Consider the following 110,695-nt stretch of genomic DNA (forward strand, 5'->3'; position numbering starts at 1 on the left):
GTTCGTCGCCAATCTGGATGGCCGGCTCTGCGCCATGGCCCGGGCCCACGACCTGCTGGCCGGCGGCGGCTGGGCCGGGGCGGAGCTGGCCGCCGTGGTGCGGCGCGAGCTGGCCACCTATGACGCCGTCGAGAGCGGGCCGCGCCTGGTCTGGCAGGGGCCGCCGGTGAAGCTGGCCACCGGCAGCGTGCAGCCGGTCGAGATGATCCTGCACGAGCTGTCGACCAACGCCGCCAAGCATGGCGCCCTGTCGCGCAGCGGCGGCGTGGTGGAGCTGCGCTGGGCCGCCGCGCCGCAGGGCGGGCTGACGCTGGACTGGCGCGAGAGCGGTGGCCCCGCCATCAGCGGCGAGCCCGGTCGGCACGGCTTCGGCTTCCGCCTGATCCACACCCTGGCGCGGCACCAGCTGGGCGGCGGCGCCACCTTCCTGTGGTCGGAGGAAGGGCTGCAATGCCGCATCCGCCTGGGCCCGGCCAGCGTCGCCGCGATCGAGGCGATGGCCGAGGCGCCCTGCGACACGCCGCTCGACATCCCCGAGCCCCCGGCGCGCCAGGCGGTCTGAGCGCCGCGCGGCGGGGCCGGGCGCCGGGGGGCCCTCAGCCCTCGGCCGTGGAGAACTTCTTCTCCCAGCCGCGCCCGCCCTGCTGCCAATAGGTCAGCACATGGCCCGCCCCCTTGGCGGCCGACCAGCGGCGCCGGGCGGCGGCCACCGCCGCCTCGTCCTGCCCGTCGAACAGGTCGAAGACGCGTTCGAAATCGCCCGGCTGCGCGCTCTCCGCCCCATCCACCAGGAACAGGTAGCGCGCGCCATTCGGCGCCTCGTCCTGCAGCGTCAGCCAGATCGGCTGCAGCTCCGCCTGGCCGGTGGCGGCGGAGCCATGCGGCAACCAGTCCGGGTCCTGGCAGAGCCAGAGCGAGGCATCCAGGCTGGCCAGCCGCGCCGGGTCGCCGAGCTTCACCACCGCCCGCCCGCCAAGCGCCAGCACCCGCCCCAGCAGCTTCGGCAGGGCGGCCTCCAGCGGCGTGCGCGTCAGGTGGTAGAAGCCGATCTCGCTCATCAACAGGTCCCGGGGCGGGCGCCGGGCGCGGCGCCACCAGGCAGGGCGATACCAGAGATGCCCCGCCGGCCGGAAGGGCGGCCCCGCCTCACAGCCGGTGCGGGTCCTCGAAGCGGCAGGCCACCAGCCGGTCCAGCAGCCGCACGCCATAGCCGGTCGCCCCCGGCCGCCCCTCGCCCTGCGGCCGCGTGGCCAGCCCGGCCATGTCCAGATGCGCCCAGGGCATGGCGGGGGCGGGCGGCAGCGCCTCCTCCAGCGCCGCCTGCAGGAAGGCCGCCGCGTGGCAGGCATCCGGCTGGCCGCGCCCGCTGGCGCATTGCTTCAGATCGGCGATCTCGCTGGCCAGATCCGCGCGATGCGCTTGCGTCACCGGCAGCGGCCAGGCGGGCTCCCCCACCGCCGCCCCGGACGCCGCCACGGCGGCCAGCAGCGGCGGGTCATTGCCGAACAGCGCGGCGCGATGGTGGCCGAGCGCCGTCACCGCCGCCCCGGTCAGCGTCGCCAGATCGACCAGCGCCGCCGGGCGGAAGGCCAGCCGCGCATAATGCAGCGCATCGGCCAGCAGCAGCCGCCCTTCGGCATCGGTGTCCACCACCTCGACACTGCGGCCGGAGAGCAGGGTCAGCACATCGCCCGGGCGGTAGGCCTCGGCACCGATCGCATTCTCGGCCAGCGGCAGCACCGCCGCCGCGGGGGCCGGGCTGTCGCGCAGCGCCAGCGCCAGCATCGCCCCGGCGCAGGCGGCCGCACCCGCCATGTCGGCGCGCATCGCCGCCATGCCCTCGGCCGGCTTCACGCACAGCCCGCCCGTGTCGAAGGTCACCCCCTTGCCCACGAACACCACCGGCGGCGCCGCGATCCGCCCGGCCCAGCGCAGCACCACCAGCCGCGGCGGGTGGGCCGAGCCCTGCCCCACCGCCAGCAGCCCGCCGAAACCCGCCGCCCGCAGCGCGCGACGGCCCAGCACCTGCACGGCGATGCCATGCTCGCGCAGCCGCTTCAGCCGCTTCGCCATGGCTTTCGGCGTCAGCGCATTGCCCGGCGCCTCGACCAGCGCGCGCGCGAAGGCCACGCCCTGCAGCACCGCCCAGGCGCGGTCCCAGAGCGGCACCAGCGCCGTTGCCTGCTCATGCCAGAGGTCGAGCCGGACCGTCAGCGGCAGCCGCATCGCCAGGCCGGTGGCCAGCGCCACCGCATCGGCAGGGGGCAGCGCGCTGGCCTCGACCACCAGCGCATCCACCGACTCGGGCAGGGCATCGGCGGCGGCGCGGCCCGCCGCCTCCCAATCCGGGCCGGGGACCAGCAGGGCGTTGCCGTCGCGGCGCAGCGCGCCCTCGGACACCGGGCGGACACGGAACCGCGCCGCAGCCTTGCGGCCAAGGCGGTCGCGCAGGCGCAAGCGCATCATGACACAGCGTGGCCAGGGGGCGCTGCCCCCCAGACCGCCTTTGGGACCCCCGCCGGGGAGGCAGGGCCTCCCCGGACCCCGCCATCAGAAAAAACCATCACCCCTCGTAGTGGTCGGCCACCAGGCGGTCGAGCAGCCGCACGCCGAAGGCGGTCGCACCCTTCGGCACCGTCGCGCTGTCCTTGCTCGCCCAGGCCGTGCCCGCGATGTCCAGATGCGCCCAGGGCACATGCCCCTCCTTGGTGTCGACGAAACGCTGCAGGAACTGCGCCGCGGTGATCGAGCCGCCCGGCCGCCCGCCGACATTCTTCATGTCGGCGATGTCGGACTTGATCTGCTTGTCATAGGCCTCGCCCAGCGGCATCCGCCACAGCTTCTCGCCCACCGCCTCGCCCGAGGCCGCGAGCTGCTGCGCCAGCGAATCGTCATTGGCGAACATGCCGGCATGCTCATGCCCCAGCGCGATGATGATGGCCCCCGTCAGCGTCGCCAGGTCGACCATGAAGCGCGGCTTGTAGCGCTCCCGCGCATACCAGAGCACATCGGCCAGCACGAGCCGGCCTTCCGCGTCGGTGTTGATCACCTCCACCGTCTGGCCGGAATAGGTGGTGACGACGTCGCCCGGGCGCTGCGCGGTGCCGGAGGGCATGTTCTCCACCAGCCCGACCAGCCCGACGACATTGGCCCTGGCGCGGCGGCCGGCCAGCGCGGCCATCAGCCCGATCACCGTGCCGGCGCCGGCCATGTCCCACTTCATGTCCTCCATGCCGCCGGCCGGCTTGATCGAGATGCCGCCGGTGTCGAAGGTCACGCCCTTGCCGATGAAGGCGACCGGCGCCTCGCCCTCGGCGCCGCCATTCCAGCGCATCACCACCATGCGCGGCTCCTGCGCGCTGCCCATGGCGACGCCCAGCAGCGCCCCGAAGCCGAGCTTGCGCATTTCCTTCGGCCCCAGGATCTCGACCGCGATGCCAAGCTTCTCCAGCGCCCGGCAGCGATCCGCCATCTCGGGCGGGTTCAGGATATTGGCCGGCTCGCTCACCAGGTCGCGCGAGAGGAACACGCCATCGGCGATGGCCGAGAGCTTCTGCCAGGCGCCGCGTGCCGCCTCCGGCGACGACGTCGCCAGGCTGAGGCGCACCAGCTTCGGCTTGTCCTCGGCCGATTCGCGGGTGCGGTAGCGGTCGAAGCGGTAGCTGCGCAGCCGCAGCCCGAAGGCCAGCGCCGCCGCCGCCTCCGGCGCCAGCGCCGCGGTGTCGATCACCGCCTCGGGCTCGGCGGCGATCAGCGGCCAGGCATTGCCACCGGCCGCCTCCGCCGCGCGGGCATCGACATCCCCGCTGCCGAGGCCGATCGCCACCACCCGCGACAGATGCCCGCCCGGCGCCCAGAGGGTGCAGCTCTGCCCCTTCTTGCCCTTGAAGCCCGCCGCCTCCAGCCCGCGGGCGATGGCGCCGTGGCAGGCGGCATCGGCCTCGGCGGCGAGACCCGCCAGGGAGAAGCCTTCGGCCAGCGGCAGCACCAGGGCGCCCGATTTGGGGAGGGTGGCTTTGACGAACAGGAAATCGGTCATGGCGTGTCCCGTGCTGATGCGGCCTTGGCCCCCAGCCTGTCACGGCGGCCGCAGGTTGCAAGGCCCCGGCCCGGAACAGGGTGGGCACTGTGCGGCGGCCGTGAAGCCTGGCCGGGCGCCAGCGGCGTCCCGGCAATGAAAGAAAACCGGCTCTGCAGGTTGGTGCGACACGGTGCGGCCTTGAAGCCTGGCCGAGCGCCAACGGCGCTCGGCACAGAAAGAAATATGGTAAGGGAGCGGGGAAATGACCGATCCCGAGCTTCTTGCCCTCGCCGCGCGGCTGGCCCGCAGTGCCGCCGCCGCCATCCTGACCGTCCGCCAGGCCGGCTTCGCCGTCGAGCGCAAGGAGGATTACAGCCCGGTCACCGCGGCCGACCGCCTGGCCGAGGCGGTGATCACCGAGGGGCTGCGGCAATTCGCCCCCGACATCCCGGTGGTGGCGGAGGAGGCGGTCTCGGATGGCGCGCAGCTTTCCGCCGCGCCGCGCTACTGGCTGGTGGACCCGCTGGACGGCACCCGCGAATTCGCCGCCGGAAGGGACGAGTTCACGGTCAATATCGGGCTGGTCGAGAACGGCGTGCCGAAGCTCGGCGCCGTCGCTTTGCCGGCGACGGGCGAGCTGTTCACCGGCATCGTCGGTGTCGGCGCCTGGAAGGAGGATGCCACCGGGCATCGCCGCATCCAGGCGCGGCCGGTGCCGGAGGAGGGCCTCGTGGTCATGGCCAGCCGCCACTACAAGGACGACCCGAAGCTGCCGGCCTTCCTGGAGGGGCGGAAGGTGCAGCGCATCGTGCAGATCGGCTCGGCGGTGAAGTTCTGCCGGCTGGCGGAGGGGGTGGCGGATCTCTATCCGCGCTTCGGCCGCACCATGGAATGGGACACGGCGGCGCCGGAGGCGGTGCTGGTGGCGGCCGGCGGGCGCATCGCCCGCTTCGACGGCACGCCGCTCGGCTATGGCAAGCCGGGCTGGGAGAATCCGCCCTTCCTCTGCCAGGGCGCCGCATGAGGGCTGAGACGACCGCGACCCTGCCGCCGGAGGCGGTGGAGCAGGCGGCGGCCCTGCTGCGCGCGGGTCGGCTGGTCGCCTTCCCGACCGAGACGGTCTATGGCCTCGGCGCCGATGCGCGCGACGATGCGGCGGTGGCGGCGATCTATGCCGCCAAGGGCCGGCCGCGCTTCAACCCGCTGATCAGCCATTTCCCGGAAGCCGGGGCCGCCTTCGCCGAGGTGCTGGCCGATGACCGCGCCCGCGCCCTGGCCGCCCGCTTCTGGCCGGGGCCGCTGACCCTGGTGCTGCCGCGCGCGCCGGGCAGCCGGATTTCCGAGCTGGCGGCGGCCGGGCTGCCCAGCCTGGCGGTGCGGGTGCCGGCGCACCCGCTGGCGCAGGCGCTGCTGCGCGCCGCCGGGGTGCCGGTGGTGGCGCCCTCCGCCAACCGCTCCGGCGCCGTCTCCCCCACCAGTGCCGCGCATGTGCTCGACGGGCTGTCGGGCCGCATCGCCGCGGTGCTGGATGGCGGGCCCTGCGCGGTGGGGGTCGAGAGCACGGTGCTGGACCTGACCGGCGCCGCCCCCCTGCTGCTGCGCCCGGGCGGCGTGCCGGAGGCGGCGCTGCGGGAGATGCTCGGCCCGATCGGCCGCCCGGACCCGGCGCTGGCCGAGGATGCGGCGCGCCCGGCGCCGGGCATGCTGGCCTCGCATTACGCCCCCGCCCTGCCGGTGCGGCTGGAGGCCGAGAGCGTCTCGCCACGGGAGGCGCTGCTGGCCTTCGGCCCGGCGCTGCCGGGCGCGGGGGCGGTGTGGCAGCTCAGCGAATCGGGCGACACGGTGGAGGCGGCGGCGCGGCTCTTCGCCGGGCTGCGCTGGCTGGATGCCGAGGGGCAGCGCCTGGGCCTGACCGGCATCGCGGCGATGCCGGTCCCGGAGGCGGGGCTGGGTGCCGCGATCCGCGACCGGCTGGCCCGCGCCGCCGCGCCGCGCGGCTGAGGCGCGGCCCGGCCGTGACGCTTCTGTGCGTGCGCTCGCGCCCGGCGCTGACCCTGGCCCTGGCCCTGGCCATGGCCTTGGCGCTGTCCGGCTGCGGCGGCGCGCCCGGCCTGCTGCCCTCGACCCCGCCTTTGCCCGGCCCGGCGCCGGCCCTGGCCCAGCCGCCGGCGCCGCTGCCCATCCCGGCCCCGGCCCCGCCCCTGCCCCGCCCCGCCCTGGGCACCGCGCCCGGCGCGCCCTTCCTGGCGCTGCTGCGGGCCGGGGCGCCGGGCTGCATCGCCACCGGCAGCGCCGTGCATCTGGGGCGCGGCGCCTTCGTCACCGCCGCCCATCTGGTCGATGGCAGCCAGGCGGTTTTGCGCCATTGCGCCGAGGCCAGCGCCAGCCCGCGGCTGCGGCTGGACGGGCAGGAGCAGCCGGCGCGGCTGCTGCGCCTGGGCCAGGCGGATTGGGGCGGCAGCCTGCCCGGCACCTTCTATCGCGGCGGGCAGGATGCGGCGCTGCTGCAGGCCCCGGCGCTCGCCGGCGCGCCTTCCCTGCCGCTCTGCGCCGCGGGGCCGGTGCCGGGGCAGCCCGTGCGGCTGGTCACCGCGCTGCGCGACATGCCGGCCGAGATCGCCGGGCTGATGCGCGAGGCCGATCCGCGCCATGGCGGCTATGCCGAGCTGGCGCTGCGCATGGAGCCGGGCGAATCCGGCGGCGCCGTGCTGGCCTCGGGCCCGGCGGGCGAATGCCTGCTGGGCCTGGTCAGCCACCGGGAGGATGCGGCCTCCGGCCTGTCGCGCACCCGCATCGTGCCGGCCGACACGCTGCGCGGCTTCGTCGGCCGGCTGCCCTGAGGCGGCGGGGCGGGCCGCCCCGAGCCGAAAGAATCTTGGCGGGGGGGCGGGGGCGGCCTACATGCAGCGCGGCCTGCCCCGCCGCCCGGCGCCTCCAAGCGGAGCCGCCCCCGCGGCCTGCCAGAGGTGACCCCTGACCGCATGACCCGTCTCGATCGCTACCTGTTCCGCCAGCTCGGCATCGGGCTGCTGGCCGTGACCATCGGCCTCGCCGCCCTGGTCTGGCTGACGCAGAGCCTGCGCTTCATCGAGCTGGTGCTGGACCGGGGCCTTTCGCTCGCCGTCTTCGTCGAGCTGACCGGGCTGCTGCTGCCGAGCTTCTTCGCCGTGATCCTGCCGATCACCACCTTCGTGGTGACGCTGTTCAGCTATGTGCGGCTGAATGGCGACCGCGAGCTGGTGGTGATGCGCGCCGCCGGCCTGTCGGACTGGCAGCTGGCCCGCCCGGCGCTGATGATCGCGACGCTGGCCACCGGCCTCTGCCTGTTCCTGCAGCTCTGGCTGGTGCCGGTCAGCCACGCCGCCTTCCGCAGCTGGCAGTTCGAGATCCGCAACGAGATGGCGGCGATCCTGCTGCAGGAGGGGGTGTTCTCCTCGCTCGGCGACGACCTGACCGTCTATGCCCGCCGGCGCGAGGCGGATGGCACGCTGCGCGGCATCCTGGTGCACGACATGCGCGAGCCGGGCACGCCGGTGACCATCATGGCGCAGGAGGGGCGGCTGGTCTCCACCCCGGCCGGCCCGCGCGTCATCCTGCTGAACGGCCAGCGCGAGCAGCTGGAGCCGGCGACGGCGACCCATCCGGCGCGGCTCTCCGTGCTGTCCTTCGCCGAGAACAGCGTCGACCTCGCCTCCTCCTCGCGCAGCCCGGTCGAGATGTCGCGCAACCGCGATTCGCGGGAGCGCTTCGTGCCCGAGCTGCTGCACCCCGACCCGGCGGAGAACCTGCCGGAGCGCGACATCCGCAAATTCCGCGCCGAGGGGCATCAGCGCCTCTCATCCCCCTTCACCGCGCTGTCCATGGCGATGGTCGGGCTGGCGGTGGCGCTGGCCAGCGGCTTCCGCCGGCATGGCGACTGGCGGCCGGCGGCGCTCGGCGTCGCGCTGGTGGTGGCGCTGCTGGCCCTCGGCCTGGCCGTCGGCAATCTGGCGGCGCGCGACAATCGCTATGTGCCGCTGATCTGGCTGCACGCGCTGGGCCCGGCGCTGGGCGCCGCCTGGGTGCTGTCCGGCATGCCCGGCTGGCCCAAGGGAAGGCCGCAGCCCCCGGCGGCGGAGGCGGGCTGAGCCATGGCCTTCTCCTACACCCTCTCCGCCTATATCGCGCGGCGCTTCGCCTTCATGGCGCTGGCCATGGTGGCGGCGCTGGCCTGCCTGGTGGCGCTGTTCGACTTCATCGAGCTGCTGCGCCGCGCCGCCACCCGCGCCGATGCCGGCTTCGCCCTGGTGGCCAGCATCGCGGCGCTGCGGCTGCCCTATGTGGTGCTGCAGATCCTGCCGTTTGCCGTGCTGCTGGGCGGCATCGTCGCCTTCTGGCGGCTGTCGCGCTCCTCCGAGCTGGTGGTGGCGCGCGCCGCCGGCATCTCGGCCTGGAGCTTCCTGATGGGCCCGGTGCTGGTGGCGCTGGCCATGGGCACGCTGGCCATCACCGTGGTCTCGCCGCTCTCGGCGGCGATGATGGCGCGGGCCGAGCGGCTGGACGCCACCTATCTGCGCAACGCCACCGGCCTGTCCTCGCTGGCCGGCGGCAAGCTCTGGCTGCGCCAGGCGGATGACGCGGTGGAGCCGGATGGCGTCGCCATCCTGGCCGGGGTGCCCGAGGTCAGCCGGGAGGGTTTCCTGCTGCGCAACGCCTCGCTCTGGCGGCTCTCGGCCACCGACCGGCCGATCGGCCGGGCCGAGGCGCCGGTGGCGCGGCTGGAACAGGGCGCCTGGGTGCTGCAGGACGCGGTGAGCTTCGGCCGCGACCGCCAGCCCATGCCCGCCGCCACGCTGCGCCTGCCCACCAGCCTGACGCCGGACCGCATCGAGGAGACCTTCGCCAGCCCCGACACCCTGTCCTTCTGGGCGCTGCCGGGCTTCATCGCGGTGCTGGAAAGCGCCGGCTTCTCCGCCGTGCGGCACCGGCTGACCTTCCACTCCCTGCTCTCCCTGCCGCTGCTGGCCGCCGCCATGGCGCTGCTGGCCGCCGGCTTCTCGATGCGGCAGTCGCGCCGCGGCGGGGTGGGGCGCATGCTCGGCCTCGGCATCGCCGCCGGCTTCGCGCTGTTCCTGCTCGACAAGGTGGCCGAGGAATTCGGCCAGGCCGGCACCCTGCCGGTGGCGCTGGCGGCCTGGGCGCCCTCGGTCGCCGGGCTGCTGCTGGCGCTCACCCTGCTGCTCTACACCGAGGATGGCTGAGCCCGGGCGGGGGCCCGGACCGGCTTTCAGACGGCATCTGCAGACGCCCGGGGATCCCCTTCCCCGGGCGTCTTTTTTCGGACTGGAGCACGGGTGATCGCGCCGCCGCGCCAAGCCTCTCGCCGTGCCGCTGGGAAGCCGCTATGGAAGCGGCATGGATCGAGCCATGCGCGAAGCCGGGAAGCGCCCGGCGCGGCAGCGCCGGGGCAGCGCCCCGGGTCAGACTCCGGGCCAGCCTGTGACCGCGCGGGACACCGCGCTGCGCTTCCTGCGCGACGCCGCGCCGGGGCTGCCGCCGGATTCGCGGCCCCGACGCCCGCTCGGCTGGCGCGCCCTGCTGCTGGGCAGCGCCACCCTGCTCGGCGCCACGCTGCCGCTGCAGCAGGCGCCGGCGCAGAGCCCGGCGCACCGCCCGGCGGCCTCGGCGCCGACCCGCACCGCGCCGCCGCCACGGCCCGACGCCCCGGCCCCGGCCCCGGCCCCGGGCGCCAACCCGGCCGCGGCGACGCCGCAGAGCGGCAACAACGCGCCCGTCACCTTCACCGCCGAGCAGGTGGAATACGACCAGGAGCGCAACCTGGTCACCGCCAGCGGCGCGGTGGAGGCCTGGCAGAATGAGCGCATCCTGCGCGCCGACCGCTTCACCTTCGACCGCAACACCGGCATCGCGACCGCCGAGGGCAATGTCCAGCTGCTGGAGGCCGACGGCCAGGTGCTGTTCGCCGACCGCGCCGAGCTGTCGGGCAATATGCGCGACGGCGTGGTGGAGGGGCTGAAGGCGCGGCTGGCGCAGAATGGCCGGCTGGTGGCCAATGGCGCGCGCCGCACCAATGGCACCATCCTCGACATGTCGCGGGTGCTCTACTCCTCCTGCGATCTCTGCGCCGAGGATCCGGAGGCGCCGCCGCTGTGGCAGCTGCGCGCCCGGCTGGCGACCCAGGACCAGGAGGAGAAGCGGCTGCGCTACCGCGACGCCTCGCTGATGCTGGGCGGCGTGCCGGTGCTCTACACGCCCTACCTGTCGCACCCGGATCCCTCGGTGCCGCGGCAATCGGGCTTCCTGACGCCGAGCTTCGGCACATCGAGCTTCCTCGGCGGCTTCGTCGAGCTGCCCTATTACTGGGCGATCGACGGGACCCAGGACCTGACGCTGACGCCGACGCTGTCGACCAAGCAGGACCCGGCGCTCGGCCTCGCCTATCGCCGCCGCTTCAATGCCGGCGAGATCGAGGCCAGCGGCTCGGTCGGCCAGCGCGGCGGCTCGCGCGGCGAGGACGGGCTCGGCGCCCATATCTTCAGCCGCGGCCAGTTCGCGCTGGATGAGAACTGGCGCACCGGCTTCAACCTGAACCGCGCCAGCAGCGAGACCTATCTGCGCGCCTGGCGCTATCCGGCGCCGCGCCAGCTGCCCTCCGACGCCTATCTCGAGGGGTTCTGGGGCAGCGACACCTATGCCCGCATCGATGGCCGCGCCTATCAGGGCCTGTCGGAGGTGGACGATACCGGGCAGATCCCGGTGGTGCTGCCCAACCTCTATGCCGACCACGCCTTCCGGCGCGACCGGCTGGGCGGCTACATGACGGCCGATGTCTCCGCCTTCTCGCTGTATCGCGACCAGGGCACCGACACCCGCCGCATCGCCAGCCGCTTCACCTATGAGCTGCCGCGCATCGACGCCTATGGCCAGGTCTGGACCTTCCGCGCCCAGGGCGACGTGATCAGCCGCTGGGTCGACGATCTCGACCGCGCGCCGAACTTCGCCAATCGCGGCACCGCCACCGACGCCAATGGCAATGTCCGGGTGGCGCTGGACTGGCGCCTGCCGATGACGCGCAGCGCCGGCGCCTATGGCACCCAGCTGATCGAGCCGCGGGTGCAGCTGGTCACCGGCCCCTCCACCGGCCGGCAGACCCTGGTCGCCAATGAGGACAGCCTGGATTTCGAGTTCACCGACGCCAACCTGTTCGCGCTGAACCGCTTCCCCGGCCGCGACCGGCAGGAGGGCGGCACCCGCATGGACACCGCCTTCCGCGGCGCCTGGATGTTCCCCAATGGCGGGCGGGTCGAGGGGCTGGTCGGCCGCTCCTTCCGCGCCAGCGACGAGAGCGTGTTCGAGGAGGGCTCGGGCCTCGAGGACCGCTCCTCCGACTGGGTGGCGCGCACCAGCTTCTCGCCGGTGCCCTGGCTGGACCTGACCGCCCGCGCCCGGCTGGACAAGGAGGACTTCTCCGCCCGGCTGGTCGAGACCCGGGCGCAGGTCGGGCTCGGCCCGGTCAGCGTCGGCGCCGGCTATCTCTACACCCTGCCCTCCTCGGCGCTGATCTCGCCGCGCGAGCGGCGCGAGGTGTCGGGCAATGTCCAGGCGCAGATCGGCCGCTACTGGCGCACCGGCGCCTATGGCCGCTACGACCTCGAGCTGGAGCGCGGCGTGGCCGCCGGCGTCAACCTCACCTATGAGGATGAGTGCCTGATCTTCGACACCCGCTTCGCCCGCACCTATGCGGAGCCGAGCGACCGCGCGAACTACTACCCCTCCTCCACCGTCCTGCTGTTCCGCGTCTCCTTCAAGACGGTGGGCGATTTCGGCTTCCGCGCGATCTGACCCGGCGCCGCCCCGCCGCCTCCCCTGGTTTTGGGGGCTGGCGGAGGCGGCCCGCACGGCCTAGGAAAACCGCCATGCGACGTGCCACCGCCCCCGACCGAGCCCGAACCCGCCTGACCAGCCCCGGCCCGCGCCTTGGCTGCGTGCTGGCGCTGCCCCTGGCTCTGGCGATGGCGCCGCTGGCCCTGCCGGGCACGGCGCTGGCCCAGGCGCCGCGCGGCGGCGCGCCGGCCGCCGGCGCCGCCCCCTCCCAGGTCAACAGCATCGTCGCCGTGGTCAATGGCGACGTGGTCACCGCCGGCGAGGTCGCCGGCCGCGCCCGGCTCTTCGCGCTGAATGCCGGCATGGGCCCGGCCCCCGATGTGGTGCAGCGGCTGCGCCCGCAGGTCACCCGCCTGCTGGTCGATGAGCGGCTGCGCATGCAGGAGGTGCAGCGCCGCGGCATCCCCGTCCCCGATGAGGACGTGGCCGAGGCGGTGAAGGAGATCGAGTCGCGCAACGGCCTGCCGCCCGGCGGACTGGTGGGGCAGCTGCGCGCCTCGGGCATCCCGCCGCGCGCCCTGTTCGACCAGATCCGCAACCAGATCGGCTGGTCCCGCCTGGTGCGCGCCCAGCTCGGCCAGCAGGCGCAGATCTCGCCCGCCGAGGTCGCCGAATTCGTCGCCGCCCACAAGGCGCGCACCGGCCAGCCGGAATACCTGGTCTCGGAGATCTTCATCCCGGTCGACGATCCGGGCGCCGAGCCCGAGGTGCGCCGCTTCGTCGAGGATGTGGTCAGCCAGCTGCGCCGCGGCGTGCCCTTCCCCGCCGCCGCCACCCAGTTCAGCCAGAGCCAGACGGCGCTGCAGGGCGGCGATATGGGCTGGGTGCGGGGCGAGGAATTCGACCCCGCCGTGGCCGGCATCCTGGAGCGCATGCCGCCGGGCGCCATCGCCAACCCGCAGCGCGTGCCGGGCGGCTTCCAGATCATCGCGCTGCGCCAGAAGCGCGAGACGGGGCGCGAGCTCGCCACCATGGTGACGCTGCGCCAGGCCTTCCTGGGCTTCACCAGCGCGCTCGACCCGCAGAACCCGACGCAGCAGCAGATCCAGGTGCTGGAGCGCGCGCGCGGCCTGCAGGGGCAGAGCTGCCAGGCGGTGGAGGCCGCGGCGCGCGGCAGCAGCCGCCCGGCCGATCCGGGCGGGCCGCTGCCGCTCGAGCAGATGCAGCCGCCGCAGCTGCGCAGCATCGTCGCCAGCCTGCAGGTGAACCGCGCCAGCCAGCCGCTGGTGACGCCGGATGGCATCCTGGTGCTCGCCGTCTGCTCGCGCGAGACCCGCAACCTGGCCGAGCTGACGCCCGACCAGGCGCGGGTGCAGATCCTGCGCGACCGCATCGAGCTGGCCTCCCGCCAGCTGCAGCGCGATTTGCGCCGCCGCGCGCAGATCGACATGCGCAGCTGAGGCGGCCATTCCGCCCATCCTTCCCTCGCTGGCCGAGACGGTCGCGAAGCACGGGCTGGCCGCGCGCAAGGCGCTCGGCCAGCACTTCCTGCTCGATGCCACGCTCTGCGCCCGCATCGCCTCCATCGCCGCCCCGCTGGAGGGCCGCCAGGTGCTGGAGATCGGCCCCGGCCCGGGCGGGCTGACCCGCGCCCTGCTGGACAGCCCGGCAGCCCATGTGACGGCCGTCGAGCTGGACCGCCGCGCCATCGCCGCGCTGGAGGAACTCTCCGCCGCCTATCCGGGCCGGCTCTCCATCGTCGAGGGCGATGCGCTGCGCATCGATGCCGCGACGCTGCTGCCGGCGCCGCGCCGCATCGTCGCCAACCTGCCCTACAATGTCGGCACCGCGCTCCTGATCGGCTGGCTGCACCGCGCCGAGCTGTTCGAGAGCATGACGCTGATGTTCCAGCAGGAGGTGGCGGAGCGCATCACGGCCGCACCCGATACGGAGCATTACGGCCGCCTGGCGGTGCTGTCGCAATGGCGCTGCCAGTGCCGCATGACGCTGCGCCTGCCGCCCGGCGCCTTCTCGCCGCCGCCCAAGGTGTGGTCGGCCATCGTGCATCTGGTGCCGCATCCGGAGGTGCCCGACCCGGCGCTGATGGCGGCGCTGGAGCGGGTGACCGCCGCCGCCTTCGGCCAGCGCCGCAAGATGCTGCGCTCCTCCCTCAAGACGCTGGGCAGGCCCGAGGCGATGCTGGAGGCGGCCGGCATCGAGGCGACGCGCCGGGCCGAGACGCTGAGCGTCGCCGAGTTCGAGCGCCTCGCCAGCCTGCTGCTGGCGCAGGAGCGCGAGGCCGCCGCCGGCTGAGGCGGCGCGGAACCGGGGCCGGCCGCGCCGCGCTCGATCCGGGCCGGCGGCGCCGGTGCTCCATCAGAACCCGCTGCGCCGACACTCACTCAGGGCCGGCTGCGCCGACACTCACTCAGGGCCGGCTGCGCCGGCGGGGCCTCAGAAATTCCGGCTGCGATACTCGGTGCTGCGCAGCATGGTGCGGCGCATCTCGGCCACGCTGCGCTTGCCCACCACCTGCTCGTAGATGTGCTCGCCCTCCGGCGCCCGGTCCAGCAGCAGCCGGTACAGGGCGGTGACGTCCTCGCGCTCCAGCACCCGGTCCATGTCCCAGTGGCGCGCCGCGTAGCGCTCCAGGAAGCCCGGGAACTCCTTCTCGCGGAAGCGGCGGAAATGCGCCTGGTGCATCGCGACGATGCGCCCCAGCAGCTTCGCCTCCACCGGCTCGATCGGCAGGTCGCCGCGCTCGGCCGGCACCATCCGGTCATAGCCCATCTCGCGGAAGCGCTTCTCGTTGAAGGAGGCGCCCTTCTCGCCGATGTAGCGGGCGAAGCAGGTATCGGTCATCACCCGCGCATAGCCCAGCCGCGCCGCCGCCAGCGCCTTCAGCGCATCCTGCGAGGATTTGTCGATCGCCATCTCCTGCCCCTCCAGCCAGCGATAGACCGCCAGGTGGTTGCGGTTCGGATAGTCGGTGCGGTCGATGATGGCGTAATAGGGGGCCAGCCACTCGGCCATGCGCCGCCAGGCGTCGCGCCGCAGCCCGAAGCCCCAGTGATGGTCGAGCGGCATCAGATTGACCCGGTCCGGCCGGGTGGTGACGCGGTGGTCGCCATAGGCGGCGAAATAGGCCACCTCCGGATGCGGGGCGAGCGCCTCGCGCAGCCGCTCCATCATCAGCAGATAGGCCGGGCCGAGTTCAAGATCGTCCTCGAAGAAATAGGCCAGCGGCGCGTCCAGCGCCTCGAAGGCCAGGCGCTCGCCACGGCGGATATTGCCGGCGATGCCGAGATTCTCCGGGCTTGCCACCACCTGCCCCTGCGGGAAGACGCTGCGGAAGGCGGTGACGCTCTCCGCCATCGCCTCGTCCTGCGCGTAGCGCACGCCGGAGCGGCGGGAGACGGCGCCATCCTGCAGCAGGAAGATGCGCCGCTCATCCAGCGCCACGCCCTGCTGCGCCTTCAGCGAGCGGCAGAAGCGCTGCAGATAGGGCCCGCGGTCGAAGGCGAAGATGATGATCGGCACCTCGATGGCGCGCACGCTTCCGCTCATCCGGCTCAATCCCCCGCCCTGCTGCCCTGCCTAGCTAGCCGCAGCGCGGCAGGCCGGCAAATGTCCCGGCCCGTTGCCCAACCGCAACGTGATCGCGCCCCGCCCTGGCGTCTCAGCCCTCGCCCTTCGTGTCTCCGCGCTGCATCTCCAGCGCCCGGGCATAGACCTGCTTGCGCGGCAGGCCGGTGGCGGCGGCGACCATGGCGGCGGCGTCGCGCAGGCTCTGGCCGGCCGCCAGCGCCGCCTGCAGCTGCGCATCCAGCCCCGCCTCGGCCTCCGGCGCCGCATCGCCGGGCGGGCCCACCAGCAGCACGATCTCGCCGCGCGCCGGCTGTTCGGCGTAATGCGCGGCAAGCTCGGCCAGGCTGCCGCGCCGCACCTCCTCGAAGCGCTTGGTCAGCTCCCGCGCCACCGCCGCCGGCCGGTCGGGGCCGAGCAGCCCGGCCATCGCCGCCAGCGTCTCGGCCAGGCGGTGCGGCGCCTCGTAGAAGATCAGCGTGGCCTGCAGCCCGGCCCGCTCCATGGCGCGGAAGCGCGCCAGCTCGGCCGCCCGCGCCGCCTCGCGCGGGGGCAGGAAGCCGTGGAACAGGAAGGGGTGCGGCGGCAGGCCGGACAGCGTCAGCGCCATCACCGCCGCATTCGCCCCCGGCACGGCGGACACCGTGATGCCGGCGGCGATCGCCGCCCGCACCAGCCGGTAGCCGGGATCGCTCATCAGCGGCGTGCCTGCATCCGAAACCAGGGCGAAGCGTTGCCCTTCCGCCATCCGCGCGATCAGGCGCGGGGTCGCCGCATCCTCGTTGTGTTCGTGCAGGGGCAGAAGACTCACCGAAACGCCATGTCGCGTCAGCAGCGGGGCGGTTACTCTGGTGTCCTCGCACAGCACCGCATCCGCCGCGCGCAGCACGGCGAGGGCGCGCGGCGCGAGGTCGCCGAGATTGCCGATCGGCGTCGCCACCAGGGTCAGGCCGGGCGCCCCACCCGGAGGAGGAGAGGTTTCACGTGTCGTCTCGTTGGTTTCAGGCTCATCCGGCTGCACTGGTTGGAACTCTCCCCAAGGCCCGGCGGTCGCTGGCCGGCTCTGCGCTGATCGCTGCCCTTGTGGCGCTGTCGGCCTGCGCGCCGCAAGCCTCCGGCCCCTCCTACGCCCCGCAGCCCATGGCCGGCGGCTATGCCGAGCCGGTGCCGCAGCGCGCCAGGGTGGGGCTGCTGCTGCCGCTCTCGGGGCAGAACGCGGCGCTCGGCCAGTCGCTGATGAACGCGGCGCAGCTGGCGCTGTTCGAGCAGGGCGCGCCCGGCTTCGAATTCGTCCCGCGCGACACCAACGGCACCCCCGCCGGTGCCGCCGCCGCGGCCCGCCAGGCGATCGAGGGCGGCGCCCGCGTGCTGGTGGGGCCCCTGACGGCGCAGGAGACGGCGGCCGTCGCCATCCCCGCCCGCGCCGCCGGCATCCCCGTCCTGCCCTTCACCAACGACGCCAACCAGGCGGCGCAGCTGGTCTGGCCGCTCGGCATCACCCCCGTGCAGCAGGTCCGCCGCCTGGTCGCCGCCGGCCAGGCCCAGGGCGTGCAGCGCTTCGCCCTCGCCGCCCCCGATGGGGCGCTCGGCCGGCAGATGGCCAGCGCGCTGCGCAGCGCGGCCAGCGAGCTGAACCTGCCGCAGCCGCTGATCGAGTTCTATCCCGGCGCCGCCCAGCCCGGCCTGGTCGCCCGCGATGTCGCCCAGAAGCTGGCGCTGACCGCCGAGAGCCCCGAGGCGCAGCGCCCCGGCATGCTGATCCTGGGCGAGAGCGGTGCCCGGGCGCGCGACATGGCGGCCGGCCTCGCCGCGGCCGGGGTCGCCATGCCGCCGCTGCGCCTGGCCGGCCATGCGCTGTGGGGCCAGGATGAGGGCATGGGCCAGCAGGCGGCCCTCGCCGGCGCCTGGTTCCCGGGGCCCGACCCGGCGGCGCGCAGCGCCTTCGAGAGCCGCTACGAGACCGCCTTCGGCGAGAAGCCGGCGCGCATCGTGGGCGTCGCCTATGACGCCGCCGCCATCGCCGCCCGCGCCATGCGCGACGGCTCCGGCCAGGTGCCGGTGGGCGAGGTCATCATCGGCGCCGATGGCGCGCTGCGGCTGAACCCGGGCGGCCAGGTGCAGCGCGGCCTGGCGGTCTACGCCATCGCCCCGGGCGCCGCGCCGGGTGTCGTCGCCCCGGCCGAGCTGCCGGGCAGCGTCGGCTACTGATCCGGCGGGAGGGCGTCCCGCGCCCTCCCCCACCCTTCCCCCTCCTCCTTTCCCCCCTCCTCCTTCACTGGGGCCCCCCGCCCCTCTCTGGATGCGCGTCATGGATGAGGAAAGGCCGGCGACCGGGCGCTGGCTGCGTTCGGCGGCGCTGATCGGCGGCGTGCCGATGGCGGTGCTGCTGCTGCTGGGCCTGACCGGCCAGGCCGAGGCCGGGCCGCTGCTGCTGGCGCTGCTGGTCACCGGCGCCGCCGCGCTCGCCGTCGCCCGGCTCTGGCTCGGCAACCTCGCCCGGCTCTCCGCCGTGCTGAAGCGCGCCGCCGAGGGCCAGGGCGAATGGCCGGAGGCGCGCCAGCCCCTGCTGCCCGCCATGGCCGAGGTCTCCGATGGTGTCGCCCGCCTGGCCCGCAGCCTGGCCGAGCGCGGCGAGGAGGTCGGCCGCATGAAGCGCGCCGACGCCGCCATCCTGGAGGCCCTGCCCGACCCGCTGCTGGTCCTCGGCGCCGACCGCGCGGCTTTGCGCGCCAATGCCGCGGCGCGCGCCTTGTTCGGCGCGCGAGCCACCGATTCCGGGCCGCTCGCCGGCGATGTCGCGGCGCTGCTGCGCCACCCGGCGCTGGCCGGCGCCGTCGACCGCGCCCTGGCCGAGGGCCAGCGGCAGACCGCCGATCTGGTGCTGCCCGTGCCCGTCCCGCGCGAGCTGGTGGTGCAGGTCATCCCGCTCGACCCGCCGCTGGCCGATGGCGGGCGGCTGGTCGTGCTGCTCTCCGACCGCACGCGGGAGCGCGCGGTGGAGCGCATGCGGGCCGATTTCGTCACCAATGCCAGCCATGAGCTGCGCACGCCGCTGGCCAGCATCATGGGCTTCATCGAGACGCTGCGCGGCCCGGCCCGCGACGACCCGGACGCCCAGGCCCACTTCCTCGGCATCATGGCCGAGCAGTCGGAGCGCATGCGCCGGCTGATCGAGGGGCTGCTCGGCCTCTCCCGCATCGAGCTGGCCGAGCATCAGGCGCCGACCGAGCGGGTCGACCTCGCTGCCCTGGCGCGGCGGGAGGCGGAGGCCATGGCGCCGATCCTGGCCGCCCGCGACGTCCGCCTCGCACCCGAGCTGGAGGAGGGCGCCACCGCCGCCCCCGCCGATGCCGAGCAGCTGGCCCAGGTGATCCGCAATCTGCTGGAGAACGCGGTGCGCCATGGGCGGGAGGGCGGCACGGTGCGGCTCTGCGTCGCCCGCACCGGCAATCCGCGCCCCGGCATCGTGCTCAGCGTCACCGATGACGGGCCGGGCATCGCCCGCGAGCACATCCCGCGCCTGACCGAACGCTTCTACCGCGTCGATAAGGCGCGCAACCGCAAGGATGGCGGCACCGGCCTCGGCCTCGCCATCGTCAAGCACATCGTCAACCGGCATCGCGGCCAGCTGCTGATCGAGAGCCAGGAAGGGGCGGGGGCCACCTTCAAGGTGTGGCTGCCGGCGGAATGAAGGGAAGAATCCGGGGGGACAGGGTCCCCCCGGACCCCGCCTTCAGTGGGCCTTCTGGCGGCGGCGGGGCGCTGCGAACTCCTGGCCGAGCATGGCCTGCACGCGGCCCTCGGCGCCGCGCATCAGCTGCGGGATCACCGCCGCCTCGGGCAGGTTCTTCCAGTACTTCTTGGGCATCTCGGCCTTCATCGCCTCGGGCTTCAGCCGCGCCGGGTTGAAGATGCTGGCGAAATAGATCCGCCAGAGATCCTCCGCCGCATCCTCGGCGGGGGCGTCCTCGCGGCGGGCGCCGGGGGCGAACACCACGGCCTCGCCATCCCAATGCGCACAGCGCCGCGGCGTCAGGATCGACCAGCGCAGCGCGGCGAAACGCCGCTGGAAGAAGCCGGCCTCCGCCTCGACGATATGATGCTCCGGCTCGAACCAGGCGACGCTGCGCGGGCCGGCCTCCGTCTCCACCTCGCGGAAGCGCAGGAAGGCATGCATCTTGTGCGCGTCCCGCCGCACCGCCCGCGCCATCGCCGACAGCCGCGCCAGCCGCGCATCCGTGGGATCGCGCAGCAGCGCCGGCCGCGCCCGCCCGGCCCAGAACAGCGCATAGGCCAGCGCGAAACGCTCCGGGTCCGCATGCAGCAGGGCGCGCTCCACCAGCTCCAGCACCGGGCGCGGCACGGCGAGCGGAGAGGACGCCGCCGGCAGCGCGGGCGGCGCGCCATCGAACAGGCCGGGCGCCTCGCCGGGCAGGCGCCAGGCCACATCCTCGGGCCGGATGCCGGCGGCCAGCAGCCCGCGCGCCGCCCGCCGCCACCCCGCCACATCGGCCGGGCCGTCCAGTTGCACGGGGATCACAGGGCGAGCGCCAGCTGCGCCGGCCGCGCCGCGGCGGCGAAGGCGCTGCCCGGCCGCAGCTGCTGCCGCAGCAGGGCGGAATCGATCTGCCCCGGCGGCGGCCGGTGGTCCGGCGCCAGCAGGAAGGGCGCCACCTTGCGCAGCGGCACCCGCAGCCGCGCCAGATCCGTCAGCCGGACCGCCCCCGCCCCGCGCGCCGCCAGGATGCGGTCGACATTGCGCGCGCCGAGCCCCGGCACCCGCAGCAATTCCTCCCGCCCCGCCCGGTTGAGGTCGAGCGGGAAGATCGCCCGGTGCTTCAGCGCCCAGGCCAGCTTGGGATCGATCTCCAGATCCAGCATGCCGCCCTCCCCGCCCGAGAGAATCTCCTCCGTGCCGAAGCCGTAGAAGCGCAGCAGCCAGTCGGCCTGGTACAGCCGGTGCTCCCGCAGCAAGGGCGGCGCCTGCGGCGGCAGGGCGGAGGAGGCGTCCGGGATCGGCGAATAGGCCGAGTAGTAGACGCGCCGCAGCTTGTAGCGCCCATACAGCGTGGCGCCGGTGGTCAGGATGCGGCGATCGTCGCTGTCATCGGCGCCGACGATCATCTGGGTGGATTGCCCGGCGGGGGCGAAGCGCGGCGGCTGGGCGCGGCGGGCGCTGCGCTTGGCCTCCTTCGCCTCCTCGATGCCGCTGGCCAGCAGCCGCATGGCGCCACCGATGGCGGGCGGGCGCTTCTCCGGCGCCAGGCGTTGCAGGCTGCGCTCCTGCGGCAGCTCGATATTGATCGACAGCCTATCGGCCCAGCGCCCGGCCTCGGCCAGCAATTCCGGCGCCGCCTCGGGGATGGATTTCAGGTGGATATAGCCGAGGAAGCCATGCGCCTCGCGCAGTGTGCGGGCGACGCGCACCAGCTGCTCCATCGTGTAGTCGGGCGAGCGGATGATGCCGGAGCTGAGAAAAAGCCCCTCGATATAGTTGCGCCGGTAGAAGGCCAGGGTCAGCCGGACCAGCTCGTCCACCGTGAAGCGGGCGCGCGGCACGTTGGAGGTGGCGCGGTTGATGCAATAGGCGCAGTCGAACACGCAGGCATTGGTCAGCAATACCTTCAGCAGCGAGATGCAGCGCCCATCCGGCGCATAGGCGTGGCAGATGCCCATGCCCTCGGTGCTGCCGAGCCCCCCCGCCCGCGAATCGCGTTTCTCGGTGCCGGAGGAGGCGCAGGAGGCATCGTATTTGGCGGCATCGGCCAGCAGGGCGAGCTTGGCGCGCAGATCCATGGCACAGGCAATCCCGGAACTATGTTCCTCATATGTTCTATCAATGCCGAAACCAGCAAGGGCCCGCCCGGAAGGTTTCTGAATCACGAATTATTGACATAAAAATTTCCCGTGAGCCGATACGTTGCGAAATCGAATAGAAATCGCAAAGGATGCGGCGCATGCGGCCTGCTGCCCTTGGGCTCACTGGCCTCGGCTTGCTGTGGCTTGGCGGCTGCGATCAGCGGAATTTCGGCCATGTCGCCACCCTGGCGACCGAGGCGGAAACCCGCCTGGCCGTCGTCTCGCGCCCCGCCCAGGCACCGGCCGCTGGCCTGTCCGCCGTTCCGGCACAGATCACCTGCCTGGAGCCGAGCCCGGATGTGGCGAAGGCGCTGTCCACCAGCCACCAGGCCAGCGCCTCGGCGCAGCTCGACGCCACGCCGCCGCAATGGCAGAGCCCGGCCTCCCTCGCCGCCGCGGCCAGCGCCTCGCGCGCGCGGAGCGAGGCGATGGCCCAGCTGACCGAGCGCATGGCCACCATCCAGCTGCTGCGCGACGGGCTGTACCGGGCCTGCGAGGCCTATGCCAATGGCGCGGTGGGGCCGATCAGCTACGCGCTGATCCTTTCCCGCTACGGCGACACCATGGTCACCCTGCTGGGCGCCGAGACCGCCGCCGGCGCCTTCGGCCGTGCCATGGCCGGCATTGGCGGGGCCGCCCAGGGCGATGCCCTGGCCGGCAGCGCGGCCGTGGACAAGGCCGCGCTGGAGCAGGCGGAGACCCGGCTGCGCGAGGCCAGCGGGAAACTGTCGGAAGCCCAGGACGCCCTGAACCTGATGGCTCCGGACGCGCCCGGTCGCCAGGGCCAGATCGACCTCGTGGCCACGCTGAAGCGGCAGGAGGAGGACGCCCGGCGCGCCGTCGGCGCGGCGCGCGAGACGGCGACCCGCAGCACCGCGCGCGCTACGGTACAGCCCGGCGGTGCCATCCACGGCCGCTCGGGCTCGCCATCGGAGAGCGTGGCCCAGCACATCGCGGCGATGCAGAAGACCTATATGGAGGTGCCGCATCTGCCGCCCCTGCTGGTGGCCTGCGTCACGGCGCTCAGCACCTCGGCCATGGTGTTGCCGGCGAGGGAGGGCGCCCCGGCCGCGGCGGAGCAGTCCCGCTTCCGGGCCCTATGCGACACCCAGCCCGATGGCCGGCCGGGCCTGCTGATGCAGATCGTACAGGCCGCGATCACGCTGACCCAGGAGGAGGCCGCCAGCCGGCACAGGGTGGCCGAGAGGCAGGCCGGGCTCGAAGACCCGCCGCCGGGACGGCAGCCCCCCTCCGGGAGGCGGCCATGAACGCTGCCATCAGCGGCGGGGCCGCGCCCGGCGGCGCCAGCGAAGACGCCTCCGGCCACAACATCCATGTCGACCGCCAGAAGGCCCTGGCCGAGGAATATGCCGCGATCTGGGGCAGGGAGGCGCCGAAGGACTGGCCCGCCTATCTGGACGCCATGTATGACGCCGCGCCCGCCGCCCTGTGCCTGTCGGGGGGCGGCATCCGCAGCGCGGCCTTTTCGATCGGGGTTCTCCAGGGCCTGGCGCGGCGCGGGCTGCTGGCGCAGTTCCACTATCTCTCGACCGTCTCGGGGGGAGGCTATGCTGGCGGCTGGCTGACCCGCTGGATCGCCGAGCAGGTGAAACGCGATCCGCAGGCTGAGAAGGATCCGCCTGCCGCGCGCCTCAGGGCCGTGCAGCAGGTGCAGGCGGCGCTGGGCAGGCCGGAGCCACCCCGGCTGCAGGGCGCCCCGCCCGCGCCTCTGCGCCACCCCGAGGCCGCACCGCTGCGCGAACTCCGCCGCTGGACCAATTTCCTCACCCCCAGCACCGGCCTGGCCTCGACCGACACCATGGCCGGGCTGGCGCTGTGGCTGCGCAACCTGTTGCTGATCTGGCTGATCCTGCTGCCCGCTCTCCTGGTCCTCGCGCTACTGCCCGAACTCGTCGCACGATCTCTGTGGGCGATCCGGAATTACTGTCCGCCTCACCTGGCCTGGTTCCTTATCCTGGTCGCGTCGGCAGCGCTGCTGGTCCGGGCGGTAAGGCAGAGCTGCGTGGCCCTGCCGAGCTATTCGCTGCAAGGCAGCACCCCAGCCCAGCAGAGGCCCGGCGCCGCAGGCGGCCGCCAGGAGAGCGGACCACAGCAGGCGAACAGCAAAACCGCGTCGCCTTTGACAGCGCCGCAGCTGCAGCGGTGTATCGTCTGGCCCTGCTTGATCTGGGCCGCCATTTTATCCGCTCTTCTGCTCGTCCCGAACCATCTCGATGGCTGGCACACCACCGGCGCCGCGCTTGTGCTGCTGCTGGCCAGCGTGATCGGCTATGCCTGGGCAGCGCTGGAGCTGGAGGCGCACCGCCGCCATTTTCAGCAGAATTGGGGACGCTGGCTCATCGCCTGCTGCGGCTCGGCCCTGGCGCTCTGGCTCTGGCTGACCTTTGTGAAGAACCAGTGGCTTGCAGAGGAGGCGACCTCCCTGCACCGGGCACTGGCCGTCAGCCTGCTGCCGCTCGGCATCGTCGGTGCACAGACAGTGCTGACCTCGCTGTATGCCGGGTTGCGCCACACCGACGGGGAGACGCCGGGGCTGATGCCCGATCTCGACCGGGAATGGATGGCAAGGCTGAGTGCGTTGAAACTGTTCTCGCCACTCGCCTGGGCCGCATTGAGCCTGATCTGCCTGGCGCTGCCGGCCTGGCTGCAAACCTCCGCCGCATTCTCCTGGTGGTCCTCCGCCGCCGCCACCTTCGGTGCCGGCAGCGGCCTGCTCTCCGGCTGGCTGGGGCGAAGCGGCGCCACGGGTGGCGCAAAGCGCGGCCTGGCATCCAGCCTTCGCCAGCGGTTGCTCGACGGGCTGACGGTGGCGGCCAGCTATCTGTTCCTGGCTTTGCTGTTGCTTGGCCTGAGCCAATTGGGCCTTTGGCTCTTCCGGGCATCCAGGAATTTTTCTCGGAATATATCAGGCATTATTTTCGAAAAATTTGCACTTTTCGGAAATCATTCGGATAGATTTGAATTCCCCGTTATGGCTTCTATGATTTTGCTGATTATTTTATTCATGGCGTGGGCTGCCGGGCAGATCCGCATCAACCGTTTCTCCATGCACGCCACTTACCGCAACCGTCTGGTGCGGGCCTTCCTCGGCAGCGCACGGGCGGATCGGGACGCGCCGAAGCGCCAGCCCGAGCCCTTCACCGAATTCGATGGCGCCGACAGCCCGCCCCTGCACAGCCTTTGGCCGACCCATGCCGGGGCCGGCGCCCCCTTAGCATCGGCGGGCCGCCAGCCGTGTTTCCAGCCGCTCTTCCCGGTGATCAACACGGCGCTGAATGTCACGGGCGACAACGAAATTGCCTGGCAGGAGCGCAAGGCGCTGTCCTTCACCATCACGCCGCTGCGCTGCGGCTGGAGCAATCCGCTGGAGGGCGGCCCGGGCAAGCCCGTCCATAGCGGGGAGGGCAGCTACGCTCGAAGCGACGGCTATGCCGGCCAGGAACGCGATGCCGCCTGGAATGGCGCCCATTCATCGCCCGGCATCACCCTGGGCACGGCGATGACGCTGTCCGGCGCCGCCGTCAGCCCGAATATGGGCTACCACTCCTCCCCCGCCACGGCGATGGTGCTGACCCTGCTGAACATCCGGCTCGGCGCCTGGCTGCCGAACCCGGCGCTCCTGCAGAATGAAGGGCAGACAACGCAGGAACACACCAGGGAATTCGGGCGATACAAGACGCGCATCCGGCAAAGCTCGCCCCGCTGGGCGCTCCTGCCATTGTGGCAGGAGCTGACGGGTCACAGCTCCTCGCAGGCCGACTTCGTCTACCTGTCGGATGGCGGCCATTTCGACAATCTCGGCCTCTACGAGATGGTCCGGCGCCGCTGCCGCTTCATCCTGGTCAGCGATGCCTCGGCCGACCCCGAATGCGGTTATGCCGATCTCGGCATGGCGGTGCGCAAGATCGCCATCGACCAGGGCGTGCGCATCATCCTGCCACCCTTGCCCATGCAGGCGCGCCACCAGGTCAGCCAGGACCGCCCCCTGCCCTTCGTGCTCGGCACCATCCACTATCCGGACATGCCGCTGCGCGAGGACGGCACGCCGGATGGCTGGCTGCTTTACATCAAGCCGCAATGGTGGCGGGACATGCCGGCCGATATCCGCGCCTATGCCGCGCAGAACCAGCTCTTCCCGCATGAATCCACCGGCGACCAGTGGTTCGCCGAGAGTCAGTTCGAAGCCTATCGCCATCTGGGCGAGGCGACGCTCGACGCCCTGCTGCCGGCCCGGACCGGCGGCTGGCACATGGCGCAGTTCTTCATGGAGCTGAAGGCGAGGGCGGGATGAGGGACGATCCGGTCGCCGCGGCGGCTCCGCGGCGCCCGCTCGGCACTCATGATTCAGCGCAACAGCACCGGCAGCAGCGCATCCAGTCGCAGCCGCCCTTCCCAGGTGGTGGCGAGGTTCCCCTCCGGCGTCCAGCGGAGATAATCCTCCTCCAGGCAGGCGGTCAGCATGGCGGGGTCCACCGCCTCGGCCAGGGTCAGGCCGGTGCGCGCCTGCAGCCGGGCGGGGCTGACGCCCTCCGACAGCCGCAGCCCCATCAGCAGCGCCTCCCGCGCGCGGTCGAGCGGCGCCAGATGCTCCTCCCGCGTCACCGCATGACCCTCCGCCTCGACGCGCGACAGCCATTCCTCCGGCGCCCGGTGCCGGCGGGCGGCAACCACAATGCCGTCCCGCGTCACCCGCTGATGCGCCCCCGCGCCGATGCCGAGATAATCGCCATAGCGCCAATAGGCGAGGTTGTGCCGGCTCTCCGCCCCGGGCCTGGCGTAGTTGGAGACCTCATAGGGCAGCAGGCCGAAGCGCCCCGCCTCCTCCCCCGTGGCATAGTACAGCGCCGCCGCCTCCTCCCCCTCCGGCAAGGCGAAGGCGCCGCGGGCGTATTCGGTCGCGAAGCGTGTGCCCGGCTCGATGGTCAGCTGGTAGAGCGAGAGATGGTCCGCCGCCAGGGCCAGCGCCTGGCGCAGCTCGGCCCGCCATTCCGCGAGGCCCTGGCCGGGGCGGGCATAGATCAGGTCGAAGGAGATGCGCGGGAACAGCCCGCGCGCCGCCTCCAGCGCCGCCACCGCCTGCTTCGCATCATGCTGGCGGCCGAGGAAGCCCAGCGCCTTGTCCTGCAGCGACTGGATGCCGAGGCTGGCGCGGTTCACCCCCGCCTGCCGCAGCGCCGCCAGCTTCGCGATCTCGACGCTGGTCGGGTTCGCCTCCAGCGTGATCTCGATCTCCGGCAGCGGGTCGAACAGCCGGCGGGCATCGGCGATGACATCGGCCACCACCTCAGGCGGCATCAGGCTCGGCGTGCCGCCGCCGAAGAAGATCGAGGCCAGCGGGCGCCGCTCGCCCAGCCGCTCGGCTTCATAGGCCAGCTCCCGCCGCAGCGCCGCGCCGTAGCGCGCCGCATCCACCCGCTCCCGCACATGGCTGTTGAAGTCGCAATAGGGGCACTTGGCCAGGCAGAAGGGCCAGTGGACATACAGGGCGATGGGCTCGGGCATGGCGCCGCATATGGCGCCGCGGCGCCGGGCTGGGAAGCGCTTTCAGCGCAGCAGCAGCTCCGCCCCCAGCACGGCCAGGCCGAGGAAGAAGACGATGCGGAAGCGCTCCGGCGGGATCCGCTGCCGGAGCCAGCCGCCCAGCGCCATGCCCGCCAGCGCCGGCGCCAGCGCCAGCAGCGACTGCCCGAGCAGCAGCCCCGGCAGCGCCCCGTGCCAGGCCAGGCCCAGCCCCAGCGCCAGGGTGGAGACGGTGAAGGACAGGCCCAGCGCCTGCACCAGCAGGTCCCGTGGCAGGCCGAGCGCCGCCAGATAGGGCACGGCGGGAATCACGAAGACGCCCGTCGCCCCGGTCACCACCCCCGTCACCCCGCCCACCACCGGGCCCAGCCAGCGCTCGGCGCGCGGGCTGACCCGCCAGGGCAGGCGCCGCAGCCCCAGCGCGGCATAGGCCAGCAGCGCCGCCCCCAGCAGCCGCCGCGCCAGCGCCGCATCGCCACCCGCCAGCAGACCGGCCCCCGCCGCTGTTCCCAACAGGATGGCCAGCATCATCCAGCCTAGCCGGCGCAACAGCCCCACCCAGCCGGGGCCGGCCAGCAGCTGCCAGAGATTCGTCACCAGCGAAGGCAGCAGCAGCAGACCGGCCGCCTGGGCGGGGGGCAGCACCGCGCCCAGCAAGCCCATCGCCACCGTCGGCAGGCCAAGGCCCAGCACGCCCTTCACCAGGCCGGCGAGCAGGAAAACACCACCCAGATACAGCCAGTCGGGCATCGTCCACAAAGTCCGGGGGAATGAATTCCCCCGGGCCCCCTTCTTTTTTCTGTCAGTTTGGTCGCATCCGGCAGCGCGGCCCACAATCTGGATCTGCTGAAGCCTGGCTTCGCGGGGGACGAAGGCTCATGCATCTGGACCTGGCCGATCTGCGGCTCTTCGTGGCGGTGGCGGAGGCCGGCAGCATCACCGGCGGCGCCGCCCGCGCCGGCCTCGCCCTCGCCTCGGCCAGCGCCCGGCTGCGGGATCTGGAGGCCGAGGCCGGCACCGCCCTGCTGCACCGCCACCGCCGCGGCGCCACCCCCACCCCGGCCGGCCAGGCCCTGCTGCGCCACGCCCGGCTGGTGCTGGCGCAGCTGGACAGCCTGCGCGGCGAGCTGGCCGGGGCCCAGCGCGGGCAGGTCAGGCTGCTGGCCAACACCGCCGCCGCCACCGCCTGGCTGCCGGAGCTGCTGGCCCGCTTCCTGGCCCGCCACCCGCGGCTCGACCTGGCGCTGGAGGAACGCCCCAGCCGCGACGTGGCCGAGGCCGTGGCCAGCGGCGCCGCCCCCCTCGGCATCGCCGCCGACCATGCCGATCTCTCCGGGCTGGAGAGCTTCCCCTTCCGCACCGACCGGCTGGTGGTGGTCGCCCCCCCTTTCCACGCCCTGGCCGGCCAGGGCGGGCTGCGCTTCGCCGAGCTGCTGGGCTGCGACCTGGTGGGGCTCGCGGGCGACAGCGCCCTGCAGCGCCATCTGGCCGGGCATGCGCGGCGCGGGGGGCAGGCGATGCGGCTGCGCATCCAGGCCCAGGGGCCGGAAGTGGTCTGCCGCATGGTGGCGCTCGGCGCCGGCCTGGCCATCCTGCCCGAGGCCGTGCTGCGCCCGGGCCATGGCCTGGCGGTGCTGGCCTTACGGGAGGATTGGGCGGAACGCCGGCTGCGCCTGGTCGCCCGCCGCCTCGCCACCCTGCCCGAACCGGCCCGCCTGCTGCTGCAGCATCTGCGCCACAGCCCCGCCGAACCCTCCGGTTGAGCGTCTCGTGACGCAGTGCAAGAAAGAAATCACTTGCGGCGCGGGGCCCCGGTTTGAAACGATGCCGGCGATGAGCAGCCCAGGCGCCACCGCCCTTTCGCGGAACGCCGGGGTCCTGGTCGCTTGACCCGAGGCCCCGCGCCCCGCACATCCGCCCTCACTGCCGCCCCGCGCCGGGGCGGCCCCGGCGGATGCGCGATGCCGGGTGTCGCTGGCCCAGGGTTCCTGTTTCCATGACCTCCCCCCTTCCCGACTCCCCCCTGCCCGAAGGCGCGGCCGCCGTGCCGGCGCGGAAGAAGCTCTTCATCCGCACCTGGGGCTGCCAGATGAATGTCTATGACAGCACCCGCATGGCGGATGTGCTGGCCCCTCTCGGCTACGGCCCCGCCGAGACGCCGGAGGAGGCCGACATGGTCATCCTCAACACCTGCCATATCCGCGAGAAGGCGTCGGAGAAGGTGTTCTCCGATCTCGGCCGGCTGCGCCTGCTGAAGACCGAGAAGGAACAGGCCGGGCAGAAGATGGTGCTGGCCGTCGCCGGCTGCGTGGCGCAGGCCGAGGGCGCCGAGATCACCGCCCGCGCCCCCTGGGTCGACATCGTGCTGGGCCCGCAGACCTATCACCGCCTGCCGGAGATGGTGGCCCGTGCCAGCCGCGCCGCCGGCGCCCAGATCGACACCGATTTCCCGGTGGAGCAGAAATTCGACCTGCTGCCCGAGGTGAATGCCAATCAGGGCCCGATCGCCTTCCTGACCATCCAGGAGGGCTGCGATAAGTTCTGTTCGTTCTGCGTGGTGCCCTACACGCGGGGCGCCGAGTTCAGCCGCCCTGTCGCCGCCATCCTGGCCGAGGCGCGTCGCCTGGTCGCCGGCGGCGCGCGGGAGATCGCGCTGCTCGGCCAGAATGTGAATGCCTGGCATGGCGAGGCGCCGGACGGCTCCACCTGGACGCTCTCCCGCCTGCTCTATGCGCTGGCCGAGATCGATGGGCTGGCGCGCCTCCGCTACACCACCAGCCATCCGCGCGACATGGATGACGCGCTGATCGAGGCGCATGGCCGCATCCCCGCCCTCATGCCCTTCCTGCACCTGCCGGTGCAGAGCGGCTCGGACAAGGTGCTGGCCGCCATGAACCGCGGCCACAAGGCCGAGCTGTTCTACCGCATCGCCGACCGGCTGCGGGAGGCGCGGCCGGACATGGCGCTGTCCTCCGACTTCATCGTGGGCCACCCGGGCGAGAGCGCGGCCGACCACGCGGCCACCATGCAGCTGGTGGAGAAGGTGGGCTTTGCGCTCGCCTATTCCTTCAAATATTCGCCCCGCCCCGGCACCCCCGCCGCCGGCCAGCCCTTCCAGGTGCCCGAGGCCGAGAAGGATGCCCGCCTGCAGGAGCTGCAGGCGGTGCTGCGCCGCCAGCAGGACGAATTCAACCGCGCCTGCGTCGGCCGCGAGGTGGACATCCTCTGGACCGGCCCGGGCCGGCATCCGGGCCAGATCGCCGGCCGCACGCCCTGGCTGCAGCCGGTCCACGCCATCGGCCCGGCCGGTCTCGCCGGCCGTATCGCACGGGTGCGCCTGACGGATGCGCATCCGAATTCCCTTTCGGCGGTTCTGTTGGAAGAGAAGGAGCTGACCCCCGCTTGAGCGATCCCGCCTCCCTGGCGCTCCGCGCCGACCCCCGCGCCATGGCCCGCCCGGCGGAGAGTGTCTCCGCCGCCCGCACCGTGACCCTGCAATTCGACGACAATGCCCTGCTGCCGCTGCTGTTCGGTGAGCATGACCGGCACCTGGCGCGGATCGAGCAGCGATTGGGTGTCCGGCTGGCCAGCCGCGGCAACCGGCTGTCGATCATCGGCCCGTCGGAGGGCGCGCAGATCGCGGAAGCCGCGCTGCGCATCCTGTGGCGGCAGCTGGAGCGCGGCGACCCGGTCGGCATGGCGGAGGTGGAGGCGGCGCTGCGCCTGGCCGAGGGCGCGCCCGAGCCGCGCGGCGAGTCCCGGGGCGAATCGCGCAGCGAGCCACGCCTGCCGCTGGCCGATCTGCCGGCGATCCGCACCCGCAAGGGGGCGGTCGCGCCGCGCAGCCACGCCCAGGCCGCCTATATCGACATGCTGGCCAAGCGGGACATGGTGTTCGGCATCGGCCCCGCCGGCACCGGCAAGACCTATCTGGCGGTCGCCCAGGGCGTGGCCCTGCTGCTGGCCGGCCGGGTGGACCGCATCGTGCTGTCGCGCCCCGCGGTCGAGGCCGGCGAGCGCCTGGGCTTCCTGCCGGGCGACATGAAGGAGAAGGTCGATCCCTATCTCCGCCCGCTCTATGACGCGCTGAACGACATGATGCCGGCCGACCAGGTGCAGCGCCGCATCGCCTCGGGCGAGATCGAGATCGCGCCGCTGGCCTTCATGCGTGGCCGGACGCTGGCGCATTGCTACGCCATCCTGGACGAGGCCCAGAACACCACGCCGGCGCAGATAAAAATGTTCCTGACCCGCATGGGCGAGGGCACGCGCATGGTGATCACCGGCGACCCCACCCAGGTGGACCTGCCGCCGGGCCAGAAATCCGGCCTGGTGGAGGCGCTGTCCATCCTGCAGGGGGTGGAGGGAATCGGCATGGCCCACTTCGCCGAGGGCGATGTGGTGCGGCATCCGCTGGTGGCGCGCATCGTGGCTGCCTATAATCAGGCGGATCAGAGTGCCGCGGCGACCCATCCGGGGTCGCAGGCCGGCGGCACGGGCCGGGCCTCCTATGGCCGGCCCCCGCTGGGCGCACGGCGCCGCGACGGGACTCCCCCCGCGCGGCAGGAAGGAGAATGATGGAACCGGGAAGTCGAACGCCCGGCCGCTCTAGCGCGGTCGGGCCTGCTCACTCCAAGCGAACCGGGCGGGCCAGGCAGGCCTGTCCGGACGTGGTCGTGATTGTCGAAAGCCCCGCCTGGCGCGCCGCCGTGCCGCGGGCCGAGCGCCTGGCGCGCCGCGCCGCCGAGGCGGCCTGGGCCGAAATGGCCGAGGATGGCTTTCCCCTGGACCAGGCGCCGCCCGGAGCGCCCGCCGGCGCCATGACCGTGCTGCTGACCGATGACCGCTCCGTCAAGCGGTTGAACGGCGAGCACCGCAACAAGGTCAAGCCCACCAACGTCCTGTCCTTCCCCGGCGAGGGCTTCGGCCATCTCGGCGACATCGCCCTCGCCCTCGGCGTGGTGCGGCGGGAGGCCCGTGCCGCGAAGCGCCGGGTCGCCGCGCATCTGGCGCATCTGGTCGCGCATGGCACGCTGCATTTGGGCGGCCATGATCACATCCAGGCCGGCGAGGCCCGCCGCATGGAGCGGGCCGAGGCCCGCATCATGCGGCGCCTGGCCCTGCCCAACCCGTGGAGAGGCGTGCTGTGAGCGGATCGAATCGCGAGGAACGCGAGGGCCTGCTCTGGCGCCTCCAGGGGCTGCTGCGCCGCCGCAGCGCCGAGAGCGTGCGCGACCAGGTGGAAGCCCTGGTCGAGGGCCGCGAGCATCACGAACACCACGAGCCGGGCAATGGCGCGCCGCGGCCGGAGCTGGACGCGCAGGAGCGCGCCATGCTGCGCAACGTGCTGAAGCTGCGCGGCAAGACCGCCAATGACGTGATGGTGCCGCGCGCCGACATCGTCGCCATGCCGGAAGACCTGACGCTGGAGCAGGCCATCCGCCTGATCCAGCGCGAGGGGCATAGCCGCTTCCCGGTCTATCGCGGCCAGCTCGACGACATTGTCGGCATGGTCCACATCAAGGACGTTTTCGCGAGCGTCGGCCGCGAGGCGCCGTTCAGCATGGCCGCCGTGCTGCGCAAGCCGCTGTTTGTCGTGCCCTCGGTGCCCGTGCTCGACCTGCTGCTGCAGATGCGCCAGGCGCGCATGCATCTGGCGCTGGTGGTCGACGAATATGGCGGCATCGACGGCCTCGTCACCATCGAGGATCTGGTCGAGACCATCACCGGCGACATCTCCGACGAGCATGACGAGGATGCCGCGCCGCAGATCGTCGAGCGGCCCGACGGGCTGATCGACATCGATGCCCGCACCCCGATCGAGACCTTCGAGCAGAAGCTCGGCGCCGTGCTGACCGAGGAGGAGCGCGAGCAGGATATCGACACGGTGGGCGGCCTGGTCTTCACCCTGGCCGGGCGCGTGCCGGCGCGGGGCGAGCTGGTCTCGCACGGCTCGGGCCTGGAATTCCGTGTGCTGGAGGCCGATCCGCGTCGCATCCGCCGGCTGCGGGTGCGCCGCCCCGGCACCGGGACCGGCACCGGCGCCCCGGCCGCCCAGGCCGCCGCCGAATAGAGCGATGGGCCGGCCGGCTGCCCCGGGGCCTGCCCTCCTGGGGCCTGCCCTGGGGCCTACCCTGGGGCCTACCCTGGGGCCTGCCCTGGGGCCTGCCCCGGGGATTTGCCTGCGGACCCGCTCCGGGGGGATACTGGCCCCCCGGCGCAAGCTCCGGAAGGGCGCGCCCCTTCCGGACCCCGCCGCCCCTCGCGCGACGGAACCCCCCTCCCCTTGCTGACCAAGCTTTCGCTGCTGACGGGCCGCCGCTCCCTGCTGGCCGCCTTCCTGCTCGGCCTGCTCTCGGCCCTCGCCCTGCCGCCGCTCTACCTCGTCCCGGTGCTGCTGCTGGCCATTCCCGGCCTGCTGGCGCTGCTGGATGGCGCGGGCTCGGCGCGGCGGGCGGCGCTGCTCGGCTTCGTCTTCGGCTGGGGGCACCACATCGCCGGGCTGTACTGGATCAGCCACGCGCTGCTGACCGATCCCTGGCGCTGGGGCTGGCTGGTGCCGGTCGCGGTACCCGGCCTCGCCCTGCCGCTGGCCGCCTATCTGGCGCTGACGGCGCTGCTGGCCTGGCAGGCGCGGCCTGGCTGGCCGCGCGCTCTGGCGCTGGCCGGCGGCTGGACCCTGCTGGAATGGCTGCGCGGGCTGCTCTTCACCGGCTTCCCCTGGAACGCCATCGGCACCGTCTGGGCCTTCGACGCGCTGCCGCTGCAGGGCGCGGCCCTGGTCGGCATGCATGGGCTGACGCTGGCGACGCTGCTGCTGGCCGCCCTGCCCGCGCTCGGCCGCCGCGCCATGGCCGGCGGCGTCGCGGCGCTGGCGCTGCTGGGCGGGCTCTCCGCCTGGCGGCTGCATGGCACGGCCGAGCCCGAGGCGCCCGGCGTCAACCTGCTGCTGGTGCAGGGCAACATCCAGCAGGAGGCGAAATGGCGCGAGGACCAGCGCTGGCCGATCTTCCGCCGCTATCTGGAGCTGACGCGGGAGGGCGCCGCCGCCGCCCCCACCGACCGCCCGCTGGCGGTGATCTGGCCGGAGACGGCCAGCCCCTTCCTGCTGCCGCAGGACGAGGCGGCGCGCGGCTATGCGGCGCAGGTGCTGCCGCCGCAGGCGGTGCTGCTGGCGGGCTCGGTGCGCGCCGAATGGGACGCGCAGGGCCAGCTGCGCCATCTCTACAACAGCCTCTCGGCCGTGGATGCGCAGGCGCGGCTGCTCGGCACCTATGACAAGGCGCATCTGGTGCCCTTCGGCGAGTACATGCCGCTGCGCGGGCTGATCCCGATCCGCGTGGTGCAGGGGGCGGTGGATTTCGCCGCCGGCCCCGGCCCGGTGGCGATGGCGCCGGCCGGCCTGCCGGCCTTCAGCCCGCTGATCTGCTACGAGGTCATCTTCCCCGCCGCCGTCACCCCGGCCGACCGCCCGGCCTGGCTGCTGAACGTCACCAATGACGCCTGGTTCGGCTACTCCGCCGGCCCCTTCCAGCACCTGGCGGCGGCGCGGCTGCGCGCGGTGGAGGAAGCCCTGCCGCTGGCCCGCGCGGCGCAGACCGGCGTCTCGGCGGTGTTCGACGCCAAGGGGCGGCAGGTGGCGCGACTCGGCCTCGGCCAGGGCGGCAGCGTGCTGGCGCCGCTGCCGGGCGCCCTTCCGCCGGGGATCTTCGCGCGATGGGGGAATGTGACGGCCCTGCTGCCGGCGGCGCTTGTCCTGTCGGTTGCATTGCTCCTCCCCTTGCTGTCGGGGCGGCGGAAAAACCCGGTGGGGTTGTCGCATAAATGAGAATTCTCGAAAGAGTTGACAGTTTGCTACTGTCCAGTTTAAGAAAATTGCGCGAAGCGGGGTCGTGCCAGCTCCGCGGGGACGCCAGAGCGGTTGCGGCAGGAGGTCGCGCCCGGCCGTTCCGTCACTCTTCCCGTGCGAAGGAGCGGCGATGCCGAGCGATGACCTGACGGAGAAGGGCGAGCGCGAGCATCGCCCCAGCCCCATCGACGTGCATGTCGGCAGCCGTGTCCGCCTGCGCCGTACCCTGCTGGGCATGAGCCAGGAGAAGCTGGGCGAGGCGCTGGGGCTGACCTTCCAGCAGGTGCAGAAATACGAGCGCGGCGTGAACCGGATCGGCGCCAGCCGGCTGTTCGACCTGGCCCGCGTGCTGGACGTGCCGATCGGCTTCTTCTTCGACGACATGCCGGATGCGATGGGCGGCCAGACCGCCTTGCGCGCCCGCATGGGCGGCTTTGCCGAGCAGCAGGAAGGCTTCGAGGACGACACGCTGCACAAGCGCGAGACGCTGGAGCTGGTGCGCGCCTATTACCGCATCACCGAGCCCTCGGTGCGCAAGCGCGTCTTCGACCTGATCAAAAGCCTCGCCCCCATAGATTGATTTTTTCGTGCTGCCGCCGTCTCCCGTTGAAGCGGGACGCGGTGCGCGGGCCGGCGTCTCCCGTCACGGTGGGGCGCAGCTCTCCCGTGGGGCGGGACGCCAAGCTGAGAAAGGTTTTTTGGTTCTTTTTTCCAAAAAAGAACCGCTTTCCCTGAGCCTTGCCTTACTGCACCCGGCGCGGCAGCGGCGCGCGGTTCTGCCGCAGATCCGCCGCGCCCTCGGCGACGGCGCGTTCCACCGCCGCCGTCAGTGCCTTGCGGTTGGCGAAGTCGCGCGGGTCCACCGGCTCGTGCAGCAGCACGGTGGCGCGGCCGCCGGGGCGGCGCGCCAGGCGCCAGAAATGGCTGCCGATATCCATGTCGCCATACCAGGCGAAATGCGGCCGGTCGCGCCGGCAGGCCGGCAGGCCGCCCAGCCGGTCATAGACCACCGAGACCGGCTGCACCTGCCGCGCCGCATCCGCCACCGCCAGGAAGGAGGAGCGGAAGGGCAGCACGCGCGTGCCGTCATTGCTGGTGCCTTCGGGGAACAGGATCATGCTGTCGCCCTGGCGCAGGCGTTCGCGCATCGCCTCGGCCTCGCTGCCGGTGCGGCCGCGGGAGCGGCTGACGAAGACGGTGCGCCCGAGCCGCGCGACGGTGCGCACCACCGGCCAGGTGCCGACCTCGGCCTTGGCGACGAACACCGCCTCCAGCACGCCGCCCAGCACCAGGATGTCGAGCCAGGAGGAATGGTTGGACAGGTACATCACCGGCCGGCCGCGCGCCGGCTGGCCGACCACCACCACCTTGAGCCCGATCAGCCGGCACAGCACCGCGTGGTAGAGCCGGGCGAAGCGGATCTTGCCCTCGCCCGGCAGGGCCAGCAGCACCGCCTGGACGGGGATGCAGAGCAGCGTCCAGAGCAGCACGGTGGCGATGCGGCGGATGGCGCGCAGCCGCCCGGCGACCGGGCGCGGGCTGTCGCCCAGGATTTCCCCGAAGCTGCCGGGGGCGCGCCGCAGCGGCGGCGGGCTGGTGCGCCGGCGGGGGCGCGGGGCGGCGTCATCCAGCGGGGAACGGGCGATGGCCTGCATGACATCAGCCGATAGCCGAGCCTCGGCGGCACCACAATGACGCTGCCATTGCGCGGCCATGACATTGTGCTGTGCGCAACGAAAGCCCGGCCCCCGCGGCGCGGCCAGGGCCGGGCTGCGGCGCTACGCGCGGCTACTCCTTGGCGCCGCGGTGCCGCTCATAGTGGCGGGAGTATTTCTGCGTCACCAGGTCGGTCTTCACCACGATGCAGACATCGGTGGTGTTGAACTGGGTGTCGATCACCGCGCCGTCGCCGACGAAGCCGCCCAGCCGCAGATAGCCCTTCACCAGCGGCGCCAGCTCGGCCAGCGCCTGGCGCGGGTCGACCGCGTCCGGGGCCAGCCGGTCCATCGGCACGAAGCGCTCCGGCAGGGCGCGCGGGCGCAGCGGCTCGGGCGCCAGGTGGTTGGCGTGCAGATAGCTCAGCTGCTGCGCCAGCTGGTCCAGATCGGTGCCGTGCAGGCTGGCGCAGCCGAACATCAGGTCGATGCCATGCACCGAGACGTAAGCCGCGATGCCCGACCACAGCAGCTGCATGGCGGCGCGGTTGCGGTATTCCACATCGACGCAGGAGCGGCCGAGCTCCAGCAGATTGCCGCCATTTTGGATCAGCGGCGCCAGGTCGTATTCCGAGGCGGAGTAGAAGCCGCCCACCCGCGCCGCCGCCTGGCTGCGGATCAGCCGGTAGGTGCCCACGACATTCTCGACGCCCTCGCCCAGATTGTGGTCGAGCACCAGGAGATGGTCGGCGACCTCGTCGAAATGGTCGCGGTCGCGCCGGCTGGAGGCCGTCTCGGCATCCGGATGCGCGCCCATCTCATCATAGAAGACGCGGTAGCGCAGCGCCTGGGCGGCGTCGATCTCGGCCGCGCTGGTGGCGATCCGGACGCCGAGCGGGCCGCTGCGCAGCTCGCCGAAGCCGGCCTCGCTCATGCCGTCTCACCGCCACGGCGGCGCGGGGCGCGCTTGCCGGCGCTGCCCGTGCCCTCGGGGGCGGCGCGGCGGCCGAACAGCTCCAGCCGGTGGCCGACCAGCTGGAAGCCCAGCCGCGCGGCGATCGCCTTGGCCAGGGCCTCGTGCTGCTCGTCGGAGAACTCGATCACCTTGCCGGATTCCACATCGATCAGGTGGTAGTGGTGGCCATGGTCGGTGGCCTCGTAGCGGGCGCGGCCACCGCCGAAATCATGCCGCTCGAGGATGCCCTTCTCCTCCAGCAGCCGCACCGTGCGGTAGACGGTGGCGATGGAGACGCGGGAATCGAGCGCGAGCGCGCGCCGATACAGCTCCTCCACATCCGGGTGGTCCACCGCCTCGGACAGCACGCGCGCGATCAGCCGGCGCTGCCCGGTCATCTTCAGCCCGCGCTCGACGCAGAGCCGCTCGATCCGCAGCGGATCGGGCTTGTCGTCTTCGGCGGGGCGGGGCGTGTCGGTGCGCGTGTCCATGGGGTGGTCGGTTGCTCTCCTGGGCCGGCCCGGACGGAGCTGGCGGAGTGATGGCAGGCGGGCGCCCGGCCGCCCCGCCGGGCAGGGCGGGAAGGGCCGGGAGGGGTCCCTGGCGCCTTTATGACATGGCCGGGCGCGCGGCCCAATGCCCTGCCCCAATGCCCGCCAGGGTGCCGCCCGCCGGAAGGCCGGGCGGCGGTGCGGCCCGCCCATGCCACCAACCGGGCGGCAAGGCAAGGCACCGCCGGAGCGGGCGAATCGGCGCGGCGGCGGCCGCGCCCTTGCATCCGCGGGGCGTGCCCGCGGAGGCGGCCCCGGCCTCAGGCCTCGGCGTTGCGCCGCGGGCGGCCGCCGCGCGGCTTGGTGCCGAGCCCGATCCGCTTGGCCAGGGAGGAGCGGTGCTTGGCGTAGTTCGGCGCCACCATCGGGTAGTCGGCCGGCAGGCCCCAGCGCTCGCGATACTGCTCGGGCGTCATGTCATAAGCGGTCTTGAGGTGGCGCTTCAGCATTTTCAGCTTCTTGCCGTCCTCGAGGCACACCAGATACTCGTCGGTGACCGACTTCTTCACCGGCACGGCCGGCTGCGGCCGCTCCGCCGGCACCGAGGCCGCCACCGGTGCGCTGCCGAGGCCCGAGAGGGTGCGGTGCACCTGCTCGATCAGGGAGGGCACATCGGTCAGCGGAACCGAATTGTTCGAGACATGCGCGGCGACAATCTGCGCCGTCAGCCCCAGTAGTTCACGCCCGCCTTGTTCTTCGGACATCCCTGAACCTCATGCATAGCGCCCGGTCGAATCAGCACGCCTGTGCTGCCGTGACTTGCGCGACCATATCGGCTGACCACACTCTCCCGCAACGGCAAAACAGGCCGCAATCGCGAAAGACCGATCATGTCCAACAATACAGGCCGTCAAGAAAATCTCTACGACCGCGCGATCGATATCACCGCCGAGACTTGCCCCATGACCTTCGTCCGCACCCGCCTCGCGCTGGACCGCATGGCGCCGGGGGAGATTCTGCTGGTGCAGCTGCGGGGCGAGGAGCCGCGCACCAATATCCCGCGCACCGCCGCCGAGCAGGGCCACATCGTGCTGAGCCAGGAGGATCTGCCCGACGGCACCACCCACCTCAGGCTGCGCAAAGCCCCCGGCTGAGCACCAGCGCGTCGCTGCCATCCGGGTAGTAGCGCCGCCGCCGCCCGGCCTCGGCGAAGCCCGCGGCGGCGTAGAGCGCCTGCGCCCCGGCATTCGCCACCGAGACCTCCAGGAACAGGCGCTCCGCTCCCTGCGCCAGGGCGGCCGCCATCGCCGTCTCCAGCAGGGCGAGGCCGAACCCCTGGCGCCGCGCCGCCGGATGCACCGCCAGCGTCAGCACCTCCGCCTCATCGGCCGCCACCCGGATCAGGATGAAGCCGGAAGGCGGCGCATCCTCCGCCGCCGCCACCAGCAGGCCGCAGGCGCCCGGCATCTCCAGCATCAGCCGCAGCGCCTCCTCCCCCCAGCGATCGGCGGGCGGGAAGGCGGCCGCGTGCAGCGCCGCCATTGCGGGAAGATCGGCGAGCCCCGCGCCGCGCAGCGCCGCCACCGGCGGCCTCAGCCCGGCGCCGCGCCGCCCGGCAGGCGCACCGCCGGCGGCTCGACATAGAGCGGCAGCGCCGCGCGCGGCGGCAATTCACCCGCCAGGCGCCGCGCGGCAACGGCCGCCACATGGCCGGCCTCCGGCAGCAGCGCCCCGGTCAGCAGCACATCGCCGCGGCCTTGCAGCGCCTCGGCCGCCAGCGCCGCCGCATCGCCCACCAGCGCCACCGGGCCCGAAGGCCGCGGCAGATCCTCCAGCGCATAGGGCGCCGGCGGCGCCAGCGCCGCCCATGCGCCGGGCGCGATGCGCTCCAGCAGCACCCGCCCGCGCTTGGTGTCGGTGACCGACCAGACCTCCCGCGCCGCGCGCACCTCCTCCGGCAGCCCGGCGGCCAGCGCCTCGCCGGTGGAGACGCCGATCGCGGGGCAGCCCGCCGCCAGCGCCAGCCCCTGCGCCAGCGCCAGCGCCGCGCGCAGCCCGGTGAAGCCGCCCGGCCCCACCACCGCCGCCACCGCATCCAGCTCCGTCGCGCGCAGCCCGGCCTCGGCCAGCACCCGCGCCACCATCGGCGGCAGCGCCACCGCCTGGCCGCGCGCACCCTCCGCCAGGGCGGAGGCCGCCACGCGCCCCTCCACCCACACCGCCGCCGAGGCCCGCGCCAGCGCGCCGTCCAATGCCAGGATCCGCATGCGCGGCTCATAGGCCAGAACGGCCGGCGACGGAACCGCGCCGCGATGGCAGGATGCGGCCCATGCTGCTGCCCGTGACCGACGCCGATGGCGTCCTGCTCGACCTCCGCTACGCCACCGCCGACAATCTGACGGGGCGACCGATCTACACCCGCCCCGTCGCCCTGCTGCTGCCCGAGGCGCGGCAGCGCCTGTTCGCCGCGCGCGACGCGGCGGCACGGCTCGGCCTGCGGCTGAAGCTCTTCGACGCCTTCCGGCCGATGGAGGCGCAATGGGCGCTCTGGCACGCCGTCATCGACAAGCGCTTCGTCGCCGATCCGCGCGCCGGCGGCGTGCATCCGCGCGGCGCAGCGGTGGACCTCACCCTCTGCGACGCGGCGACCGGCGCCGAACTGCCCATGGGCACCGGATTCGACGCCACCGAGGAGGAAAGCGCCCATGGCCACCCCGGCGTGCCCATCGAGGACCAGCGCAACCGCGCACTCCTGCTCGGGCTGATGACGGCCGCGGGCTGGGATCACTACCGGCTGGAATGGTGGCACTACCAGCTGCCGGATGCGCGGCGCTTCCCCTCGCTCAACGCCTCGGCGGTCAAGGGCGGGCCGATGTGACACCGGGGGAAGCCGGGGGAAGTCAGGGGAAGAATGAATTCTTCCCCCGGACCCCCATCATCTTTTTTCTGTCAGGCTGCCGCTGTCTCCCGGCCAGGCGGGGCGCTGGAAGCGGGGGCGGGCGCGCATTACATCCGCAGCAGGCAACCCGGGGCGCGGCCTTGCGCTGAGACGCAAAGGGCCCCGCCCCACCACGCCAGCCGAAAGATCGATATGAAGCGTCGCACCCTCATCGCCACCGGCCTGGCCCTGCTGCCGCTGCCCGCCCTGGCCCAGACCCCGGTCCCGAACCAGCAGGCGCTGCTGGCCCGCGCCGAGGCCTATCTGAACAGCATCACCACCCTGCGCGCGCGCTTCCTGCAGATCGCCCAGAATGGCGGCTCGGCCGAAGGCACCGCCTTCATCGCCCGCCCCGGCCGCATGCGCTTCGACTACGACCCGCCCGAGCCCCTGCTGCTGGTCGCCTCCGACGGGCAGTTCCTCTACTACGACCGCGAGCTGCGCCAGCCCAGCATCGTCCCCGTCTCCTCCACGCCGCTGGCCTTCCTGCTGCGCCCGCGCATCAGCTTCGGCGGCGATATCGAGGTGCGCGGCGTGCAGCGCCAGGGCGGCTTCCTGCAGGTCACCGTCCGCCGCCGCGACGCCCCCTCCGAAGGCAGCCTGACCCTGATCTTCGCCGAGGAACCCATGGAGCTGCGCCAATGGGTGGTGGTCGACGGCCAGGGCCGCCAGACCCGCGTCACCCTCAACGCGGTGGAAACCGGCATGAACCTGCCCCGCCGCCTCTTCACCTTCAACGACCCGAGCTTCTTCGAGAACGAGGGGCGCTAGCCGATACGGCCGCCCTGCCCCCCGCTGCGGGCAGGGCTGCCGCCACGGACATGCGGGAATAATGCCTTGATTGCGCCGCCTCGCGGCGCGACGTTTCGCCCATGCGTCCCCTGATCGGCATCCCCTGCTGCATGAAGGCCTTCGGCGCCTTCGCCATGCCCAACCACGCGGTCTCCGACCACTATATCAAGGTCGTGCTCGGCCCGATCGGCGGCGTGCCGCTGCTGATCCCGGCCGCCGGCGAGGATGTGGTGCAGGAGATCCTGCCGCGGCTGGACGGGCTGATGCTGACCGGCAGCCGCTCCAACGTGCAGCCCGGCCTCTATGCCGGCCCGCCGCATCTGGAAGGCACGCCGGAGGATCCGGCGCGCGATTCCACCACCCTGCCGCTGATCCGCGCCGCGCTGGCCGCCGGCCTGCCCCTCTTCGCCATCTGCCGCGGCTTCCAGGAGCTGAACGTGGCGCTCGGCGGCACGCTGGACCAGCGGGTGCAGGACCTGCCCGGGCGGCTGGACCATTCCACCCCCTCCGACCAGCCGCTGCCGCGCATCCGCACCGGCAAGGCGCATGCGGTGCGGGTGCTGCCGGATGCCGAGCTGGCGCGCTGCTGGCAGGGGCTCGACTGGTCGCCGGACGCCGTGCCGGTGAACTCGCTGCACAACCAGGCCGTCTGCCGCGCCGCGCCGCGCCTGGTGCCGGAAGCCTGGGCGCCGGACGGCACGGTGGAGGCCGCCCATGTGCGCGACTCGGCCGGCTTCGCCCTCGGGGTGCAATGGCATCCGGAGTATGACTGGGCCGAGGATGTCCGCTCCCGCCGCCTCTTCGAGGCCTTCGGCAACGCCGCGCGGCGCTTTTCCGCCGCCCGGGCCGCCCAGGACGCGGCCACGCCCCAGCTTGCGGCCGAATAGCAACACCTGGAGCCAATCTGTTACGTTCAAACGTTTTTGAGTTGTGGGCGAAAATGCTTATATTTCCGCACGGAGATGCCATCTTGAGCCGTGGATGAACCGGCTCCCCTCCGGCTCACCCGACCATTCCCCTAGGAATGATACCCCCCCATGGCGCCCGGTCTCCCCCAGACCGGGCGCCGCCTTTTTGGCCGCCCCGCATCCCGGCGAGCCCTGCATCCGGCGCAGGCCCCTGCCTCCGGCGCGGGGCCGGGCCGCCGCGCGGGCCGGCCGGCGCGGCCCCTGTCGATTTCGCTTGCCGGCCGCCGCGCCGGCCTGGCCGCCTTGCGCCGGATCCGTGCTTCCCTCGGCGCGGCTCCCGCTTTAGGTAGCGCCATGCCGAATCTTCGCCTGCTGACCTGGAACATCAATTCCGTCCGCCTGCGCATGCCGCTGCTGCAGCGGCTGGTGCAGGAGCTGGAGCCGGATGTGGTCTGCCTGCAGGAGACCAAATGCCCGGACGAGCTGTTCCCGCACGAACCGCTGGCGGCGCTGGGCTACGCCCATCGCGCGGTGCGCGGCATGAAGGGCTATAACGGCACCGCCATCCTCTCCCGCATCCCCTTCGCGCTGCGCCATGACGATCCCGACTGGTGCGCCAAGGGGGATTGCCGGCATGTCGGCGTCGATCTCGACCTGCCGGGCGGGCTGGAGCTGCATGATTTCTACGTCCCCGCCGGCGGCGACATCCCCGACCGCGAGGCCAATCCGAAATTCGCCCACAAGCTGGATTTCGTCGCCGAGGCGACCGCCTGGAACGCCGCCCGCGGCCCGGCGAAGCGCGCCGTGATGGTGGGCGACCTCAACATCGCCCCGCTCGAATGCGATGTCTGGAGCCACAGGCAGCTGCTCGACGTCGTCTCCCACACCCCGGTGGAGGTGGCGGCGCTGACCGAATGGCAGCGGGCCGGCGCCTGGCACGACGCCATCCGCCATTTCGTGCCGCCGCCGGAGAAGGTCTACACTTGGTGGTCCTACCGCGCGCGGGACTGGGAGGCGTCCGACCGCGGCCGCCGGCTGGACCATGTCTGGGTCAGCCAGGACCTGGCCGGGGCGCTGCGCCGACACCACATCCACAAGGCCGCACGCAGCTGGACACAGGCCAGCGACCATGTTCCCGTGCAGGTCGAACTGGCCCTCTAGTCTCACGCCGGTTTGACAACGGCGCCGCTGGCGCTTGCCGCGCAAGCCGCGGAAATCCCCGCCGCGGCGCGTAGGATGCGGCCCAGGCCTGCGGCGATTTCCGCATGCGCTGCGGCGCAGCATGCGCGATGATGCATTTCTCCAGCCAAGGGATCCCGTGATGGCACGCTTCCTGGTCACCGGCGGGGCCGGCTATGTCGGCAGCCATGTCGTGCTTGCCCTGGTCGAGCGTGGCGACGAGGTCGTGGTGCTCGACGATTTGCGCCAGGGCCACCGCGCCGCCGTGCCCGAGGGGGTGGAGCTGGTGGTGGCCGATCTGGCCGACCGCGCCCGGGTGGCGGAGGTCTTCGCCGGCTGGAAATTCGACGGGGTGCTGCATTTCGCCGCCCTCTCCCTGGTGGGGGAGAGCATGCGCGACCCGCTGCGCTACCTGTCCGAGAACCTGACCAACACGCTGAACGTGGCGGATGCCGCCATCAAGGCCGGCTGCCTGCGCTTCGTGCTGTCCTCGACCGCCGCGCTGTTCGGCTTCCCCGACCGCGTGCCGATCGATGAGAGCGCGACGCTGCTACCCGCCTCCGCCTATGGCGAGTCGAAGCTGATGGCCGAGCGCGGGCTGGAATGGGCGGGCCGCGTGCACGGGCTGCGCTCCGCCGCGCTGCGCTATTTCAACGCCGCCGGCGCCGACGCTCAGGGCCGCCTGGGCGAGGACCACGACCCCGAGACGCATCTGATCCCGCTGGCGATCAACGCCGCGCTCGGCCTGGGGCCGGAGCTGACCGTCTTCGGCACCGACTACCCCACCAAGGACGGCACCTGCGTGCGCGACTATGTGCATGTGACCGACCTGGCGGATGCGCATCTGCGGGTGATGGACCGGCTCTGCGCCGGCGCGCCCAGCGCCCGCTACAATGTCGGCAATGGCAGCGGCTATTCGGTGCGCGAGGTGATCGACACGGTCGAGCGCGTCACCGGCCTGAAGGTGCCGCACCGCATCGGCCCGCGCCGCCCGGGCGACCCGGCGGTGCTGGTCGCCTCCAACACCAAGCTGCGCGCCGAGACCGGCTGGGCCCCCCGGCATTCCGAGCTGGAGGAGATCGTGCGCACCGCCCATGCCTGGCGCGCCGCCCATCCGCAGGGCTATGGCGACCGCCTCCCCCCCGCCCGCGCCGCCTAGTTTTCAGCTGCCGGTTTTCTTCCAGCTGCCGGTCAGGGCCGGGACGGGAGGGGCTGCACTGCGCCGGGGGCACTTCGGCCCAGGGGTGCGGGGTGGATCGCCGGGTCGCGCTGTGACCTGTCCGGGTGACACCGCCTGACCACCAGCGCCCTCTCGGCCCGCCAAACAGGCCGAACGCCCCCTGCAACGTCCCCCTTCCCCACAAGACGGCGGCAGCCCGGAAAAAAAGCGTCCCACTTCCCCACAGGTCGGCGGCAGCCCGAAAAAAAAGCGTCCCCCTTCCCCACAGGTCGGCGGCAGCCCGAAAAAAAAGCGTCCCCCTTCCCCACAGGTCGGCGGCAGCCCGAAAAAAAGCGTCCCGCTTCCCCACAGGACGGCGGCAGCCAGAAAAAAAGGACTTGGCAAGGGCGGGGGTGAGAGCACCTGTCATGCGTTGCCATAACATTGGGAATTCGGGCCTCGCATGAATCGACCTCTGTCGGCCCCGGCCATCCGGGCACAGCGCGCGCAGGTCGCGGTGATCGGGGCCGGACCTGGGGGCCTGGCCGCGGCCATGCTGCTGGCCGCGCGCGGGGCGCGGGTGACGCTGCTGGAGAAGGACAGTGTCGTCGGCGGCCGCAGCCGCACGCTGACCACGCCGCAGGGCTATCGCTTCGATCTCGGCCCGACTTTCTTCCTGTATCCGCGCATCCTGGAGGAGATTTTTGCGAGTTGCGGCGCCGAGCTGCGGCGCGAGGTGGAGATGGTGCGGCTGGATCCGCAGTATCGGCTGGTCTTCGGTGGCGGTGCCGGGCCGGTGCTGGATGCGACGCCGGATCTGGACCGCATGGCGGCCGAGATCGCCAAGCTGGATCCCGAGGATGCGCGGGCGCTGCGCCCCTTCATGGAGCAGAACCGCGCCAAGCTGGCCGCCTTCCGCCCGGTGCTGGAGCGCGGCTTCGGCTCGGCGGCCGATCTCTTCGCCCCGGACATGCTGAAGGCGCTGCCGCATCTGCGCCCGCATCTGTCGGTGGATGCCGAGCTGAAGCGGCATTTCCGTGACCCGCGCACGCGGCTGCTCTTCTCCTTCCAGACCAAATATCTGGGGATGAGCCCGTTCCGCTGCCCCAGCCTGTTCACCATCCTCTCCTTCCTCGAATACGAGCATGGCGTGTTCCACCCAATGGGCGGCTGCGGCGCGGTGGCGACCGCGATGGCGCGGGTGGCGGAGCGGCTGGGGGTGGAGATCCGGCTCGACACGCCGGTGGAGCGCATCGCCTTCGACGGCCGCCGCGCCACCGGGGTGGAGGCGGGCGGCCAGCGTTTCGCCGCCGATGCGGTGGTGATGAACGCCGATTTCGCTCATGCCGCGCCGCAGCTGATCCCGGATGCGCTGCGCCGCCGCTGGTCGGACAAGCGCATCGCCGGCGCGCGCTATTCCTGCTCGACCTTCATGCTCTATCTGGGCGTCGAGGGGCGTTTCCCCGAACTGGCCCACCACACCATCCTGCTGGCCGAGGATTACCAGCGGAACCTGCGGGAGATCGAGGCGGGGCTGGCGCCGGCCGAGCCCTCCTTCTACCTGCACAACCCGGTGGCGACCGACCCCTCCATGGCGCCGGAGGGGCATTCCAGCCTGTATCTGCTGGTGCCGGTGGGCAATCTGCGCGGCACCACCGATTGGCGGGCCAAGGCACCGGAATTCCGCGCCATGGCGCTGCGGCGGCTGGCGGCGCTGGGCCTGCCGGAGATCGAGAGCCGCATCCGCTATGAGCGCATGGTGACGCCGCTCGACTGGCGCGACGAATTCTCGGTGGGCTTCGGCGCCACCTTCAACCTGGCGCATGATCTGCGGCAGATGCTGAATTTCCGCCCCGGCAACCGCTTCGGCGACACGGAAGGCGTGTATCTGGTGGGCGGCGGCACGCATCCGGGCAGCGGCCTGCCGGTGATCTATGAAGGGGCGCGGATCAGCGCCGATCTGCTGGCACGGGATCTGGGGCTGGGCGGCATCTCGACCGCCCTGCCCATGCCGGGCGAGGCGTCCGGGAGGGAGATGGTGGCATGAGCGGCTCGCATGTGGTGGTGATCGGTGGCGGCCTGGGCGGGCTGTCGGCGGCCGCGGTGGCGGCGGCGCGCGGGCATCGCGTCACGCTGCTCGACAAGAATCCCTGGCTGGGCGGCAAGGCGGCGGTGCTGAACCTGCCCGCCGGCACAGCGGGCGCCAATAGCGGCTTCCGCTTCGACATGGGCCCGACCATCCTGACCATGCCGCGCGTGCTGCGCCGCATCTTCGCCGAGGCCGGGCGCGACCAGGCGCAGGATCTGCCGCTGATCCGCCTCGACCCGCAATGGCGCTGCTTCTTCGAGGATGGCACGGCGATCGACCTGATGCAGGACGTCGCCACCATGGCGGAGAGCATGGATCGCTTCGCCCCCGGCAATGGCGCCGGCTATCGCCGCTTCCAGGAGGTGGCGACCCACCTGCACGACGTCTCCGAAAAATTCTTCTTCTGGAAATCGGTCGAGGGCATCGGCGACACGCTGGATTTCAAGGCCAATTTCCGCCCCGACACGCTGCGCGACGTGATGGCGCTGCGCATGGGGCAGAGTGTCGCCAAGGTGATCCGCGGCCATGTGCCGGATGCGCGGCTGGCGCAGATGCTGGACCATTACTGCCAGTATGTCGGCTCCTCCCCCTATCTGGCGCCGGCGGTGCTCTGCGGCATTGGCGACATGCAGGCCAGCGAGGGCGTCTGGTACCCGAAGGGCGGCACCCGCGCGGTGGCGGAAGCCCTGGCGAAGCTCGCCGGCGATCTCGGCGCCGATCTGCGCACGGGCGTCGAGGTGGCGGGCATCGAGGTCGAGAACGGCACGGTGCGCGCGGTGAAGACCGCGGGCGGCGAGCGCATCGCCTGCGATGCCGTCATCTCCAACATGGATGCCATCCGCACCTATGGCGAGCTGGTGGGCGGCCGCGCCGCGGCGCAGTACAGCCGGAAGAAGTATGAGCCCGCCTGCTCGGGCGTCGTGCTCTATCTCGGGCTGAACAGGCGCTACGAGCATCTGGCGCATCACGACTTCATCTTCTCCCGCGATGCGGAGGAGGAGTTCGACGCCATCTACCGGAAGGGCATCCCCGCGCCGGACCCGACCGCCTATCTGGCCGCGCCCTCGGCCACCGACCCCACCGTCGCGCCGGAAGGCGGCGAGGCGCTCTATGTGCTGGTGCACACGCCGCATCTGCGCCCCGGCCAGGACTGGACGCGGATGCTGCCCGCCTACCGGCAGACCATCCTCGACAAGCTGAAGCGCACCGCGGGGATGGAGGATATCGAGCAGCGCATCGTGGTCGAGCAGGCGCTGACGCCGCAGGACATCCATGAGCGCTACAAGGTGCTGGACGGCGCCATCTATGGCCTGGCCAGCCACGGGGTGTGGACCGGGGCGTTCAAGCCCGGCAACCGCTCCCGCGCGGTGAAGGGGCTGTACCTGGCCGGCGGCGCGGCGCATCCCGGCCCCGGCATGCCGATGGTGATGATGTCCGGCTGGATCGCCGCCGATTCGCTGGACCAGGATCTCGGCGGCCGCGGCATGGGCGAGGCCGCCCGCCTGGCCGGCGCGCGCGGAGTGCCGCTGGCGGCGGAATGAGCGCGCCATCGCCAGCAGGGCCGGCATCCCAACGGCCGGCGCCGCCCAGGGGCGCGGCGCCGGACGCCGCGTCGGATCGGCCGGCCGCGCTCTACTCGGCGCGGCATCTGGCCTTCTTCGACTATATGTTCACCCGCTTCGCGCGGCGCCATATGCGGGCGCTGCGGGTGGCGGAATGGGGCCTGCCGCAGATCCCGCCAGGGCCGCTGGTGGTCTATGCCAACCACCCCTCCTGGTGGGACGGGGTGGCCTTCATGCTGCTCTCCCGCCGGCTGTTCCCGGGCCAGCGCATGTTCATCCCGATGGAGGCGGCGGCGCTCGCCCGCTACGGCTTCATGCGCCGCCTCGGCGTGTTCGGGGTGGAGCAGGACAGCGCGCGCGGCGCGGTCGCCTTCCTGCGCATCGCCAGCCGCACGCTGCAGAATGGCGACATGCTGTGGATGAACGCGCCCGGCCGCTTCTGCGACCCGCGCGAGCGCCCGGTGCCGATCGCCCCCGGCCTGACCCGGCTGGCCGAGCTGGCGCCGCAGGCCAGCTTCCTGCCCCTGGCGCTGGAATACCCCTTCTGGGGCGAGCGCAAGCCAGAGATGCTGGCGGGTTTCGGCCCGCCCTTGCCAGGCGCCGCGTTGCAGGCCATGCCTCGGGCAGAGCGGGAGGCGGCGCTGGCCGGCGCGCTGCAGGCGGCGATGGACCGCCTGGCGGCGGATGCCATGGCGCGCGACCCTTCCCGCTTCCGGGTGGTGCAGCAGGGGCGGGAGGGCATGGGCGGCTTCTATGATCTGTGGCGGCGGGCGCGCGCCGCCCTGGCCGGACGCCGCTTCGACCCCCGCCACGACCAGGAGAGCCGGCGGTGAGCCCCCCCTGCCCCACCCGCCGGCCGGCCCGCGCATGATCGCAGCCCTGCTGGCCCTGGCACTGGCGGCGCTGCCGCTGGGCATCGGCCTGCCCAATCTGCGCCGGCTGAAGCGCGCCGAGGGCACCCCGCCCCCGGCCACGCTGGTCTCCCTGCTGATCCCGGCGCGCAACGAGGCCGGGCAGATCGATGCCTGCCTGGAGGCCGCGCTGGCCAGCGAGGATGTCGCCATCGAGCTGCTGGTGATCGATGATGGCAGCACCGACGACACCGCCGCCCGGGTGCGCGCCTGGGCGGCGCGGGATGAGCGGGTGCGGCTGCTCTCCGCGCCCCCGCTGCCGCCGGGCTGGACCGGCAAGGTGCATGGCTGCGCCCTGCTGGCGGAGGCCGCGCGGGGCACGCATCTGCTGTTCCTCGACGCCGATGTGCGGCTGGAAAAGCACGCGGCCGCGGCGATGGCAGCCCATGCCGAGCTGCGCGAGCTGGCCCTCGTCAGCGCCGTGCCGCGCCAGCTCATCGGCAGTGTGGGCGAGGCGCTGACCGTGCCGATGATCAATTTCCTCATGCAGGGCTATCTGCCGCGCGGCGGCCGCGCGCCGCGCGACGCCTCGGCCGGCGATCCGTCGCTGGCCGCCGCCTGCGGCCAGCTGGTGCTGGTCGAGGCGCGCGCCTATCGCGCCGCCGGCGGCCATGCGGCCGCGCCCGCCATCCTGCATGACGGGCTGGCGCTGGCCCGCCGCCTGCGCGCCGCCGGCTGCCGCACCGAGATGGTGGACGGCACCAGCCTCGCCACCTGCCGCATGTATGGCAGCTTCGCCGAGGCCTGGGCCGGCTTCGCCAAGAATGCCCGCGAAGGCATGGCGACGCCGCGCGGCCTGCCGGTCTGGACGCTGCTGCTGGGCGGCGGCCACCTGCTGCCCTGGATCGCCCTGCTGGCCGGGCCGGGCTGGGCAAGGCTGCCGGCGCTGCTGGCGGTGCTGGCCTCGCTCGGCCTGCGCGCCGCCATCACCTGGCGGGTGCGCGAGCCCTGGTGGACCGTGCCGCTGCATCCGGCCGGCATCGCGGTGGCGCTGGCCATCCAGTGGCGGGCGCTGCTCGGCGCCTGGCTGGGCCGGCCGGCGCCGGCCTGGAAGGGCCGCGCCTATGGCAAGGCGGGGGTGGCATGAGCGGGGTGGAGCTGGAGCAGCGCCGCCCGGGCGCGGCGCCGCCCGCCGCCGGGCCGGCCCCGGTCGCCGCGACGCGCAGCCCGACCACCGAGAATTTCCCGGTGGCCTCCTGGCTGATCGCCCGGCCGCTGCGGCGGCGGATCCTTTCGTTCTACCATTTCGTCCGGCTGGCCGATGACATCGCCGACCATCCGGCGCTGCCGCCGGCCGCCCGGCTGGCGCGGCTGGAGGCGCTGGAGGCGGCGCTCGCCGACCCCGCCACCACCCTGCCCGAGGCGCGCGCGCTGCAGGAGGCCGGCGACGGGCTGGCCGAGGCGCGCACCATGCTCTCCGCCTTCCGCCAGGATGCCGAGCTGGCGCGGCTGCCGGACTGGGCCTCGCTCGAGGATTACTGCCGCCGCTCCGCCGTGCCGGTGGGACGGCTGCTGCTGCGCCTGCATGGCGAGGTGGATGCCGAGGCGCAGGCGAGCGCCGATGCGCTCTGCATCGCCTTGCAGATCCTCAACCACATCCAGGACATGGGCGAGGATCTGCGCCGGCTCGACCGGCTCTATCTGCCGCAGGACTGGCTGGCCGAGGCCGGTGGCGAGACGCGCTTCCTGGCCGACCCCGAGGCGCGCGCGCCGGTGCTGGAGACGGCGCTGGACCGGGTGGAGGCGCTGCTGGACCGCGCCGCCCTGCTGCCGCGCCGCGTGCTGTCGCGCCGCCTCGGGCTGGAGGCGGCGGTGACCTGGGCGCTGGCGCGGCGGCTGCTGGCGCGGCTGCGCGGCGCCGATCCGCTGGCCGGCCGCGTCGCGCTGACGCGCCGCGACTTCGCCGCGGCCCTGGCCGCCGCCCCGTCCCTGGCGCGGCCCGGCCCCGGCTTCCGCCGCGACGCGGCGCTGGTGCGGGCGCGGGTGCTGCGCGCCCGCTCCTCCTTCGCCCAGGGCATGGCGGCGACGCGCGGCCCGGCGCGGCGGGCGCTGTACGCCGTCTATGCCTTCTGCCGCGCGGTGGACGACATCGCCGACGGCACCATGCCGGAGGCCGACAAGCGCGCGGCGCTGGCCGAATGGCGCCGCAAGCTGGAGGTGCCGGACTGCCCGCTCTCGCGCGAGCTGGCCTGGGCGCGCGCCGAATTCACCCTGCCGCTGTCGGAATGCCGCGCCATGATCGACGGCATGGAGGCCGATGCCGGGCCATGCCGCCGCATCGCCGATGCCGCCGGGCTCGACCTCTATTGCCGGCAGGTGGCGGGCAGCGTCGGCGCGCTGGCGGTGCGCATCTTCGGCGCGGCGGAGGCCGAGCCCTTCGGCATCGCGCTCGGCCGCGCCTTCCAGCTGGTCAACGTGCTGCGCGACATCGATGAGGACGCGGCGCGCGACCGCATCTACCTGCCCGAGGACGCGCTGGCTTCGGCCGGCATCGGCGAGGGCTCGGCCCGCGCCCGCATCGCCGACCCGCGGCTGGAGGGCGTCGCCGCGGCGCTGGCCCGCCAGGCCGAGGCCGCCTTCGAGGAGGCGGCGCGCCTGCTGCCGGCGCAGCACCGCGTGGCGCTGCGGCCGGCGCGGCTGATGCTGCTGGGCTACCAGGCGCTGCTGCAGGGCATGATCCGCCGCGGCTTCGCCGCCCCGCGCCGGCGCCACCGGCTGGGCCGGGCCGAGAAGCTGCGCCTGCTGCTGCGCGGCTGGACGGCGTGAGCGCAGCCGCCCGGCCGGGCCTGCTGCATGTGATCGGCGCCGGCGCCGCCGGCCTCGCCGCCGCGCTGGAGGCATCGCGCCGCGGCGCCCGCGTGGTGCTGCATGAGGCAACCCCCCAGGCCGGCGGCCGCGCCCGCGCCCTGCCGGACGGCACCGACAACGGCACCCATGCGCTGCTGGGGGCCAACCCGGCCGCACTCGGCTTCCTGGCGGCGATCGGCGCCCGCGACCGCTGGGTGGAGCCGGAGCCGGCGGCGCTGCCGGTCTACGACCTGGCAACGCGGCAGCTGCGCCGCGTGGCGCTTTCCCCCGCCCTGTGGCGCGACCGCGCGCTGCGGCCGGAAGGTCTCTCCGCCCGGGGCATGCTGGCGCTGCTGGGCGCCGCCCTGCCGGGGCGGGGCGGCAGCGTCGCCGCCGCCTTCGCCCGCCATCCGGCCCTGCTGCGCGGCTTTGTCGAGCCGCTGACGCTGGCCGCGCTGAACACCGCGCCGCAGGAGGCCACGCTGCCGCGCCTGGCCGCCGTGCTGCGCCGCATGGCCCGGCCCGGCGCCTGCCGCCTTTTCGTGGCGCGGGACGGGCTGGGGCCCGACCTGGTGCAGCCGGCTCTGGCGGCGCTGGCGCGGCAGGGGGTGGAATACCGCCCGCGGCGCCGGCTGCGCGCCCTGGCCGAGCGCGACGGCCGCGCCACCACCCTGGTCTTCAGCGGCGAGGATGTGCCGCTCGGCGCGCGGGACCGCGTCATCCTGGCCCTGCCGCCCTGGGAGGCGGGGCGGCTGCTGCCGGGCCTGTCCGTGCCGCAGCGCCACGCGCCGATCCTGAATGTGCATTTCGCGCGGGAGAGCGTGCCGGGGCTGCGCTTCATCGGGCTGCTGGGCGGGCTGTCGCATTGGGTGCTGCTGCGGCCGGGCATGGCCTCGGTCACCATCAGCGCCGCCTTCGCCCTGCAGGAGGAGAGCCAGGAGCGCCTCGCGCCGCGCCTCTGGGCCGAGCTGCGCCAGGCGGCGCTGGCCGCCAACCTGCCCGGCCCCTGGCCGGAGGCGCCGCCGCCCTGCCGGCTGGTGCGTGAGCAGCGGGCGACGCCGCTGCATGATGCTGGCCTGCCGCCACCGCCGCCGCCGCGCCCGCTGGCCAATCTGGCGCTGGCCGGGGATTGGCTGGACCCTGCCCTGCCGGCGACGCTGGAGGCCGCGCTGCGCAGCGGGCTCCGCGCCGCCCGCGCCTTGGCCTGAGGAGCCGCCCCGCATGACCGGACGCCCTGCCGAGGCGCTTGCCGCGCTGCGCGCCGAGGCCGCGCCGATCCCGCCCCGCCGCCGCCGCGCCCTGCTGGCGGCGCTGGCCAGGGCCGTCACCGACCGTGCCGGCGATATCGTCGCGGCGGCCGAGGCCGACTATCAGGGCCGCTCGGCCATCGACACGCTGCTGGCCGATGTGATGCTGGTGGCGCAGGCGGCGCGGCGGGCGCGGCGCTGGCTGGGCTGGTGGTCGCGGCCGCGCCCCGTGCTGGCGCCGCTGGCCTTCCAGCCGGCGCTGGCCTGGGTGGAGCCGGTACCGAAGGGGGTGGTCGGCATCCTGGCCCCCTGGAACTACCCGGTGCAGCTGGCGCTCTGGCCGCTGGCCGAGGCGATCGCCGCCGGCAACCGCGTGGTGCTGAAGCCGAGCGAGCACACGCCGCGCATCGCCTCCCTGCTGGCGGAGCTGGTGGAGCAGGCGCTGGGCCGCGACGTGGCGCGTGTGGTGCAGGGCGATGCGCGGGTCGCCGCCGAATTCGCGGCGCAGCCCTGGGACCATCTGGTGTTCACCGGCGGCACCGCCACCGGCCGCGCGGTGATGCGCGCCGCCGCCGAGCATCTGACGCCGCTGACGCTGGAGCTGGGCGGCAAATGCCCGGCCATCATCCTGCCCGGCGCCGATCTGCCGCGCGCCGCCCGCGCCATCCTGGCGGCCAAGGCGGTGAATGCCGGGCAGACCTGCGTGGCGCCCGACACGGTGCTGCTGCTGGGCCATTCCGAGGCCGATTTCACCGCCGCCTGCAGCAAGGCCGCCGCCCCGCTGGACAGCGCCGTGCTGCCGCGCGAGCGGCCGCGCCAGGCGCGCCTGGCCGCGGGCGGCACGGCGCTGCAAGGCGGCATCACCCTGATCGCCGACAAACACCCGGAAGAGTTGTTCGGCCCGGCGCTGGCGCTGCGCGCGGTGCCGGATCTGGACGCCGTGCTGGGCTGGCTCAGGGCGCATCCGGCGCCGCTGGCGATCTCGCTCTTCGGCGCCAGCCGGGCGGAGCGCGCGGCGATCGCCGCCAGGGCCAGGGCCGGCGCCATCGTCGAGGAGCGCTGCCTGGACCACGCCGCCTTCCCGGCCCTGCCCTTCGGTGGCGTCGGCGGCTCGGGCTTCGGGCGCTATCACGGGCGGGCGGGGTTCGATGCCTTCAGCGACTGGCGGGCGCGGGTGCGGCATGGGCGCTTCGCGCTCTCCCGCCTGTTCGACCCGCCGCGCGCCGCGTCGCGCCTGGCCCTGGCCTGGAAACTGGCGACGGGGCGCGGGCCGAAGCCCCGATCATGACAGATGGGGAGGCGGCGCCATGCATGCGAGTCGCACATGGCAGCAGAGCCATGCGTCCAGCGATGCTGCACCTGCGAAAAAGGTAAAGGTTCGGAAAGGTTAGAGCGCCTACATCTTCGGTGCTGCCGCAGCATCGCGGCTCCAAAGGATCAAGGGGTCTACCCGTGTCCGAATTCCTCTTTGTCACTGTCGTCGCCGCCCTGGTCGGGGGTGGACTTTATGCGCGCTCCCTGATGGAGCTGAACTGGCCGGCGGGTCTGCCCCGCCTGCATGTGGCTGACTGATCAGCCTGCCCGCGGCGCGCGCCGGTTCCGGCGCGCGGATGCGGGCGGCGGGTTTCGAACCCGCACTCCCCAAGGGGGAAGCAGATTTTAAGTCTGCTGCGTCTACCGTTTCGCCACGCCCGCGCTGGCTCTCTTCCTGCCACAGCGCGGCACGCCACGCAAAACCCCTCAGGCCCATGGGCCGAGGGGTTTTTGCGTTGTGGCTGTCAGGCACAGGGAAAAGCTGGTTGGGGCGCCAGGATTCGAACCTGGGAATGGCGGTACCAAAAACCGCTGCCTTACCGCTTGGCTACGCCCCAGCAAGCCGGCCGGGCCCGTGCGGGCCCTGGCGGCTCAATAAGCGGCGAAGGGGCCGTTCGTAAAGCCCCCACCCCAGCCCCACCAGGCGGGCGGCAGGCGGCCGGCCGCGGCATGCGCCGCCTCCGGCGTCGCGAACAGGCCGAAGCAGGTGGCGCCCGAGCCGCTCATCCGCGCCAGCAGGCAGCCGGGCAGCGCGCGCAGCGCCGCCAGCACCGCGCCGATCTCCGGGCAGAGCGACAGCGCCGGCGCCTCCAGGTCGTTGCCGCAGGCGGCCAGGTCGCGCGCCATGGAGGCCGCATCCGCCCAGGCGGTCGGGAAATGCGACGGCGCCGAGAAGCCGCCCTGGCGCGCCGCGAACACCGCAGGTGTGGCCAGCGGGATGCGCGGATTGGCCAGCAGCAGCCCGGCCTCGGGCAGGCGCGGCGCGGGGGTCAGCACCTCTCCCACCCCGCCCAGCCGCGCCGCGTGGCTGTCCAGGCAGCAGGGCACATCGGCCCCCAGCCGCGCCGCCAGCCCGGCCAGGCGCGCATGGCCCCAGCCCAGGCCCCAGGCGCGGTTCAGCAGCCGCAGCGCGGCCGCCGCATCGGCCGAGCCGCCGCCAATGCCCGAGGCCACCGGCAGCCGCTTCTCCAGCTCCAGCGCGCCAGTGGCGGCGCAGCCCGCCTCGGCCGCCAGCAGCCGCGCGGCGCGCAGCACCAGGTTGTCGGGCTCGGCGGCCAGCGCCGCCGCCTCGGGGCCCGTCACCGCCAGCCGCAGCGGCCCGCCGGGCTGCCAGCCCAGCCGGTCGCCGATGCCGGCGAACACCACCAGGCTGTCCAGCAGATGGTAGCCATCGGCGCGGCGCCCCAGCAGCTGCAGGGTCAGGTTGATCTTGGCCGGCGCCGCCTCCTGCAGCCGCGCGCCGCCCGCCGCGGCGGCGTCCGGCGCGCCGCCGCTCATGCCCGGCCCCGCGCCGGGCGCCGCGCCGCCCGCCTCACGGCCGGGCGGCGGCCGGGGTGGCGGGCAGGCCGTCGCGCAGCTTGGCGGCGATCTTCGGCGCCTCGCCCGGCTCGGGCTCCAGCGTCAGGGCGCGGCGCCACTGATACTGCGCCTCGATCCGCCGGCCGGCCGCCCAATAGGCGTCGCCCAGATGGTCGTTGATGACGCTGTTGCGCGATTCCAGCTCGGCCGCGCGCTCCAGCCAGCGGATGGCGCCGGGCAGGTCGCCCAGCTTGTACAGCGCCCAGCCCAGGCTGTCGGCGATGTTGCCGTCCTGCGGCCGCAGTTCCATGGCGCGCTCCAGCATGCGCCGCGCCTCGGCCAGGTTGGTGCCGTGCTCGACCCAGCTATAGCCGAGATAGTTCAGCACATAGGGCTGCTCGGGGGCGAGCTGCAGCGCGCGCTGGAAATCCGCCTCGGCGCGCGGCCACTGGCCGGAGCGCTCGAGCGCGATGCCGCGCACATAGTACAGCGCCCAGGGCTCCGCCTCCGGCCGGCCGATGCGCGACAGCGCCTGGGTATAGGCCTCGACCGCCTCGGCATAGCGCTCGCGCGAGCGCAGCAGGTCGCCCAGCCGCGCCGGCGGCTGCACCGAGCTCGGATAGCGCTCGCCCAGGCGCCGCAGCACGGCGATCGCCTCCTCCGTGCGGTTCACCCGGTCGAGCAGCGTGGCGCGGCGCAGCGCGACGATGCCGGAGAGCGGATCGTCCTCCGGCACGTTGCGCAGCAGCGCCAACGCGCTTTCGGGGTGCTTCTCGTCATTCAGCGAATCGGCGGCGACCAGCAGGGCGGCGGTGGAATCCGGGCGCAGCCGCAGGGCGAGGCGCGCCAGCAGCAGGCTCAGCTCCGGCGCGCCCTGGCCGCGCAGCGCGCCGGCCAGCGCCAGCTCCGCCTCCGCCATGCCCTCGACCGGCGAGGCGACGGCGCGATTCTGCAGCAGGCGGCGCCGCGCCTCGGGCGCGCTGATCAGCGAGTATTCGTCGCCCACCGCCGCCAGCGCCTCGATCAGCTGCGCCGCCTCGGCCGATTTGCCGGCGCGCTCCAGGATGCCGGCGACCGCCTGGATCATGCGCAGATTGGCCTCGGGGGATTCGGCCAGCGACTGGCGGGCCAGCCGCTCCGCCTCGGCCGGGCGGTTGGCCAGATCGGCGATCAGCGCCGCATGCAGCGAGGCCAGGCCGCGCAGCCGCCCGCCCTGGATCAGCGGCTGCAGGGTCGCCAGCGCGCCATCGGTGTCGCCGCGCCCGGCCTGGGCCCAGGCCAGCAGCAGCGGCTGCAGCAGGGCGGCGGCGCCGCTGCGCGGCAGGTTGCGCAACCGGCGCTCGGCCTGGTCCCAGCGGCCGGCCATGGCGTCGCTGCCGGCCAGCAGCATCTGCGCCAGCTCGGATTGCGGCAGGCGGCGGGCCAGGCGCACCGCCTCGGGCCGGCCATCCAGCACGGTGGCGATGAAGGCGCGGTTCAGCACCTCCGGCTCGTCCGGCGCCAGGCGCAGCGCTTCCAGCAGCTGGTCGGCGGCGGCGGCGGTGTCGGTCTCGGCGGTGGCGAAGCGCCCGGCCAGATAGGCGCCCGAGGCGTTGGGCCGGGGCGGGCGGCTGCTCTCCGCGCGCGGCGTGTCGGGGGAGGCGGCATCGGGCGCGCCGCCGGCGGCGCAGCCGGCGAGCAGCGCCGCGGCCAGCAGGGCGAGGCGGCGCGGGGAGACGAGCATGACCATGGCGCCAAGCCTAGAGCGCGATCCGCCCCGTTCAAAGCGCCGATCACGCGCCCGACAGACTGAAACCGGGCTGCAACAGGGCGGAACCGGGCGAGGCCGACGCTTCCGCGTCATGTGATCGCGCCGCCGCCGATCGTCGCGCCAGCGTGAAGCGTTGGGGGCAAGCAGGAACGCGGCGCTTAATTGTCGTTCGGTGACGCAGGGTGCAGAATTGTTGCCAAGCCTGCGCCGCCGAAGGGCGCGCGCCGCCGTCACACAAAGGAGGTAACCACCGTGCGTGTCATCCTGGCCGCGATGCTGGCCATGCTGGCCTGTGCCGTCTCGACACCGGCCTCGGCGCAGAACCGGTTCTGGCTGGTGAACCAGTCAGGCCAGGTGATCGAGAGCGCCTATGTCTCGCCCTCCCGCCTCGACAATTGGGGCCCCGACATCCTGGGCAATGCCGTGCTGCCGCCCGGGCAGCAGGTGCATGTCACCCCCTCCGCCGCCGATTGCGTGCTGGATGTCCGGGTGCGCTACCAGGGCGGGCAGGAAGAGACCCGGATGCAGGTGAATGCCTGCAACCTCAGCCGCATCGCCTTCAGCGGCCGCGGCGGCGGCGGCGCGGGCGCGACCATCGGCGGTGGCGGCGGTGCCGGGGCCACGATCGGCGGCGGTGGCGGCGGGGTCTATGGCGGCGCCGCGGCGCGCGCCTCGGGCGACCCGTCCTTCGGCTTCGTCAACCGCAGCGGCGCGGTGGTGCGCGAGCTCTATGTCTCGCTCAGCACCGACAGCAACTGGGGCCGCGACCGGCTGGGCCAGGCGGTGCTGGAGCCCAACCAGCAGATGTGGATCGACCTGCCGGCCGGCCGCTCCTGCCAGGTGGATGTGCGCGTGGTCTACATGAATGGCCGCGAGCAGGAGCGCCGTGGCGTCGAGACCTGCTCGATCGCCGAGCTGGCCTGGCGCTGAGCCAGGGACGCCGCCCGGGGGCGCAGGCCCCGGGAGGCATGCTGAGGGGCGCCGGGCCGCGACAGCCCGGCGCCTGACAGACCGACGCCGGACAGACCGACGCCGGACAGACCGACGCCGGACAGACTGACGCCGGACAGACTGACGCCGGACAGACTGGGCGGCGCATCCGCCCCGGTCCGGCGGGCGGGGCGAGCACCCCGCCCCGCTCCGCAGCCCGGAAGAGGCCGCTTACATCCCGCCGATATAGTTCGGACCGCCGCCGCCCTCCGGCGTGCACCAGTCGATGTTCTGCTTCGGGTCCTTGATGTCGCAGGTCTTGCAGTGCACGCAGTTCTGCGCGTTGATCACCAAGCGCGGCTCGCCCTCCTCCACGCCCACCGCCTCATAGACGGCGGCCGGGCAGTAGCGGCTCTCGGGCGAGCGGTAGACATCCCAGTTCACCGGCTTCCACTGCGACGGGTCGCGCAGCTTCAGATGCGCCGGCTGGTCTTCCTCATGGTTGGTGTTGGAGAGGAAGACCGAGGAGAGCCGGTCGAAGGTCAGCTTCCCGTCCGGCTTGGGGTAGGCGATCTTCTTCGCCGGGTCGGCGGGCTTGGTGGCGCTGTGGTCGGCATGGTGCGCCAGGGTCCAGGGCGCCTTGCCGCGGAACAGATAGGTCTCCAGCGCGGCGTTGATCATGCCGCCATAGAAGCCCCATTTGGCGAAGCCGGGGCGGATGTTGCGCACGCCCTGCAGCTCCTCCCACACCCAGCTCTGGCGCAGCGCCTCGGGATAGCTCTCCAGCACCGGGGCGGCCGCCTCGCCGGCTTCCAGCGCGCGCGCCGCCGCCTCGGCGGCCAGCATGCCGGACTTCATGGAAGTGTGCGTGCCCTTGATCTTGGGCACGTTCAGGAAGCCCGCCGTGTCGCCGATCAGCGCGCCGCCGGGGAAGACCAGCTTGGGGATCGACTGGAAGCCGCCCTCATTGAGCGCGCGGGCGCCATAGGCGATGCGCTTGCCGCCCTCCAGGATCTTGCGGATCTCCGGATGCGTCTTGAAGCGCTGCATCTCGTCGAAGGGCGAGAGCCAGGTGTTGGGATAGTCGAGCCCGACCACCATGCCGATCGAGACCAGATTCTCGCCCAGCATGTAGATCCAGGTGCCGCCATAGGTGTCGGTGGTCAGCGGCCAGCCGGTGGTGTGCCAGATCTTGCCCGGCACGTGGCGCTCCTTCGGGATCTCCCACAGCTCCTTGATGCCGAGGCCGTAGGTCTGCGGCTGCACGCCCTCGCGCAGGCCGTAGAGCGCCTCCAGCTTCTTGGTCAGCGAGCCGCGGCAGCCCTCGCCGAACAGGGTGTAGCGGGCGCGCAGCTCCATGCCCGGCTGGTAGTTCGGGCCTTCCTCGCCCTCGCGGGTGATGCCCATGACGCCGGCGACGACACCCTTGACCACACCCTCCTCGATGATCGTCTCGGAGGCGGCGAAGCCCGGATAGATCTCGACGCCGAGCGCCTCGGCCTTCGCCCCCAGCCAGCGGCAGACATTGCCCAGGCTGACCACGTAATTGCCGTGATTGTGCATCTGCGGCGGCGTCGGCAGCTTGTAGGCCTTGCTTTCCGTCAGGAACAGGAAGGCATCCTCGCTGGCGGGGGTGGCCAGCTCCGGCGGGTCCTCGCGCCAGTCAGGCAGCAGCTCGTCCAGCGCGCGCGGCTCCAGCACCGCGCCGGAGAGGATATGCGCGCCGACCTCGGACCCCTTCTCGACGACGCAGACCGAAGCCTCCGGCGAGAGCTGCTTCAGCCGGATCGCCGCCGCCAGGCCGGAAGGGCCGGCGCCGACGATCAGCACATCGAATTCCATGCTCTCGCGTTCGGACACGTTGCTGTTCTCCCTTGGGTCCCGCGGGGCTGGCTTAACCCGATCGCGGGTTGCGCGGAACCCCGCCAGGCCGCGATATGGCGGCACCGATGAGCACGCTGCCCCCGCCCCCCGCCACGCCCCAGCCCGGCCCCGATTCCGAGGCCGCCGCCCTGCTGGCGGCGCTGCGGCTGCAGCTGGACTGGGGGGTGGATGAGGCGCTGGCCGAGGCGCCGCTGGACCGGCTGGCCGCGCCCCCGCCCGGCCCCGCCGCCGCCGCCCCCGCCATGGCCGCGCGGGACGCCGCCGAGGCCGGGGCGCCGCCGCCCCGCCCCGCGCGCCGGCCGCCGGCGGCGGTGCTGCCACTGGCCCCGCTCGCCCTGCCGGCGGCCGAGAACGCCGCCGCCCTGGCCGCCGCCGCGCCGGACCTGGCCGGCCTGCGCGCCGCCATCGAGCGGATCGAATCGCCGCTGCGCGACACCGCCACCAACCTGGTCTTCGGCGATGGCCAGCCGGAGAGCGGGCTGATGCTGATCGGCGAGGCGCCGGGCGGCGATGAGGACCGGCTGGGCCGGCCCTTTGTCGGGGTCTCCGGCCAGCTGCTGGACCGCATGCTGGCCAGCATCGGGCTGGACCGGGGCAGCGCCACGCCGGGCCAGGGCTTCTACATCACCAACATCCTGCCCTGGCGGCCGCCCGGCAACCGCACGCCGACGGATGCCGAGATCAACCTGTTCCTGCCCGTGGTGCTGCGCCATATCGCGCTGGTCCGGCCGCGCCATGTGGTGATGCTGGGCGGCACCTCGGCCAAGGCGCTGCTGCGGGCGAAGGAGGGCATCACCCGGCTGCGCGGCCGCTGGCATGCCCTGCCGGCGGAGGCGGGCGGGCTGCCCGCCCTGCCCACGCTGCACCCAGCCTATCTGCTGCGCAACCCGGCCGCCAAGCGCGAGGCCTGGTCCGACCTGCTGATGCTGCGGCGCAGCCTGGATCGCGAAAATTCGCCCGATCCGACAACAAAATAAACCAGACTTGATGCAACCCGGGCGCGCAAACCCCTGATTTCCGTAAGGTTTGTGTCTCCGCATGAGATTCGTCCCGGAAATCGGAGTTGTGTTGTCGGTTCGCGGTCTTTAACGCCGACCTCGCCATGCGAGCGTTCTGCACCATGGCCCTGCGTCCGCGCCTCCTCGCCCTTGGGCTGGGAGGCGCGGCGTCGCTCTGGGTGGGGGTTCAGGTCCCTGCCCAGGCGCAACGGGCCGGAGAGACCGCCCCCCTTGAGCGGGCTATGAGCGTCCCCAACCCACGGCCCGGTGCCGGCGTGGCGGGACTTCCGCAACCCCTTGCCCCCTCCGACGCGGCCCGGCTGCGCCGGATCTTCCTGCTGCAGGCCCAGGGCCAGTTCGCCCAGGCGCAGGAGGAGACCGAAAGGCTGGAGGATCGCCGGCTGCTCGGCCATGTCCTGGCCGATCGCTGGCGCCAGCCCGGCGCGCCGGAACCCTCGGTGCCGGAGCTCTACGCCTGGCTCGCCGAATATGCCGACCATCCGGACGCGGCCTATCTGCACAGCGTGCTGCGCCGGCGCCTGCCGCGCAACGCGCCGCACCCGCCGGCGCCGCCCGACGAGTTCCTGGCGCCCGAGGCCGAATCGGTGCCGGAGGAGAGCGAGCCGGTCGGCCGCAGCCTGCGGCGCGATGCGCGGCTGGACCGCACCGTGCGCGGCCATGCCGCCAATGGCGATGCCGAGGCGGCGCTGTCGGCCATCGGCCGCGGCAGCAGCGGCGCCTATGCCGCCATGCTGCGCGGCGAGGTGGCGCTGGCCCTGTTCCATCGCGGCCGCGACGAGGAGGCCTACCGCATCGCCAGCCAGGCGGCGCAGGCCGAGCCCGGCATCGCCTACCCCGCCTATGTCGCGGGCCTGGCCGCCTGGGGCATGGGCCGCGCCGATCTGGCGCTGGCCCGGTTCGAGGCGGCGGCGCGCGCCGACAGCGCCGCCCCCGCCCTGCGCGCGGCGGCGGCCTTCTGGACCGCGCGCTCGGCCATCCGCACCCGGCGGCCGCAGCTCTATGTGCCCTGGATGCTGCAGGCGGCGCAGGAGCCGCGCACCTTCTACGGGCTGATCGCGCGGCGCATCCTGGGCCTCGCCCCCGGCTTCGCCTGGGAGCGCGAGGTGGCCGGCGAGGCCGAGGGCGCGGCGCTGGCCGAGACCGCCTCGGGCTGGCGGGCGCTGGCCCTGCTGCAGATCGGCCAGCGCGACCGGGCGGAGGCCGAGCTGCGCCGGCTCTGGCCGGCGGCGCAGGGCAATCCGGGCCTGTCGCGCGCCATGCTGGCCGCGGCGCGCGAGGCGGGGCTGACCGACCTCGCCTCCCAGGTGGCGGAACTGGCGCAGAGCAATGACGGCCGGCCGCGCGACTATGACCGCTTCCCGCTGCCGCGGCTGGAGCCGATGACCGGCTTCCGCGTCGACCCGGCCCTGCTCTACGGCCTGGCGCTGCAGGAAAGCCGCTTCGACCCGCGCGCCGTCTCGCCCGCCGGGGCGCGCGGGCTGATGCAGATCATGCCCGCGACGGCCGCCTACATCCTGAAGGAGACCGGGCTGTCCGGCGCCGCGCGCGCCCGGCTGCACGATCCCTCCTTCTCGCTCGAGCTGGCGCAGCGCTACCTGCACCTGCTGACCACGCGCGAGGTGGTGGATGGCGACCTGATCCGCGTGCTGGCCGCCTACAACAACGGCCCCGGCAATGTCGGGCGCTGGGCGCCCAATGTGCGGCACCAGGACGACCCCTTCCTGTTCGTCGAATCGATCCCGGTGGGCGAGACACGCGCCTTCGTGCAGCGCGTGCTGGCCTATTCCTGGATCTATGCCAGCCGGCTTGGCCTGCCTTCGCCGAGCCTGGACGCGCTGGCCGCGGGCAATTTCCCGCGCTTCGGCGAGGCGCTGACGGAAGTGGCGGAAATGCCCGCGCCGCGCGGCGGCCGCTGACGGAGCGCCCCGGGGCGGACCGCCCCGGGGCCGCGCCGCGCAGGCGCCAGGCCCGCGGCAGGAGCAGCGGAAGCGGGGCCGCCGCGGCGCCGCTTCCCGGTCCGGGCTTCACAGCCGCTCGACAGCCGGGGCGGCGCCTCACGCGATGGTTGCAAGACCGGCCCGGTCATGCCATCCCGGCCGGACCGCGCCGGGCGCCACACGGTGCAGGGGCGCACCGCCTCCCCTCCTCAACCGCCGGGATGGTCCATGGCCTCGCGTTCGCTGCGAATCCGCCTCCTCACCTATGCCGCTTCGGGGGCGTTGCTGGCGCTCTTCGCGGGCGGCGGCTTCGTGGCCCTGCGGGTCATCAATGACGGCCGCACCCAGCGCGAGGCGATGGATGCCAGCCACCGCGCCGTCACCCTGATGCTGGAGCTGCGCAACAGCGTCTTCGAGATGGTGGGGGCGCGCAACGTCACCCTCTCCACCCCGGGGATCGAGGCGGAATCGCTGTTCCGCCCCGTCGTCACCCGGCTGCGGGCGCAGCTGGAGCGGCTGCGCAGCATGACCCAGGAGACCGAGGAGGAGCGCCAGGCCACCGAGGCGCTGGATCGCGGCGTGCAGGGGCTGGTGACGCGGCTCGAGGCCTCGCTGCGGCTGGAGCGCTCGGCCGGGCTCGACTACGCCATGCTGCTGCGCGAGGCGAATGGCGACCGCAGCCGGCTGACCGCGCAGATCGACGCGATGATCCAGGCCGAGCGCGAGGAGCTGGCCGCCTTCAACCAGCACTACCTGACGCGGGTCGAGCAGATCCGCACGGTGATGCTGCTGCTGGTGCTGGTGGCGGCGATCCTGGCGGTGGCGGCGGTCTGGGGGCTGCACCGCTACCTCACCAGCTCGACCCGCAGCTATGACGCGCTGGCCGAGGCCAACCGCGCCAGCGGCGAGGCCAACCGCCAGCTGACGGATGAGCGCAGCCGGCTGCAATCCATCCTCGACCATGCCAGCGACCCGATCCTGCTGGTCGATGGCGATGAATGCATCCAGCTGGCCAATGCCGCCGCGGCGCAGCAATTCCGCATGCCGCAGGAGGCGCTGCCCGGCCTGCGCATCCGCAGCCTGGTGCCCGGCTATGGCGTGCGCCAGGGCGAGGTGCAGGCCAGGCGCGCCGATGGCACCGTCTTCCCCGCCGAGCTCTCCGTCGGCCCGACGGCCGAGGGCGCCTCGGTCTGCATCCTGCGCGACGTGACCGAGCGGCACCGGCTGGACGCGCTGAAGAGCGAGTTCGTCTCCACCGTCAGCCATGAGCTGCGCACGCCGCTGACCTCGATCCGCGCCTCGCTCGGCCTGGTGATGGGCGGCGTCGCCGGCACCCTGCCCGAGCCGGTGCGCGAGCTGCTCGACATCGCCGCCAAGAATGCCGAGCGGCTGGTGCTGCTGGTCAACGACATCCTCGACATCGAGAAGATCGAGAGCGGCCGGCTCGACTTCCAGCGCGAGCGGGTCTCGGCCCGCGCCCTGCTGCAGCAGGCGGTCGCCGCCAACGCCGCCTATGGCGCGCAGTTCGAGGTGCGCTTCGAGCTGGATGAGGGCACCGAGGACGCGCTGGTCTATGCCGATGTGCAGCGCATCCAGCAGGTGCTGGCCAATCTCCTGTCCAACGCCGCCAAATTCTCGCCGCGCGGCGGGGTGGTCGAGGTGTCGCTCGGCGTCGATGCCGGCAATGCCATCTTCCGGGTGCGCGACCATGGCCGCGGCATCCCGCCGGAATTCCGCAACCGCATCTTCCAGCGCTTCGCCCAGGCGGATTCCTCGGATGCGCGGCAGAAGGGCGGCACCGGGCTCGGGCTCTCGATCAGCAAGGCGATCATCGAGCACCATGCCGGCAGCATCGGCTTCGAGGATGCCGAGGGCGGCGGCACCGTCTTCTGCTTCTCGCTGCCGCGGCTGGTGGAGCGGCTGTCGCAGCCGCTGCCGGCCAGCCCGGCCGGGCGCCGCCGCGCGCTGATCGTCGAGGATGACGCCGACATCGCCCGGCTGCTGCGCCACATGCTGGACGGCTATGGCTGGGACAGCGAGGTGGCGCGCGACGCGCGCGAGGCCTTCGCCTGGCTCGACCGCGCCCGTTTCGACGCCATGACGCTCGACCTGATGCTGCCGGAGGAGGACGGGCTGTCGCTGTTCCGCCGGCTGCGCCGGCGCGAGGATGGCCGCGCCCTGCCGGTGGTGGTGATCTCGGCCACCGCCGACCATGGGCGGCGGGTGCTGAATGGCGACGCGGTCGGCGTGGTGGACTGGCTGGACAAGCCGATCGACCCGGCGCGGCTGCGCCAGGCGCTGCGCGCCGCGCTCCGCCCCGGCGGCGGCCCGGCCTGCGTGCTGCATGTCGAGGATGACCCGGATATCCGCCGCGTCGTCTCCGCCGTGATGGGCGACGAGGCGCGCATGGTCCCCGCCCGCAGCCTGGCCGAGGCGCGCGCGGCGCTGGCCGAGGACGGTCCCTTCGCCCTGGTGGTGATCGATGTCGGCCTGCCGGATGGCAGCGGCCTCGACCTGCTGCACGAGCTGCGCGCGCTGCAGCCGCCGCCGCCGGTGCTGATCTTCTCGGCCAGCGACATGGATGCGCGCACCACGCGCAGCGTCGCCGCCGCGCTGGTGAAGAGCCGCACCGACAACCAGGCCCTGCAGGGCACCATCCTGCAGCTGATCGAAGGCGCCCCGGCCCCCGATGGCCGGTCGTCGCACCCCACCACGGAGCCCCGGGCATGAGCGAGGCCGCGCTGTCGCGCATCCTGTATGTCGAGGACGATGCCGATGTCCGCCACCTGGCCAGCTTCGCGCTGAAGGCGGTGGGCGGCTTCACGGTGGAGGCCTGCGCCTCGGGCGAGGAGGCGCTGGCCCGCGCCGAGGGCTTCGCGCCGCAGCTGCTGCTGCTCGACGTGATGATGCCGGGCATGGACGGGCCGACCACGCTCGAGAGGCTGCGCACCCTGCCCGGCCTGGCCACCACGCCGGCGATCTTCATGACCGCCAAGGTGCAGCCGCAGGAGGTGGCGCGCTACCGGGCGCTCGGCAGCCTCGACGTCATCTCCAAGCCCTTCGACCCGATGACCCTGCCGGCGGCGCTGCGCGAGATCTGGGCGCGGCGCGATGCCTGAGGCGGCCGGGCAGGATATCCGCGAGGCACTGCGGCGGCTGCGCGCCGAGGGTGTCGCGCGGCTGGGCGAGCGGGTCGCCGGGCTGCAGCAGGGCTGGGCGGCGCTGATGCCGCCGCCCTGGGACGAGCCGGCGCGGCAGACGCTGGGCGAGCTGGCGGCCTCGGCGCACCGGCTGGCCGGCGCCGGCGGCACCTTCGGCTTCCCCGCCCTCTCCGCCGCCGCGGCGCCGCTGGAGCTGCTGCTGCTCGGCCTGCGCGAGGAGGCGGCGCCGCGCGCCGACCGGCTGCGCCAGGTGGAGCGGCTGATCGAGGCGGTGCGCCAGGCCTGGATGGCCGGCCCCGACCCGGCGGCCGAGGCCGCCGCCGAGGGCGCCGCCGCCCCCGCCCCGGATGCCGCCGAGCCGCTCTACCTCTTCGCCGAGAAGGAGGGGCAGGCGGGGCTGTCCACACTGTTCGCGCATCTGGGCTATGCGGTGCTGCGGCTGCCGGACGGGGTGCTGCCGGGCGGCGCGCTGCCCGAGGGCACGCGGCTGGCCGGCGCCGTGGTCGATGATTCGGTGCCGGACGCGCTGATCGCCTGCCGGCATTTCGCGGCGCGCTGCCCGGTGGTGCTGCTCTCGGCCGAGACCGGCTTCGCCGCCCGCCTCGCCGCCGCCCGCGCGGGCGTGGAGGCGGTGGTGCCGAAGCCCGCCGACCTGAACGAGCTGGCCGACTGGCTGGACCAGTTCGCCGGGCCGCGGCATGAGAGCCCGGCCTCGATCCTGGTGGTCGATGATGATTCGCTGCTGGCCGAGGCCTATGCGCTGGCGCTGCGCCAGGCGGGCATGCAGGTCACCACCGTCTCGGCCCCCGAGCAGGCGATCGACGCCATGGCCGCCATCAACCCCGACCTGGTGCTGATGGACATGCAGATGCCGGGGGTGGAGGGGATCGAGCTGGCGCGCATCATCCGCCAGAGCCGGCGCAGCCTGTCGCTGCCGATCCTGTTCCTCTCGGCCGAGCAGGATGAGCAGCGGCAGATCCTGGCGCGGCGCCTCGGCGGCGACGACTTCATCCCGAAGCCGGTGGATCTGGACCGGCTGGCGACGCTGGTGCGGCTGCGCGCCGAGCGCGCCCGGGCGCTGCGCGCCATGATGGACACGGACAGCCTGACCGGGCTGCTGAACCATGCCCGCTTCAAGGACCGGCTGGAGCTGGAGCTGCTGCGCGCCTGGCGCGAGGGGCAGACGCTGAGCCTGGCGCTGATCGACCTCGACCATTTCAAGTCGGTCAACGACACGCATGGCCATCTGATGGGCGACCGGGTGATCCGCGGCCTGGCGCGCAGCCTGCAGCGGCGGCTGCGCCGCACCGATCTGCTCGGCCGCTATGGCGGGGAGGAGTTCGCGGTGCTGCTGCTGAACACCCCGCCCGAGGCGGCGCGCGGCCTGATCGACGCCATCCGCAGCCGCTTCGCCGCGACCGTGTTCGAGACCGGGACGGCGCCGCTGCGGGTCAGCTTCAGCGCCGGCATCGCCGGGCTGCCGCCGGAGGGGAGCGGCGAGGCTGGCGGCGCGGCCGAGGCGATGATATCGGCGGCCGATGCGGCGCTGTATGCCGCGAAGCGGGCCGGCCGCAACCAGGTGGCGCTGGCCGAGCCGCAGGAGGTCTCCCGCCATGCCGATCGATGAATCGCGTCGCTTCCTGCCGGTCTCCATCGCGGTGCTGACCGTCTCCGACACCCGCGACCTGGCGAGCGACCGCTCCGGCGCGCTGCTGGCCGAGCGGATCGAGGGCGCCGGGCACCGGCTGCACAGCCGTCAGATCGTGCGCGACGAGGTGGATGCGATCGAGGCGGTGCTGCGCGGCTGGATCGCCGACCCGGAGGTGGATGTCGGCATCACCACCGGCGGCACCGGCATCACCGGCCGCGACGTGACGCCGGAGGCCTTCGACCGGGTGCTGGAGAAGCGGATCGAGGGCTTCGGCGAGCTGTTCCGCATGCTGAGCTACCAGAAGATCGGCACCTCGACGATGCAGTCGCGCGCCATTGGCGGGGTCGCGGGCGGCACCTACCTGTTCGCGCTGCCGGGTTCCTCGGGCGCGGTGAAGGATGGCTGGGACGACATCCTTCGGTTCCAGCTGGATGCCCGCCACCGCCCCTGCAACCTGGTCGAGCTGATGCCCCGCCTGCAGGAACATCTGCGCTAACCGAAGGCGGGGTCCGGGGGGACCCTGTCCCCCCGGCGGGGATCGGACGCACTGCGTCCGATGGGGCAGAGCCCCCTGCGCTTTTCAGAACAACGCCAGCTGCTTCGGCAGGCTGAGATCCTCCGGCGGGCAGAAGGCCGAGCAATCGAGCCCCTCGCCCTCCCGCTTCCCCAGCCCCAGCCTCTGCGCCGCGACGCGGAAGCGCCGCGCCAGCATCTCGGCATAGGGGCCGGTGCCGGACATGCGCTGGGCGAAATCGCTGTCATAGACGCGCCCGCCGCGGGTCTGCCGCACCAGGGAGAGCACCTTGTCGGCGCGGTCGGGCATGTGCTCGCGCAGCCAATCCTCGAACAGGCCGGCGATCTCCAGCGGCAGGCGCAGCAGGACGTAGCCGCCGCGCGTCGCGCCGGCGCTGGCGGCGCGTTCCAGGATGCGCTCCAGCTCCATGTCGTTCACCGCCGGGATCATCGGCGCAGCCAGCACGGCGGTGGGCACGCCGGCCTCCGACAGCCGGGCCAGCGCGTCCAGCCGGCGGGCCGGCGTTGCCGCGCGCGGCTCCAGGATGCGGGCCAGCGCCGGGTCGAGGGTGGTGACGGAGAGGCAGACCCGCACCAGCCGCCGCGCCGCCAGGCGCTGCAGGATGTCGAGGTCGCGCAGCACGCCGGCCGATTTGGTGACGATGGTGACGGGGTGGCCGAAGCGCTCCAGCACCTCCAGCACGGTGCGGGTCAGCTTCAGTCGGCGCTCCACCGGCTGGTAGGGGTCGGTGTTGGAGCCGAGCGCGATGGGGCGCGGCACATAGCCGGGCTTGCGCAGCTCCTTCTCCAGCAGCGCGCCGATCTCCGGCTTGAACTGCAGCTTGGTCTCGAAATCCAGCCCGGGGGAGAGGCCGAGATAGGCGTGGCTGGGCCGGGCGTAGCAATAGACGCAGCCATGCTCGCAGCCGCGATAGGGGTTCACCGCGCGGTCGAAGCCGACATCGGGGGAGCTGTTCCAGGCGATGGCGGAGCGCGCGGCGTCGCGCGTCAGGGTGGTGGGCAGGGGCGGCAGCGCGCCGAAGGCCTCTTCCAGCGTCTGCCAGCCATCGTCGAAGGCTTCCAGCGCCAGCCGGTCGAAGCGCACGGCCGGGTTGCTGGTGGCGCCACGGCCCTTGCGCGCCCCGTCCAGCAGCGTGGTGGCGGCGGCGCGGATGCTGCCATCCGGCATTGACGGGTTCCCCTTCCGTTCGCGCGACTCTTTCGCCAGCGGCCCGGCGAAGTCAAGAACATCATAAGAACGCCGAAAGCGCCCTGGCGGCGCCGGGCCAGGGCCGGGCGACTCGGGCGGCGGTCTGGTCCGGGGCCGGCGTTCCCGTTATGTCTGATCCGGGCGCGGAGACCGCGGCGCCCCAAGGGGCCGGGCCATGAGGAACGACACGCTGCTGATCTTCGCCGCCGCGCCGCGGCTCGGGGTGGTGAAGCGCCGGCTGGCCAGGGGCATCGGCCCGGTGGCGGCGCTGCGCTTCCACCGCGCGCAGCTGGCGCAGATGGCGCGCGGCCCGGGGCGGGACCGGCGCTGGCGCACCATCCTGGCGCTGGCGCCCATCGGCGGCGGCGGGCTGCCCGGCTGGCTGCTGCGCGGCTTCCCGCGGCGCGGGGCGCAGGGCCCGGGCGATCTCGGCCAGCGGCTGGCGCGCTGCACCGCGCGGCATCCGGGCCGTGTCGTGGTCATCGGCAGCGACATTCCCGGCATCACGGCCGACGACATCGCCGCCGCCTTCCGCGCGCTGGGCCGCGCCGATGCGGTGTTCGGCCCGGCCGAGGATGGCGGCTTCTGGCTGGCCGGGCTGGCGCCGCGCCGCCCCGCCCGCCCCTTCGGCGCGGTGCGCTGGGACAGCGAGCACGCGCTGGCCGACACGCTGGCCAATTTCGCCGGCCGGCGCATCGCCCTGCTGCGCACGCTGCGCGACATCGACACGGCGGAGGACCTGCTGGCGCTGCGGCAGGATCGCCGCGCCTGGACCGGGCTGCGCCGGCTGCGCGCCCGCCCCGCGCCGCCGCGCCGCGCCGAGCGCAAGCGGAAGCGCTGAGCCGAGGGACATCGCGATGCTGCCCGATCCGATGGCGCTGGCGGTCACGCTGGGCGCGGCCCTGGCCGCCGGGCTGGCGCGCGGCTTTTCCGGCTTCGGCGCGGCGCTGATCTTCATCCCGCTGGCCAGCGCGGCGCTGGGGCCGCAGCTGGCGGCGCCGGTGCTGCTGCTGGTCGACAATGTCACCGCCCTGCCGATGCTGCCGCCGGCCTGGCGCCGGGCGGATCGCGGCCAGGCGCTGTCGCTGGCGGCCGGCGCGCTGGCCGGCGCCCCGGCCGGGGCCTGGCTGCTGCTGCATCTGCCGCCGGAGACGCTGCGCTGGGGCATCTGCGCCCTGGCGGCGGCGATGCTGCTGCTGCTGGCCTCAGGCTGGCGCTATGGCGGAAGGCCGGCGCTGCCGCTGTCGCTCGGCGTCGGCGCGGCGTCCGGGCTGTGCTCGGGGGCGGCGCAGCTGGGCGGGCCGCCGGTGGTGGCCTATTGGCTGGGCGGCGCCATCCCGGCGGCGCAGGTGCGCGCCAATCTGGTGCTGTTCTTCGCCTGCAGCGGCGCCATCAGCGCGGCGGTGTATCTGGCGGGCGGGCTGCTCGGGCTGCAGGCGGCGCTGCTGGCCGCGCTGGTGGCGCCGCCCTATGCCTTCGGCATCTGGGTGGGCAGCCGGCTGTTCGGCCTGGCCAGCGAGGCCGGCTTCCGCCGCGCCTGCTTCCTGCTGATCGGGCTGGCGGCGCTGCTCGGCCTGCCGCTGTGGGACGGGCTGCGCTGAGGCGGCGGCGACGAAGGGGCGGCGGCGCTCAGGGCATGGCGCCGGCGCGCGGCCGGCGCGCCGTCAGGTCAGCGCCGCCCGCCAGCCTGCCCTGCCCGCGCCGGGAGGCCGCGCGGCCCTAGGATCCGCCCGGCACCTTGCCGTTGAACAAGGACCCCATCTGGGATTGCAGGCTGCTGGCAGACTGGCTGAGCTGGCTGTTCAGCTGCACGCCGATCAGGCCGTAATTCACGGCCACCAGGCCGCCGGTGACGGTGTCGAGCTCGGACTCCGCCAGGGGCAGAGGGGCCTCCGGCAGCTGGGGCTGCGCCGGCTGTGAGGCTTCCGGGAGCGCCTTCGGGTCCTGGGTCATGGTTGCCACCTTTCATGCCGCGCGGGAGGGTGCTGGAGGAGCGGGTCCTGTCGGGGAGCGCAGCCCGCCGCGCCGGCCCGGCCCGCGAGCCGGGCGGTGCGGCATCGGCGAGGGCGGGGTCGGCAGCCGGGCTGAGCCTGCGGCCCAGGGGACGAGCCTGGACCTCACGGGAAGGCTACACTCACCCGGGCGGGGCCGCGCAACACAAGAACGGCATCGCAACAAGCCGGCGGGCAGCACCGCGCCGGCGGCGCTCAGGCCGCGTCGGGATGCCGCAGCAGCAGGGCCAGGTTGCGCATGATCGCCGCCGTCGCGCCCCAGACGTAATGGGTGGCATGCGGCCAGACATAGAAGCTGCGCCGCTCGCCCTTCCAGATCGCCGTGCGGCGCTCCGGCAGCGCCGGGTCGAGCAGCGCGGCGAGATCGTATTCGAAGGCCTGCTCCACCTCATCCGGCGAGGGGAGGATGTTCAGCGGCGGCTCCAGCAGCGCCAGCACCGGCGTCACGTGATAGCCGGTGCCGGTCACATGGCCGGGCAGCCGGCCGAGCAGGCGCGGCAGGCGCGGATCCAGGCCGATCTCCTCCGCCGCCTCGCGCAGGGCCGCCTGCTCGGGGTTCTCGCCCGGCTCGATGCGGCCGCCGGGGAAGGAGACCTGCCCGGCATGGCTGGAGAGCTTCGCGGCGCGCAGCGTCAGCAGCAGGCTCGGGCGCGGGCCCAGCACCACCGGCACCAGCACGGCGGACGGCTTCCCCAGGGTGGCCGGGCCGGCGGCGCTGTCCAGCGGCTGCTCGCCCAGCGCGCGGTCCTCGGACGCCACGCGCTCGGCCAGCCAGCGCAGCCGGGCCGGGTCGGAGAGGCGGCGGGTCAGCTCTTCCGGGTCCAGCGCGAAACCGGCCCCGGCGGGGCGGGAGGCGGCGCCGCTCACCCGGCGGCCGCGCCCTGCACCGCCGGCACCTCGTCGATCGGGAAGAAGATGCCCTCGCTCCAGACGCCCAGCACCTCGCGGCCCTGCACCCGCTCGGGCTCGGCCAGCGCCACCAGCTCGTAGAAGACGGCGCGGTTGATGCGGGCCTCCAGCCCGGGGCGCACCGTCACATAGGGGCGCGGCTGGCGGGTGCGCGGGTCGATGGCGACGCGGATCGGGTGGTCGGCATCCGCCGTGACCATCTCGTCCAGATTGGTGCGGAAGGTCAGGCATTGCCGCCCCTCGCAGCGGCGCCAGAACACCTCGACGGCGACGAAGGGGGCGTCCTCCACCTCGATCGTGCCGCGCTCGGCCGGGGTCTCCAGCCAGTAGCTGCCATCCGGCTCGCGCTTGAGGACGGAGGCGAAGAGGCAGACCAGCTCCTTGCGGCCGATCGGGCTGCCCTTGTAGTGCCAGCTGCCATCCTTGGCGATGCGCATGTCGAGCGAACCGCATTCATGGCGCGGCCGCCCCGGCGGGCCGGAGCGCGCCGCCCTGGCGGGCTTTCGCGCCACCGCCTCGGGGGCCTGCGCGCGCAGGCAGCAGCCCTGCTCAATCCCGGATTGTTTCAATGCTTCGTCCATGCGCCCGGTGGTCATAGGCTTCCCCAAGTCTCGCTCCTGGCAGAAGGGGCGGGCTGGCCAAGGCGGGCCGGCTTCCCATATCCGGCTATATAAGGAGGCACCAGGGCATGGTTGAAGTGGCGGACCCCATCGATCCGAACATCCTCATCTCGGAGGTCGAGGCGCTGGGGACGCGATTGGCCCGGGTGCGCCAGGCGGTGGGCCGCGTGATCTTCGGCCAGCCCGAGGTGGTGGAGCAGGTGCTGATCACCATCCTCTCCGGCGGCCATGTGCTGCTGGTGGGCGTGCCGGGCCTGGGCAAGACCCGGCTGGTGGAGACGCTGGGCACCGTGCTGGGCCTGGCCGAGAGCCGCGTGCAGTTCACCCCCGATCTGATGCCGGCCGACATCCTGGGCAGCGAGGTGCTGGAGGAGGGCGAGGGCGGGAAACGCGCCTTCCGCTTCATCCAGGGCCCGGTTTTCTGTCAGCTGCTGATGGCGGATGAGATCAACCGCGCCAGCCCGCGCACCCAATCCGCCCTGCTGCAGGCGATGCAGGAGCGGAAGGTGGCGATGGGCGGCACCACCCATCTGCTGCCCGCCCCCTTCCATGTGCTGGCGACGCAGAACCCGATCGAGCAGGAAGGCACCTACCCGCTGCCCGAGGCGCAGCTCGACCGCTTCCTGCTGGAGGTCGAGGTGACCTATCCGGACGAGGCGGCGGAGCGCGCCATGCTGCTGGCCACCACCGGCGCCGCCGAGGCGAAGCCCGAGCCCGCCATGAGCGCCGCCGAGCTGATCGCCGCCCAGGCGCTGATCCGCCGCATCCCGGTCAGCGAGGCGGTGCTGGACGCCATCCTGAAGCTGGTGCGCGGCGCCCGGCCGGAGACCGCCACCCTGCCGGCCGTGCAGCAGCACCTGGCCTGGGGGCCGGGGCCGCGCGCGGCGCAGGCGCTGATGCTGGCCTGCCGGGCGCGGGCCGTGCTCGATGGCCGCCTGGCGCCGAGTGTCGAGGATGTGATCGCCCTGGCCGAGCCGGTGCTGCGCCACCGCATGGCGCTGAATTTCTCCGCCCGCGCCGATGGGGTGAAGCTCGCGGACGTGATCGGCGCGCTGAAGGCCAGCCTTGGCTGAGGGCGCTTCTTCCGGGCGCGGGGCGGAGCCCGCCAGGCCCGCGCGGGGCGCCGTATCCAGCGTCGCCGGCCAGCCGCCGGCGCTGGCGGCGCTGCGCGCCACTGCCCTGGGCAGCCGCCTGCCGCCGCTGGTGGTGGCGGCGGAGCGGGTGGCCGCGACGGTGATGCAGGGCGTGCATGGGCGGCGCCGCGCCGGCCAGGGCGACGCCTTCTGGCAGTTCCGCCCCTATGCCACGGGCGATGCCCTTTCCCGCATCGACTGGCGGCAAAGCGCCAAGTCGGACCGGCTCTATGTGCGCGAGACCGAATGGGAGGCGGCGCAGAGCGTCGCGCTGTGGCGCGACGCAGGCCCCGGCATGGCCTGGCGCGGCGGCCCCGACCGGCCGGAAAAGCGCGAGCGGGCCGAGTTGCTGCTGCTGGCGCTGGCCAGCCTGCTGCTGCGCGGCGGCGAGCGGGTGCGGCTGCTGGGCGAGCGGCGCGCCTATGCCGGGCGTGGTGCCCTGCCCTCCCTGGCCGAGGCGCTGCCGCGCCACACCCCGCCCCCCGCCGACGATGCCCTGCCCCGCCATGCCCGCGCCGTGCTGATCGGCGATTTCCTGGCGCCGCTGGACGAGATCCGCACCCAGGTGGCGGCGCTGGCCGGGCGCGGCGTGCGCGGCCATCTGCTGCAGGTGCTGGACCCGGCCGAGGAGACGCTGCCCTATGCCGGGCGGGTGCGCTTCGAGGGGCTGACCGGCGAACCCGCCTTGCTGTTACCCCGTGTTGAGGGAGTTCGTGCTTTGTATGCGGAGCGGCTGGCGGCGCATCGCGCCGGCCTGGCCGCGCTGGCGGCGGCGGCGGGCTGGAGCTTCGCCACCCATCGCAGCGACGGCGCGCCGGAGGCGGCGCTGCTGGCGCTGTGGCAGCGCCTGGCGCCAGGCTAGCCGGGCGCCCGGCCTACCGGGCGCCGGGGGGGCCAGGCCGCGGCGGCGGGATGCGCCGGGCCGGCCTCCGGCAGACGACCACCCGGCCGGGGCCAGGCCCCGGGCGGACGGACAGAAGGTCAGGCAGAGGGGTCGGCGGCACAGGATGGGTTGCGCATGATGAATCTGGGCCCGATCGGCTTCGTGGTGCCCTGGCTGCTGCTGGCCCTGCCGGCGCTGCCGCTGATCTGGTGGCTGCTGCGGGTGACGCCGCCGGCGCCGCGCCGCCAGGCCTTCCCGGCGCTGCGCCTGCTGCGCGACCTGCCCGCGCCCGAGGAAACCCCCGCCCGCACCCCCTGGTGGCTGCTGCTGCTGCGCCTGGCCGCCGCGGCGCTGATCATCCTCGGCCTGGCGCGGCCGGTCTGGGGCCCCGGCGCCACGGCGCAGGGCGACGGGCCGCTGCTGCTGGTGGTCGATGATGGCTGGGCCAGCGGGCCGGACTGGCCGGCGCGCATGGCCGGCGCCCAGGCGGCGCTGGATGCCGCGGCGCGGGAAGGCCGCCGCACCGCGCTGCTGGCCACCGCCCCCGGCGCCGATGGCGCCGCCCCCGCCCCCACCGCGCTGATGCCGGCCGAGGCTTTGCGCGCCCGCCTGGCGGCGCTGCGCCCGAAGCCCTGGGCGCCGGACCGCGAGGCCGCGCTGGCCGGGCTCGCCGCCTGGCGGCAGGCCAATGCGGGCGGCTTCGCCAGCCTGTACCTGGCCGATGGGGTGGAGCACCGGGCGGAGGGCGACGGTTTTTCTCCGCTGGCCCAGGCGCTCGCCGCCGGCGGCCCGCTGACGCTGGCCCGCGCCGAGGGCCGCGCCCCGCGCCTGCTGCTGCCGCCGCGCGCCGAGGCCGACCGGCTGCAGGTGGCCATCGCCCAGGCCCCGGCGCCGCGGGCGCAGGAGCTGGCGGTGCTGGCCCGCACCGGCGATGGCAGGGCCCTGGCGCGCGCCTCGCTGCCACTGGCCGCCGGCGCCGCCAGCGGCGAGGCCACGCTGGAGCTGCCGCTGGAGATCCGTAACCAGATCACGCGGCTGGAGATCGAGGGGGAGGAGAGCGCCGGCGCCGCCTTCCTGCTGGATGAGCGCTTCCGCCGCCGCCCCGTGGGCCTGATCGGCCCGGCCGAGCAGGGCGCCGGCACGCCGCTGCTGGGCCCGCTCTACTATCTGGAGCGCGCCCTCTCCCCCACCGCCGAGCTGCGCCAGGGCAGCGTGGCGCAGCTGCTCTCCCGCCAGCTCTCCGTCCTGGTGCTGGCCGACCGCAGCGTGGCCGAGGGGCAGGAGCGGGCAGCGCTGGCCCGCTGGGTGGAGGAAGGCGGCACGCTGCTGCGCTTCGCCGGGCCGCGCCTGGCCGAGAATCCCGACCCGCTGCTGCCGGTGCGGCTGCGCGCCGGGGAGCGCCAGCTGGGCGGGGCGCTCTCCTGGGAACAGCCGCAGCGCCTGGCGCCTTTCGCCGACAGCTCGCCCTTCGCCGGGCTCGCCGTGCCGGAGGAGGTGACCGTCGCCACCCAGGTGCTGGCCGAGCCGGGGCCGCTGCTGTCGGAGCGCACCTGGGCGCGGCTGGCCGATGGCACGCCGCTGGTCACCGCCGAGACGCGCGGCGCCGGGCGCATCGTGCTGTTCCATGTCACCGCCAATGCCGACTGGTCCAACCTGCCGCTCTCCGGCCTGTTCATCGGCATGCTGCAGCGGGTGGTGGCGCTCTCCTCCGGCGTCGCCGGGGCGGAGGGGGAGGCGCCGCTGGCGCCGCTCGAGGTGATGGACGGGTTCGGCCGGCTGGGCCCGGCGCCGGGCGGCGTCGGCGCCATTCCCGCCAACCGCTTCGCCGAGACCGCGCCGGGGCCCCGCCACCCGCCCGGCTGGTACGGGCTGCCCGGCGAGGGCGGCGAGCGCCGCGCGCTGAACCTTTCTTCCCACCTACCGCCGCCGCGCCCACTGGCGGCGCCGCCCTCCGGCACCGCGCTGCAATCCATCGGCGGGCTGCCGGCGGAGCGCGATCTCGGCCCCTGGCTGCTGGCCGCCGCGCTGGCGCTGCTGGCGGCGGACCTGATCCTGTCGCTGCTGCAGCGCGGGCTGCTCGGCCGCGTGGCGCGGCTGGCGGCGCTGCCGCTGCTGCTGGCGCTCGCCCAGCCGGCGCTGGCGCAACAGGGGCGCGGCCCGGCGCCCGGTGCCGGCGCGGCCGAGTCGCTGCCGCTGGCCACCCGCATCGGCTATGTCGCCACCGGCGACGGCGCTGTGGATGAGCTGGTGCGGCAGGGCCTCTCGGGCCTGTCCGACTATGTCAACCGCCGCACCGCCGCGGCGCTGGCCGAGCCGCTGGCGGTGCGCCCCGGGCAGGACGACCTGTCCACCCTGCCGCTGCTCTACTGGGCGGTGACGGGTGACAGCCCCGAGCCGGATGCGGCGGCGCTGGCGGCGCTGAACGAGTTCATGCGCAATGGCGGCATCATCCTGTTCGACACGCGGGATGAGGGCTCGGGCGAGGGCTTCTCCCCCGGCGCGCGGGAGGCGCTGCAGCGCATCACCCGCGGGTTGTCGATCCCGCCGCTGGCCCCGGTCTCCCCAGAGCATGTGCTGACCCGCTCCTTCTACCTGCTGCCGCCGGAGCTGCCGGGGCGCTTCGCCGGCGGCCAGGTCTGGGTCTCGCGGCAGGAGGACCGGGCGAATGACAGCGTCTCGCCGGTCATCATCGGCGGGCATGACTGGGCCGGCGCCTGGGCGGTCGATGCGCGCGGCCAGAACCCCTACGCCGCGATCCCCGGCGGCGCCCGCCAGCGGACGCTGGCCTACCGCTTCGGCGTCAACCTCGTGATGTACGCGCTCACCGGCAACTACAAGGGCGACCAGGTCCACGTCCCCGCCATCCTCGAAAGACTCGGCAATTGATTCTTTTTCGGATTGCCATGTCCACGTGGCCACGGGCGGTGCTGCGGCCCGGCGGGGGCGCGACCTGTAAGGGTGGGCTGGGCTTACTGACAGAAAGAAGAAGGGGGCCTGGGGGAATTCATTCCCCCAGCCTTTCTGCTGCGGGAGTTGGGTAATGCGCCAGGCCATTTCCGGCATCGATTTCGCCCCCATCCTGCCGCTCTGGCTGCTGGCGGCGCTGGCCGTGCTGGCGGTGCTGGCGCTGCTTCCGGCCTTCTGGCGCCGGGCGCGCGGCGCCTGGTGGCGGGCGCTGTCCTTCGCCGTGCTGCTGCTGGCGCTGGCCAATCCGCGCCTGGTGGAGGAGACGCGCGAGACCCGCCCCGACATCGCCCTGCTGGTGCAGGACCGCAGCGATTCGGCGCGGATCGGGGCGCGCGGCGCACAGCTCGACGCCGCCCGCGCCGCGATCGAGGAGGCCGCCGCCCGCTTCCCCGACCTCGAGCTGCGGGTGGTCGACCTGCCGGAGGGCGGGCGCCAGGGCACACGCCTGTTCACCGCCATCGACCGCGCCCTGGCCGACATTCCGCGCGCGCGCCTGGCCGGCGTGATCGCGCTGACCGATGGCCAGGCGCATGACATCCCCGCCCAGCCCAGCTTCGAGGCGCCGCTGCACCTGCTGCTGCCGGGCCGCCCGGGCGAGGTCGACCGGCGCATCCGCGTCATCGAGGCGCCGGGCTATGGCATTGTCGGCCGCAGCGTAGAGCTGCGGCTGGCGGTGGAGGATCTCGGCGCCACCGGCCAACCGCAAGGCGGCGCGGTGCGGCTGACGCTGCGGCGCGACGGCGCGGCGCCACGCGTGGAAAGCGTGCCGCTGGGCCGCGAGCACCGCATCACCCTGCCGGTCGAGCGTGGGGGCCCCAGCGTCGTCGAGATCACCGCCGAGGCGCGGCCGGGCGAGGTCTCCACCCTGAACAACCGCGCCGTGGTGACGGTGAACGGGGTGCGCGACCGGCTGCGGGTGCTGCTGGTCTCGGGCGAGCCGCATTCGGGCGAGCGCACCTGGCGCCGGCTGCTGAAGGCCGACCCGAATGTCGACCTGGTGCATTTCACCATCCTGCGCCCGCCCGAGAAGGACGACCTGACCCCGCTGAACGAGCTGGCGCTGATCGCCTTCCCGGTGCGCGAGCTGTTCCAGGTGAAGCTGCGCGAATTCGACCTGATCGTGTTCGACCGCTTCAGCAATCGCGGCATCCTGCCGCCGATGTATCTGCGCAACATCGCCGATTACGTGCGCGGCGGCGGCGCGCTGCTGCTCTCGGTCGGGCCGGAATTCCTCGGCCCCACCAGCCTGGCATCCACTCCGCTCGGCCAGGTGCTGCCGGCGCGGCCGCTCTCCGGCGCGGCGGCCCTGGCCGAGGGCGCCTTCCGCCCGCGCGTGACCGAGGCCGGCGCCCGCCACCCGGTGACCCAGGGGCTGACCGGCGCCAATGCCGGCGCCGCCCAGCCCGGTTGGGGCCGCTGGTACCGCCATCTGCGCGCCGAGCCGCAAAGCGGGCTGACGGTGATGGACAGCCCCGATGGCGCGCCGCTGCTGCAGCTGGACCGTGTCGGCGAGGGCCGGGTGGCGCTGCTGCTCTCCGACCAGATCTGGCTGTGGTCCAGGGGCCATGATGGCGGCGGCCCGCAGGCCGAGCTGCTGCGCCGCGCGGCGCACTGGCTGATGAAGGAGCCTGAGCTGGAGGAGGAGGACCTCGTGGCGCGGGTGGAGGGCGGCACGCTGACCGTGACCCGCCGCAGCGTCGAGGCCGGGCCGCCGCCCGAGATCACCGTCACCGCGCCGGACGGCACGGTCAGCCGCCACCGGGCGGAGGCGGCGCAGGGCGGCCAGGCCACGCTGTCGCTGCCCGCCACCCAGCCCGGTGTCTGGCAGGCCGGGGATGGGCGGCGCACCGCCTTCGCCGCCGCCGCCGCCGCCAACCCGCTGGAGATCGCCGATCTGCGCGCCGAGCCCGGCCGCGCCCTGCCGCTGGCGGAAGCCACCGGTGGCGGGCTGCACTGGCTGGGCAGCGGGGAGCGCCCGACCCTGCCGGAGCTGCGCCGCGTTGCCGCGGGCCGGGATGCGCAGGGCGCGTCCTGGATCGGGCTGCGCCGCAACCAGGACCATCTGGTGACCGGCATCGCCGCCCTGCCGCTGCTGCCGCCCTGGCTGGCTTTGCCGCTGGTGCTGGGCATCGCCCTGCTGGCCTGGCGGCGGGAGGGGCGCTGAGCGGAGGCCGGGACGCGGGCTGCGGCAGGCGAGGTCCGGCGCCCGGGGCTTGGGTATCCGGGCTTGGGTAGCCGGGGCGTCGGATAGCCGGGGTCTGGGCGACGGTGGCTGCGCCATGGCGCCCGAAGGCCACCCTCCCGCCCCGCCCGGCCGCCTCTATGGCGCGCCGCCCCGCGCGGGCCTATGTGTGGCGCAGAGGATCCACGCCATGCGCCAGATGCTGCCCGCCCTGCTCCTGCCCGCCCTGCTCGCCGGCTGCGCCGCGCCGGGGCCGACGCTGGAGCAGCGCCTCGCCACCTTCATCAACCGCCCCGAGGGCGAGCTGGTCGCGCAACTCGGCGTGCCGATCCGCACTTACGAGACCGAGGGAAGGCGCTTCCTGCAATTCGAGCAGCAGAGCACCGTCCTGGTGCCGGGGGACCCCTGGGGCTATGGCTACAGCCCCTGGGGCTATCGCCGTCCCTGGACCGCGCCCCCCTCCTATGCCGTGACGCGCTGCGAGATGACCTTCGCGGTGCGCCAGGGCCTCGTCGAAAGCTTTACCGCGCGGGGCGAGGGCTGCGGCTGAGCCCGCTTCGCCCGCGCCCGGAAATGGTCTAGAGAGGTCGCCATGCGCCGTCTCCTGAAGCTCGCTCCGCTGCCCCTCCTGTCCGCCCTGCTGCTCGGCACGGCCCTGCCCGCCGCCGCGCAAAGCCTGCGCGGGCCGATGGTGCCGGAAGCCCAGCCCCAGGCGCCCCGCCGCGAGGCCCCGGCCCTGCCCGGTCTGGCCGGCCGCGGCCGCACCCCCGTCATCCCGGCCGAGCCCAACCAGCAGAGCCTGGGCCCGAACGAGGCGCTGTTCGACGCCATCAACCGCGGCGACATGGCCGCGGCGCGCGACGCCATGGCGCGCGGCGCCGACCTCAACGCCCGCAACGTGCTGGGGCTGACGCCGATCGATTCCGCGGTGGACCAGAACCGCACCGAGATCGCCTTCTTCCTGCTGGCCGCGCGCGGCACCGTGGTGGGCGGTGGCGACAACCTGCCCCCGCCGCCGCCGGGCGGGCCGCGCGGCGCCTCGGCCGCCGCCGGCGCGCCGCTGGCCGCGCCGCCGCCCGCTGGCCAGCGCAGCGCCCGCGCCACCCCGGCGCCGCGCCCGCAGCCGGCGGCCCCGGCCGCCCGCGCCCCGGCCGATCCCGGCACGCCGCGCCCGGATCGCGGCTTCCTGGGCTTCGACGCCGGCGGCTGAGCCCGCCGCCACGCCGCGCCGCATGACCGGCCCGGGGGCGCTTCCCCGGGCCTTTTTCATGCGCGCGGCGCCCGGCCCCGCCCGCGGTGCCGCCCGCGTGATTCGGCCCGGCGGCAACCGCGCCCGGCCGCACCGCTTTTTCGTTGCAGGCGCGGCCGGTAGGGGGCGGCGCACGGCGAAAGGGTTCCGGCCATGGCCTTGCGGCGCATCCTGATCTGGACCGGCCTGCCCGTCCTGGCGGTGCTGCTGCTGATCCTGCTCTGGTCCTGGGCCTGGTTCATCCCGCTGCTGGAACGCCAGGCGAGCGCCAAACTCGGCCGCCCCGTCGCCATTGGCGGGCTGGATGTCGATCTCGGCCGCATCACCGGCATCACCCTGACCGATCTGCGCATCGCCAACCCCGAGGGCTTCGCCGAGGACCCGCCCTTCGCCGCCATCCCGCGCCTGACGGTCCGGCTGGATGCGATGGAGTTCATCCGCCACCGCCGCATCATCATCCCCGACATCGCGCTGGAGCGCCCGGTGGTGACGGTGCTGGCCACCGACGAGAACCGCCGCAACTACGACTTCCCCGCCCTGACCGCGGCCGATCCCAACGCGCCCCCCGCCGACCCGGCCGAGGCGCCGCAGATCGGCGCGCTGCGGGTGCAGGAGGGGGTGGTGGCGGTGCGCCACGCGCCGCTGCGCGCCGACATGCAGGTGCGCGTCGCCACCGAGGAGCCGGAGGGCGCCGAGCCCCGGCTGCGCGCCACCGCCGAAGGCCGCTATGCCGACCAGCCCATCACCGCCGAGCTGACCGGCGGCGCCGTGCTGTCGCTGCGCGATGCCGAGCATCCCTGGCCGGTGAAGCTCGACCTCGCCAACGGCCCGACCCGCGCGACGCTGGAGGGCACGCTGCAGGACCCGCTGCGCTTCGCCGGCGCCAATCTGCGGCTGCGCTTCGCCGGCCCCGACATGGCGCGGCTGACCCCGCTGACCGGCGTGCCCATCCCCGCCACCCCGCCCTACCAGGTCAGCGGCCGGCTGGACTACGCCGCCGGCGCGGTGCGCTTCACCGATATCGAGGGCAAGGTCGGCCGCAGCGATCTCGGCGGCCAGATCGCCGTCACCCCGCGCGACGGGCAGCGCCCGCTGGTCGAGGCCACGCTGCGCTCCCGCCAGGTGGATCTGGACGACCTCGCCGGCTTCATCGGCGCCCCGCCGGGCGACCAGGTGGACCGCCGCCAGGCGGCGCGCGGTCGCATCCTGCCGGACGACCCGCTGAACCTGCCCAAGCTGGAAGCCGCCGATATCCGCCTGACCTATGATGGCGGCAAGATCCTCGGCCGGCGCATGCCGCTCGACGATCTGCACGCCAACCTGACCATCATCGACGGCGCCATCGGCCTGCACCCGCTGCGCTTCGGCGTCGGCACCGGGCGGATCGAGGGGCAGTTCGACTTCACCCCGCTGGAGAATGCGCGCGGCCTGCGGGTGAAGGCCGAGGCGCGCTTCCAGCGCGTCGACCTCTCCCGCCTGATGGGCGTCACCCCGCTGGGCGAGGGCCAGGGCCGCATCGGCGGCAGCGCCCGGCTGGAAGCGCAAGGGGCGTCCATCGCCGACATGCTGGGCAGCGGCGACGGCGCCATCACCCTCGGCATGGCCGGCGGCAATCTCTCCGCCCTGCTGGTCGATCTCTCGGGCCTGCGGCTGGGCAATGCCATCCTCTCCGCCCTCGGCCTGCCCAACCGCACCCAGGTGCAGTGCTTCATCGGCGACATGGCGCTGCGCCGCGGCAACCTCTCCACCCGCGCCGTGCTGATCGACACCGAGGACGCGCTGATCTCCGGCATGGGCGATATCAGCCTGCGCAACGAGCGGCTGGACTACCGCCTGCGCACCGAGGCCAAGCATTTCACCATCGGCGCGCTGACCACCGACATCCTGATCCGCGGGCCCTTCCGCGATCCCTCCGTGATGCCGGAACCCGTCGAGCTCGGCGTGCGCGGCGCGGCGGCGGTCGGGCTCGGCATCATCTCCCTGCCGCTGGCCATCCTGCCGACCATCCGCTTCGGGATCGGGGAGGATGATCGCTGCGAGGGGCTGGTCAGAAGGGCCCGGTAAGCACCGGGGGAATGAATTCCCCCGGGCCCCCTTCTTTTTTCTCTCAGGGCCGGCCGCCGCTGGCGGCCGGCAGCACCACGTCGCGCAGCAGGGACGCATTGATCGCAAAGGCCGCCATGGCGCCCTGCGCGGCGGCGACCACCGCCATCTGCAGATGCGGGGCGGCGTCGCCCGCCACATACAGGCCGGGCACCTCGGTCGCGCCATCATGAGCGGCGCGGATCAGGCCACCGCGCGTCAGGCCGCAGCCCAGCCGCTGCGCCAGGTCGGAGCGCTGCCGCTGCGCGGCGGCCAGCACCAGCACGGAGCGCGGCAGCACCTCGCCATCCGCCAGGCGCAGCGCGAAGAGACGCCCGCCCTCGGACAGCAGCTCGACCACCCTCGCCTCGCGCAACCCGATGCCGAGCTGCGCCAGCCGGGCGCGGTGCCGCGCCTCCGGCCTCCGGCCCTGGCAGCACAGCACCAGGTCGCTGCTCCAGCCGCGCATCTCCAGCGCCATGCGATAGCCGGCCACCCCCTCGCCCAGCACCGCCATGGGCTGGTCGCGCCGCTCCCACCCGTCGCAATAAGGGCAGTGCCAGGCATCCAGCCCGTAGAGCTCCGGCAGCCCGGGGATCTCCGGCAGCTGGTCCGCCATGCCGGTGGCCAGCAGCACGGCGCGCGCCGCCACCGGCGTGGCGCCTTCGGCCAGATGCAGGGTGAAGCCGGGCTCCACCGCCTCCACCCGCGCATCGCGCAGCTCGACCTCCGGATAGGCCGCCAGCTGCTCGCGCGCGATGCGGCGGAACTCGGCGGGCGGGATGCCGTCCCGCGTCAGGAAACCGTGCATCATGCGCGCCGGGTCGTTGCGGTGCTCGCCGGAATCCAGCAGCAGCACCCGCCGCCGGGCGCGGCCGAGCAGCAGCGCGGCGCTCAGCCCCGCCGGCCCGCCGCCCACCACGGCGACATCATACGTGCTCATCCTAGCCCCCTCATCCCAACATCGAGGCGATGTTGGAGCCGCCCGTCGGATAGGCCGTCATCATGCGCGACAGCGCCTCCGCCCCCATGCCGGCGCGCATCGCCAGTGCGAAGAGGTTGATGCTGTCCGGCGCCTCCGGCCCCAGCAGATGCGCGCCCAGGATGGCGCCGCTGCCCGGCGCGATCAGCAGGCGGAAGGCGGCCGTGTCCTCCCCGGTGCGGCGCACCGACTGGTAGCCGGCCATGTCGCCCTCGCGAAGTTCGTAGTCGATGCCGCGCTCCTTCGCCTGCGCCTCGGTCAGGCCGACGGCGGCCAGCGGCGGCAGGGTGAAGGCGGCGCTCGGCACCACGCTGTAATCGGGCTTGGTGTGGCAGCCCTCCAGCAGGTTGCGCGCCACCACGGCGGCGTCATGGCTCGCCACCGGCGTCAGCGCCGGCCCCTGGGCGGCGGCGTCGCCGGCGGCGAAGACCCGTTCATTGCCGCTGCTGCGCAGATAGGGGTCGAGCAGCAGCCGCCCCTTCTCCACCGGCACCCCCGCCGCCTCCAGCCCCAGGCCGGACAGCGCCGGGCGGCGGCCGAGCCCGTGCAGCACCATGGCGCCCGCGAAGCCGCGCCCATCCTCGCATTCGACGCGGAAGCCGCCGGCATTGGGCCGGATGGCGGCGGCCTTGCAGTTCAGCTCGACCCGGATGCCGAGCGCGCGGGTCTTCTCCACCAGCCGCGCCACCAGCGCCTGGTCGAACTGCGCCAGGGGCCTGTCGCCGCCTTCGAGGATGGTCACCTCCGCCCCCGCGCGCCGCGCCAGATGCGCGCATTCGAAGGAGATGTAGCCGCCGCCCAGCAGCACCAGGCTTTTCGGCATCTCCTCCAGCGCCAGGAAATCATCGCTGGTGGCGAGGTTCTCGCGCCCGGCGATCGGCAGTTCGGCGGGCTCCGCCCCCGTGGCGATCAGCGCGTGGCGGAAGCGGATTTCCTGCCCCTCCACATCGAGATGCTCGGGGCCGCGGAAGCGTGGCTGGCCATGCAGCGCGGTGATGCCGGCGCGCTCCAGGCTGTCGCGCCGGGCATCCGGCACCGGGTCGGTGAAGCTGCGCTTGAAGCGCTGCGCCGCCGCCCAGTCCAGCGTCACGGCGCCGCCACCGCCGACACCCTTCCCGGACAGGCGCTGCGCGCGTTCCGCCGCCTCGGCCAGGGTCCAGAACACCTTCTTCGGCTCGCAGCCGCGCAGCGCGCAGGTGCCGCCGAATTGCCGGGATTCCACCAGCGCCACGCGCCAGCCGACGGCGCGGCAGGTGGTCGCCACCTTGACCCCGGCGGTGCCGGAGCCGAGCACGATCAGATCGACATCCATCAGGGTCTGCGCCTTCCGCCCGGCCGCGCCAGGAAACGAACGAAAAAGGGCGGCGCCGGTCTCCCGCGCCGCCCATCGGCCGCCCCCGGCAGGGCGCGGCCCTCGCCGCCGCCCCGCGCCGGGGCGGCCATCATCCTCAGAGGATCCGCAGACGGCCCAGGATGTAGCCAATGCCGGCGGCGATCGCGAGCGAGGTCATCGGCTGCTCGCGGACATTGTCGCAGAGCTGGCCCATGAAGTTCTCGGCCTGGCCCTGGATCTGGTTCACCTGGCCGCGCGCCTGCGTGTCGCGGTTGTTGGTGAAGGCGCCCACGGCCTCCTGGGCACGGCCGACGGTCTCGCGGGCGGCACCGGTGAAGCGGTTCTCGTCCATGCTGGCTCTCCTTCCTTTCGGCCTCGGCGAGGCCACTGCCCCAAGAACGCGGCGCCGCGCGAATGGATGCGCGGCCGCGCGCTTGCACGCGGCGGGCCGCCATGCTGGCTTGCGCCGCCATGCGCGACGATCCGCCCGCCGACCTCCTCGCCCCCCCGCCCGAATGGCTGCGCCGCGGCGCCCCCGCCGCCGTGCTGGCGGCGCTGCCCGGGGCGCGCGCCGTGGGCGGCGTGGTGCGCGACGCGCTGGCGGGCCGGCCGGTGCATGATGTCGATGTCGCCGCCCCCTACCCGCCGCGGGAGATCGCCGACCGCCTGCTGGCGGCCGGGCTGAAGGTGTTCGAGACCGGGCTGCAGCACGGCACCGTCACCGCCGTGCTCGACCACGAGCCGGTGGAGGTGACCAGCCTGCGCCGCGACCTGGTGACCGATGGCCGCCATGCCGAGGTCGCCTGGACCAGCGATTGGCGCGAGGACGCGGCGCGGCGCGACTTCACCTTCAACGCCCTGTCGATGGATGCCGAGGGGCGCATCTGGGATTATTTCGGCGGCCGCGAGGATCTCGCCGCCGGGCGGGTGCGCTTCGTGGGCGACCCGGCGACGCGGCTGGCCGAGGATTATCTGCGCGTGCTGCGTTTTTTTCGGTTCCATGCCCGCTACGGGCAGGGCGCGCCGGAGGAGGAAGCTCTGGCGGCGCTGCGCGAGGCCGTGCCGGGCCTGCCGCGCCTCTCCGCCGAGCGGGTCTGGATGGAGCTGAAGCGCCTGCTGGAAGGCCCGCGCCCGGCCGAGGCGCTGGCGCTGATGCGGCAGACCGGCGTGCTGGGGGCGGTGCTGCCCGAGGCCGGGGACCTCGCCCCGCTGGCGCGGCTGGACGGCCCGGCCGAGCCGGTGCTGCGCCTCTCCCTGCTGCTGCCGCCGGGCACCGCGCCGGATGGGCTGACGCAGCGCCTGCGCTTCTCCGGCGAGGAGGCGAAGCGGCTGCGCGCCCTGCTGCTGACCCCGCCCCCGCCGCCGGATCTGCAGGGCGCCGATCTGCGCCGCCTGCTGGCCGAGCACCCGCCCGGGCTGGTCACCGATCTGGCGCTGGCGGCCGAGGCGCGGGATGGCCGCGACCGCGCCGGCCTGCGCGCCCGCATCGCCGCCACGCCCCGCCCGGTCTTTCCGCTGCAGGGGCGCGACGCGCTGGCCGCCGGCCTGAAGCCGGGCCCGGCGGTGGGCCAGGCCCTGGCGCGGGTGAAGGCCTGGTGGATGGCGACCGGCTGCACCGCCAGCGCCGAGGAATGCCGGGCGCGGCTGCGCGACGCGGCCTAGCCCCCGGCGCAGGCGCGGCGCTGGGCGCGCAGGTTGCTGGCGTGGCAGCCGCGGTAGAATTCCGCTTCCGCGGGCGGCAGGCCAGCGGCCTCGGGCACCAGCTCGGCCAGTTCGGGCTCCCGCCCGCCCGCGCGCAGGCGGCGTTCCAGCGCGTCGAAATAGGCGATGTTGCCGTCCAGCAAAGCGGGCGAGGTCGTCTGACCATGCGCCGGCAGCACGCAGCCTGCCCCGAGCGCCCGCAGCCGCGCCAGCGACCCGCGCAGCGCCGCCAGGTCGGCGGGCGCGTCGCTCCACACCTCCGGGATCGGCCATTCGGCGGCGTCCATCGCCAGGCAGGTGGCGATCTCGGGGATCCACACCGCCAGATGGTCCGGCGTGTGGCCGGGCGTGTGCAGCAGATGCAGCGTCAGATCACCGCCCTGCAAGGCGAGCTCGCCATCGAAGGTGATGTCGGGCGGGTGCAGCGCGATCCCGGCGAAACGCGCCTCCTCGGCCGCCTTGCGCGCCAGCAGCGCCAGCATGGCCGGGTCGTGGTAGCGCGGCAGCGCCGCCTTGTGCGCCAGGATCGGCGCCCGCCCCGCCACCGCCGCATTGCCCCAGACATGATCCCAATCCATGTGGCTGTTGACCACATGGAGCGGCCGGTCGCCGATGCGCGGCGCCAGGCGCGCCAGCGCTTCGGCGCAGAGGGCGGGGGTCGCCAGCGTGTCGACCAGCACCGCCATGCGCGCGGCCAGCACCAGCACCGCATCCACCTCCGCACCCGCGCGCAGGATGACCAGGCGGGGGTCGACGCCCGGCGGTGTCAGGATCTCCAGCGCCACCCTCGGCCTCCCCTCACGCGATGAGGCCCGAGGCTGCGGCGCCGGGCGCGGCGGCGCAAGCCCCGCCCGGCCGAGGCCGCGCTTGCCTTCGCCCCCTGCGCGGTTCACATCCGCCAGGGCCGATGGCCGCCTCTCGCGGCGGGCCGGCGGGCACAGGAGGCATCATGCGGCTCTACGAAATCCCGGCGCATCTGCCCTTCCTCGGCACGCTGGCGGCCGGGGTGCTGCGCTGGGTGGGGCAGGACGACCCGCTGGCGCTGTCGCGCACCACCATCCTGCTGCCCACCCGCCGCGCCGCGCTGGCGCTGCGCGAAAGCTTCCTGCGCGAGGCCGGCGGCCGCACCCTGCTGCTGCCGCGCATGCATGCGCTGAGCGGCCTTTCCACCCAGGAGGCGGATGAGCTGTCGCTGCCGGCGCTGCTCGACCTGCCGCCGGCGGTGGAGCCCGCGGTGCGGCATTCGGTGCTGACCGCGCTGGTGATGCGCCTGCCGTCGCGCTTCGGCGGGCCGGACACGCCGGAACAGGCCTGGCGGCTGGCCACCGCGCTCGCCGAATGGCTGGACGAGACGGCGCTGGAAGGCTGCGACATGGCGCGGCTGGACACTCTGGTGCCGGAGGAATTCGCCACCCATTGGCAGGTGACGTTGACCTTCCTGCGCGGCGTGCTCTCCGCCTGGGAGGCGTGGCTGGCCGAGCAGGGGCTGATGGATATCGGCCCGCGCCGCGTCGCGGCGCTGCGCGCCCAGGCCGAGGCCTGGAAGCGCGAGCCGCCGCAGGACCCGGTGATCGCCGCCGGCATCGGCGCCGGCGGCACCATCCCCGCCGCCGCCGCGCTGCTGAAGGTGGTGGCGCAGATGCCGCAGGGCTGCGTCGTGCTGCATGGCGCGGGCGAGGTGAAGTCGGAGGCGCTCTGGGCCGCCATCGGCGAGAGTCCCACGCATCCGCTTTCCGGTCAGGTGCGGCTGCTCTCGGCGATGGATGCGACGCCCAAGGATCTGATGCCCTGGCCCGGCGGCGGCGAGGGCGATCCGGCGCTGCAGCGCCGCGCCGCGCTGATCGCCTGCGCGCTGCGCCCGGCCGCCGGCATCGAGGCCTGGCTGGAGCGCCGCCCGGAGCATTGGCGGCCGGCGCTGGAAGGGCTGACCCTGCTGGACGCGCCGGATGTGCAGGCCGAGGCGGTGGCGATCGCGCTGCGGCTGCGCGAGGCGCTGGAAACGCCCGGCGCCCGCGCCGCGCTGATCACGCCGGACCGCGAGCTCGGCCGCCGCGTCGCCGCCGAGCTGCTGCGGCACGGGGTGGTGGCCGATGATTCGGCCGGCCAGCCGCTCGGCCAGACGCCGACGGGGGCGTATCTGCGGTTGCTGGCACGCGCGGTGGCGGAGGGCTTCGCGCCGGTGCCGCTGCTGGCGCTGCTGAAGCACCCGCTCTCCGCCGGCGGCATGACCCGCTCGGAATGGATGGAGGCGGTACGCCTGCTGGAGCGCCGCGCGCTGCGCGGGCCGCGCCCGGCGCCGGGGCTGGACGGGTTGCGCGCCCGCGTGGCCGAGGCGCTGCGGCGCGAGAAGGATGCTCCGCTGCTGGCCACGGTGGAGAAACTTCTTTCCGCCCTGGAAGCCGCCTTGCAGGGCTTCTCCGCCCTGCCCGACAGCCCGGCCCGGCCGCCGGCCGACCTGCTGGAGGCGCATCTGAACGCCGCCGAGGCGCTGGCGGCGGCGCGCGACCGGCCGGGCGGCCTGCGCCTCTATGCCGGGGAGGAGGGCGAGCCGCTGGCGGTGTTCCTCTCGACCTTGCCGCCGGCCCTGCGCGAATTGCCGCCGATGAGTCCGGCTTCCTGGCCGGCGCTGTTCGATGTGTTGCTGGAGGGGCCGGCGGCGCCGGGGGTGCGCATCGGCCGCGGGCGGGAGCATGCACAGCATCCGCGCATCGCCATCCTCGGCCTGCTGGAGGCGCGGCTGCAGGATTTCGACCTCGCCGTGCTGGGTAGCCTGGAGGAGGGCGTCTGGCCGCAATCGACCGATCCCGGCCCCTGGATGAGCCGGCCGATGCGCGGCGATTTCGGCCTGCCGGAGCCGGAGGCGCGGATCGGCCGGGTGGCGGCGGATTTCATGCTGGCGGCTTCCTGCGCGCCGCGTGTGGTGCTGGCGCGCGCCCGCAAGCGGGCCGGCGCGCCCACCGTGCCCAGCCGCTGGCTGACCCGGCTGGAGACTTTTCTCGGTGGCCAGGCGCCGGGGCTGGCGCTGCCGCGCGAGCGGGCGCTGGACTGGGCCTCGCGGCTCGACATGCCGGAGGTGGTGAAGCCCTGGCCCCGCCCCGCCCCCGCGCCCCCGCCCGAGGACCGGCCGCGCGAGATCAGCGTTACCGAGGTGGCGGACCTGATGGCCGACCCCTACGGCTTCTATGCCCGCCGCGTGCTGCGGCTGCTGCCGCTGGAGCCGCTGGATGCCGAGGTGGGGGCCTCCGACTATGGCCAGATCGTGCATCAGGTGATGGCCGATTGGACGCGCCGCATCGGCGATGCGCCGGGCGGCTGGCCGGGCAGTGAGGTGGCGGCGCGGTTCTTCGCCGAGGCGGCGGAGGCGGCCTTGGCGGAGGCGGCGGCGCGGCCGGGGCTGCTGGCCTTCTGGCGGCCGCGGCTGGCGCGCATCGGCGGTTTCGTGGTGGCGCAGGAGGAGGCGGCGCAGCAGGGACGGCGCATCCGCCGCCGCCATGCCGAGCTGCCGGGGCATCTGGAGATCGCCGGCAAGCGGGTGAAGCTGAAGGTGCGGGCCGACCGGCTGGACGAGCTGGCGGACGGCACGATCGCGCTGATCGACTACAAGACCGGCACGCCGCCCACGGGCAAGGAGATGACCGATGGCCGCGCGCCGCAGATGCCGCTGGAGGCCGCCATCGCTGAGGCGGGCGGCTTCCAGGGCATTGCGGGCGCGCCGGTCTCGGGGCTCGCCCATTGGCGGCTGACCGGTGGTGGCACGCCGGGCGAGGTGAAGCCGGTGAAAGGCGACCCTGGCACGCTGGGCGCGGACGCGCTGGAGCAGACGACCGCGCTGGTGCAGGGTTTTCTTCTCGGCCATCGGCGTTTCATCGCGCGGCCGCATCCGCGCCGCCGGCCGCAGCGCAGCGAGCATGACCATCTGGCGCGCTTCGCCGAATGGGGCACGGCCGAAGATGTGTGATGATTGCCGCCGGCGGACAGCGTCCGCCGGCTCGGGCAGAAAAAAGATGGGGGTCTGGGGGAATTCATTCCCCCAGCCTTGGACGATCGGAGCAGCGCGATGAGCGAGACCCTCTCCCCCCGCGCCGCGGCGCAGGCGGCGCAGCGGCGGGCGTCCGATCCGCGCGCCTCGGCCTGGGTCGGCGCCTCGGCGGGCTCCGGCAAGACGAAGGTGCTGACCGACCGGGTGCTGCGGCTGCTGCTGCGCCCCGGCGCCAAGCCCGGCCGCATCCTGTGCCTGACCTTCACCAAGGCGGCGGCGGCGGAGATGGCCACGCGTCTGGCGAAGCGCCTCGGCGAATGGGCGGTGGCCGAGGATGCGGCGCTCACCGAAAGCCTGCTGTCGCTGACGGGCGAGAAGCCGGATGCCGCGCTGCGCCGCCGCGCGCGCGGGCTGTTCGCCGAGGTGCTGGAGCAGCCCGGCGGCATGCGCATCTCGACCATCCATTCCTTCTGCCAGTCGCTGCTGCGCGGCTTCCCGCTGGAGGCTGGGCTGCCGCCGCAATTCGCGCTGATCGAGGAGGCGGATGCCGCCGAGATGCTGGCGGAATCGCGCGAGCTGGCGCTGGCCTCGGGACAATTGCCGCAGGCGGCGATCGAGGCGATGGCCGGGCTCGGCTCGCCGGAGGATTTCGCGCAGACGCTGCAGAGCCTGGTGAAGGAGCGCGAGCGGCTGGGCGCCGCCATCGCGCAGGCCGGCGGCATCAGGGGCTGCGACTCGGTGCTGCGCCGGCGCCTCGGCCTGCCGCGCGAGGGCGGCGAAGGCGAGGCGCTGCTGGCCATGGCGAGCGCCGTGGACAGCGAGATGGTGCGCGCCGCCGCGCTGCTGCGGCAGAGCGGCAACGCCAATGACCGCGACCGCGGCGCGGTGATGAAGGCGTGGATCGACCTCTCCCACGCCGCGCGCGCCGCGCGCTGGGAGGAATGGTGCAGCATCTTCCTGACCGCCGAGGGCAGCCCGCGCAAATCGCTCGGCACCAAGGGCGGGCTGAAGGAGCGGCATGAGGAGGTACAGGCGCTGATGGCCGCCGAGGCCGAGCGCATCCATGCCTTCGAGGAGGAGCGCAAGGCCTGGCGGCTGCATGCCGCGTCGCTGGCGCTGCTGGCGCTGGCCCAGCCGGTGCTGGAGGCCTACACGGCGCGCAAGGCGCGGCAGGGCGCGGTCGATTTCGACGATCTGATCCAGGCGGCGCGCGGGCTGCTGCACGATCCGGGCAGCGCCTGGGTGCTGTACAAGCTGGATGGCGGGCTGGACCATCTGCTGCTGGACGAGGCGCAGGACAGCAACCCGCATCAATGGGAGATCGCGGCGCGGCTGGCGGAGGAGTTCTTCGCCGGGCTCGGCACGCGCGAGCCGGAGAGCATCCGCAGCATCTTCGCCGTCGGTGACGAGAAGCAATCGATCTACGGCTTCCAGGGCGCGGACGCCGCCGGCTTCGCCCGGTGGGAGCGGCATTTCGAGGGCGCGGTGACGGCGGCGGGGTCGGAATTCGCCGCCGTGCCGCTCAACGTCTCCTTCCGCTCCACCGCGCCGGTGCTGGCGCTGGTCGATGCGGTCTTCGCCGACGGGCCCGCGCGGCGCGGCGTGGTGGCGGAGGGCAGCGTGCTGACCCACCGCGCCGACCGCGAGGGCCAGGCCGGCATGGTCGAGATCTGGCCGATGCTGACCAGGCCCGACAGCGCCGCGCTGCAGCCCTGGGAGGTGCCGGAGGAGCCGGTGGCCGAGGATGATGCCGAGGCGCTGATGGCCGAGAGCCTGGCCGCGCGCATCGCCCAGATGGTGCGGGAGGAGCGGCTGCCGGCACGCGGCGACCGGCCGATCCGCCCCGGCGACATCCTGGTGCTGCTGCGCCGGCGCACCGGCTTCTCCAACCTACTGGTGCGGGCGCTGAAGGCGCGCGGCGTGGCGGTGGGCGGCGTCGACCGCATGCAGCTGATCGAGCAGATCGCGGTGCAGGACCTGCTCGCCTTGTGCGACGTGCTGCTGCTGCCGGAGGACGATCTGCAACTGGCCGCCGTGCTGAAGAGCCCGCTCTGCAATGTCTCGGAGACCGAGCTGTGCGAACTGGCGCGGGCGCGCACCCAGCCGCTGTGGTGGCGGCTGCTGGAGATGCGCGGCAGCGACAGCAATGCCGGCCGCGCCGCCGAATGGCTGGCGGGGCTGGCCGACCGCGCCGACCTCGCCACACCGCACACCATCCTGGCCGAGGTGCTGGGCGAGCATGGCGGGCGGGCGCGCATCCTGGAACGCCTCGGCCCCGACGCGGCCGACCCGCTGGACGAGATGCTGAACGCCGCGCTGACCTATGAGCAGCGCCACCCGCCCAGCCTGCAGGGCTTCGTGCAATGGCTGCGCCGCGGCGGCGCCGAGGTGCGGCGCGAGGCGGAATCGGGCGCCGATGCGGTGCGGCTGATGACGGCGCATGGCGCCAAGGGCTTGCAGGCGCCGGTCGTCATCATCCCCGATGTCGGCAGCGGGCGGGGCGAGAAGCCGCTGCGCTGGGAGGAATCGGCGCCGCCCCTGCCCTTCTGGGCGCCGCGCAGCCGCAAGGATTTCTTCGCCCCCGCCTGGACCAAATTGATGGACGCCGAGACGGCGGCGCGCGAGGCGGAGGAGAACCGGCTGCTCTATGTCGCGCTGACGCGGGCCGAGGACCGGCTGCTGGTCTGCGCCTGGGGCACGCCGAAGGAAGGCAGCTGGTACGACCTCGTCTCCCAGGGCATCGGCCGGCTGGAGGGCGCTGAAGAAATTCCCTTCGAGCCGGCGCGCTTCGGCGCCCCGCCCTCGGCCAGCTTCGCCGGCCCGCTGCGCCGCTATGCCACCGCGCAAACCGCGCCGCCGCGCGCCGAGCCCGCCGCCGCCGGTGCGGCGGAGGCCGCCGCGCTGCCCGCCTGGCTCGGCCGCGCCGCCGATCCGGAGAGCGTGGCGCTGACCCTCTCCCCCTCCGCACTGCCGGGGGAGGAGGAGACGCCCACCGCCGCGCCGCATGGCCGCGCCGACCCGACCGGCGAGCGCTTCCGCCGTGGCCGGCTGATCCACGCCCTGTTGCAGCATCTGCCGGAGCATCCCGCCGCCGAGCGCCGCGCTTTGGCCGAGCGCTTCCTGGCCCGCCCCGGCCATGGGCTGAGCGAGGCCGACCGCACTGCCACGCTGGAGGAGGTGCTGCGCCTGCTGGAGCATCCGGCGCTGGTGGCGGCCTTCGGCCCCGGCAGCCTGGCGGAGGCGCCGATCGCCGGCTCGGTGAACGGGCAGCGCCTGGCCGGCCAGGTGGACCGCATGCTGATCACGCCCGAGCGGGTGCTGATCCTCGACTACAAGACCAACCGCCCGCCGCCGACCGAGGCGAAGGACGTGCCGACGCTGTATCTGCGGCAGATGGCGGCCTATCGCGCGCTGCTGCGGCAGATCTTCCCGGGGCGGGAGGTACAGTGCTGGCTGGTCTGGACCTGGTCGGCGCTGGCGATGGAACTGCCGCAGGCGGCACTGGACCGGCACGAGCCAAGTTATTGATTAAAATCTTCTTTTTCTGAAGAAAAAGAAGCAAAAAGACTTTGTCAGCTTGGCGTCCCGCCTCAGGCCATCAGCGGGACGCCAACTGACAAAAGTTTTTTGGTTCTTTTTTTCAAAAAAGAACGTCTTTAGCTGCCAAACACCCTGCCCTTCGCCAGCGCCAGATCCTGCACGAAGCGGCGATACTCCTCCTCCTGCAGCGCCGGGTCCGGCAGGCGCAGCAGGAAGCTCGGATGCACGGTCAGCAGCAGGGGGTGGTCATCGGGGCCGGAGAGGAACTGCCCGCGCAGCTTCAGCACACCGACCTTGCGCCCCAGCAGCCCCTGCGCCGCGGTGGCGCCCAGCGCCACGATCAGCCGGGGGGCGATGCGGTCCACCTCGCGCAGCAGGAAGGGGCGGTAGAGGGCGATGTCGCCGGTGTCGGGCTTCTGGTGGATGCGCCGGCTGCCGCGCTGGGTGAATTTGAAATGCTTCACGGCGTTGGTCAGGTAGCAGGCGGCGCGGTCCAGCCCGGCGGCCTGCAGGGCGCGGTCCAGCAGCCGCCCGGCGGGGCCGACAAAGGGCCGGCCCTGGCGGTCCTCCTCATCGCCCGGCTGTTCGCCCACCAGCATCAGGGGCGCCTGGGGCGGCCCCTCGCCCAGCACGGCGTTGCGGTCGGTGGCCCAGGATGCGGTGGGGGGCTGGGGTGTGTGGGACATGGCGCCGAGGAGAACGGGGCGGATGGCGGAGAGTTCCAGCCGGACCCGGCTTTCGCCTTGCGTTCCAGGCTGGTAGAGAGGGCGACTTGTCTCGTTTCCGGGCGCGCTCGGCGTGCCCATCATCCGCGCGGGGGTTGCTCAAGCCATGAAGTTCTCGGTGGACCGGGCGGTGCTGCTCAAGGCGCTCGCGCATGTGCAGAGCGTGGTGGAGCGGCGCAACACCATCCCCATCCTGGCCAATGTGATGCTGGCCGCGCAGGACGGCACGCTGACCCTGACCGCGACCGACATGGAAATCGCCATCGTCGAGGACGTGCCGGGTGTGACCGTCTCCCGCGCCGGGCGCACCACGGCGCCGGCGGCGACGCTGTATGAGATCGTCCGCAAGCTGCCGGACGGCGCCAAGGTCGAGCTGGACCATGCCGGCGGCGACGCGCCGCTGGCGCTGCGCGCCGGCCGCTTCGCCACCAGCCTGATGGTGCTGCCGGTGGAGGATTTCCCCTCGATGACCGAGGGCAAGCTGCCGCACGGCTTCCAGATCCCGCCCGCGCTGCTGCGCGAGCTGGTGGACCGCACCAAGTTCGCCATCTCCACCGAGGAGACGCGCTACTACCTGAACGGCATCTATCTGCACGCGACGGAAGTGGACGGGCAGAAGGTGCTGCGGGCGGTGGCGACCGATGGCCACCGCCTGGCCCGCGTCGAGGAGCCGCTGCCCGAAGGGGCGGAGGGCATGCCCGGCGTGATCGTGCCGCGCAAGACGGTGAACGAGATCCGCAAGCTGGCCGACGAGACCGGCGACGCGATCGAGGTGAAGCTGTCGGACACCAAGATCCGCTTCGCCTTCGGCAGTGTGCACCTGACCAGCAAGCTGATCGACGGCACCTTCCCCGAATATGAGCGCGTCATCCCGCGCGGCAACGACAAGATCATGACGGTGGACAAGAAGGCCTTCGCCGACGCCGTCTCCCGCGTCGCCGCCATCTCCTCCGAGCGCTCGCGCCCGGTGAAGCTGAGCCTGAAGACCGACAGCCTGACGCTCACCGCCAGCAGCCCCGACCAGGGCCAGGCGGAGGAGGAGCTGGACAATGGCGCCGTCTCCTACGGCTCGGGCCCGATCGAGATCGGCTTCCAGGCGCGCTACCTCGCCGACATCACCGACCAGATCGCCGAGAAGGTGGAGTTCCGCTTCGCCGATGGCTCCGCCCCCCACCGTCGTGGTGGATGCGGCGAAGCCCGAGGCGCTCTATGTGCTGATGCCGATGCGCGTCTGATGGCGGGCGCCGCCACGCTGCGCGGCCCCCGGGCGCTGGCCGTGCTGGTGGCGCTGGCCCTGGCGGGGGGCGAGATCGCCCGCCGCCTGGTCTCGCCGGGGGGCCTCTTCCCCGGCTTCATCCCGCTGGCGCTGGATGAGTTCGCCATCGCGGCCGGCCTGCTCTGGGCCGCCTGGCGCGGCCGGCCGGCGCTGCTGCTGGCCGCCTGGATGGCCTGCGCCGGCCTGGTGCTGGGGCTGCTGGCGGCCAATGCGGCGCCGCTGCTGGGCGGCGCGCCGAAGCCCGGGGCGCTGGGCTATACCCTCTCCCTCTCCGCCCTGCTGGCCGTCTCGGCCTGGGCCGGCTGGCGCAGCGGCGGCGCGCTGCGCGGCTGAGCCGCCGCGGGCCTTCCCAACGGCCCCGTCCCCCCGGCACCCTCCCGCCGGCACCGCCCAACGGCACCGGCTGGCCTGCGCCGTTCCTCTGGGGACGGCCTCCCGGCTCCGGCGGCCTGCCTCTCCTCAGGGCTGCCAGGGTCTGCCGGCAGCTGCCAGCCGCGACCGCAGCGAGGTTCCGTGCCTCACGCAACACGAATGCGCGATGAAGAAAACCGGTCCACCGTCTTCGTTAAGGAAGCGCGATAGGTTCGGCTGCGCCATTACGCTCCCGCGCCTTGGGCATTCCCTGGAGGCGTGAGCGCGATGTCCTGGATTTCCGCCCTGCTGAACCAATCCCCCGAAATCGCCCTCTTCCTGTCCCTGGCCCTCGGCTACTGGGTCGGCCGGTTCCAGTTCGGCAAGTTCCAGCTCGGCGGGGTGGCGGGCTCGCTGCTGGCCGCGGTGCTGATCAGCCAGCTCGGCATCCAGATCGACAATGGCGTGAAGGCGGTGCTCTTCGCGCTGTTCATCTATGCGGTCGGCTTCGAGAGCGGGCCGCAATTCTTCCGCTCCCTCGGCCGGCAATCGATCCGCGAGATCGTCATGGCGCTGGTGCTGGCCATCAGCGGCCTGGCCACCGTCGTGGTGCTGGCGCGGATGTTCGGGCTGGACAAGGGCCTGGCCGCCGGCATCGCCGCCGGCGGGCTGACGCAATCGGCGATCATCGGCACCGCCAGCGCCGCCATCGGCAAGCTCGGCCTGCCGCTGGAGGAGGTGCAGCGCCTGCAGGGCAATGTCGCGGTGGGCTATGCCGTGACCTACATCTTCGGCTCGCTCGGCGCGATCCTGGTCTGCGTCAACCTGCTGCCCTGGGTGACCGGCCGCAGCATCCGCGACGACGCGCTGAAGGCCGAGGCGGCGCTGCTGGCCGGGGCGAAGGTCTATGGCCCGGGCGAGCAGCCCGCCGCCCCCGACCTGGTGGGCCGCCTGTTCCGCGTCGACCAGGCCGCCGGCAGCACCGTGGCCGAGCTGGAGGCAAGGGCCGGCGCGCCGGTCTCGGTCGAGCGCATCAAGCGCGCCGGCGCCATGCTGGGCGTCGAGCCGCAGACGGCGCTGGAGCGCGACGATGTCGTGCTGCTGGTCGGCCGCCGCGCCGGGCTGGTCGATTTGGCGCCGGCCATCGGGCCGGAGCTGCAATCCTCCGAGGGCATGGACGTCATCACCCTGACGCGGGATGTGGCGGTGACCAACCCCGCCCTGGTCGGCCGCACCGTCGCCGAGATCCGCAGCTCGGTGGCGCCGACGATGCGGCATGGCGTGTTCCTGGTGGCGCTGCGCCGCGGCGGCCAGCCGGTGCCGCTCGGCCCGACGACCCGGGTGGAGAGCGGCGATGTCGTCACCCTCTACGGCGCCGACAGCGATGTGCAGCGCGCGGCGAAGGCGGCCGGCACCACCATCGTGCCCTCCGACAAGACCGATTTCGTCTTCCACGGCCTCGGCCTCGCCCTCGGCCTGCTGGTCGGGCTGGCGGTGGTGCGGGTGGCCGATGTGCCGCTGACGCTCGGCAGCGGCGGCGGCGCGCTGCTCTCCGGCCTGCTGTTCGGCTGGTATCGCGGCCGCAACCTGGCCATCGGCAACATGCCGACCGGCGCCTCCACCCTGCTGCGCGATCTCGGCCTGGCCGGCTTCGTGGCGGTGGTCGGGCTGCAATCGGGGCAGCAGGCGGTCAGCACGGTGATGCAGCAGGGGCTGACCATCTTCCTGCTCGGCATCATCGTCACGGTGCTGCCGCTGCTGATCACCATGGCGGTCGGCCGCTACCTGCTGCGCTACGACAACACGGCGATCTTCGCCGGCGCGCTGTCCGGCTCGCGCTCCGCCAACCCGGCCTTCGGCGAGATCCTGGACAAGGCCGGCAACTCGATCCCCACCGCGTCCTTCGCCATCACCTACGCGCTGGCGAATGTCTTCCTCACGCTGCTCGGGCCACTCATCGTGGCCCTGGCATGACGACCCCTCGCACCAGACGTCGCAACGGCAGGAGGCCGCTCCATGGAACCCCGTAAGGACGACTACGCCCAGTATGCGAAGCTCAGCCCCTTCGAGCTGAAGGACGAGCTGATCCGCCTCGCCTCCGGCAAGGCGAACCGGCTGATGCTGAATGCGGGCCGCGGCAATCCCAATTTCATGGCGACGCTGCCGCGCCGCGCCTTCCTGCGCCTCGGCCTGTTCGCCGTGTCGGAATCGGAGCTGTCCTATTCCTACATGCCGGTGGGCGTCGGCGGGCTGCCGCGCATCGAGGGCATCGAGGGCCGCTTCGAGCGCTTCGTCGCCGAGCATCGCGACCAGCCCGGCGTCACCTTCCTCGGCCGCGCGCTGAGCTATGTGCGCGACCAGCTCGGCCTCTCCGCCTCCGACTTCCTGCACGAGATGGTCGAGGGCGTGCTGGGCGGCGTCTATCCCGAGCCGCCGCGCATGCTGCGCCTCAGCGAGCAGATCGTGAAGCAGTACCTGGTGCGCGAGATGGTCGGCGGCTCGGTCTCGGGCGAGGGCATCGACCTCTTCGCGCTGGAGGGCGGCACCGCCGCCATGACCTACATCTTCGACAGCCTGCAGAAGAACGGGCTGGTGGCGAAGGGCGACAAGGTGGCGATCGGCCTGCCGGTCTTCACCCCCTATATCGAGATCCCCGAGCTCGACACCTATGCGCTGCAGGAGGTGCCGATCCATGCCGATCCCGAGCAGGGCTGGCAGTATCCGGATTCCGAGCTGGACAAGCTGAAGGACCCGGCGATCAAGGTGTTCTTCTGCGTCAACCCGAGCAACCCGCCCTCGGTGAAGATGGATGACCGCAGCCTGGCGCGGGTGGCCAGCATCGTGAAGGAGCACCGGCCCGACCTGATCATCCTGACGGATGATGTCTACGGCACCTTCGCCGATGATTTCCGCTCGCTCTTCGCCGTCTGCCCGCAGAACACCCTGCTGGTCTATTCCTTCTCCAAGTATTTCGGCGCGACCGGCTGGCGCCTCGGCGTGGTGGCCGCGCAGCGGGACAATGTGCTGGACCGCGGCATCGCCGCCCTGCCCGAGGAGACCAAGGCGGCGCTCGACCGCCGCTACGGCTCGCTGGTGCCGGATGTGCGCGCGCTGCGCTTCATCGACCGGCTGGTCGCCGACAGCCGCACCGTGGCGCTGAACCACACCGCCGGCCTGTCGACGCCGCAGCAGGTGCAGATGGTGATGTTCGCGCTGTTCGCGATGATGGATGAGAGCGACAGCTACAAGGCGGCGCTGAAGCAGCTGGTGCGCCGGCGCGAGGCGACGCTGTATCGCGAGCTGGGGCTGCAGCCGGAGATCGGGCCGAACGCGGTCGACTACTACACGCTGCTGGATCTGCGGCGGATCTCCACGCGGCTCTATGGCGAGGCGTTCGGCGCCTGGGTCACCGAGCGCTCCAGCTCCGGCGACATGCTGTTCCGCATCGCCGACCGGGCCGGCATCGTGCTGCTGCCCGGGCGCGGCTTCGGCACCCAGCAGCCGGCGGCGCGCGTCTCCCTCGCCAATCTCAACGAGTATGAGTATGCCCGCATCGGCGCCGCGCTGCGCGGCATGGCCGATGAGCTGCACCAGGAATTCCTGCGCCAGCACCCGCAGGAGGAAACGCCGAAGCCGGGCTGAGCGGCCGCGCCCGCCCCGGGGGTGCGGCTCGGCGCGCCGGGTCGCACCTCCTGCCGCCCGGAGCTGCCGCGGGCTCGCGCGGATGTCGCTGTCCCCGCCCCGCCGCGGCGGCGATGCTGCACGCCCCCGACCGGCGAGGACGGCCCCGATGAGCGAGTCGCTGCTGCTGCCCTACCGCGCCATGGCGCGCAACAATGGCTGGGCCAATCACCGCCTGCTGGCCGCCTGCCAGGGGCTGAGCCAGGCCGAGTTCACCGCGCCGCGCAGCGGCTTCTTCCCCAGCCTGCGCGCCACGCTGAACCACATCCTGATCATCGACCATTTCTACATCGATGCGATGGAGGGCGGCCGGCTTGGCCCCGCCGCCTGGGCCGAGCGCGAGCCCTGCGCGACGCCCGCCCGCCCTGCTGGCGGCGCAATCCGCCATGGACCGGCGGCTGATCGCGCTGGTCGAGGGGCTGGCGCCCGGCGAGCTGTCGCGCATCGTCACCATCCATCGCGGCCAGCGCGACCAGAGGGAGCGGCTGGACCGGCTGCTGCTGCATCTGTTCCAGCACCAGATCCATCATCGCGGCCAGGCGCATGCGATGCTGAGCGGCACCGCCATCGCGCCGCCGCAACTCGACGAATTCTATGCCGGGGAGGAGGCGCCGCTGCGCGCGGCCGACTTCGCCGCGCTGGGCTGGCGGGAGGAGGAGATCTGGCCGGTGCGCGGCTGAGCTAGGCCGCCACCACCCGGTAGCGGCTCTGCACCAGGCCCGAGGGGAAGGCGCGCGTGCCGAGATGCGCCAGTGCGATATCGCCGCCGCCGGTCGGCCCGAAGAGCGGCCTGCCGGTGCCGAGCAGCACGGGGATGCGGGTGAGCACCAGATCCTCGATCAGCCCCTCGCGCAGGAAGGCCTGCACCACCTGCCCGCCATCGACATAGACGCGGCGCTTCCCCTCCGCCGCCAGCGCCTGCATGGCCTGGCGCGGCGCGAGATCGGCGAAGCGCACCCGGCCGGCCAGCGCCGGCGGCACCGGCGTTCCGGCCAGGCGGCGGGACAGCACCAGCACCGGCCGGTCATAGGGCCATTCGCCCATGGCGGAGACCGCCTCAAAGCTGCCGCGCCCCATCACCAGCGCGTCGATGTCGCGGATGAAATCGTCATAGCCATGGTCCTCGGCCGGATCGTCGCGGCTGAGCAGCCAGGCGATGTCGCCATCCTCCCGCGCGATGAAGCCGTCCAGGCTGGTGGCGATGAAGACATGGCCGGTGATCATGATGCCCCTCCCTCCCCTCTCCCCCGGGGATGCGCGCCCGCCCGCCCGGGCCTGCCGGCGCGCTATTCATGCGGCGGGAAGAAGCGCTCCAGCGGGTAGTGCTGCCGCACGAAGGCGGTCTTGATGACGACATAGCTGAAATACTTCTCGATGCCGATATCCTGGGCCAGCAGCTGCTCGATGATGTCCTGGTAGTGCGGCAGGCCACGGGTGACGAATTTCAGCAGGTAGTCATAGCCGCCGGAGACGAGGTGGCATTCCATCACCTCCTCCACCGCGCGCAGCCTGGTCTCGAAGCGCTGGAAATCATGGCTGCGGTGGTCGGAGAGGGTAACCTCGGTGAACACCGTCTGGGTGTCGCCGAGCTTCTGCAGATGGATCTGCGCGCCATAGCCGGCGATGTAGCCAGCCTTTTCCAGCCGCTTCACCCGCATCAGGCAGGGGCTGGCCGACAGCCCGACCGCCTCGGCCAGGTCGACATTGGTCATCCGGCCATTCTTCTGCAGATGCGCCAGGATCCGCAGGTCGATGCGGTCGAGTTTCGGCAATCCTTGGACCATGGGGCACCCGTCGCAGCCAGGCCGGCCGATCCGCCGGACCCTGAATCAATGGGGGCGCGCGGCCGGCGCGGTCAATGCCCGGCCGCGTCCCCTCCGTCCCCCGCGGGCCCTCAGGCGCGGAAGGCGGAGGGCTCCGGCACGCCGAGCTCGGCGCCCTTGGCGTCGAAGGCGCGCTCATAGACCAGGGTGAGCACGGTCTTGTCCGCCTCGCCCTCGGCCGGGGCCAGCGCCGCATCGGCGCCGGCGGCGAGCAGCTGCGTCGCCTGCGCGGCGAGGCCGGCGCTGTGCATGGTCTCGACCAGCAGCCGCGCCTCGGTGCGGGCCAGCTCCTGCTCCATGGCGAGCGCCCGCTCGCGCGCCGCGTCGCGCTCCTGGCGCAGCGTGGCGGCGGCCTCGCCGAGGCGCGCCACCAGCGCCTCCAACTCGGCCAGGCGGCTCTCGGCCGCTCCCGTCATGGCGTGGTCCGGGGCGTGATCCATCCGCTCAGACGTCCAGATTGGCGACCTTGAGGGCGTTGCCGACGATGAATTCGCGCCGCGGCTCGACCACATCGCCCATCAGGGTGGAGAAGACCTGCTCGGCATCCTCCACATCCTCGATCTTCACCTGCAGCAGGGTGCGCGCGGCCGGGTCCAGCGTGGTCTGCCAGAGCTGGTCCGGGTTCATCTCGCCCAGGCCCTTGAAGCGCTGGATGGCCAGCCCCTTGCGGCCCTGCGCCAGGATGCGGTCGAAGGCGGCCAGCGGGCCGGCCACTTCCTGCGTGGGACCCTCCATGGCCAGCGTGGCGGGCGCGCCCCAGGTGGCGGCCAGCGTCTGCTGGCGCTCGGCCAGCCAGCGCGCCTCCGGGCTGCGCAGCCCGGTGGGGTCGATGCGGTGGCGCTCCACCACGCCGCGCACGGTGCGGCTCATCGCCAGGCCGGCGGCATCCGCCGTGACCTTCCAGCCGCGCTCGGTCGGGCGGGAGATGGCATCCAGCCGCGCGGCCAGCGTCGGCGCCGCGGCCAGGGCCCGGTCGGCATCGCCGGTCAGCGCGCCCGCGATCGCCGCCTGCTCCACCATCTCGGCCGGGATATTGGCCGAGAGGCGGCGGATGCGGTGCGCCGTCTGGCGCAGCCCCTCGACCACCTCGCGCAACGCCTCGCCCTGCGCCTCATGCCCATCGGCGAAGCGCAGCGTGGCGTTGTGCAGCGCCTTCTCGAGCAGGAAATCCTCGAGCGCGCGGTCATCCTTCAGGTAGCGCTCCTCCTGCCCGCGCTTGGCGCGGTAGAGGGGGGGCTGGGCGATGTAGAGATGCCCGCGCTGCAGCAGCTCCGGCATCTGCCGGAAGAAGAAGGTCAGCAGCAGGGTGCGGATATGCGAGCCGTCGACATCCGCGTCGGTCATGATGACGATGCGGTGGTAGCGCAGCTTGTCGGCGGAGAAGCCGCCGCGCTCCACCGGCCCGGTGCCGATGCCGGTGCCGAGGGCGGTGATCAGCGTGCCGATCTCGGCCGAGGACAGCATCTTGTCGATGCGCGCGCGCTCGACATTCAGGATCTTGCCCTTCAGCGGCAGGATCGCCTGGAAGCGGCGGTCGCGGCCCTGCTTGGCGGAGCCGCCGGCCGAGTCACCCTCGACCAGGAACAGCTCGCATTTGGTCGGGTCCTTCTCCTGGCAATCGGCCAGCTTGCCGGGCAGGGTCGAGATGTCGAGCGCGTTCTTGCGCCCCACCTTCTCGCGCGCCAGCTGCGCCGCCTTGCGCGCCGCGGCGGCGAGCACGACCTGGTCGAGGACCTGGCGCGCCTCCTTCGGATGCGTCTCGAACCAGTGGGAGAGCGCGTCGGCGACGGCCGCCTGCACCACCGGCTGGACCTCGGAGGAGACCAGCTTGTCCTTGGTCTGGGAGGAGAATTTCGGGTCCGGCACCTTGACCGAGATGACGGCGGTCAGGCCTTCGCGCATATCCTCGCCGGAGAGCTCGACCTTCTCCTTCTTGGCCAGGTCCTCGGCATATTTGGCGACGACGCGGGTCAGGGCCTGGCGGAAGCCGGCCTGGTGGGTGCCGCCATCGCGCTGCGGGATGTTGTTGGTGAAGCACAGCGCCAGCTCATGCGGGCTGTTGTTCCACCACATCGCCAGCTCGACCTGGATGCCGGTGCCTTCCTTGGCGCGCAGGCTGATGGCCGGCTTGAACAGCGGCTCCTTCGAGCGGTCCAGCCATTCGACGAAGGCCACCAGCCCGCCATCGAAGCGGAAGGCGGTCTCCTTCGCCGGCTCGCCCAGCGCCACGGGGCGGTCGTCGCGCAGCGTGATGGCCAGGCCGGAATTGAGGAAGGCCAGCTCGCGCAGGCGCTTCTCCAGGATGGCGAATTCGTATTCGGTGCGGGTGAAGGTGCCGGAGGAGGGCTTGAAGGTGACGCGCGTGCCGTTCGGATGGTCGGTCGGGCCCACCACCTTCAGCGGCTGCACCGTGTCGCCATGCTCAAACCGAAGAAAATGCTCCTGGCCGTTGCGCCAGATGGTCACGTCCATCCATTCGGACAGCGCGTTGACCACCGCTGCGCCGACGCCGTGCAACCCGCCCGAGACCTTGTAGGAATTCTGGTTGAACTTGCCGCCGGCATGCAGCCGGGTCAGCACGACCTCGGCCGCGGAGACGCCTTCCTCGGGGTGGATGTCGGTCGGGATGCCGCGGCCATCATCGGTGACGGTGACCGAGCCATCGGCGTTCAGCGACACGTCGCAGCGCGTGGCGAAGCCCGCCTGCGCCTCGTCGACGGCGTTGTCGATGATCTCGAAGGCCATGTGGTGCAGGCCGGAGCCGTCATCGGTGTCGCCGATATACATGCCCGGGCGCTTGCGGACGGCTTCCAGCCCGCGCAGCACGGTGATGGAGGCGCTGTCATAGGCGTCCGCCTGCGTCTCGGGGGCGGGGGACGGCGCGCGCGCGGACTCACTCATGCCGGCGGGAAACTCCTGCTCAGGACAGTCGGAAACACGGGATTTTCTAGCACTTTACGGCGCCCGGGACACGGGGAAATCGGCGCTTTCCAGCAGTGTCCCCGGCATGGCCGCGAAGAGTTGTGCACGGCCCTGGAGCGGGGCGAAGGGCGCCTCCTCCGTCCCCGTCAGGAAGCACTGCGCCGGCAGGGCGTCGAGCGCCGCGAACAGCGCAGCGCGGCGGTCGGGGTCGAGATGCGCCGCCACCTCGTCCAGCAGCAGCAGCGGCGCGAAGCCGCGATGCGCGGCCACCAGCGCCGCCTGGGCCAGCACGGTGCTGACCAGCAGCGCCTTCTGCTCGCCGGTGGAGCAGAGCTCGGCCGGGATCTCCTTGGGCAGCAGCACCAGGCGCAGATCGGTGCGGTGCGCGCCCTGGCGGGCCCCGCCGGCGGCGGCGTCGCGCGCCCGGTCGGCGGCCAGGCCATCGCGCAGCGCCTCCTCGACCGCGAGCGCCGGTTCTTCCTCCAGCGCCGCGGCGATGGGGCAGAGCAGCTCCAGCCGCGCCGCCGGGAAGGCGCCGGCGATGCCGGCCCTGAGCGTGGCATTGAGCTGGCCGCAGCTGGTGCGGCGGGCGGCGATGGCGGCCACCGCATGGCGCGCCATGGTGTCCTCCAGCGCCGCCAGCCAGCGGGCGTCGCGCCGCCCTTCGGCGAGCAGGCGGTTGCGCTGGCTCATGGCGGATTCGTAGGAAGCGACGTCGCGGGCATGGCTGGGCTCGCGCGCCCAGACCAGGCGGTCGAGGAATTTGCGACGGCCACTGGCGCCTTCCTGGAACAGCCGGTCCATCTGCGGGGTGAGCCAGAGGGCGGCGATCTGCGCCGAGAGCTCCGCCTGGCTGCGCAGCGGCGCGCCATCGAGGCGGAAGCCGCGCCGGTCGCTGGCCGGGTCCTGGCCGGTGCCGATGGTCATGGGGCCGGACGGGCCGTCGAAATGCCCGGCAATCGTCCAGGGGCGGCTTTCCTCCCCCTCCCGCCGCCCCAGCTCGCCCGCGCGGGCGTTGCGCAGCCCGCGGCCGGGGGTGAGGAGGGAAATGGCTTCCAGCAGGTTGGTCTTGCCGACGCCATTGCGCCCGGCGATGACGACAACCCCGGCCTGGAAGCGCAGATCGAGCTGCGCGTAGCTGCGGAAATCCTGCAGCATCAGGCGGGTCAGGCGCAGCGCGGGGGGGCTCGTCACGGCCGGGGAATTAGCACCGCGGGGGTACAAAAGCAAAACGCCGCCCTGGCTTGCGCGAGGGCGGTGCTTGTTCGGGCGATGGGATGCGGGGACAGGATTTGAACCTGTGACCTTCAGGTTATGAGCCTGACGAGCTACCGGGCTGCTCCACCCCGCGGTGGTGGGTTTGTTCCGTTCATGGTGGAAACCAAAAAGAAGGTCCGGCTTGGTGGCCTGGCGGCGACCTACTCTCCCGCGCCTTGAGGCGAAGTACCATGGGCGCTGGGGTGTTTCACGGCCGAGTTCGAGATGGGATCGGGTGTATCAACCCCGCGATGGCCACCAGGCCACCAAGCCGGATCTTCTTTTTGGGTGTGAACGGATGGTGTGTCTGATTTGGTGATGTGAGTGAGTGTGAGTGCGGATTGGTGCTGCGTGCGGTGTCGGTTTTGAGGCCGACAGCGATGGGAGAGATGAGATCGTTTGGGCTATTAGGACCGCTTAGCTGAGCCTGTTACCAGGCGTATACATGCGGCCTATCGACGTGGTGGTCTTCCACGGCCCTTGGGGAGACCTCGTTTAGAGGCTGGTTTCCCGCTTAGATGCCTTCAGCGGTTATCCGTTCCGTACTTAGCTACCCAGCGATGCTCCTGGCGGAACAACTGGTGCACCAGAGGTACGTCCATCCCGGTCCTCTCGTACTAGGGACAGATCCTCGCAAGTCTCCAACACCCATGGCAGATAGGGACCGAACTGTCTCACGACGTTCTAAACCCAGCTCACGTACCGCTTTAATCGGCGAACAGCCGAACCCTTGGGACCTGCTCCAGCCCCGGGATGCGATGAGCCGACATCGAGGTGCCAAACCTCCCCGTCGATGTGGACTCTTGGGGGAGATCAGCCTGTTATCCCTAGAGTACCTTTTATCCGTTGAGCGATGGCCCTTCCACGCGGGACCACCGGATCACTAAGGCCGACTTTCGTCTCTGTTCGCGCTGTCGCGCTCACAGTCAGGCGGGCTTATGCCTTTGCACTCAACAGCCGATGTCCGACCGGCTTGAGCCCACCATCGCGCGCCTCCGTTACCATTTGGGAGGCGACCGCCCCAGTCAAACTGCCCGCCACGCAGGGTCCTGGCCCCGGCTATACGGGGCTCAGTTAGATGCCAGAAAGGCGCAGGGTGGTATTTCAAGGATGGCTCCGCCGAAGCTGGCGCCCCGGTTTCATAGCCTCCCACCTATCCTACACAGCCCCTTCCTGGCACCACTGCGAAGTTGCAGTAAAGGTTCATAGGGTCTTTCCGTCTGACCACGGGTACCCCGCATCTTCACGGGGAATTCAATTTCGCTGAGCCCATGCTGGAGACAGTGGGGAGGTCGTTACGCCATTCGTGCAGGTCGGAACTTACCCGACAAGGAATTTCGCTACCTTAGGACCGTTATAGTTACGGCCGCCGTTTACCGGGGCTTCGGTTCGGAGCTTGCACTCCTCCCCTTAACCTTCCGGCACCGGGCAGGCGTCAGACCCTATACGTCATCTCTCGATTTCGCAGAGCCCTGTGTTTTTACTAAACAGTCGCCACCCCCTGGTCTGTGCCACCCACCGCTGGTTGCCCAATGGTGGGTCTCGCTTATCCCGAAGTTACGCGAGTAATTTGCCTAGTTCCTTCAGCATGGTTCTCTCAAGCGCCTCGGTATACTCAACCAGTCCACCTGTGTCGGTTTCGGGTACGGTCTATATGTCAGAGCTATTTCCTGGAGTGATCTGGCAGCCTCTCCAATCCGATAAGGAGAGACAACGTTTCACACTCGTCACTTCTGACAGGCCCAGGAATATTCACCTGGTTTCCATCGGCTACGGCTGTCGCCCTCGCCTTAGGGGCCGGCTCACCCTGCGCGGATTGGCCTTGCGCAGGAACCCTTGGACTTTCGGCGAGAGGGGTTCTCACCCTCTTTGTCGCTACTCATGTCCGCATTCGCACTTCCGATACCTCCAGCAAACCTCACGGTTCACCTTCGCAGGCTTACGGAACGCTCCGCTACCGCGCTCTTACGAGCACCCAAAGCTTCGGCACGTGGCTTGAGCCCCGTTACATTTTCGCCGCAAGACAGCTATTAGACCAGTGAGCTATTACGCTTTCTTTAAAGGATGGCTGCTTCTAAGCCAACCTCCTGGTTGTTTTGGCCGTCTCACATGCTTTCCCACTTAGCCACGATTTGGGGGCCTTAGCTGTTGGTCTGGGCTGTTTCCCTCTCGACAATGGACCTTAGCACCCACTGTCTGTCTGCCAGGTAGCACTCACCGGCATTCGGAGTTCGGTAGGGTTTGGTAGGACTTTGGGTCCCCCTAGCCCTTCCGGTGCTCTACCTCCGGCGGTGTTCGCCTGACGATCTACCTCAATAGATTTCGCGGAGAACCAGCTATTTCCGAGTTTGATTGGCCTTTCACCCCTAGCCACAGCTCATCCCCGACTTTTTCAACAGGCGTGGGTTCGGCCCTCCAGTAGGTGTTACCCCACCTTCAGCCTGGCCATGGCTAGATCACTCGGTTTCGGGTCTTCTGCCTGCAACTCGGCGCCCTGTTCGGACTCGCTTTCGCTGCGCCTACACCTAACGGCTTAAGCTTGCTGCAAACAGAAACTCGCGGACCCATTATACAAAAGGTACGCCGTCACTCCACGAGGGAGCTCCGACTGCTTGTAGGCGTTCGGTTTCAGGTCTCTTTCACTCCCCTTGTCGGGGTGCTTTTCACCTTTCCCTCACGGTACTTGTGCACTATCGGTCACCAAGGAGTATTTAGGCTTAGAGGGTGGTCCCCCTATGTTCAGACAGGGTCTCACGTGCCCCGCCCTACTCAAGGATCTTTGCAAGTCTTTCGCCTACGGGGCTATCACCCGCTCTGGCCAGACTTTCCAGACTGTTCGACTGAACTTG

88 protein-coding genes, 3 tRNA genes, 2 rRNA genes and 2 pseudogenes (2 of these 95 only partly in view) are annotated in these 110,695 nt (G+C 73.0%); 58 read left to right on the top strand and 37 right to left on the bottom strand.

Features of this window, described 5'->3' with window-relative positions; genetic code table 11:
• Nucleotides 1-562: the 3' portion of a sensor histidine kinase gene (locus tag QE401_RS15415; protein ID WP_307139050.1), read on the top strand. It extends 1,076 nt beyond the left edge of the window; 562 of the gene's 1,638 nt are visible here — the last part of the coding sequence; its start codon lies beyond the left edge, outside the window; its stop codon occupies nt 560-562.
• A 34-nt stretch (nt 563-596) separates the two neighbouring features.
• On the opposite strand, the gene QE401_RS15420 is transcribed toward QE401_RS15415, so the two are convergent.
• The 3 genes from QE401_RS15420 to QE401_RS15430 all read right to left on the bottom strand — a co-directional run bounded on the left by QE401_RS15420 (nt 597) and on the right by QE401_RS15430 (nt 4,039).
• On the bottom strand, nt 597-1,058 hold the full coding sequence (locus tag QE401_RS15420) for a DNA polymerase III subunit chi (RefSeq protein ID WP_307139051.1): 462 nt from the start codon (nt 1,056-1,058) through the stop codon (nt 597-599).
• An 88-nt stretch (nt 1,059-1,146) separates the two neighbouring features.
• Complete coding sequence (locus tag QE401_RS15425; protein ID WP_307139052.1) at nt 1,147-2,466, bottom strand: M17 family metallopeptidase; 1,320 nt, start codon at nt 2,464-2,466, stop codon at nt 1,147-1,149.
• A 97-nt stretch (nt 2,467-2,563) separates the two neighbouring features.
• The gene (locus QE401_RS15430) at nt 2,564-4,039 is read right to left on the bottom strand and encodes a leucyl aminopeptidase (protein ID WP_307139053.1); all 1,476 of its coding nucleotides are present in this window, start codon (nt 4,037-4,039) and stop codon (nt 2,564-2,566) included.
• A 244-nt stretch (nt 4,040-4,283) separates the two neighbouring features.
• Here QE401_RS15430 and cysQ point away from each other — a divergent pair, with 244 nt between their 5' ends.
• The 8 genes from cysQ to rsmA all read left to right on the top strand — a co-directional run bounded on the left by cysQ (nt 4,284) and on the right by rsmA (nt 14,158).
• Nucleotides 4,284-5,045 (top strand): 3'(2'),5'-bisphosphate nucleotidase CysQ, encoded by a 762-nt coding sequence (gene cysQ, locus QE401_RS15435; RefSeq protein WP_307139054.1) that lies wholly within the window; start codon nt 4,284-4,286, stop codon nt 5,043-5,045.
• Complete coding sequence (locus QE401_RS15440) at nt 5,042-6,022, top strand: L-threonylcarbamoyladenylate synthase (RefSeq protein ID WP_307139055.1); 981 nt, start codon at nt 5,042-5,044, stop codon at nt 6,020-6,022. Before cysQ ends, QE401_RS15440 begins: the two co-directional genes overlap by 4 nt.
• Before the next feature lie 14 nt (nt 6,023-6,036).
• A complete protein-coding gene (locus QE401_RS15445; RefSeq protein ID WP_307139056.1) occupies nt 6,037-6,861 on the top strand; it encodes a trypsin-like peptidase domain-containing protein in 825 nt (274 codons plus the stop codon).
• Between the two features lie 141 nt (nt 6,862-7,002).
• Nucleotides 7,003-8,148, top strand: a complete 1,146-nt coding sequence (gene lptF / locus QE401_RS15450) for an LPS export ABC transporter permease LptF (RefSeq protein ID WP_307139057.1) — start codon at nt 7,003-7,005, stop codon at nt 8,146-8,148.
• A 3-nt stretch (nt 8,149-8,151) separates the two neighbouring features.
• A complete protein-coding gene (gene lptG, locus QE401_RS15455; RefSeq protein ID WP_307139058.1) occupies nt 8,152-9,261 on the top strand; it encodes an LPS export ABC transporter permease LptG in 1,110 nt (369 codons plus the stop codon).
• 238 nt (nt 9,262-9,499) lie between these two features.
• Nucleotides 9,500-11,863: an LPS-assembly protein LptD gene (locus QE401_RS15460; RefSeq protein WP_307139059.1), complete on the top strand. Its 2,364-nt coding sequence runs from the start codon at nt 9,500-9,502 to the stop codon at nt 11,861-11,863.
• A 74-nt stretch (nt 11,864-11,937) separates the two neighbouring features.
• On the top strand, nt 11,938-13,305 hold the full coding sequence (locus tag QE401_RS15465; protein ID WP_307139060.1) for a peptidylprolyl isomerase: 1,368 nt from the start codon (nt 11,938-11,940) through the stop codon (nt 13,303-13,305).
• Between the two features lie 7 nt (nt 13,306-13,312).
• Nucleotides 13,313-14,158: a 16S rRNA (adenine(1518)-N(6)/adenine(1519)-N(6))-dimethyltransferase RsmA gene (gene rsmA / locus QE401_RS15470; protein WP_373461484.1), complete on the top strand. Its 846-nt coding sequence runs from the start codon at nt 13,313-13,315 to the stop codon at nt 14,156-14,158.
• Nucleotides 14,159-14,299: 141 nt separating this feature from the next.
• Here rsmA and QE401_RS15475 read toward each other — a convergent pair whose 3' ends face one another.
• Both QE401_RS15475 and rsmI read right to left on the bottom strand, forming a co-directional pair.
• The gene (locus tag QE401_RS15475; protein ID WP_307139061.1) at nt 14,300-15,412 is read right to left on the bottom strand and encodes a glycosyltransferase family protein; all 1,113 of its coding nucleotides are present in this window, start codon (nt 15,410-15,412) and stop codon (nt 14,300-14,302) included.
• Nucleotides 15,413-15,524: 112 nt separating this feature from the next.
• On the bottom strand, nt 15,525-16,451 hold the full coding sequence (gene rsmI / locus QE401_RS15480; protein ID WP_373461452.1) for a 16S rRNA (cytidine(1402)-2'-O)-methyltransferase: 927 nt from the start codon (nt 16,449-16,451) through the stop codon (nt 15,525-15,527).
• Between the two features lie 62 nt (nt 16,452-16,513).
• On the opposite strand from rsmI, the gene QE401_RS15485 reads away from it, so the two are divergent.
• Together QE401_RS15485 and QE401_RS15490 are read left to right on the top strand one after the other, a co-directional pair.
• On the top strand, nt 16,514-17,638 hold the full coding sequence (locus tag QE401_RS15485) for a penicillin-binding protein activator (protein ID WP_307139062.1): 1,125 nt from the start codon (nt 16,514-16,516) through the stop codon (nt 17,636-17,638).
• A gap of 100 nt (nt 17,639-17,738) precedes the next feature.
• Nucleotides 17,739-19,121 (top strand): ATP-binding protein, encoded by a 1,383-nt coding sequence (locus QE401_RS15490; protein ID WP_307139063.1) that lies wholly within the window; start codon nt 17,739-17,741, stop codon nt 19,119-19,121.
• Between the two features lie 42 nt (nt 19,122-19,163).
• On the opposite strand, the gene QE401_RS15495 is transcribed toward QE401_RS15490, so the two are convergent.
• Nucleotides 19,164-19,961, bottom strand: a complete 798-nt coding sequence (locus tag QE401_RS15495) for a TIGR03915 family putative DNA repair protein (RefSeq protein ID WP_307139064.1) — start codon at nt 19,959-19,961, stop codon at nt 19,164-19,166.
• A gap of 5 nt (nt 19,962-19,966) precedes the next feature.
• Nucleotides 19,967-21,226 carry a putative DNA modification/repair radical SAM protein gene (locus QE401_RS15500; RefSeq protein ID WP_307139065.1) on the bottom strand — a complete coding sequence of 420 codons (1,260 nt, stop codon included), beginning with the start codon at nt 21,224-21,226 and terminating at the stop codon, nt 19,967-19,969.
• Nucleotides 21,227-21,387: 161 nt separating this feature from the next.
• Here QE401_RS15500 and QE401_RS15505 point away from each other — a divergent pair, with 161 nt between their 5' ends.
• Nucleotides 21,388-22,557 (top strand): hypothetical protein, encoded by a 1,170-nt coding sequence (locus QE401_RS15505; RefSeq protein WP_307139066.1) that lies wholly within the window; start codon nt 21,388-21,390, stop codon nt 22,555-22,557.
• Nucleotides 22,554-25,601, top strand: a complete 3,048-nt coding sequence (locus QE401_RS15510) for a patatin-like phospholipase family protein (protein WP_307139067.1) — start codon at nt 22,554-22,556, stop codon at nt 25,599-25,601. The genes QE401_RS15505 and QE401_RS15510 overlap by 4 nt, the downstream gene beginning before the upstream one ends.
• A 53-nt stretch (nt 25,602-25,654) precedes the next feature.
• Here QE401_RS15510 and hemW read toward each other — a convergent pair whose 3' ends face one another.
• The gene (hemW, locus tag QE401_RS15515; RefSeq protein WP_307139068.1) at nt 25,655-26,812 is read right to left on the bottom strand and encodes a radical SAM family heme chaperone HemW; all 1,158 of its coding nucleotides are present in this window, start codon (nt 26,810-26,812) and stop codon (nt 25,655-25,657) included.
• A gap of 42 nt (nt 26,813-26,854) precedes the next feature.
• Nucleotides 26,855-27,580: a TSUP family transporter gene (locus QE401_RS15520; protein WP_307139069.1), complete on the bottom strand. Its 726-nt coding sequence runs from the start codon at nt 27,578-27,580 to the stop codon at nt 26,855-26,857.
• A gap of 128 nt (nt 27,581-27,708) precedes the next feature.
• On the opposite strand from QE401_RS15520, the gene QE401_RS15525 reads away from it, so the two are divergent.
• The 7 genes from QE401_RS15525 (at nt 27,709) to QE401_RS15555 (ending at nt 35,259) form a co-directional block, all read left to right on the top strand.
• Complete coding sequence (locus QE401_RS15525) at nt 27,709-28,593, top strand: LysR substrate-binding domain-containing protein (protein ID WP_307139070.1); 885 nt, start codon at nt 27,709-27,711, stop codon at nt 28,591-28,593.
• Nucleotides 28,594-28,826: 233 nt separating this feature from the next.
• Complete coding sequence (gene miaB / locus QE401_RS15530) at nt 28,827-30,236, top strand: tRNA (N6-isopentenyl adenosine(37)-C2)-methylthiotransferase MiaB (protein ID WP_307139071.1); 1,410 nt, start codon at nt 28,827-28,829, stop codon at nt 30,234-30,236.
• A 41-nt stretch (nt 30,237-30,277) separates the two neighbouring features.
• The gene (locus QE401_RS15535) at nt 30,278-31,408 is read left to right on the top strand and encodes a PhoH family protein (RefSeq protein WP_307140256.1); all 1,131 of its coding nucleotides are present in this window, start codon (nt 30,278-30,280) and stop codon (nt 31,406-31,408) included.
• A 92-nt stretch (nt 31,409-31,500) separates the two neighbouring features.
• Nucleotides 31,501-31,980 carry an rRNA maturation RNase YbeY gene (gene ybeY, locus QE401_RS15540; RefSeq protein WP_307139072.1) on the top strand — a complete coding sequence of 160 codons (480 nt, stop codon included), beginning with the start codon at nt 31,501-31,503 and terminating at the stop codon, nt 31,978-31,980.
• Nucleotides 31,977-32,903, top strand: coding sequence for a hemolysin family protein (locus tag QE401_RS15545; RefSeq protein WP_307139073.1), 927 nt, complete (start codon nt 31,977-31,979; stop codon nt 32,901-32,903). Before ybeY ends, QE401_RS15545 begins: the two co-directional genes overlap by 4 nt.
• A 213-nt stretch (nt 32,904-33,116) precedes the next feature.
• On the top strand, nt 33,117-34,658 hold the full coding sequence (gene lnt, locus QE401_RS15550; protein ID WP_307139074.1) for an apolipoprotein N-acyltransferase: 1,542 nt from the start codon (nt 33,117-33,119) through the stop codon (nt 34,656-34,658).
• 151 nt (nt 34,659-34,809) lie between these two features.
• Nucleotides 34,810-35,259 carry a helix-turn-helix domain-containing protein gene (locus tag QE401_RS15555; RefSeq protein ID WP_307139075.1) on the top strand — a complete coding sequence of 150 codons (450 nt, stop codon included), beginning with the start codon at nt 34,810-34,812 and terminating at the stop codon, nt 35,257-35,259.
• A 163-nt stretch (nt 35,260-35,422) separates the two neighbouring features.
• Here QE401_RS15555 and QE401_RS15560 read toward each other — a convergent pair whose 3' ends face one another.
• From QE401_RS15560 to QE401_RS15575, 4 genes are all read right to left on the bottom strand, one after another.
• On the bottom strand, nt 35,423-36,334 hold the full coding sequence (locus tag QE401_RS15560; protein WP_307139076.1) for a lysophospholipid acyltransferase family protein: 912 nt from the start codon (nt 36,332-36,334) through the stop codon (nt 35,423-35,425).
• A 133-nt stretch (nt 36,335-36,467) separates the two neighbouring features.
• Nucleotides 36,468-37,268 carry a GNAT family N-acetyltransferase gene (locus QE401_RS15565; RefSeq protein ID WP_307139077.1) on the bottom strand — a complete coding sequence of 267 codons (801 nt, stop codon included), beginning with the start codon at nt 37,266-37,268 and terminating at the stop codon, nt 36,468-36,470.
• The gene (locus tag QE401_RS15570) at nt 37,265-37,780 is read right to left on the bottom strand and encodes a Fur family transcriptional regulator (RefSeq protein WP_307139078.1); all 516 of its coding nucleotides are present in this window, start codon (nt 37,778-37,780) and stop codon (nt 37,265-37,267) included. The genes QE401_RS15565 and QE401_RS15570 overlap by 4 nt, the downstream gene beginning before the upstream one ends.
• A 320-nt stretch (nt 37,781-38,100) precedes the next feature.
• Nucleotides 38,101-38,544: a Ros/MucR family transcriptional regulator gene (locus QE401_RS15575; RefSeq protein WP_307139079.1), complete on the bottom strand. Its 444-nt coding sequence runs from the start codon at nt 38,542-38,544 to the stop codon at nt 38,101-38,103.
• 126 nt (nt 38,545-38,670) lie between these two features.
• Between QE401_RS15575 and QE401_RS15580 the strand changes: the two genes are divergently transcribed.
• Nucleotides 38,671-38,934, top strand: coding sequence for a sulfurtransferase TusA family protein (locus QE401_RS15580; RefSeq protein ID WP_307139080.1), 264 nt, complete (start codon nt 38,671-38,673; stop codon nt 38,932-38,934).
• Here QE401_RS15580 and rimI read toward each other — a convergent pair.
• Together rimI and tsaB are read right to left on the bottom strand one after the other, a co-directional pair.
• A complete protein-coding gene (rimI, locus tag QE401_RS15585) occupies nt 38,909-39,364 on the bottom strand; it encodes a ribosomal protein S18-alanine N-acetyltransferase (RefSeq protein ID WP_307139081.1) in 456 nt (151 codons plus the stop codon). The two genes, QE401_RS15580 and rimI, sit on opposite strands and share 26 nt — an antisense overlap.
• A gap of 8 nt (nt 39,365-39,372) precedes the next feature.
• Nucleotides 39,373-40,047: a tRNA (adenosine(37)-N6)-threonylcarbamoyltransferase complex dimerization subunit type 1 TsaB gene (gene tsaB / locus QE401_RS15590; RefSeq protein ID WP_307139082.1), complete on the bottom strand. Its 675-nt coding sequence runs from the start codon at nt 40,045-40,047 to the stop codon at nt 39,373-39,375.
• Between the two features lie 62 nt (nt 40,048-40,109).
• Here tsaB and ddpX point away from each other — a divergent pair, with 62 nt between their 5' ends.
• The 12 genes from ddpX (at nt 40,110) to QE401_RS15650 (ending at nt 54,640) form a co-directional block, all read left to right on the top strand.
• Entirely contained in the window at nt 40,110-40,658 is a 549-nt protein-coding gene (ddpX, locus tag QE401_RS15595; RefSeq protein WP_307139083.1) for a D-alanyl-D-alanine dipeptidase, read from the top strand.
• A gap of 213 nt (nt 40,659-40,871) precedes the next feature.
• Nucleotides 40,872-41,489 (top strand): LolA family protein, encoded by a 618-nt coding sequence (locus QE401_RS15600; RefSeq protein WP_307139084.1) that lies wholly within the window; start codon nt 40,872-40,874, stop codon nt 41,487-41,489.
• Nucleotides 41,490-41,590: 101 nt separating this feature from the next.
• A complete protein-coding gene (locus tag QE401_RS15605) occupies nt 41,591-42,397 on the top strand; it encodes a gamma-glutamyl-gamma-aminobutyrate hydrolase family protein (RefSeq protein WP_307139085.1) in 807 nt (268 codons plus the stop codon).
• A gap of 375 nt (nt 42,398-42,772) precedes the next feature.
• Nucleotides 42,773-43,579 carry an exodeoxyribonuclease III gene (locus QE401_RS15610; protein WP_307139086.1) on the top strand — a complete coding sequence of 269 codons (807 nt, stop codon included), beginning with the start codon at nt 42,773-42,775 and terminating at the stop codon, nt 43,577-43,579.
• A gap of 160 nt (nt 43,580-43,739) precedes the next feature.
• Nucleotides 43,740-44,756, top strand: coding sequence for a UDP-glucose 4-epimerase GalE (gene galE, locus QE401_RS15615; RefSeq protein WP_307139087.1), 1,017 nt, complete (start codon nt 43,740-43,742; stop codon nt 44,754-44,756).
• Nucleotides 44,757-45,219: 463 nt separating this feature from the next.
• Nucleotides 45,220-46,803, top strand: coding sequence for a phytoene desaturase family protein (gene crtI, locus QE401_RS15620; protein WP_307139088.1), 1,584 nt, complete (start codon nt 45,220-45,222; stop codon nt 46,801-46,803).
• Nucleotides 46,800-48,386 (top strand): phytoene desaturase family protein, encoded by a 1,587-nt coding sequence (locus tag QE401_RS15625; RefSeq protein WP_307139089.1) that lies wholly within the window; start codon nt 46,800-46,802, stop codon nt 48,384-48,386. The genes crtI and QE401_RS15625 overlap by 4 nt, the downstream gene beginning before the upstream one ends.
• Nucleotides 48,383-49,240 (top strand): lysophospholipid acyltransferase family protein, encoded by an 858-nt coding sequence (locus QE401_RS15630; RefSeq protein ID WP_307139090.1) that lies wholly within the window; start codon nt 48,383-48,385, stop codon nt 49,238-49,240. The genes QE401_RS15625 and QE401_RS15630 overlap by 4 nt, the downstream gene beginning before the upstream one ends.
• A 34-nt stretch (nt 49,241-49,274) precedes the next feature.
• Nucleotides 49,275-50,405, top strand: coding sequence for a glycosyltransferase family 2 protein (locus tag QE401_RS15635; protein WP_307139091.1), 1,131 nt, complete (start codon nt 49,275-49,277; stop codon nt 50,403-50,405).
• The gene (locus QE401_RS15640) at nt 50,402-52,084 is read left to right on the top strand and encodes a squalene/phytoene synthase family protein (protein ID WP_307139092.1); all 1,683 of its coding nucleotides are present in this window, start codon (nt 50,402-50,404) and stop codon (nt 52,082-52,084) included. Before QE401_RS15635 ends, QE401_RS15640 begins: the two co-directional genes overlap by 4 nt.
• On the top strand, nt 52,081-53,313 hold the full coding sequence (locus tag QE401_RS15645; RefSeq protein WP_307139093.1) for a hydroxysqualene dehydroxylase: 1,233 nt from the start codon (nt 52,081-52,083) through the stop codon (nt 53,311-53,313). Before QE401_RS15640 ends, QE401_RS15645 begins: the two co-directional genes overlap by 4 nt.
• A 13-nt stretch (nt 53,314-53,326) precedes the next feature.
• The gene (locus QE401_RS15650) at nt 53,327-54,640 is read left to right on the top strand and encodes an aldehyde dehydrogenase family protein (protein ID WP_307139094.1); all 1,314 of its coding nucleotides are present in this window, start codon (nt 53,327-53,329) and stop codon (nt 54,638-54,640) included.
• Nucleotides 54,641-54,963: 323 nt separating this feature from the next.
• Here the strand turns inward: QE401_RS15650 and QE401_RS15655 are convergent.
• From QE401_RS15655 to QE401_RS15670, 4 genes are all read right to left on the bottom strand, one after another.
• A tRNA-Leu gene (locus QE401_RS15655) sits at nt 54,964-55,047 on the bottom strand.
• A 101-nt stretch (nt 55,048-55,148) separates the two neighbouring features.
• A tRNA-Gln gene (locus QE401_RS15660) sits at nt 55,149-55,223 on the bottom strand.
• 34 nt (nt 55,224-55,257) lie between these two features.
• A complete protein-coding gene (locus QE401_RS15665) occupies nt 55,258-56,163 on the bottom strand; it encodes a 4-(cytidine 5'-diphospho)-2-C-methyl-D-erythritol kinase (RefSeq protein ID WP_307139095.1) in 906 nt (301 codons plus the stop codon).
• A gap of 34 nt (nt 56,164-56,197) precedes the next feature.
• Nucleotides 56,198-57,913: a tetratricopeptide repeat protein gene (locus tag QE401_RS15670; RefSeq protein ID WP_307139096.1), complete on the bottom strand. Its 1,716-nt coding sequence runs from the start codon at nt 57,911-57,913 to the stop codon at nt 56,198-56,200.
• Between the two features lie 273 nt (nt 57,914-58,186).
• On the opposite strand from QE401_RS15670, the gene QE401_RS15675 reads away from it, so the two are divergent.
• Nucleotides 58,187-58,864, top strand: coding sequence for a Tat pathway signal protein (locus QE401_RS15675; RefSeq protein ID WP_307139097.1), 678 nt, complete (start codon nt 58,187-58,189; stop codon nt 58,862-58,864).
• Between the two features lie 231 nt (nt 58,865-59,095).
• Here the strand turns inward: QE401_RS15675 and QE401_RS15680 are convergent, their stop codons facing one another.
• Nucleotides 59,096-60,706 carry an electron transfer flavoprotein-ubiquinone oxidoreductase gene (locus QE401_RS15680; protein ID WP_307140257.1) on the bottom strand — a complete coding sequence of 537 codons (1,611 nt, stop codon included), beginning with the start codon at nt 60,704-60,706 and terminating at the stop codon, nt 59,096-59,098.
• A gap of 107 nt (nt 60,707-60,813) precedes the next feature.
• Here QE401_RS15680 and QE401_RS15685 point away from each other — a divergent pair, with 107 nt between their 5' ends.
• From QE401_RS15685 to moaB, 6 genes are all read left to right on the top strand, one after another.
• On the top strand, nt 60,814-61,725 hold the full coding sequence (locus tag QE401_RS15685) for a uracil-DNA glycosylase (protein ID WP_307139098.1): 912 nt from the start codon (nt 60,814-60,816) through the stop codon (nt 61,723-61,725).
• A gap of 263 nt (nt 61,726-61,988) precedes the next feature.
• Complete coding sequence (locus tag QE401_RS15690; protein ID WP_307139099.1) at nt 61,989-63,683, top strand: lytic transglycosylase domain-containing protein; 1,695 nt, start codon at nt 61,989-61,991, stop codon at nt 63,681-63,683.
• 249 nt (nt 63,684-63,932) lie between these two features.
• Nucleotides 63,933-66,434 (top strand): response regulator, encoded by a 2,502-nt coding sequence (locus tag QE401_RS15695; protein ID WP_307139100.1) that lies wholly within the window; start codon nt 63,933-63,935, stop codon nt 66,432-66,434.
• Complete coding sequence (locus QE401_RS15700) at nt 66,431-66,823, top strand: response regulator (RefSeq protein WP_307139101.1); 393 nt, start codon at nt 66,431-66,433, stop codon at nt 66,821-66,823. The genes QE401_RS15695 and QE401_RS15700 overlap by 4 nt, the downstream gene beginning before the upstream one ends.
• Nucleotides 66,816-68,492, top strand: a complete 1,677-nt coding sequence (locus QE401_RS15705) for a GGDEF domain-containing response regulator (protein WP_307139102.1) — start codon at nt 66,816-66,818, stop codon at nt 68,490-68,492. The genes QE401_RS15700 and QE401_RS15705 overlap by 8 nt, the downstream gene beginning before the upstream one ends.
• Nucleotides 68,479-69,012 (top strand): molybdenum cofactor biosynthesis protein B, encoded by a 534-nt coding sequence (gene moaB / locus QE401_RS15710; RefSeq protein ID WP_307139103.1) that lies wholly within the window; start codon nt 68,479-68,481, stop codon nt 69,010-69,012. The genes QE401_RS15705 and moaB overlap by 14 nt, the downstream gene beginning before the upstream one ends.
• A gap of 84 nt (nt 69,013-69,096) precedes the next feature.
• On the opposite strand, the gene QE401_RS15715 is transcribed toward moaB, so the two are convergent.
• Nucleotides 69,097-70,218, bottom strand: a complete 1,122-nt coding sequence (locus QE401_RS15715; RefSeq protein WP_307139104.1) for a PA0069 family radical SAM protein — start codon at nt 70,216-70,218, stop codon at nt 69,097-69,099.
• A gap of 196 nt (nt 70,219-70,414) precedes the next feature.
• Between QE401_RS15715 and QE401_RS15720 the strand changes: the two genes are divergently transcribed.
• Both QE401_RS15720 and QE401_RS15725 read left to right on the top strand, forming a co-directional pair.
• Nucleotides 70,415-71,080 carry a TIGR04282 family arsenosugar biosynthesis glycosyltransferase gene (locus tag QE401_RS15720; protein ID WP_307139105.1) on the top strand — a complete coding sequence of 222 codons (666 nt, stop codon included), beginning with the start codon at nt 70,415-70,417 and terminating at the stop codon, nt 71,078-71,080.
• Nucleotides 71,081-71,096: 16 nt separating this feature from the next.
• Nucleotides 71,097-71,840: a sulfite exporter TauE/SafE family protein gene (locus QE401_RS15725; protein ID WP_307139106.1), complete on the top strand. Its 744-nt coding sequence runs from the start codon at nt 71,097-71,099 to the stop codon at nt 71,838-71,840.
• A gap of 118 nt (nt 71,841-71,958) precedes the next feature.
• On the opposite strand, the gene QE401_RS15730 is transcribed toward QE401_RS15725, so the two are convergent.
• The 3 genes from QE401_RS15730 to QE401_RS15740 form a co-directional block, all read right to left on the bottom strand.
• A complete protein-coding gene (locus QE401_RS15730; RefSeq protein ID WP_307139107.1) occupies nt 71,959-72,192 on the bottom strand; it encodes a hypothetical protein in 234 nt (77 codons plus the stop codon).
• Nucleotides 72,193-72,446: 254 nt separating this feature from the next.
• Nucleotides 72,447-73,118, bottom strand: a complete 672-nt coding sequence (locus QE401_RS15735) for an NUDIX hydrolase (RefSeq protein ID WP_307139108.1) — start codon at nt 73,116-73,118, stop codon at nt 72,447-72,449.
• Entirely contained in the window at nt 73,115-73,741 is a 627-nt protein-coding gene (locus QE401_RS15740) for a DUF1285 domain-containing protein (RefSeq protein WP_307139109.1), read from the bottom strand. The genes QE401_RS15735 and QE401_RS15740 overlap by 4 nt, the downstream gene beginning before the upstream one ends.
• A 107-nt stretch (nt 73,742-73,848) precedes the next feature.
• Between QE401_RS15740 and QE401_RS15745 the strand changes: the two genes are divergently transcribed.
• The 7 genes from QE401_RS15745 to QE401_RS15775 all read left to right on the top strand — a co-directional run bounded on the left by QE401_RS15745 (nt 73,849) and on the right by QE401_RS15775 (nt 84,258).
• Nucleotides 73,849-74,853 (top strand): AAA family ATPase, encoded by a 1,005-nt coding sequence (locus QE401_RS15745; RefSeq protein WP_307139110.1) that lies wholly within the window; start codon nt 73,849-73,851, stop codon nt 74,851-74,853.
• The gene (locus QE401_RS15750; RefSeq protein ID WP_475638088.1) at nt 74,846-75,775 is read left to right on the top strand and encodes a DUF58 domain-containing protein; all 930 of its coding nucleotides are present in this window, start codon (nt 74,846-74,848) and stop codon (nt 75,773-75,775) included. Before QE401_RS15745 ends, QE401_RS15750 begins: the two co-directional genes overlap by 8 nt.
• Nucleotides 75,776-75,931: 156 nt before the next feature.
• Nucleotides 75,932-78,682 carry a DUF4159 domain-containing protein gene (locus tag QE401_RS15755; protein ID WP_307139111.1) on the top strand — a complete coding sequence of 917 codons (2,751 nt, stop codon included), beginning with the start codon at nt 75,932-75,934 and terminating at the stop codon, nt 78,680-78,682.
• Nucleotides 78,683-78,836: 154 nt separating this feature from the next.
• Nucleotides 78,837-80,927, top strand: a complete 2,091-nt coding sequence (locus QE401_RS15760; protein WP_307139112.1) for a hypothetical protein — start codon at nt 78,837-78,839, stop codon at nt 80,925-80,927.
• Between the two features lie 208 nt (nt 80,928-81,135).
• A complete protein-coding gene (locus tag QE401_RS15765; RefSeq protein ID WP_307139113.1) occupies nt 81,136-81,495 on the top strand; it encodes a hypothetical protein in 360 nt (119 codons plus the stop codon).
• Between the two features lie 42 nt (nt 81,496-81,537).
• Nucleotides 81,538-82,155, top strand: a complete 618-nt coding sequence (locus QE401_RS15770; protein WP_307139114.1) for an ankyrin repeat domain-containing protein — start codon at nt 81,538-81,540, stop codon at nt 82,153-82,155.
• 192 nt (nt 82,156-82,347) lie between these two features.
• On the top strand, nt 82,348-84,258 hold the full coding sequence (locus tag QE401_RS15775) for an AsmA family protein (RefSeq protein ID WP_307139115.1): 1,911 nt from the start codon (nt 82,348-82,350) through the stop codon (nt 84,256-84,258).
• A 43-nt stretch (nt 84,259-84,301) separates the two neighbouring features.
• Here QE401_RS15775 and QE401_RS15780 read toward each other — a convergent pair whose 3' ends face one another.
• From QE401_RS15780 to QE401_RS15790, 3 genes are all read right to left on the bottom strand, one after another.
• Nucleotides 84,302-85,219 carry an NAD(P)/FAD-dependent oxidoreductase gene (locus tag QE401_RS15780; protein WP_307139116.1) on the bottom strand — a complete coding sequence of 306 codons (918 nt, stop codon included), beginning with the start codon at nt 85,217-85,219 and terminating at the stop codon, nt 84,302-84,304.
• Between the two features lie 10 nt (nt 85,220-85,229).
• Complete coding sequence (locus QE401_RS15785) at nt 85,230-86,570, bottom strand: dihydrolipoyl dehydrogenase family protein (protein WP_307139117.1); 1,341 nt, start codon at nt 86,568-86,570, stop codon at nt 85,230-85,232.
• A 136-nt stretch (nt 86,571-86,706) separates the two neighbouring features.
• Nucleotides 86,707-86,943, bottom strand: coding sequence for a CsbD family protein (locus QE401_RS15790; RefSeq protein WP_307139118.1), 237 nt, complete (start codon nt 86,941-86,943; stop codon nt 86,707-86,709).
• 119 nt (nt 86,944-87,062) lie between these two features.
• Between QE401_RS15790 and QE401_RS15795 the strand changes: the two genes are divergently transcribed.
• Nucleotides 87,063-88,253 (top strand): CCA tRNA nucleotidyltransferase, encoded by a 1,191-nt coding sequence (locus tag QE401_RS15795; RefSeq protein WP_307139119.1) that lies wholly within the window; start codon nt 87,063-87,065, stop codon nt 88,251-88,253.
• Here the strand turns inward: QE401_RS15795 and QE401_RS15800 are convergent.
• Complete coding sequence (locus tag QE401_RS15800) at nt 88,250-89,077, bottom strand: MBL fold metallo-hydrolase (protein ID WP_307139120.1); 828 nt, start codon at nt 89,075-89,077, stop codon at nt 88,250-88,252. The two genes, QE401_RS15795 and QE401_RS15800, sit on opposite strands and share 4 nt — an antisense overlap.
• A gap of 164 nt (nt 89,078-89,241) precedes the next feature.
• Here QE401_RS15800 and addB point away from each other — a divergent pair, with 164 nt between their 5' ends.
• Nucleotides 89,242-92,250: a double-strand break repair protein AddB gene (gene addB, locus QE401_RS15805; protein WP_307139121.1), complete on the top strand. Its 3,009-nt coding sequence runs from the start codon at nt 89,242-89,244 to the stop codon at nt 92,248-92,250.
• Nucleotides 92,251-92,349: 99 nt separating this feature from the next.
• Entirely contained in the window at nt 92,350-95,799 is a 3,450-nt protein-coding gene (gene addA / locus QE401_RS15810; protein ID WP_307139122.1) for a double-strand break repair helicase AddA, read from the top strand.
• 128 nt (nt 95,800-95,927) lie between these two features.
• Here the strand turns inward: addA and QE401_RS15815 are convergent, their stop codons facing one another.
• Nucleotides 95,928-96,497 carry a UdgX family uracil-DNA binding protein gene (locus QE401_RS15815; protein WP_307139123.1) on the bottom strand — a complete coding sequence of 190 codons (570 nt, stop codon included), beginning with the start codon at nt 96,495-96,497 and terminating at the stop codon, nt 95,928-95,930.
• A gap of 145 nt (nt 96,498-96,642) precedes the next feature.
• Between QE401_RS15815 and dnaN the strand changes: the two are divergent.
• The 6 genes and pseudogenes from dnaN to QE401_RS15845 all read left to right on the top strand — a co-directional run bounded on the left by dnaN (nt 96,643) and on the right by QE401_RS15845 (nt 102,524).
• Nucleotides 96,643-97,771 (top strand): annotated as a pseudogene (gene dnaN, locus QE401_RS15820) (DNA polymerase III subunit beta).
• Nucleotides 97,771-98,145 carry a hypothetical protein gene (locus QE401_RS15825; RefSeq protein WP_307139124.1) on the top strand — a complete coding sequence of 125 codons (375 nt, stop codon included), beginning with the start codon at nt 97,771-97,773 and terminating at the stop codon, nt 98,143-98,145. The pseudogene dnaN and the gene QE401_RS15825 overlap by 1 nt, the downstream one beginning before the upstream one ends.
• Before the next feature lie 306 nt (nt 98,146-98,451).
• Nucleotides 98,452-100,137, top strand: coding sequence for an aspartate-alanine antiporter (gene aspT / locus QE401_RS15830; RefSeq protein WP_307139125.1), 1,686 nt, complete (start codon nt 98,452-98,454; stop codon nt 100,135-100,137).
• Between the two features lie 42 nt (nt 100,138-100,179).
• Nucleotides 100,180-101,805: a bifunctional aspartate transaminase/aspartate 4-decarboxylase gene (locus tag QE401_RS15835; protein WP_307139126.1), complete on the top strand. Its 1,626-nt coding sequence runs from the start codon at nt 100,180-100,182 to the stop codon at nt 101,803-101,805.
• Nucleotides 101,806-101,986: 181 nt separating this feature from the next.
• Nucleotides 101,987-102,097 (top strand): annotated as a pseudogene (locus tag QE401_RS15840) (DinB family protein); the annotation flags it as partial.
• Nucleotides 102,098-102,158: 61 nt separating this feature from the next.
• On the top strand, nt 102,159-102,524 hold the full coding sequence (locus tag QE401_RS15845) for a DinB family protein (protein WP_307139127.1): 366 nt from the start codon (nt 102,159-102,161) through the stop codon (nt 102,522-102,524).
• 1 nt (nt 102,525) lies between these two features.
• Here the strand turns inward: QE401_RS15845 and QE401_RS15850 are convergent, their stop codons facing one another.
• The 8 genes from QE401_RS15850 to QE401_RS15885 form a co-directional block, all read right to left on the bottom strand.
• Nucleotides 102,526-103,068, bottom strand: a complete 543-nt coding sequence (locus tag QE401_RS15850; RefSeq protein ID WP_307139128.1) for a dihydrofolate reductase family protein — start codon at nt 103,066-103,068, stop codon at nt 102,526-102,528.
• A gap of 62 nt (nt 103,069-103,130) precedes the next feature.
• Nucleotides 103,131-103,628: an Lrp/AsnC family transcriptional regulator gene (locus tag QE401_RS15855; protein WP_307139129.1), complete on the bottom strand. Its 498-nt coding sequence runs from the start codon at nt 103,626-103,628 to the stop codon at nt 103,131-103,133.
• Nucleotides 103,629-103,738: 110 nt separating this feature from the next.
• Nucleotides 103,739-104,107, bottom strand: coding sequence for a hypothetical protein (locus QE401_RS15860; RefSeq protein WP_307139130.1), 369 nt, complete (start codon nt 104,105-104,107; stop codon nt 103,739-103,741).
• A gap of 4 nt (nt 104,108-104,111) precedes the next feature.
• Nucleotides 104,112-106,568, bottom strand: coding sequence for a DNA topoisomerase (ATP-hydrolyzing) subunit B (gene gyrB / locus QE401_RS15865; protein ID WP_307139131.1), 2,457 nt, complete (start codon nt 106,566-106,568; stop codon nt 104,112-104,114).
• Between the two features lie 54 nt (nt 106,569-106,622).
• Nucleotides 106,623-107,783, bottom strand: a complete 1,161-nt coding sequence (gene recF / locus QE401_RS15870) for a DNA replication/repair protein RecF (protein ID WP_307139132.1) — start codon at nt 107,781-107,783, stop codon at nt 106,623-106,625.
• An 83-nt stretch (nt 107,784-107,866) separates the two neighbouring features.
• Nucleotides 107,867-107,940 (bottom strand) — tRNA-Met (locus tag QE401_RS15875).
• A 54-nt stretch (nt 107,941-107,994) separates the two neighbouring features.
• Nucleotides 107,995-108,109 (bottom strand): 5S ribosomal RNA (gene rrf / locus QE401_RS15880).
• Nucleotides 108,110-108,232: 123 nt separating this feature from the next.
• Nucleotides 108,233-110,695: ribosomal RNA gene (locus tag QE401_RS15885) — 23S ribosomal RNA — on the bottom strand; it runs 273 nt beyond the window's last position.

The sequence above is a fragment of the Pseudoroseomonas cervicalis genome (assembly GCF_030818485.1).
Taxonomy (GTDB): domain Bacteria; phylum Pseudomonadota; class Alphaproteobacteria; order Acetobacterales; family Acetobacteraceae; genus Pseudoroseomonas; species Pseudoroseomonas cervicalis_A.

Excerpts from the sequence above, each read along its gene's own strand:
- QE401_RS15500 (WP_307139065.1), bottom strand. The coding sequence starts at position 21,226 with ATGGATCTGCGCGCCAAGCTCGCCCTGCTGGCCGATGCCGCCAAATAC.
- QE401_RS15520 (WP_307139069.1), bottom strand. The coding sequence starts at position 27,580 with ATGCCCGACTGGCTGTATCTGGGTGGTGTTTTCCTGCTCGCCGGCCTG.
- QE401_RS15815 (WP_307139123.1), bottom strand. The coding sequence starts at position 96,497 with ATGTCCCACACACCCCAGCCCCCCACCGCATCCTGGGCCACCGACCGC.
- QE401_RS15525 (WP_307139070.1), top strand. The coding sequence starts at position 27,709 with ATGCATCTGGACCTGGCCGATCTGCGGCTCTTCGTGGCGGTGGCGGAG.
- QE401_RS15795 (WP_307139119.1), top strand. The coding sequence starts at position 87,063 with ATGCGCGACGATCCGCCCGCCGACCTCCTCGCCCCCCCGCCCGAATGG.
- QE401_RS15625 (WP_307139089.1), top strand. The coding sequence starts at position 46,800 with ATGAGCGGCTCGCATGTGGTGGTGATCGGTGGCGGCCTGGGCGGGCTG.
- miaB (WP_307139071.1), top strand. The coding sequence starts at position 28,827 with ATGACCTCCCCCCTTCCCGACTCCCCCCTGCCCGAAGGCGCGGCCGCC.
- cysQ (WP_307139054.1), top strand. The coding sequence starts at position 4,284 with ATGACCGATCCCGAGCTTCTTGCCCTCGCCGCGCGGCTGGCCCGCAGT.
- QE401_RS15430 (WP_307139053.1), bottom strand. The coding sequence starts at position 4,039 with ATGACCGATTTCCTGTTCGTCAAAGCCACCCTCCCCAAATCGGGCGCC.
- QE401_RS15575 (WP_307139079.1), bottom strand. The coding sequence starts at position 38,544 with ATGTCCGAAGAACAAGGCGGGCGTGAACTACTGGGGCTGACGGCGCAG.
- QE401_RS15555 (WP_307139075.1), top strand. The coding sequence starts at position 34,810 with ATGCCGAGCGATGACCTGACGGAGAAGGGCGAGCGCGAGCATCGCCCC.
- QE401_RS15715 (WP_307139104.1), bottom strand. The coding sequence starts at position 70,218 with ATGCCGGATGGCAGCATCCGCGCCGCCGCCACCACGCTGCTGGACGGG.
- QE401_RS15855 (WP_307139129.1), bottom strand. The coding sequence starts at position 103,628 with ATGGTCCAAGGATTGCCGAAACTCGACCGCATCGACCTGCGGATCCTG.
- QE401_RS15790 (WP_307139118.1), bottom strand. The coding sequence starts at position 86,943 with ATGGACGAGAACCGCTTCACCGGTGCCGCCCGCGAGACCGTCGGCCGT.
- QE401_RS15560 (WP_307139076.1), bottom strand. The coding sequence starts at position 36,334 with ATGCAGGCCATCGCCCGTTCCCCGCTGGATGACGCCGCCCCGCGCCCC.
- tsaB (WP_307139082.1), bottom strand. The coding sequence starts at position 40,047 with ATGCGGATCCTGGCATTGGACGGCGCGCTGGCGCGGGCCTCGGCGGCG.
- QE401_RS15700 (WP_307139101.1), top strand. The coding sequence starts at position 66,431 with ATGAGCGAGGCCGCGCTGTCGCGCATCCTGTATGTCGAGGACGATGCC.
- QE401_RS15565 (WP_307139077.1), bottom strand. The coding sequence starts at position 37,268 with ATGAGCGAGGCCGGCTTCGGCGAGCTGCGCAGCGGCCCGCTCGGCGTC.
- QE401_RS15425 (WP_307139052.1), bottom strand. The coding sequence starts at position 2,466 with ATGATGCGCTTGCGCCTGCGCGACCGCCTTGGCCGCAAGGCTGCGGCG.
- QE401_RS15680 (WP_307140257.1), bottom strand. The coding sequence starts at position 60,706 with ATGGAATTCGATGTGCTGATCGTCGGCGCCGGCCCTTCCGGCCTGGCG.
- crtI (WP_307139088.1), top strand. The coding sequence starts at position 45,220 with ATGAATCGACCTCTGTCGGCCCCGGCCATCCGGGCACAGCGCGCGCAG.
- moaB (WP_307139103.1), top strand. The coding sequence starts at position 68,479 with ATGCCGATCGATGAATCGCGTCGCTTCCTGCCGGTCTCCATCGCGGTG.
- QE401_RS15720 (WP_307139105.1), top strand. The coding sequence starts at position 70,415 with ATGAGGAACGACACGCTGCTGATCTTCGCCGCCGCGCCGCGGCTCGGG.
- gyrB (WP_307139131.1), bottom strand. The coding sequence starts at position 106,568 with ATGAGTGAGTCCGCGCGCGCGCCGTCCCCCGCCCCCGAGACGCAGGCG.
- QE401_RS15835 (WP_307139126.1), top strand. The coding sequence starts at position 100,180 with ATGGAACCCCGTAAGGACGACTACGCCCAGTATGCGAAGCTCAGCCCC.
- QE401_RS15570 (WP_307139078.1), bottom strand. The coding sequence starts at position 37,780 with ATGGACACGCGCACCGACACGCCCCGCCCCGCCGAAGACGACAAGCCC.
- QE401_RS15745 (WP_307139110.1), top strand. The coding sequence starts at position 73,849 with ATGGTTGAAGTGGCGGACCCCATCGATCCGAACATCCTCATCTCGGAG.
- QE401_RS15860 (WP_307139130.1), bottom strand. The coding sequence starts at position 104,107 with ATGGATCACGCCCCGGACCACGCCATGACGGGAGCGGCCGAGAGCCGC.
- QE401_RS15535 (WP_307140256.1), top strand. The coding sequence starts at position 30,278 with ATGGCCCGCCCGGCGGAGAGTGTCTCCGCCGCCCGCACCGTGACCCTG.
- lptG (WP_307139058.1), top strand. The coding sequence starts at position 8,152 with ATGGCCTTCTCCTACACCCTCTCCGCCTATATCGCGCGGCGCTTCGCC.
- QE401_RS15775 (WP_307139115.1), top strand. The coding sequence starts at position 82,348 with ATGGCCTTGCGGCGCATCCTGATCTGGACCGGCCTGCCCGTCCTGGCG.
- ddpX (WP_307139083.1), top strand. The coding sequence starts at position 40,110 with ATGCTGCTGCCCGTGACCGACGCCGATGGCGTCCTGCTCGACCTCCGC.
- hemW (WP_307139068.1), bottom strand. The coding sequence starts at position 26,812 with ATGCCCGAGCCCATCGCCCTGTATGTCCACTGGCCCTTCTGCCTGGCC.
- QE401_RS15650 (WP_307139094.1), top strand. The coding sequence starts at position 53,327 with ATGACCGGACGCCCTGCCGAGGCGCTTGCCGCGCTGCGCGCCGAGGCC.
- QE401_RS15760 (WP_307139112.1), top strand. The coding sequence starts at position 78,837 with ATGCGCCAGGCCATTTCCGGCATCGATTTCGCCCCCATCCTGCCGCTC.
- QE401_RS15730 (WP_307139107.1), bottom strand. The coding sequence starts at position 72,192 with ATGACCCAGGACCCGAAGGCGCTCCCGGAAGCCTCACAGCCGGCGCAG.
- QE401_RS15850 (WP_307139128.1), bottom strand. The coding sequence starts at position 103,068 with ATGATCACCGGCCATGTCTTCATCGCCACCAGCCTGGACGGCTTCATC.
- galE (WP_307139087.1), top strand. The coding sequence starts at position 43,740 with ATGGCACGCTTCCTGGTCACCGGCGGGGCCGGCTATGTCGGCAGCCAT.
- QE401_RS15505 (WP_307139066.1), top strand. The coding sequence starts at position 21,388 with ATGCGGCCTGCTGCCCTTGGGCTCACTGGCCTCGGCTTGCTGTGGCTT.
- QE401_RS15685 (WP_307139098.1), top strand. The coding sequence starts at position 60,814 with ATGAGCACGCTGCCCCCGCCCCCCGCCACGCCCCAGCCCGGCCCCGAT.
- QE401_RS15420 (WP_307139051.1), bottom strand. The coding sequence starts at position 1,058 with ATGAGCGAGATCGGCTTCTACCACCTGACGCGCACGCCGCTGGAGGCC.
- QE401_RS15610 (WP_307139086.1), top strand. The coding sequence starts at position 42,773 with ATGCCGAATCTTCGCCTGCTGACCTGGAACATCAATTCCGTCCGCCTG.
- QE401_RS15510 (WP_307139067.1), top strand. The coding sequence starts at position 22,554 with ATGAACGCTGCCATCAGCGGCGGGGCCGCGCCCGGCGGCGCCAGCGAA.
- QE401_RS15780 (WP_307139116.1), bottom strand. The coding sequence starts at position 85,219 with ATGAGCACGTATGATGTCGCCGTGGTGGGCGGCGGGCCGGCGGGGCTG.
- QE401_RS15600 (WP_307139084.1), top strand. The coding sequence starts at position 40,872 with ATGAAGCGTCGCACCCTCATCGCCACCGGCCTGGCCCTGCTGCCGCTG.
- QE401_RS15725 (WP_307139106.1), top strand. The coding sequence starts at position 71,097 with ATGCTGCCCGATCCGATGGCGCTGGCGGTCACGCTGGGCGCGGCCCTG.
- QE401_RS15825 (WP_307139124.1), top strand. The coding sequence starts at position 97,771 with ATGGCGGGCGCCGCCACGCTGCGCGGCCCCCGGGCGCTGGCCGTGCTG.
- QE401_RS15765 (WP_307139113.1), top strand. The coding sequence starts at position 81,136 with ATGCGCCAGATGCTGCCCGCCCTGCTCCTGCCCGCCCTGCTCGCCGGC.
- QE401_RS15740 (WP_307139109.1), bottom strand. The coding sequence starts at position 73,741 with ATGGACGAAGCATTGAAACAATCCGGGATTGAGCAGGGCTGCTGCCTG.
- QE401_RS15755 (WP_307139111.1), top strand. The coding sequence starts at position 75,932 with ATGATGAATCTGGGCCCGATCGGCTTCGTGGTGCCCTGGCTGCTGCTG.
- QE401_RS15640 (WP_307139092.1), top strand. The coding sequence starts at position 50,402 with ATGAGCGGGGTGGAGCTGGAGCAGCGCCGCCCGGGCGCGGCGCCGCCC.
- addB (WP_307139121.1), top strand. The coding sequence starts at position 89,242 with ATGCGGCTCTACGAAATCCCGGCGCATCTGCCCTTCCTCGGCACGCTG.
- aspT (WP_307139125.1), top strand. The coding sequence starts at position 98,452 with ATGTCCTGGATTTCCGCCCTGCTGAACCAATCCCCCGAAATCGCCCTC.
- QE401_RS15670 (WP_307139096.1), bottom strand. The coding sequence starts at position 57,913 with ATGGTCATGCTCGTCTCCCCGCGCCGCCTCGCCCTGCTGGCCGCGGCG.
- QE401_RS15695 (WP_307139100.1), top strand. The coding sequence starts at position 63,933 with ATGGCCTCGCGTTCGCTGCGAATCCGCCTCCTCACCTATGCCGCTTCG.
- QE401_RS15490 (WP_307139063.1), top strand. The coding sequence starts at position 17,739 with ATGGATGAGGAAAGGCCGGCGACCGGGCGCTGGCTGCGTTCGGCGGCG.
- lptF (WP_307139057.1), top strand. The coding sequence starts at position 7,003 with ATGACCCGTCTCGATCGCTACCTGTTCCGCCAGCTCGGCATCGGGCTG.
- QE401_RS15580 (WP_307139080.1), top strand. The coding sequence starts at position 38,671 with ATGTCCAACAATACAGGCCGTCAAGAAAATCTCTACGACCGCGCGATC.
- QE401_RS15665 (WP_307139095.1), bottom strand. The coding sequence starts at position 56,163 with ATGAGCGGCGGCGCGCCGGACGCCGCCGCGGCGGGCGGCGCGCGGCTG.
- QE401_RS15605 (WP_307139085.1), top strand. The coding sequence starts at position 41,591 with ATGCGTCCCCTGATCGGCATCCCCTGCTGCATGAAGGCCTTCGGCGCC.
- QE401_RS15785 (WP_307139117.1), bottom strand. The coding sequence starts at position 86,570 with ATGGATGTCGATCTGATCGTGCTCGGCTCCGGCACCGCCGGGGTCAAG.
- QE401_RS15635 (WP_307139091.1), top strand. The coding sequence starts at position 49,275 with ATGATCGCAGCCCTGCTGGCCCTGGCACTGGCGGCGCTGCCGCTGGGC.
- QE401_RS15690 (WP_307139099.1), top strand. The coding sequence starts at position 61,989 with ATGAGCGTCCCCAACCCACGGCCCGGTGCCGGCGTGGCGGGACTTCCG.
- QE401_RS15770 (WP_307139114.1), top strand. The coding sequence starts at position 81,538 with ATGCGCCGTCTCCTGAAGCTCGCTCCGCTGCCCCTCCTGTCCGCCCTG.
- QE401_RS15475 (WP_307139061.1), bottom strand. The coding sequence starts at position 15,412 with ATGAGCGGAAGCGTGCGCGCCATCGAGGTGCCGATCATCATCTTCGCC.
- QE401_RS15465 (WP_307139060.1), top strand. The coding sequence starts at position 11,938 with ATGCGACGTGCCACCGCCCCCGACCGAGCCCGAACCCGCCTGACCAGC.
- QE401_RS15440 (WP_307139055.1), top strand. The coding sequence starts at position 5,042 with ATGAGGGCTGAGACGACCGCGACCCTGCCGCCGGAGGCGGTGGAGCAG.
- QE401_RS15705 (WP_307139102.1), top strand. The coding sequence starts at position 66,816 with ATGCCTGAGGCGGCCGGGCAGGATATCCGCGAGGCACTGCGGCGGCTG.
- addA (WP_307139122.1), top strand. The coding sequence starts at position 92,350 with ATGAGCGAGACCCTCTCCCCCCGCGCCGCGGCGCAGGCGGCGCAGCGG.
- QE401_RS15630 (WP_307139090.1), top strand. The coding sequence starts at position 48,383 with ATGAGCGCGCCATCGCCAGCAGGGCCGGCATCCCAACGGCCGGCGCCG.